102 protein-coding genes and 4 riboswitches (1 of these 106 only partly in view) are annotated in these 115343 nt (G+C 52.7%); of the genes, 20 read left to right on the plus strand and 82 right to left on the minus strand.

All coding sequences use genetic code 11. From position 1 onward, the window contains the following. Positions 1–382: 382 nt before the first annotated feature. On the plus strand, positions 383–1729 hold the full coding sequence (locus tag MGLY_RS02290; protein WP_156271486.1) for an IS1380 family transposase: 1347 nt from the start codon (positions 383–385) through the stop codon (positions 1727–1729). Positions 1730–1981: 252 nt separating this feature from the next. On the opposite strand, the gene MGLY_RS02295 is transcribed toward MGLY_RS02290, so the two are convergent. The 26 genes from MGLY_RS02295 to MGLY_RS02410 all read right to left on the minus strand — a co-directional run bounded on the left by MGLY_RS02295 (position 1982) and on the right by MGLY_RS02410 (position 29592). Further along, complete coding sequence (locus tag MGLY_RS02295) at positions 1982–2608, minus strand: cobalamin B12-binding domain-containing protein (protein ID WP_156271555.1); 627 nt, start codon at positions 2606–2608, stop codon at positions 1982–1984. 18 nt (positions 2609–2626) lie between these two features. Next, the gene (locus tag MGLY_RS02300) at positions 2627–3985 is read right to left on the minus strand and encodes a uroporphyrinogen decarboxylase family protein (RefSeq protein WP_156271556.1); all 1359 of its coding nucleotides are present in this window, start codon (positions 3983–3985) and stop codon (positions 2627–2629) included. 103 nt (positions 3986–4088) lie between these two features. Next, positions 4089–4529, minus strand: a complete 441-nt coding sequence (locus MGLY_RS02305) for an MFS transporter (RefSeq protein WP_170290894.1) — start codon at positions 4527–4529, stop codon at positions 4089–4091. Between the two features lie 7 nt (positions 4530–4536). Then, entirely contained in the window at positions 4537–6183 is a 1647-nt protein-coding gene (locus MGLY_RS02310; protein ID WP_156271558.1) for an IS1634 family transposase, read from the minus strand. A 159-nt stretch (positions 6184–6342) separates the two neighbouring features. Continuing rightward, a complete protein-coding gene (locus tag MGLY_RS02315; protein WP_156271559.1) occupies positions 6343–7443 on the minus strand; it encodes an MFS transporter in 1101 nt (366 codons plus the stop codon). Positions 7444–7578: 135 nt separating this feature from the next. Next, positions 7579–8868 (minus strand): MFS transporter, encoded by a 1290-nt coding sequence (locus MGLY_RS02320; protein WP_156271560.1) that lies wholly within the window; start codon positions 8866–8868, stop codon positions 7579–7581. Between the two features lie 44 nt (positions 8869–8912). Continuing rightward, positions 8913–9710: a dihydropteroate synthase gene (locus MGLY_RS02325; RefSeq protein ID WP_156271561.1), complete on the minus strand. Its 798-nt coding sequence runs from the start codon at positions 9708–9710 to the stop codon at positions 8913–8915. Between the two features lie 206 nt (positions 9711–9916). Next, on the minus strand, positions 9917–11305 hold the full coding sequence (locus tag MGLY_RS02330; protein ID WP_156271562.1) for an MFS transporter: 1389 nt from the start codon (positions 11303–11305) through the stop codon (positions 9917–9919). A 308-nt stretch (positions 11306–11613) separates the two neighbouring features. Further along, a complete protein-coding gene (locus MGLY_RS02335; RefSeq protein WP_156271563.1) occupies positions 11614–12966 on the minus strand; it encodes an MFS transporter in 1353 nt (450 codons plus the stop codon). Positions 12967–13139: 173 nt separating this feature from the next. Continuing rightward, positions 13140–13490, minus strand: a complete 351-nt coding sequence (locus tag MGLY_RS17950) for a cobalamin B12-binding domain-containing protein (RefSeq protein WP_211662123.1) — start codon at positions 13488–13490, stop codon at positions 13140–13142. Then, a complete protein-coding gene (locus MGLY_RS17955) occupies positions 13468–13767 on the minus strand; it encodes a cobalamin B12-binding domain-containing protein (RefSeq protein WP_211662032.1) in 300 nt (99 codons plus the stop codon). Before MGLY_RS17955 ends, MGLY_RS17950 begins: the two co-directional genes overlap by 23 nt. Positions 13768–13784: 17 nt before the next feature. Next, entirely contained in the window at positions 13785–15149 is a 1365-nt protein-coding gene (locus tag MGLY_RS02345; RefSeq protein ID WP_156271564.1) for a uroporphyrinogen decarboxylase family protein, read from the minus strand. Between the two features lie 38 nt (positions 15150–15187). Further along, positions 15188–16471: an MFS transporter gene (locus MGLY_RS02350; protein ID WP_156271565.1), complete on the minus strand. Its 1284-nt coding sequence runs from the start codon at positions 16469–16471 to the stop codon at positions 15188–15190. 412 nt (positions 16472–16883) lie between these two features. Next, positions 16884–17159, minus strand: coding sequence for a cobalamin B12-binding domain-containing protein (locus MGLY_RS02355; RefSeq protein WP_246187397.1), 276 nt, complete (start codon positions 17157–17159; stop codon positions 16884–16886). Further along, entirely contained in the window at positions 17144–17272 is a 129-nt protein-coding gene (locus MGLY_RS18405) for a hypothetical protein (RefSeq protein WP_277997886.1), read from the minus strand. The genes MGLY_RS02355 and MGLY_RS18405 overlap by 16 nt, the downstream gene beginning before the upstream one ends. 251 nt (positions 17273–17523) lie before the next feature. Next, on the minus strand, positions 17524–18189 hold the full coding sequence (locus MGLY_RS02360; protein ID WP_211662034.1) for a nitroreductase: 666 nt from the start codon (positions 18187–18189) through the stop codon (positions 17524–17526). A 28-nt stretch (positions 18190–18217) separates the two neighbouring features. Then, the gene (locus MGLY_RS02365; RefSeq protein WP_246187465.1) at positions 18218–18886 is read right to left on the minus strand and encodes a flavodoxin family protein; all 669 of its coding nucleotides are present in this window, start codon (positions 18884–18886) and stop codon (positions 18218–18220) included. 358 nt (positions 18887–19244) lie between these two features. Beyond that, entirely contained in the window at positions 19245–20501 is a 1257-nt protein-coding gene (locus MGLY_RS02370) for a uroporphyrinogen decarboxylase family protein (protein WP_156271569.1), read from the minus strand. Between the two features lie 3 nt (positions 20502–20504). Continuing rightward, positions 20505–21140: a cobalamin B12-binding domain-containing protein gene (locus MGLY_RS02375; protein ID WP_156271570.1), complete on the minus strand. Its 636-nt coding sequence runs from the start codon at positions 21138–21140 to the stop codon at positions 20505–20507. A 175-nt stretch (positions 21141–21315) separates the two neighbouring features. Beyond that, positions 21316–22815, minus strand: a complete 1500-nt coding sequence (locus MGLY_RS02380; RefSeq protein WP_170290895.1) for an MFS transporter — start codon at positions 22813–22815, stop codon at positions 21316–21318. Between the two features lie 228 nt (positions 22816–23043). After that, a complete protein-coding gene (locus tag MGLY_RS02385; protein WP_156271572.1) occupies positions 23044–24399 on the minus strand; it encodes an MFS transporter in 1356 nt (451 codons plus the stop codon). A 504-nt stretch (positions 24400–24903) separates the two neighbouring features. Then, on the minus strand, positions 24904–25527 hold the full coding sequence (locus MGLY_RS02395; RefSeq protein WP_156271573.1) for a cobalamin B12-binding domain-containing protein: 624 nt from the start codon (positions 25525–25527) through the stop codon (positions 24904–24906). Positions 25528–25605: 78 nt separating this feature from the next. After that, positions 25606–25779, minus strand: coding sequence for a hypothetical protein (locus MGLY_RS17755; protein WP_170290896.1), 174 nt, complete (start codon positions 25777–25779; stop codon positions 25606–25608). A gap of 36 nt (positions 25780–25815) precedes the next feature. Further along, the gene (locus MGLY_RS02400; RefSeq protein WP_156271574.1) at positions 25816–27000 is read right to left on the minus strand and encodes a uroporphyrinogen decarboxylase family protein; all 1185 of its coding nucleotides are present in this window, start codon (positions 26998–27000) and stop codon (positions 25816–25818) included. A 661-nt stretch (positions 27001–27661) separates the two neighbouring features. After that, the gene (locus MGLY_RS02405) at positions 27662–28909 is read right to left on the minus strand and encodes a uroporphyrinogen decarboxylase family protein (protein ID WP_156271575.1); all 1248 of its coding nucleotides are present in this window, start codon (positions 28907–28909) and stop codon (positions 27662–27664) included. Positions 28910–28968: 59 nt separating this feature from the next. Continuing rightward, on the minus strand, positions 28969–29592 hold the full coding sequence (locus MGLY_RS02410; protein WP_156271576.1) for a cobalamin B12-binding domain-containing protein: 624 nt from the start codon (positions 29590–29592) through the stop codon (positions 28969–28971). Positions 29593–29887: 295 nt separating this feature from the next. Between MGLY_RS02410 and MGLY_RS18700 the strand changes: the two genes are divergently transcribed. The 4 genes from MGLY_RS18700 (at position 29888) to MGLY_RS02430 (ending at position 32837) form a co-directional block, all read left to right on the plus strand. Next, entirely contained in the window at positions 29888–30322 is a 435-nt protein-coding gene (locus MGLY_RS18700; RefSeq protein WP_422880105.1) for a DUF6431 domain-containing protein, read from the plus strand. Between the two features lie 142 nt (positions 30323–30464). Continuing rightward, on the plus strand, positions 30465–31721 hold the full coding sequence (locus MGLY_RS02420) for a helix-turn-helix domain-containing protein (protein ID WP_156271578.1): 1257 nt from the start codon (positions 30465–30467) through the stop codon (positions 31719–31721). Position 31722: 1 nt separating this feature from the next. Then, on the plus strand, positions 31723–32523 hold the full coding sequence (locus MGLY_RS02425; protein WP_156271579.1) for an ExeA family protein: 801 nt from the start codon (positions 31723–31725) through the stop codon (positions 32521–32523). An 11-nt stretch (positions 32524–32534) separates the two neighbouring features. Further along, positions 32535–32837 carry a hypothetical protein gene (locus MGLY_RS02430; protein ID WP_156271580.1) on the plus strand — a complete coding sequence of 101 codons (303 nt, stop codon included), beginning with the start codon at positions 32535–32537 and terminating at the stop codon, positions 32835–32837. 387 nt (positions 32838–33224) lie between these two features. On the opposite strand, the gene MGLY_RS02435 is transcribed toward MGLY_RS02430, so the two are convergent. The 4 genes from MGLY_RS02435 to MGLY_RS02450 all read right to left on the minus strand — a co-directional run bounded on the left by MGLY_RS02435 (position 33225) and on the right by MGLY_RS02450 (position 36509). Beyond that, a complete protein-coding gene (locus MGLY_RS02435; protein WP_422880099.1) occupies positions 33225–33896 on the minus strand; it encodes a cobalamin B12-binding domain-containing protein in 672 nt (223 codons plus the stop codon). Between the two features lie 44 nt (positions 33897–33940). After that, positions 33941–34672 carry a GntR family transcriptional regulator gene (locus MGLY_RS02440; RefSeq protein ID WP_156271581.1) on the minus strand — a complete coding sequence of 244 codons (732 nt, stop codon included), beginning with the start codon at positions 34670–34672 and terminating at the stop codon, positions 33941–33943. 466 nt (positions 34673–35138) lie between these two features. Next, positions 35139–35528 (minus strand): carbohydrate-binding protein, encoded by a 390-nt coding sequence (locus MGLY_RS02445; RefSeq protein WP_156271582.1) that lies wholly within the window; start codon positions 35526–35528, stop codon positions 35139–35141. Between the two features lie 159 nt (positions 35529–35687). Next, entirely contained in the window at positions 35688–36509 is an 822-nt protein-coding gene (locus tag MGLY_RS02450; RefSeq protein WP_156271583.1) for a lipoate--protein ligase family protein, read from the minus strand. Positions 36510–36820: 311 nt separating this feature from the next. Here MGLY_RS02450 and MGLY_RS02455 point away from each other — a divergent pair, with 311 nt between their 5' ends. The 3 genes from MGLY_RS02455 to MGLY_RS02465 all read left to right on the plus strand — a co-directional run bounded on the left by MGLY_RS02455 (position 36821) and on the right by MGLY_RS02465 (position 37835). Then, positions 36821–37210: a HEPN domain-containing protein gene (locus MGLY_RS02455; RefSeq protein WP_156276122.1), complete on the plus strand. Its 390-nt coding sequence runs from the start codon at positions 36821–36823 to the stop codon at positions 37208–37210. Continuing rightward, entirely contained in the window at positions 37182–37502 is a 321-nt protein-coding gene (locus MGLY_RS02460; RefSeq protein WP_161952867.1) for a nucleotidyltransferase domain-containing protein, read from the plus strand. Before MGLY_RS02455 ends, MGLY_RS02460 begins: the two co-directional genes overlap by 29 nt. A gap of 96 nt (positions 37503–37598) precedes the next feature. After that, positions 37599–37835 carry a hypothetical protein gene (locus MGLY_RS02465; protein WP_156271585.1) on the plus strand — a complete coding sequence of 79 codons (237 nt, stop codon included), beginning with the start codon at positions 37599–37601 and terminating at the stop codon, positions 37833–37835. Positions 37836–37973: 138 nt separating this feature from the next. Here MGLY_RS02465 and ltrA read toward each other — a convergent pair whose 3' ends face one another. The 5 genes from ltrA to gcvT form a co-directional block, all read right to left on the minus strand. After that, positions 37974–39386: a group II intron reverse transcriptase/maturase gene (ltrA, locus tag MGLY_RS02470; RefSeq protein ID WP_156271542.1), complete on the minus strand. Its 1413-nt coding sequence runs from the start codon at positions 39384–39386 to the stop codon at positions 37974–37976. Positions 39387–39847: 461 nt separating this feature from the next. Then, positions 39848–41305 carry an aminomethyl-transferring glycine dehydrogenase subunit GcvPB gene (gene gcvPB, locus MGLY_RS02475; protein ID WP_156271586.1) on the minus strand — a complete coding sequence of 486 codons (1458 nt, stop codon included), beginning with the start codon at positions 41303–41305 and terminating at the stop codon, positions 39848–39850. Next, the gene (gcvPA, locus tag MGLY_RS02480) at positions 41302–42636 is read right to left on the minus strand and encodes an aminomethyl-transferring glycine dehydrogenase subunit GcvPA (protein ID WP_156271587.1); all 1335 of its coding nucleotides are present in this window, start codon (positions 42634–42636) and stop codon (positions 41302–41304) included. Before gcvPA ends, gcvPB begins: the two co-directional genes overlap by 4 nt. Before the next feature lie 4 nt (positions 42637–42640). Beyond that, on the minus strand, positions 42641–43033 hold the full coding sequence (gene gcvH, locus MGLY_RS02485) for a glycine cleavage system protein GcvH (RefSeq protein ID WP_156271588.1): 393 nt from the start codon (positions 43031–43033) through the stop codon (positions 42641–42643). 17 nt (positions 43034–43050) lie between these two features. Further along, positions 43051–44151 (minus strand): glycine cleavage system aminomethyltransferase GcvT, encoded by a 1101-nt coding sequence (gcvT, locus tag MGLY_RS02490; RefSeq protein WP_156276124.1) that lies wholly within the window; start codon positions 44149–44151, stop codon positions 43051–43053. Positions 44152–44217: 66 nt separating this feature from the next. Further along, a riboswitch (glycine riboswitch) is annotated at positions 44218–44305 on the minus strand. A 3-nt stretch (positions 44306–44308) separates the two neighbouring features. Then, a riboswitch (glycine riboswitch) is annotated at positions 44309–44412 on the minus strand. 137 nt (positions 44413–44549) lie between these two features. Between gcvT and MGLY_RS02495 the strand changes: the two genes are divergently transcribed. Continuing rightward, positions 44550–44810 carry an AbrB/MazE/SpoVT family DNA-binding domain-containing protein gene (locus MGLY_RS02495; RefSeq protein ID WP_156271589.1) on the plus strand — a complete coding sequence of 87 codons (261 nt, stop codon included), beginning with the start codon at positions 44550–44552 and terminating at the stop codon, positions 44808–44810. 5 nt (positions 44811–44815) lie between these two features. Further along, positions 44816–45223, plus strand: coding sequence for a type II toxin-antitoxin system VapC family toxin (locus tag MGLY_RS02500; protein WP_156271590.1), 408 nt, complete (start codon positions 44816–44818; stop codon positions 45221–45223). Here the strand turns inward: MGLY_RS02500 and sdaAA are convergent. The 8 genes from sdaAA to MGLY_RS02540 form a co-directional block, all read right to left on the minus strand. Then, complete coding sequence (gene sdaAA / locus MGLY_RS02505) at positions 45191–46072, minus strand: L-serine ammonia-lyase, iron-sulfur-dependent, subunit alpha (RefSeq protein ID WP_170290897.1); 882 nt, start codon at positions 46070–46072, stop codon at positions 45191–45193. The genes MGLY_RS02500 and sdaAA overlap by 33 nt on opposite strands. Before the next feature lie 10 nt (positions 46073–46082). Then, positions 46083–46739 (minus strand): L-serine ammonia-lyase, iron-sulfur-dependent subunit beta, encoded by a 657-nt coding sequence (gene sdaAB / locus MGLY_RS02510; protein WP_156271592.1) that lies wholly within the window; start codon positions 46737–46739, stop codon positions 46083–46085. Positions 46740–46888: 149 nt separating this feature from the next. Next, positions 46889–47833, minus strand: a complete 945-nt coding sequence (gene arcC, locus MGLY_RS02515; RefSeq protein ID WP_156271593.1) for a carbamate kinase — start codon at positions 47831–47833, stop codon at positions 46889–46891. Between the two features lie 187 nt (positions 47834–48020). Then, positions 48021–51071 carry a putative selenate reductase subunit YgfK gene (ygfK, locus tag MGLY_RS02520; RefSeq protein ID WP_156271594.1) on the minus strand — a complete coding sequence of 1017 codons (3051 nt, stop codon included), beginning with the start codon at positions 51069–51071 and terminating at the stop codon, positions 48021–48023. 183 nt (positions 51072–51254) lie between these two features. After that, a complete protein-coding gene (locus MGLY_RS02525; protein WP_156271595.1) occupies positions 51255–52190 on the minus strand; it encodes an ABC transporter permease in 936 nt (311 codons plus the stop codon). A 1-nt stretch (position 52191) separates the two neighbouring features. Continuing rightward, positions 52192–53292, minus strand: a complete 1101-nt coding sequence (locus MGLY_RS02530) for an ABC transporter permease (RefSeq protein ID WP_156271596.1) — start codon at positions 53290–53292, stop codon at positions 52192–52194. Then, on the minus strand, positions 53292–54809 hold the full coding sequence (locus MGLY_RS02535; protein WP_156271597.1) for an ABC transporter ATP-binding protein: 1518 nt from the start codon (positions 54807–54809) through the stop codon (positions 53292–53294). Before MGLY_RS02535 ends, MGLY_RS02530 begins: the two co-directional genes overlap by 1 nt. Before the next feature lie 180 nt (positions 54810–54989). Then, the gene (locus MGLY_RS02540) at positions 54990–56135 is read right to left on the minus strand and encodes a BMP family ABC transporter substrate-binding protein (RefSeq protein WP_246187399.1); all 1146 of its coding nucleotides are present in this window, start codon (positions 56133–56135) and stop codon (positions 54990–54992) included. A 231-nt stretch (positions 56136–56366) separates the two neighbouring features. After that, a riboswitch (purine riboswitch) is annotated at positions 56367–56467 on the minus strand. A gap of 196 nt (positions 56468–56663) precedes the next feature. Between MGLY_RS02540 and MGLY_RS02545 the strand changes: the two genes are divergently transcribed. Continuing rightward, entirely contained in the window at positions 56664–57656 is a 993-nt protein-coding gene (locus MGLY_RS02545) for a 2-hydroxyacid dehydrogenase (RefSeq protein WP_156271598.1), read from the plus strand. Positions 57657–57713: 57 nt separating this feature from the next. Next, on the plus strand, positions 57714–58889 hold the full coding sequence (locus MGLY_RS02550; RefSeq protein WP_156271599.1) for a pyridoxal phosphate-dependent aminotransferase: 1176 nt from the start codon (positions 57714–57716) through the stop codon (positions 58887–58889). 141 nt (positions 58890–59030) lie between these two features. Here MGLY_RS02550 and MGLY_RS02555 read toward each other — a convergent pair whose 3' ends face one another. From MGLY_RS02555 to MGLY_RS02595, 9 genes are all read right to left on the minus strand, one after another. Next, entirely contained in the window at positions 59031–59918 is an 888-nt protein-coding gene (locus tag MGLY_RS02555) for an FAD binding domain-containing protein (protein ID WP_156271600.1), read from the minus strand. 82 nt (positions 59919–60000) lie between these two features. Further along, a complete protein-coding gene (gene ssnA / locus MGLY_RS02560; protein ID WP_156271601.1) occupies positions 60001–61326 on the minus strand; it encodes a putative aminohydrolase SsnA in 1326 nt (441 codons plus the stop codon). Positions 61327–61590: 264 nt separating this feature from the next. Beyond that, positions 61591–62937, minus strand: a complete 1347-nt coding sequence (locus tag MGLY_RS02565) for an IS1380 family transposase (RefSeq protein ID WP_156271486.1) — start codon at positions 62935–62937, stop codon at positions 61591–61593. 124 nt (positions 62938–63061) lie between these two features. Continuing rightward, positions 63062–63523: a xanthine dehydrogenase subunit XdhC gene (gene xdhC / locus MGLY_RS02570; protein WP_156271602.1), complete on the minus strand. Its 462-nt coding sequence runs from the start codon at positions 63521–63523 to the stop codon at positions 63062–63064. Then, positions 63516–64400, minus strand: coding sequence for a xanthine dehydrogenase FAD-binding subunit XdhB (gene xdhB, locus MGLY_RS02575; RefSeq protein WP_156271603.1), 885 nt, complete (start codon positions 64398–64400; stop codon positions 63516–63518). The genes xdhC and xdhB overlap by 8 nt, the downstream gene beginning before the upstream one ends. Positions 64401–64417: 17 nt before the next feature. Further along, positions 64418–66709, minus strand: a complete 2292-nt coding sequence (gene xdhA, locus MGLY_RS02580; RefSeq protein ID WP_156271604.1) for a xanthine dehydrogenase molybdenum-binding subunit XdhA — start codon at positions 66707–66709, stop codon at positions 64418–64420. Position 66710: 1 nt separating this feature from the next. After that, positions 66711–67193, minus strand: a complete 483-nt coding sequence (locus MGLY_RS02585; RefSeq protein ID WP_156271605.1) for a (2Fe-2S)-binding protein — start codon at positions 67191–67193, stop codon at positions 66711–66713. Between the two features lie 51 nt (positions 67194–67244). Next, positions 67245–67344: riboswitch (purine riboswitch) on the minus strand. A gap of 90 nt (positions 67345–67434) precedes the next feature. Further along, on the minus strand, positions 67435–68106 hold the full coding sequence (locus tag MGLY_RS02590) for a flavodoxin family protein (protein ID WP_156271606.1): 672 nt from the start codon (positions 68104–68106) through the stop codon (positions 67435–67437). Positions 68107–68128: 22 nt separating this feature from the next. After that, complete coding sequence (locus tag MGLY_RS02595; protein ID WP_211662039.1) at positions 68129–70969, minus strand: molybdopterin-dependent oxidoreductase; 2841 nt, start codon at positions 70967–70969, stop codon at positions 68129–68131. A gap of 364 nt (positions 70970–71333) precedes the next feature. Here MGLY_RS02595 and MGLY_RS02600 point away from each other — a divergent pair, with 364 nt between their 5' ends. Continuing rightward, on the plus strand, positions 71334–72605 hold the full coding sequence (locus MGLY_RS02600) for a helix-turn-helix domain-containing protein (RefSeq protein ID WP_170290898.1): 1272 nt from the start codon (positions 71334–71336) through the stop codon (positions 72603–72605). Beyond that, the gene (locus MGLY_RS02605; RefSeq protein WP_211662041.1) at positions 72568–73017 is read left to right on the plus strand and encodes a DNA methyltransferase; all 450 of its coding nucleotides are present in this window, start codon (positions 72568–72570) and stop codon (positions 73015–73017) included. The genes MGLY_RS02600 and MGLY_RS02605 overlap by 38 nt, the downstream gene beginning before the upstream one ends. A 205-nt stretch (positions 73018–73222) precedes the next feature. On the opposite strand, the gene MGLY_RS02610 is transcribed toward MGLY_RS02605, so the two are convergent. From MGLY_RS02610 to MGLY_RS02630, 5 genes are all read right to left on the minus strand, one after another. After that, a complete protein-coding gene (locus MGLY_RS02610; RefSeq protein WP_156271609.1) occupies positions 73223–74425 on the minus strand; it encodes a M20 metallopeptidase family protein in 1203 nt (400 codons plus the stop codon). A 78-nt stretch (positions 74426–74503) separates the two neighbouring features. Then, on the minus strand, positions 74504–74704 hold the full coding sequence (gene thiS / locus MGLY_RS02615; RefSeq protein WP_170290899.1) for a sulfur carrier protein ThiS: 201 nt from the start codon (positions 74702–74704) through the stop codon (positions 74504–74506). Then, positions 74701–74949: a sulfurtransferase TusA family protein gene (locus MGLY_RS02620; protein WP_156271611.1), complete on the minus strand. Its 249-nt coding sequence runs from the start codon at positions 74947–74949 to the stop codon at positions 74701–74703. The genes thiS and MGLY_RS02620 overlap by 4 nt, the downstream gene beginning before the upstream one ends. 92 nt (positions 74950–75041) lie before the next feature. Further along, complete coding sequence (locus MGLY_RS02625; RefSeq protein ID WP_156271612.1) at positions 75042–75932, minus strand: 4Fe-4S dicluster domain-containing protein; 891 nt, start codon at positions 75930–75932, stop codon at positions 75042–75044. Between the two features lie 8 nt (positions 75933–75940). Then, positions 75941–76750 (minus strand): HesA/MoeB/ThiF family protein, encoded by an 810-nt coding sequence (locus MGLY_RS02630; protein WP_156271613.1) that lies wholly within the window; start codon positions 76748–76750, stop codon positions 75941–75943. A 248-nt stretch (positions 76751–76998) separates the two neighbouring features. Between MGLY_RS02630 and MGLY_RS02635 the strand changes: the two genes are divergently transcribed. The 6 genes from MGLY_RS02635 (at position 76999) to MGLY_RS02660 (ending at position 85841) form a co-directional block, all read left to right on the plus strand. Next, positions 76999–77214: a hypothetical protein gene (locus MGLY_RS02635; protein WP_211662043.1), complete on the plus strand. Its 216-nt coding sequence runs from the start codon at positions 76999–77001 to the stop codon at positions 77212–77214. Positions 77215–77900: 686 nt separating this feature from the next. Further along, entirely contained in the window at positions 77901–80477 is a 2577-nt protein-coding gene (locus MGLY_RS02640) for a heavy metal translocating P-type ATPase (protein WP_156271615.1), read from the plus strand. Positions 80478–80594: 117 nt separating this feature from the next. After that, positions 80595–80837: a hypothetical protein gene (locus MGLY_RS02645; RefSeq protein WP_156276130.1), complete on the plus strand. Its 243-nt coding sequence runs from the start codon at positions 80595–80597 to the stop codon at positions 80835–80837. Between the two features lie 319 nt (positions 80838–81156). Next, the gene (locus MGLY_RS02650) at positions 81157–82803 is read left to right on the plus strand and encodes an IS1634 family transposase (RefSeq protein WP_156271558.1); all 1647 of its coding nucleotides are present in this window, start codon (positions 81157–81159) and stop codon (positions 82801–82803) included. Positions 82804–83048: 245 nt separating this feature from the next. Next, positions 83049–83951 (plus strand): decaprenyl-phosphate phosphoribosyltransferase, encoded by a 903-nt coding sequence (locus tag MGLY_RS02655; protein ID WP_156271616.1) that lies wholly within the window; start codon positions 83049–83051, stop codon positions 83949–83951. 60 nt (positions 83952–84011) lie between these two features. Continuing rightward, the gene (locus MGLY_RS02660) at positions 84012–85841 is read left to right on the plus strand and encodes a glycosyltransferase family 39 protein (protein ID WP_170290900.1); all 1830 of its coding nucleotides are present in this window, start codon (positions 84012–84014) and stop codon (positions 85839–85841) included. A 107-nt stretch (positions 85842–85948) separates the two neighbouring features. Here MGLY_RS02660 and MGLY_RS02665 read toward each other — a convergent pair whose 3' ends face one another. The 25 genes from MGLY_RS02665 to MGLY_RS02780 form a co-directional block, all read right to left on the minus strand. Continuing rightward, positions 85949–87013, minus strand: a complete 1065-nt coding sequence (locus tag MGLY_RS02665; protein ID WP_156271618.1) for a BMP family protein — start codon at positions 87011–87013, stop codon at positions 85949–85951. A 319-nt stretch (positions 87014–87332) separates the two neighbouring features. Continuing rightward, on the minus strand, positions 87333–88313 hold the full coding sequence (gene argF / locus MGLY_RS02670; RefSeq protein WP_156271619.1) for an ornithine carbamoyltransferase: 981 nt from the start codon (positions 88311–88313) through the stop codon (positions 87333–87335). Between the two features lie 134 nt (positions 88314–88447). After that, complete coding sequence (locus MGLY_RS02675; protein ID WP_156271620.1) at positions 88448–88930, minus strand: (2Fe-2S)-binding protein; 483 nt, start codon at positions 88928–88930, stop codon at positions 88448–88450. Further along, positions 88923–89801: an FAD binding domain-containing protein gene (locus tag MGLY_RS02680; RefSeq protein WP_156271621.1), complete on the minus strand. Its 879-nt coding sequence runs from the start codon at positions 89799–89801 to the stop codon at positions 88923–88925. Before MGLY_RS02680 ends, MGLY_RS02675 begins: the two co-directional genes overlap by 8 nt. Further along, positions 89802–92102: a xanthine dehydrogenase family protein molybdopterin-binding subunit gene (locus MGLY_RS02685; protein ID WP_156271622.1), complete on the minus strand. Its 2301-nt coding sequence runs from the start codon at positions 92100–92102 to the stop codon at positions 89802–89804. It abuts the gene before it with no gap. A 5-nt stretch (positions 92103–92107) separates the two neighbouring features. After that, positions 92108–93424, minus strand: a complete 1317-nt coding sequence (locus tag MGLY_RS02690) for an amidohydrolase family protein (RefSeq protein WP_246187467.1) — start codon at positions 93422–93424, stop codon at positions 92108–92110. A gap of 131 nt (positions 93425–93555) precedes the next feature. Beyond that, positions 93556–94095: a helix-turn-helix domain-containing protein gene (locus tag MGLY_RS02695; protein WP_156271623.1), complete on the minus strand. Its 540-nt coding sequence runs from the start codon at positions 94093–94095 to the stop codon at positions 93556–93558. Positions 94096–94212: 117 nt separating this feature from the next. Continuing rightward, positions 94213–95256 carry a BMP family protein gene (locus MGLY_RS02700; protein ID WP_156271624.1) on the minus strand — a complete coding sequence of 348 codons (1044 nt, stop codon included), beginning with the start codon at positions 95254–95256 and terminating at the stop codon, positions 94213–94215. 33 nt (positions 95257–95289) lie between these two features. Beyond that, a complete protein-coding gene (locus tag MGLY_RS02705) occupies positions 95290–95982 on the minus strand; it encodes a flavodoxin family protein (RefSeq protein WP_156271625.1) in 693 nt (230 codons plus the stop codon). A gap of 22 nt (positions 95983–96004) precedes the next feature. After that, on the minus strand, positions 96005–98314 hold the full coding sequence (locus MGLY_RS02710) for a xanthine dehydrogenase family protein molybdopterin-binding subunit (protein ID WP_156271626.1): 2310 nt from the start codon (positions 98312–98314) through the stop codon (positions 96005–96007). Beyond that, positions 98298–98792: a (2Fe-2S)-binding protein gene (locus MGLY_RS02715; protein ID WP_156271627.1), complete on the minus strand. Its 495-nt coding sequence runs from the start codon at positions 98790–98792 to the stop codon at positions 98298–98300. The genes MGLY_RS02710 and MGLY_RS02715 overlap by 17 nt, the downstream gene beginning before the upstream one ends. Beyond that, complete coding sequence (locus MGLY_RS02720) at positions 98779–99666, minus strand: FAD binding domain-containing protein (protein ID WP_156271628.1); 888 nt, start codon at positions 99664–99666, stop codon at positions 98779–98781. The genes MGLY_RS02715 and MGLY_RS02720 overlap by 14 nt, the downstream gene beginning before the upstream one ends. 319 nt (positions 99667–99985) lie before the next feature. After that, on the minus strand, positions 99986–101104 hold the full coding sequence (gene ald / locus MGLY_RS02725) for an alanine dehydrogenase (RefSeq protein ID WP_156271629.1): 1119 nt from the start codon (positions 101102–101104) through the stop codon (positions 99986–99988). Positions 101105–101288: 184 nt separating this feature from the next. After that, positions 101289–101576: a TyrR/PhhR family helix-turn-helix DNA-binding protein gene (locus MGLY_RS18705; protein WP_211662124.1), complete on the minus strand. Its 288-nt coding sequence runs from the start codon at positions 101574–101576 to the stop codon at positions 101289–101291. 9 nt (positions 101577–101585) lie between these two features. Beyond that, positions 101586–102845 carry a sigma 54-interacting transcriptional regulator gene (locus MGLY_RS02730; protein WP_211662047.1) on the minus strand — a complete coding sequence of 420 codons (1260 nt, stop codon included), beginning with the start codon at positions 102843–102845 and terminating at the stop codon, positions 101586–101588. A 65-nt stretch (positions 102846–102910) separates the two neighbouring features. Continuing rightward, complete coding sequence (locus tag MGLY_RS02735) at positions 102911–103306, minus strand: BMP family lipoprotein (protein WP_156271630.1); 396 nt, start codon at positions 103304–103306, stop codon at positions 102911–102913. 19 nt (positions 103307–103325) lie between these two features. Next, positions 103326–104516, minus strand: coding sequence for an ISL3 family transposase (locus tag MGLY_RS02740; protein WP_170290901.1), 1191 nt, complete (start codon positions 104514–104516; stop codon positions 103326–103328). Positions 104517–104708: 192 nt separating this feature from the next. Then, positions 104709–106055 (minus strand): IS1380 family transposase, encoded by a 1347-nt coding sequence (locus MGLY_RS02745; RefSeq protein ID WP_156271486.1) that lies wholly within the window; start codon positions 106053–106055, stop codon positions 104709–104711. 321 nt (positions 106056–106376) lie between these two features. Then, positions 106377–107096, minus strand: coding sequence for a BMP family protein (locus tag MGLY_RS02750; RefSeq protein WP_156271632.1), 720 nt, complete (start codon positions 107094–107096; stop codon positions 106377–106379). A gap of 48 nt (positions 107097–107144) precedes the next feature. Then, complete coding sequence (locus tag MGLY_RS02755) at positions 107145–108515, minus strand: amidohydrolase family protein (RefSeq protein WP_156271633.1); 1371 nt, start codon at positions 108513–108515, stop codon at positions 107145–107147. A 5-nt stretch (positions 108516–108520) separates the two neighbouring features. Continuing rightward, on the minus strand, positions 108521–110779 hold the full coding sequence (locus tag MGLY_RS02760) for a xanthine dehydrogenase family protein molybdopterin-binding subunit (protein WP_156271634.1): 2259 nt from the start codon (positions 110777–110779) through the stop codon (positions 108521–108523). Between the two features lie 432 nt (positions 110780–111211). Beyond that, complete coding sequence (locus MGLY_RS02765; protein ID WP_156271635.1) at positions 111212–112147, minus strand: ABC transporter permease; 936 nt, start codon at positions 112145–112147, stop codon at positions 111212–111214. After that, entirely contained in the window at positions 112140–113261 is a 1122-nt protein-coding gene (locus tag MGLY_RS02770; RefSeq protein ID WP_156271636.1) for an ABC transporter permease, read from the minus strand. Before MGLY_RS02770 ends, MGLY_RS02765 begins: the two co-directional genes overlap by 8 nt. Before the next feature lie 17 nt (positions 113262–113278). Beyond that, positions 113279–114688: an amidohydrolase family protein gene (locus MGLY_RS02775; protein ID WP_156271637.1), complete on the minus strand. Its 1410-nt coding sequence runs from the start codon at positions 114686–114688 to the stop codon at positions 113279–113281. 17 nt (positions 114689–114705) lie between these two features. Continuing rightward, positions 114706–115343 carry the 3' end of an ABC transporter ATP-binding protein gene (locus tag MGLY_RS02780; protein ID WP_156271638.1) on the minus strand. Its footprint extends 880 nt past the window's final position, so only the last 638 of its 1518 coding nucleotides appear in the window; its start codon lies off the right edge, out of view — the gene reads right to left on this strand; its stop codon occupies positions 114706–114708.

Here is a 115343-nt window from a genome sequence, read left to right on the forward strand (position 1 = left end):
CTCACATAAAAACCTTCTCACATAAAAACTTTAAGTTAGAGATAATTCTCGTCGCTGTAAAGGTAAAAGCCTCAGCTGAAATAATCTGTATTTGACTTTAATAACGCATTATATATAGTCTCTACGTTTTTCTTTATGAAGAAATTATTGGTGGTGAAAGGTAGGGTTTTTAACTCCTCCTATCCTTTCACCACCGAGTTTTTTATTATGACAGCAACTTAGTTGTTAGTCCATCCATAATAAAATTCTGGCCTGGAAGCAAAGACCTGAATCCGTGACAACCCAATAACAAAATATCTGGATATGGCTCAAAACCTCGCGAAAAATAAGGTATAATAGGCTGGATGGCAAACGAATCCATGTTCACCTGCGAGGTGCGGCCATGAAATTCATCATTGAACAGTCTGATGAACACCTTACCCCCGTTGCCGGACTGGCTCTGGTGGGGGAAATCATTGATCATACTGCTCTGAAACTCAGGCTAAATAAGACCCGGATACCTGGTGTTTCTTCTCCGGATATTTCTCACGGGGATGTTATCACCTCTTACGTGGGCCTGCTTTGCCAGGGTCGCAGTGATTTTGACCATATTGAGCTTTTTCGGGATGACCCCTTCTTCGCTGCGGCGCTGGGTATTCAGGATGTGCCTTCAAGCCCTACCCTGCGCCAGCGCCTGGATATGATAGCTCATAGTGTACCCTACCAGGAGATTATCCTCGAGGAAACGGCCAGGTTCCTTAAGAAACTTAAGGCACCGGTAACTCCTGTTACCCTGGGTTCCAGGGAACTAAAGCGCCAATATGTCCCTTTGGATATTGATGTTACTCCCTTTGATAATTCAAATTCCAAGAAAGAGGGTGTTTCCAGGACCTATAAGGGCTACGACGGTTATGCGCCTATCTTCGCCTACCTCGGTAGGGAAGGCTACTGCGTCCATACCGAACTGCGGGCCGGGAAACAGCATTGCCAAAAAGGGACGCCGGAGTTCCTGCGACAAGCTCTAACCTTTGCTCGCGCTATCACTTCGCTGCCACTTTTAGTACGGATGGATGGCGGTAATGACAGCCAGGATAATCTCCAGGTCTGTTTGGACCCGGAAATCAAAGCCGATTTTATCATTAAGCGTAACCTGCGCAAGGAAACGCCGGAGGCCTGGCTGGCCATTGCCAAGGAAAATGGTACCGCCACCCTAGAACGGGAGGGAAAAACCGTCTATCGGGGGCACCAGATGGTGAAAATCGAGGGTGCTGACACCCCTGTCCGTCTGGTGTATAAGGTCACCGAGCGGACGATATTACGAAACGGCCAGCTTCTCCTGGTCCCGGAAATTGAGGTCGAAACCTACTGGACCACTTTACCCGACCCGGTGGAGGATATCATTACCCTCTACCACGACCACGGCACCAGTGAGCAATTCCACAGTGAAATCAAAAACGATTTAGACCTGGAACGGCTGCCCAGCGGCAAGTTTGCCACCAATGACCTGGTGCTACACCTGGGTGTTTTCGCCTACAACATTCTAAGGCTTCTGGGGCAGTTTAGCCTCCCGCTAAAGGAGGTACCGCTGCGCAATAAGAAAGCTCAACGCCGGCGGCTGCGTACCGTTATACAAAACCTGATTACCATAGCGTCCCGGCTGGTTCACCACGCCCGGCAGGTCAAATTACGATTTGGGCAGCACAGCCCGTGGTATCCAGCTTTCCGGTACCTATATAAAGCGTTGGCTTAATACAGAACTTCTAGCTCCAGTTAGCTGTATAAGCAGGCTCCAAGCCTCTTAGGACGAGAGGTCTACTTTGTTATTCCCTTATCCAGGGGACCCAAGGTAAGAGTAAATAGCCTTCGTCCACATAATCAACTTTAGACCCAATTCAATGTATCAGCAGATGTTAAATATAACTGTTAATACCATTTACTGTTAGTGCGAGTTCTACCCAGTTGTTATTATCACGGATTCAGGAAAGATACAGATTGACAAAAATTAACTATATACACTCTTACATATTTTAACTCCCGTCACAGCATCGTTAGCATAAAAATCTGCACCAGTAAATTTGCGAACTGTCTCGTTGCAGATAGTTCCTCCAATGATTATTTTTACCTGTTCTCGCAATCCAGCCTCCGTTATCGCCTCTACTACGTTTTTCATTTCTGGGTAGGTGGAGTTTAATAACGCGCTTAGACCAAGAACTTTTGCTCCGGTTTCGCGCACTGCTTCTACGAATTTCTCGGCGGGCACATCCACTCCCAGATCAACAACTTTGAATCCGTGGCTCCGTAATAGACTCACAACAATATTTTTACCAATATCGTGAATGTCATTTTTGACAGTACCAATTACCACCGTCCCAGCAGATCGTTCCGCAACCCCGCTGCTTTCCATAAGCGGCTCCAGCTTTTGCATGACTTCTTTCATGATTTCGGCCGAAAACATCAGCTCCGTTAAAAAGTATTGATTGGAAGCAAAAAGATCGCCGACAGCCACCATTCCTTCGTTACATTCGCTAATGATTTTTTCAGGTGAGGCTCCCTGTTCGAGCATTTTATCCACAAGTTCATATACCTTTTTTTCATTGAGGTCCCGTAAAGCTTCTGCAAGGGCTGTCATTAATTAATTCCTCCTTATTTACCATGATAACAGCCAATTATAGGCCATTCGCTCGAGCCTTTCCCAATTTTTCTTTATTAACTCTTCATCTCCGGGAATAGCCCATTCGGCTTTTTTAATTTCCCATGGCGTTACCACGCGAGGTTCAGGTAATTTTACTCCTGGCGGTATATTTGGATTAGATTTTGGCTCCGGAGGAGGACCGTCGGAGTACCTGCCGTATTCCATAACTGCATCAATCAAAGCCCGGAAATTCTCGGGTTTCGTATCTTCCGGGATATGGCCTCCGCCATGAGGAATCCATCCCCCATCTTTACCGACAGTTTCGCATAATAGTTTCACCCGGGCGCGGACTTCATCCGGGGTACCTAAAATCAACATTTCGTTGGGTATTCCGCCGGTAATACACTGCTGGTGTCCAAAAGCTTTCTTGGCTTCGAAAATATCAGCCTCATTGTCAATATCGCATAGTACTTTACCCCTGGGCAATTCAGCTATATGATGCCAATGCGGGCCCCAGTTGCCTTCCAGGAACACACGGAATGTATAACCAGCTTCAATCAGCATCTCGACGCCCTTTTTGAAAGTTGGCCAGTAGAAAGTATCAAATTGCTTGGGTGATAAGAAGCAAGGTTTATGCGTTGCGACAAAAATCGGATACCTCTTTAGCGGGTCGGCAGTGGCGAGAGCCCTGTTAATGAGATCCGGTAATAAAGCTTCGCAAGCTTCGATAACGTTGTCGGGCTGCCTGAACATATCTCGCATGATACCATTGAGGCCACGGAGATTATCTGACAGGAAGTCAAAGGGGGCAGCGAAGTTGCCCATTACCGGTTGCGGCATGCCTACTTCGGCGGCTAACCGGGCGCCTCTTTCCCTGTTTATGGCACCAACAATACCTTGCGCCATCCCCGATTTTAAGAATGCCATGTAAGAACGTATAGAGCCTCTTTCTTTAAACTCACCGAGTATACGGGGAAGATAGCGCTCCATCCTAAAGGTCACAGGATCATCTATCATCAGACGGTATTCATCTTCTTTCATGTACTCGGCTTCGACAAATTGCTGTAAAGACTTGGGCGTAATGTCGCGCCCCGGGACTTTATAGAGGCGATAATCTACGACATCCCAGTTGGGGGACCACTGCAAATTGGTTCTAAATGTGTCCAGTTCCGGATACTTTTTGGCGAATTCGATCTCTACTTTAGCCCAGATCTCCGGGTCATACATAATTTCCTGGTACGTATAGCCCGAGGCTTTTTCGGCGAAATAAGTGGTATTAAATGCAATGGGTATCCGGTCCGTAGGCTCCAGTGCAATTGCAGCCTGATAACGCCCCAACCGTTGATTAAATAGCGCTTTAATTTCGTCAGCCATAAAAACCCTCCTAAACTAAGTTTTTAGCTTAAAGTTAAATCATGGTCTTTATTTCATTAGACCCCTCCTCTTTGAAATGTAGTATTAATTTAAATTAAATAACTCATGCAGTTGCCATCTTTGTCCTTACAATAACGGCTCTTTTTTCATCCATAAAGGCAATCAAAGCCCCGCACAACGCATAGGTTGTGGCGATTGCCATCAGGACGACAAAATAGTTATTTCCGGTCAGATCGAGTATTAGCCCTAGGCTGATTGGAAATACCACCGAACCTAACTGGGCTATTCCATTATAAAAACCCATAGCGCTGCCTGCCTGAGGCCCGGCGACAGATTCTGCCTGCAATGTATTAAGGGGAATACCTAAAAATGGTGCTATTAGACCCTTCGCCAGCATAATTCCCCACAGTAAACCGGTATTTGTCGTAAGTGCCAAAGCTACGGTTATTATGGCTACGCAAGCTGAGCCCATAATACCTGACTTTATCAGTTGAATCCCTAGAACCCGCATAAAACCTAGAAAAATAGAAAACAAGACGCGCATTTTGCCACTACAACCGGTCCTGCCAGCGGGCAGCAAACTCCTCTACACGGGTAATGTTTCCCGGCGGTGCAATCCGCATTAGGCGCAGGATCTTTTTGCTCAACTCTGTACTCTGGGTCTTGATAAAGAACACCTCTCCTTTGATCTCTACCTCGGCAAAGTTGAGGGAGTTTAACGCTTCCCGGATTTCTGCCGGCGAGGCATTTTCCACCGCTTGCCGGAGCTTGAATTCCAGAGTGCGTTCGAGAAGAAAGGCGAGGAAGCAAATTACAAAGTGTCCTTTAATCCGCCTTTCGGTCCAGTGAAAAACCGGCCGGACTTTCAGGGTGCTTTTCATGACGCGAAAAGATTCTTCAATCCGCCACAGGTTATGGTAAGCATCCAGGATGTCTTTGGCACTCATTTCTTTCTCGCTGGTCTGGATGCCGTAGTAGCCGTCAAATTGTTTGTCCCGGGCAATGGCTTCTTCGTCCAGTATCCACGTGCCCGTACAGTCTATTTCTTTGAGGTATTTCTTGCCGCCACGTTTGTTGCTGGCCTGGATTTTGGCCTTGCTTTCTAAAAGGGTTTGGGCTTTCTCGATTAACCTTTCCCGGTCGGCCCGGTCTTTTTCCGCCCGCCGGCTGGAGTAGGTGACGATCAGTTTTTCGGGTAATTTGTATTTTTTCCCTTCAGCGGTGAATTCGTTTATGTACTCGATAACCTTGTAGCGAAGGACTTCTCCTTCATCGTCCTTTATCTCCTGGTAGCCATTTTCGTCCAATATCATATCGGTAATCTCTTTTTTCATGCTCTTGATGCGGGCGGCAAAGATGTAGCTGTAGCCCCGTTCCACTATGCGTTTTAAGTTAAGCTTGCTGTTGATCCCCCGGTCGGCGACGATGATCACCCGGCGCAGGCCAAAACGTTTTTCCAGCTTTTCTAAGGCCGTCTCCAGGGTCTTGCCGTCAAAGGTATTGCCGGGGAAAAGCTCATAGCCAATGGGCCGCCCCTCGCAATCAATAAGCAGGCCCAATACCACCTGGACTTCGTTGAACTTACCGTCTTTACTGAAGCCGAAATCGCGTAAAGTGTCGGCTTCGACGCTGGCAAAGGAAAAGGTCGTTACATCATAAAAAACCACATCCACCTGCATGTTAAAAAGGTGGCGGTTCTTTTGGAACATCTCCTCCTCCAACAACTCTTTATACTCGCAGAGTAAATCCAAGGAGCGGTAGAGGTGGTTTAAGGCTACGTCGGGTAAACTGGCATAACGGTGCTGGTAGTTGTAGGTACCTAATTTACTCCTGGGTTCAAGGAGGTGCTGGATAGCCATAAGAAAACTGGCGTCGCTTAATTCGAATTGTACCTTACGTTTGGCACTGATCTTCTTTAAAAGTTTGGGTAGCTCAAATTGGTTCCAGATCTTCTGGTAGACCACATAGCCCCAGTTCTTGATCTGCGCCTCGGAAAAGCTGGCTAAACTGGTCACCTCCCTGGCCTTGGACAATTCTAAGAGGCGCTTACCAAGTCTTTGAAAGCTGGGGTTGTTTTCAATCTCGTCCAGGCGACCGAGATTGAGGAGGACCTTGTGTTTAACAGCTCCATTTTCCCGGTAAGATTGGACTAGCTGGACGTACTGGTGGTTTTTGGTTTTAGTTATTTTGATGAACATGCTTAAATGATACCACTAACATTGCCTATTGTCTAGATAATATTTGGTATTTCACAATATTAGTTGCCACTACGTTTTTCGCTTTTTGGGCTATTTTTAACGCCCAAAGCTAGATTTTATCTGGGTTCTTGAATCAGTAAAATGTCGCAACTGATAAACTCAGGAAAAACCCATAGCGCTGCCTGCCTGAGGCCCGGCGACAGATTCTGCCTGCAATGTATTAAGGGGAATACCTAAAAATGGTGCTATTAGACCCTTCGCCAGCATAATTCCCCACAGTAAACCGGTATTTGTCGTAAGTGCCAAAGCTACGGTTATTATGGCTACGCAAGCTGAGCCCATAATACACACCGCTTTGCGGCGTTTTAATAAGTCACAAAGAAAACCGGCTAGTGTTGGCCCAAATAAGCCTACCATACTTGAAGCTGCAAAAATGGAAGCCGCGACCACCAGCGAAAATCCACGCACCTTGGTAAAATAGGCAATAATCCAGGTTGTATATCCTTGATTGGCACCGATTGATAAGAAACAGGCAATACAACCCAATAAAAATGACCGTTTTAATACCAGGGATAAAAAGCTCTGCATAGTCACCGGTTTAGTAGCATCGCCGCTTCCCGCGCCGATTGCCCCCTTTGGACTGGCCTTGGCTATCCCGCGCTCTTTGGCAAATAAAAGTACGACAATTGCTACTGCAAGGGTCATAATTCCAGCATATATGAAGCCCATTTTCCATGAAGTACGGATTACCGGCGCCAGGGCACCGCTAGCAATGGCTGCACCTAAAGTCGGACCTGTCATCATGATCCCCATGGCAGTCGCCCTTGCGCTTTTAGGAAACCATCCCAGCTGGAATTTCACTCCGGCCGAAAACAATGCGCCGCTTCCCGCTCCCGCAATCATGCGCAATATAAAGAGGGTCGCGTAGCTGTTGCCGAAGGGCAAAAGGAGAGTAAACAGGCCGGAAATAATCGATGATAATCCTAAAGTCAAACGGGGCCCGAACCGGTCCACAAACCATCCGGAAACGAAATTGGAAATTACATAGCCGATGTAGAAGGCTGTCATCAGCCCTCCCGCTGCAGTCATACTCAAATTCATGGCCGGCGCCGCAACAGGGATGGCTGTCGGCCAAACGTTCCGATCAACAAAGGAAACAGCGTAGCTTAACATACACAGGGCAATTATAACCCAGCTGTACCAGGTTATTGGCATTTCGTCGACGCGCGTGGCTTCCGAAGGCCTGTTTTCTAACGCCATTCTCGCCTTCCTCCTTAAGTGGCTTTACGGCAAGCCAATAAAATGTCCTTAGTGTTCCGATAGCAAATTGGTAATTGTAACCGCAGTCATAATCCTTTTGTCAAAGTAAACAGGGATGGTGGCTTCCACATCAGTTTAAGCTGTTGCAGTTTTTGTATTCACGATAGTTGCACGCTTCTCATCCATAAACGCAATGAGCGTACCACACAGGAGATAGGTGATGGCAATAGCCATCAAAACGATGAAATAGTTATTTGCCGTTAAGTCAAGGATTAAACCGAGGCCTATCGGAAAAACCACCGAGCCTAACTGAGCTATTCCATTATAAAAACCCATAGCGCTGCCTGCCTGAGGCCCGGCGACAGATTCTGCCTGCAATGTATTCAGGGGAATACCTAAAAACGGCCCTATGAGGCCCCTGACCAGCATAATTCCCCACAACACACTGGTATTGGTGGTAAGAGCCAATGCAACTATTATCAAGGCAACACCCACTGCACCTACTAAACACACCGCTTTGCGCCGCTTTAATAAGTCACAAAGAAAACCGGCTAGAGTTGGACCAAACAGACCAACCATGCTTGAAGCAGCAAAAATTCCACCTGCTACAACCAGCGAAAAACCACGCACCTTGGTAAAATAGGCTATGATCCAAGTAGTAAACCCTTGGTTAGCGCCAATGGATAAGAAACAGGCAATACAACCCAATAAAAATGACCGTTTTAATACCAGGGATAAAAAGCTCTGCGTTGTCACCGGTTTGGTAGCATCGCCGCTTCCCGCGCCGATTGCCCCCTTTGGACTGGCCTTGGCTATCCCCCGCTCTTTGGCAAATAATAGCACGGCTAATGCTACTACAATGGTCATAATACCTGCATAAGTAAAAGCGGTTTGCCATCCGGAAGTACGGATTACCGGCGCCAGGGCACCGCTGGCAATGGCTGAGCCTAAGGTCGGCCCCGTCATCATAATCCCCATGGCAGTCGCCCTTGCGCTTTTAGGAAACCATCCCAGCTGGAATTTCACTCCGGCCGAAAACAATGCGCCGCTTCCCGCTCCCGCTATAATGCGCAATATAAAGAGGGTCGCGTAGCTGTTGCCGAAGGGCAAAAGGAGAGTAAAAAGGCCTGTAACAAGCGATGATAAACCCAGGGTCAAACGGGGTCCGAACCGGTCCACAAACCATCCGGAAACGAAATTGGCCACTACATAGCCGATGTAAAATGCAGTCATCAATCCCCCTGCAGCCGTCATGCTCAATTTCATAGCTGGTGCTGCAACAGGAATGGCGGTAGACCAAACGTTCCGGTCAACAAAGGAAACAGCGTAGCTTAACATACATAAGGCAATTATAATCCAACTGTACCAGGTTATTGGCATTTCGCTGGTGCGTGTGGCTTCTACGGGTTTATTTTCTACTGCCATCTTTTTTCATCCTTTCTTAATCAAGTCGTCTTCCAGTTTATAAATTAGTCCTCCAATTTACCTTTACGGTAAGACATTAAAAAGTCCTTGCCAAACCGATCATTACCCAATAATAAATTGGTAGTTGTAACCGCAGTCATAATTTTTTTATCCAGGGGATCAAGAATAGCGGCATCCATACCGAAAGCCATGCTAATCGTTAAAAAATAACGGTTGATAAGCTTCCTTTTAGGCATGTTATATGAAATGTTGCTTAATCCCGATACCGTTTTAACCTTAAATAAACGCTTGATCTCAGCCACGGATTGGAAAAATATACTCGCATTTGTATGGCTTGCTGCCAGGGGTAGTACCAGGGGGTCGATATAAAGGTTATTCAGGTCATAATTGTACTTGGTCAATATTTCGATCATGCGTTCCGTAATCCTGACCCTATCTTCCGCAGTTTTGGGGATGCCATTTTCATCTGCAGTTAGACCAATTACCGGGCACTGGTATTCAATTATCAACGGTAACATTCCCTCAAGACGGTTTTTCTCTAGAGATACGGAGTTTATCATGACTTTGCTTTTGTCCCCCGCGACAGTATCCAAACCCTTTTTAATCGCTTCAGCCGAAGTACTGTCGATGCAGAGGGGAATATCTGTCACCTCCTGAACTGTACGCACAAGCCATTCCATATCATCCACTTCATTGCAATGGGCCGTATTCAAATCTAAATAGTCTGCTCCGGCCTCTACTTGCTTAAGCGCCAGCTCTTTTACGGCAGCAGCATCTTTGTCATTAATAATTTGACAGATATTAGGAATTGCACTATTAAGTTTTTCGCCAATAATTAACATCTACTATGTCCCTCCACATTTAAAATCTCTATTTAAGAAGCAATCAAGGCTGTCCCACCTTGTCTTCTTGTTTATACATATATTCTACTTCAATTTGATAATTCCTGCTAAGGTAACAATTTTTTTGCCGGTGTTTATAAAGAGGCCGCCGTAAAACGATGGCGTTTTACGGCGGCACTGCGTTTTTTTACCTTCGAGCTGAAAAACTAAATTGCTACCGCCTTTCTTTGCTCAATCTCATTTTGATAGGCAATAAGCTTTTCTTTTGTCAACCTGTAGCCCAGCGCTACTATTAATGCCGAGACTAATGCAAAAATACCCGGGATAAAAAGGAAGACATTGATTACTGCGTTTTTGAGTTCTAAAGAAGCAGTATTGGGATTGGCTCCTGCGACGAAGCCAGCTGCAGCCAGGACCATAGGGATTATGGTCCCCCTTGATATAATCGCTGTTTTAAGCGAGAGGTTCATCAGGCCCATAACAAAGGAGGAGGCATTTTTCCCGGTTTTCCATTCTCCATATACCGAAACGTCCGAGTACAGGCTTACCATGACAGCCGCCAATTCCCCAAGCAGTAATCTTGCAATTAATACTACTATAAAAAACAATATCAGGTTCATGGCAACAAATTTACATATGATCAATGAGGCAGCCAGGCCAAAAAGGCCAATAACTGATGCAGTTCTTGTTGATACCGCTTTAGCCAGCGGGCCGGCAATATATGCACCTATTACCTGAGCTATGGCTCCCAGCAAGAGATAAGTCGGAAACAGTGCCATGTTCTGGGCAACATAGGTGAAGTAATACGCCGCCGCTGCTGTCATAATGAAATTTACCATATACCTAAAAAAGTCCCCGATCAACAGTACGATAAGGGGTGGGTTTTGAAAAAGAGTCTTTAACATATCGCCAACGGTGACTCTGCCTGATGCCGACGCGGCAGCGCCTTGTATTTCTTCTGCTGTAGGTTCATATCCCTCGGTAATCTTAAATACTGTCCAGTATCCGATCATCATCAGGAAAGCCATAATTCCTGCTAATAACGTATACCCTAACACCTCATTATTAGTGACTTTGCCAAGGTAAATCGCCAGAGGAGGGCCGATATAGGAAAAGAAGACGCCTGATAGGGAAGTCCAGGCACCACGTCTTGAAGCCAATAGACTACGCTCATCAGGATTATTGGCCAGGACCGGGATTAAAGAAACGTTTGCCACCCAGGGGATATTCCATACAATATGACTTAAGATAAATCCGGCACAAATAATTGCCGCCGCAACCGGTTCTGGACCGATTTTTGTATACTGAAACATGTACAGCACCACAACAAACGGCGGAGCTATGAGCATCCAGGAGCGATTACGACCCCATTTTAATGGTTTCGTACCGCTAATAATAGCACCGTAAAATGGAGATAAAACCGCATCGACGATACTTGTTATCGACCCGATAAGGGCAACCATAGGAAGCGAAAACTTTGCTACGTTTGTTAAAAAGAATACAAACAAAAAAAGTTCAACGCTTGTCATTAGAGAGAATCCAAGGTCGCCAATGCCATAAAAATTTCTTATGGCCTTGCTTAACGGTTTCTTCATAAAGGCACTCTCCTTTAGTAAAATTTATATTGTTGTTTTACCAGCTAAAATTTTAGAATAGCCTGCAAAAACTAGTTTTCCTGTTTTTTTCGTCCAACAGCCAGGTCCAGCCCACCTGTCGATTCCTCCCACCCCCTTTTTAGTTTATAATCCTCCGCATTAGAGCACAGCGATCACCTGTATATTTCGTTTATAGTTAAACACCTCCCTCAAAATGTTTTACGACTTCGTTAATCCACCATTACGGGATGTGCCTCCGGGTGATATGATCGGCATATAAGACGCCGGGCAAAGTAAATAATTATCCATTAGGAGAGCTGAGCGCTAACCCTGCTTTTTATCTCTTGCTGTAATAGTCTTACTTTATCCTTAGTTAAGGGATAAAAGTACATAATCACGGCTGCTAATATACTAACAAGCATGGGCAGTACAGCAGTCATCGTCCTAATGTTTTGGATTATTACTGGGTCTTTCGTACCCGCAACAAAGCCGATATAGGCAAGTCCGTATGCTGCTATCGCGCCACCTAACAATACCCCAATTTTAATCGGGAAAATAAGAAGGCCCATATTTACAGCTCTAACACTTTTTCCTGTTTTCCATTCGCCATAATCAGCAGTATCCGAGAAAAAAGCCGGTATTGTCGCATTGGCCAGCCCGTAGCCGAACTGCGCCACAGTCACAAAAGCTATAAATAAAACAGCATTTTTCCCGGCAAAAAGATATACCAGCAACATACCTAAAAACCAGAAAGCAACACCTAAAATATACGTTATCTTTTTGTCATATTTTATTGATATATACTGGGAGACACTATTCCCTATAAATCCACCCATAAAAGTAACCGGGAGATAAAGGGAAATCAGCATTAGGTTACCAACAACATACCTGAAATAGTACATTCCAAAACCGGTCAGGATATTAGTTGCCGTTAATAGGGTTATATTTGATAACATTAAAATAAGCAAAGGTTTATTTGTTCCAAGCTGAATAATGATCTCTTTTACGCTTGGCGATTTCTGTCCCTTCGTAGCACCGGGCCGGTCATAATCTTTAGCGAGGTAAGCCAGCCAGTAAAGGCCACCGATGACGATGGCACCGTAAATAATCACTGTTAAGAAATAACCTCTGGCATCGTTACCGCCGCCCAGAAACGCGATTAGTGGTACAGTAACGGCGCCCCTCAACGCCTGGCCCAGGGTCGCGCCCTGCCCTCTCCTTACCGCTAGTTTTGCCCTTTCATCCTGGTCAGAGGTAAAGGTCGGCAGCAAGGCAAACCGGGAAGTGGAGCAAAAATTGACAAATACATACGATAGTATATAGGCTGTGCTAAGATAAGCAACCTTAATAGACATACTTACGTTTAAATCAGTAAACATTAGCAAATTAAAGACAACTACCAAAGGTGCGGCTATAAAGAGCCATGACCTGTACTTTCCCCACGGAAGGTTGCTCTTTTCAACAATCATGCCGATAATAGGTACATCAATAACGTCTACGATTCTGCCAATCAACAAAATTGTTGCTACAACGGCCGTAGGGATCAACGCAGTATCTGTTAAAAAAAAGGCAATATATTGTACTCCCATCGTTGTCAAGAATCCGAGTGCAAATTCTTGAAAAAAATACGCAAAATATATAACGTTACTTAAGCCTGCCATTTCTTTCTCCCCCCTAAGGTTACCTGGATTTTCCGGCCTCCAACAGCAATATTCTTACGAAAGAAGGTAGGCAGTGGTGGAAGTTGTAGTTTGCAGGACAATTATCCACCTTCCACCACTGATTTTAAGCCGGGGTTTAAAACGAAGACACGACCGGCCGCTCTTACAGGAGATTAGCCAAAAACGCGTTTACAAAAGCTTACTCCCGTCTGAGCGTCGGTAGCAAAGGCGTCAGCGCCTGTATAGCGGCGGACAATCTCACTGCAAATCGTACCGCCGATAATGATCTGGACCTGATCCCTTACCCCTGCTGCGGTAATGGCATCAACCACACTTTTCATCTCCGGGTAGGTGGAGTTGAGGAGGGCACTGAGACCCAATACCTTTGCCCTGGTCTCACGCACTGCATCTACAAATTTCTCGGCCGGTACATCAACGCCAAGGTCTACGACCTGGAAGCCATGACTGCGCAGGAGCTTGACAACTATGTTCTTGCCAATGTCATGGATATGTGCCTTTAACAGTACCGATCACTACTGTCCCGGCTGACTGTTCTCCCCCGCCGATACTCGCCAGCAGCGGTTCCAGCTTGGCCATAACGCCCTGCAGGATCTCGGCGGAAAACATCAACTCTGTTAAGTAATACTGGCCGGAGGCGAAAAGGTCCCCTACGGCTGCAATTCCTTCATTGCACTCTTTGATAATATCCACGGGAGAGATACCCTGTTGGAGTTTTTCATCTACAAGGGCACTTACTCTGTCTTCGTTTAAATCTCTCAAGGCTTCTGCAATATTGGTCATATTTATGTTTCTCCTTTCTACTGACTAAGCAGCCAGCTGTAGGCCATCCTCTCGAACCGATCCCACCACTGCTTGATCAACTGCTCATCGCCAGGAATTGTCCAGCCATTTTCCGCCTTGATGACTTCCCACGGTGTAACAACACCTGCCTCGGGAAATTTTACGTATCCTGTCCCCGCCGGGGCAGTCTTGGGCGCCGGGGGTGGGCCGTCATGGTACCTGCCGTATTCCATTACAGCGTCGATAAGGGCGCGGAAGTTTTCCGGTCTGGTATCCTGCGGGATGTGACCGGGACCATTGGGTATCCAGCCACCGTCCTTGCCGACAGTTTCGCACAACAGCTTGACCCTCTCGCGGACCTCTTCAGGACTACCCAGGATCAGCATGTCGGTAGGAATGCCACCAGTAATGCACTGCTGGAACCCAAAATCTGATTTGGCTTTAAAGATATCGGCCTCGTTATCGATATCACACAGGACTGTCCCTTTGGGGAATTCCGCCATATGGTGCCAGTGCGGGCCCCAATTACCTTCCAGGAAGACCCGGAACTTATAGCCCGCTTCAATCAACTTCATGACACCCTTCTTGAATGTCGGCCAGTAGAATGTATCAAATTGCTTTGGCGACAGGAAGCAAGGCTTATGGGTAGCGATGAAAATTGGCAACTGCTTTTGCGGATCGGCGGTAGCTAAGGCCCTGGTCAATTGAAATTCTAATATCACCTCGCAAGCCTCGAGGACGTTATCCGGCTGCCTGAACATGTCCCTCATAATCCCATTAAAGCCACGATAAGCATCGGATAGGAAATCAAAAGGCGCGGTAAAGCCACCCATAACCGGTACCGGCATTCCAGCTTCATTTTTCAACCGGGTAACTCGTTCCCGGTTTATCGCGGCGACCATCCCCATGGCTATGCCCGACTTCAAAAAGGCTACATAGGAGCGGGTGGAACCTCTTTCACTGAACTCGCCAAGGATGCGAGGCAGATAAACATTCATCCTGTAACCTGCCGGGTCTTCGATGAACATCCTGTACTCATCAGCCTTCATCCATTCCTGCTCATTAAACTGCTGCAAGGATGTGGGCGGAAGATCACGCCCCGGGACTTTCCAGAGGCGATGGTTTGTAATATCCCAGGGAGGAGCCCAGGAGATGTTGGTCCGGAACGTATCCACCTCCGGGTACTTTTTCGCGAAGTCAACTTCCATTTGGGCCCAGATTTGGGGATCGTACATAATCTGCTGATACGTGTAGCCTGAGATTTTTTCAGCAAAATAGTTAGTCGCGAATGCTAGAGGCACGCGATCGGTAGGCTCCAGGGCAATAGCTGCCTGGTAACGTCCCAGCCTCTGGTTATAAAGTTCCTTGACCTCGTTCGACATCTGAAATTCCTCCCTTAGTTGTAATTAACAGTCTACATTTAAGCAGCCGCCGTTGGCTTTGTAGTCACTTTAACAGTCTCTTCCATTCCAAAACCGACAAGCAGACCAACCACCAAATAGGCTGTGGCCAGCGACATCAAGACAATGAAGAAATTCCCACCGCTAACATCGAGGAGCAACCCCAGCACTACCGGGAAAATTACCGACCCTAACTGGCATATTCCATTGTAAATCCCCATGGCCCTCCCGGCATAAGGCCCTACCACTGTTTCTGCCTGCATGGTGTTAATAAGACTTAAAAACGCCCCGATTATAATCCTAAGGACCAAAAATGTTGTTAACAAGGCAACATTCGTAGTGAAAAGCAAAGCGGCAGTAAAAACGAATCCACCAACGGCGCCTATATAACAGGGCTTTTTACGCGCCTTTAACAGGTCGGAAATTATCCCGACGGAAGTACCAGTAAATAAAGCAACTAAACCTGTCCCCGCAAGAAGCGCTCCTGCCTTAGCCAGAGAAAACCCCTGGACTTTGGTAAAATAGAGCATAATCCACGTAGTCCACCCCTGGCCAATACCGACCATCACCATCTGTGCAACACAACCTACAATGAACGAGCGCTTTAAAAGGACAGCAAGCAAAGCTTTCCTGTCTGCCGCTTTTTCTTCCGGGGTTAATACCCGCACCGATTTAGAGGCAGTACCCAAAGCAGATCCTCTCTCTTTAGCAAAAAAGAAGGTGAGCACAGCTACTGTCAGGGTTACAAGCGCAGCTATTTTAAAACCTGTTTGCCATCCTTTGGCCTGAATTAGAGGAGCAAAGGCACCGTTAGCTATAACCCCGCCTAAAGCCGGTCCGGTCATCACTAACCCCATGGCCGTTGCCCTGGCTTTCTGCGGGAACCATGCCAGTTGAAACTTCACACCACCTGAGAACAATGGGCCAGCCGCAATACCTGCGCCTACACGCAAGAGAAAGATCGTAACGTAACTACTTGCGAAGGGGATCAAAAGCGTAAACAAGCCGGTAAAAAACGAGGCTGCAGCCAGCGTCTTCCGCGGGCCAAAACGGTCGACAAAAAAGCCTGAAAAGAAATTAGCGGCAACGTATCCAATATAAAAAGCGGTCATTAAGCCTCCAGCTTGGGTCATACTCAGCTTCAAAGCGGGAGCTGCAACCGGGAGTGCTGTTGACCATACGTTTCTGGAGACAAAAGAAACCGCATAACTCAGCAGGCATAGCACTGCTACGACCCAACTATACCAAACGAGCGGCAGCTCTTCTGTCCCAGGATTTCCTGGCTTGTCTTTTGCTAATGTCATTTTTTCTCCTCCTACCTTTTAAATCTAGTCTAAACGTCCTATCGCGTCATCTCATGTCTTAAATTGCGCGTTTAATCTTGTATAAACCAGATTTCCCATAATTATCTCGGTATCCATTATTTTATTTAGGCAAAGGATTAAATTCATTCTTTTGGATGCATTCGCCCAATTGGTGACATTTGCCACATGTGCAACACTAATTACGTTTGGCTTCTAATAAGCCAGCTGGATAATGGAATGGTGTATTATCCGGCCCGTAATAGCAATATTCTCTCGAAAGAGTGTTACCAGTGGTGGAAGTTGTGGTTTGCTAGACAATTCCACACCTTCCACCACTGGAATTTGCAGGTGATTTTGTGGTATGATAATGGGTAGTCCGGCTTCGAAATTAGGAACTAGTTATTGCAGGCAATTAAGCATAAACGCGCTTACAGAAATTCACTCCAGTCTGAGCATCGGTAGCAAACGCATCAGCACCGGTATACTGGCGAACAGTCTCGCTACAAATCGTACCGCCGATGATGATCTGGACCTGATCCCTTAGCCCCGCTTCGGTAATGGCATCAACGACACCCTTCATCTCCGGATAGGTGGAGTTTAGCAGGGCACTGAGACCCAATACTTTTGCACCGGTTTCGCGCACTGCGTCCACGAACTTCTCGGCCGGTACATCTACGCCAAGGTCCACAACTTGGAAGCCATGGCTACCAGGAAAGATTTCGGGTTAAAAAAATTATTGCAGAGGCCCGGAAGCTGGGTCTCGAGGTAAGAGAAGTCACCCAGGTCGTTTAACAGTTGCATTCTCCAGAAGGATTAACCCGGCTGATGCAAGTTCATGCATTTGCTAACTTGTTATTGCCTTTTTACGCCTTAACTGGTAGTAATAATTCTTGGCAAAGATCAATTGATTAGAGTTATTTTCGTACTAACAATAATCATACTCAACTAAATTACGCTCATACCGACCTATGTTATGTGCACACCGAAGCGAGAACCTTTTTTGGACAAAGAAGCAACGGCCTACTAGCACGATTGAAGCCGCGCTTCTATAGTTACAAATCTATAAACCTTACAACTTCACTAATTGGCCTGCGCGGGCTTCTGAATTTATTCTGGGGATGTTCATAGTCGATATAACCCAGGGCAATCCCGATGACAATGGCCAGTTCCGGCGGGACTCCTAACTCAGCCCGGATTAAATCAGGATAAGCCGCCATCTGAACCGCAGTCGCTGTGCCCAAACCATACTGTGCGGCTGCCAGCATAATGCTCTGCGCAAGCAAACCGAGATCAAACATCGACCAGGCTGTCAGGGTACGATCCATGCAGAGAAAAATGACGGTGGGTGCCCCGAAGAATTTAAAGTTTAATTCCGTAAGGGCCCGTCTTCCTTGCTCATCATTGCGATCGATTCCGAGGGCATTAAAGCGCTTCCTTCCCAGTTCTTGCGTACGTTCCTTTAAAGCAGGAGGCCATTCTTGGGGCCTGCTGATATCCGGGTTAACCGGGACATTTTTGCTAAAATTCCCCAGATAAGCCTCCCGCAACCTCTGTAAAGCGCTTCCGCTGGCAACAAAGATTTCCCAGGGTTGAGTATTAGCCCATGAAGGAGCGCGCAATGCCCCTTCCAGTACAGTATAAATTGTATTCCTGTCCACAGGTTCAGGTTTGAATGTGCGGCATGTAAAACGGGAATTCAGCGCGTCCATCACATTCATATTTTTTATACCCTCCACTCAAAAAAGTCTATAACCAACCTTTTTCTTGTATATAGCGGTACTCCCACTCCCAGACATCTTTATTTCTAAGGATCACCTGGCGGTAATGGTTGCGCAGCCGCTCCTGTTCTTCTAGCTGCTCGGGAAACTCTCGCTTCTCAGCAATGGCCCGCGCCAGGGTCACACCTAGATCCCGCGCTCGGCTAAGTAGCTCTGCCTCCTCCGGCAACAGGCCTCCAGGTATTGTACATGCCATCCGGTCTACAACCTGTACTCCTATCCGCCGCAACACTTTCTCCATATAATTGGCCGCATCTTCATGGCCCGAACCGTTTGCTGTACTTATCACCATCCCGTATTTTCCTGCCAGGCGTTGACAGTGAATGGCGTTTGCCAGCCGATCAAACCATGTCTTGAGCTGCGCCGTAATATGGCCGGCATAAACCGGACTACCTAAAATTATTCCTTCCGCCTGTAATATTTCACCAAATAAAGAGTTAAAACTGTCTTTCTGAATACACTCGCCCAGCTTATGACATTTGCCGCAACCAAAACAGTAATTAATTTTACTTTCACTTAAATCGACATATTCCGTCTCCGCACCTTCGAGTTGCGCTCCAGCCAGGACTTGCTTGAGAAGCTGGGCAGTCCGGCTATTGTTTTTCCTAGGGCTACCGCAAAGAGCAAATATTTTCATAGCCACCGGTTGCCTGAAGGGGCAACCCCTTACCCTCCTCGTAATTTTTTGTCTGGATGTAACCGTGAGTGCCGGCAGCAAAGAATAGCTTCAGCGTTCTTGATATTCTGGCATACCCTCTGCGTAAGTCAACCTGGTTGGTCCGGGCTTACCCTTAAACACCCCCCAGATATTATTAACCCCTGCCCTTTTATACTACCAATTGTCTTCTCATTTAGATATATATACTGTCTACCTGTCTATAATACTTTTGTTAGTAAATTAATATGACATTCATTTACCAATTCCTGCCTTGTTAACAAAAGAACTAGATTGTTTTTTCTGTTTTCCGACTATTGCTCTATATAAGACTACCTGCTCATACCGCAGTCCCATATTCTTTAGTAGCATCTACCCACACTTTAACAAGCTCGGGGTTACATTCGTCTAAGGCAACGCTGGCCGACATTATGAAACCGCCATTCTTGCCGAGGGCCTTGCACATTTTCCTGGTATACTCCCGCACTTGTTCATGAGAACCACCCTCAAGCAACGATACCGGGAAACCGCCTACTATCGTCATTACGTCGCCTACGATTTCCTTCACCTTGAACATATTGCTGCTTTGGAACATGCCGATCGTCTTGCCCTTTGGCAACTCCCGCAGGTACTCGAGGCGCTGGTCCCAGACGCCTTCATAAAACGGGTATGGTTTCAGCCCCGCCTTGATGAGATCCAGCATCAGTGCCTTTAACTGGGGCCAGTAAAAAGTCTCAAACTGTTCTATGGACATGAACCCGTCTGAACCGCGATGCAGCGGGATAAAGATTAGTTTTCTCCCGGTCGCGCTGGTAGTCTGAATAACCTGTTCCACTGAGAAGCGGCGGATTTTTTCCTGGGCCGCCAATAACTTGTCCGGGCAGCGGTACATATCCAAAAAAACTCCCCGCATGCCGCGTAAATTGTCGGCCAGAAGGTCAAAAGGCGCCAGAGTGGTTGCACCAAAGACCCGCACATCTACCGGGAAGCCCAATGCCTCCATCCGGCGGGCATACTCTGCAGTCCGGGTCGCCGACTGCGCATACCAGTCCGCTACCTTTAACAGGGCTTCCAGCGCCGAACGCAGGGACGGTTTGTTAAGCACTGCAACCCCTGCTAGGCCACCATATCCTCTCAGGAAAGACGTAAGTACAGGTAAATCGGCAAATCCTTCCAGGGCGCTGTAGATACGCGGGACAAACTTGCGCAGCGTAAAGTCGGAAGGATCTTCGATAAACTCATCATACTCTTCGGCTTTCATGAACTCGCCTTCAACAAACTGAAAGGGCTGGTCCGGCCCCAGGCCGTAACCGGGCCACTTGGTCTGCCGGTCGCCCAGTATTACGCTCGGCATGTGAGTACCAAATGTACCTATTCCAAAGGCAGCGTCCGGCTGGTAGTAGAGAGCCCATTTTTCGAGGAGTTCCTGTGCCTTATCAGGGTTGTCATGCAGTTCCTGTTTGGTGACGCCGCCAAGACGGGCCAGCATGTAACTGAAATTCAATGTAATGGGCACCCGGTCCGGTACCTTCATGTCGTACGCGTCTAAAATACGCTGGCGGCGCTCCGCCAGGAGTTTTTCAGGAGAGGTGGTCATTTGCTATTTCACCCCCGTCCACTGTTTGGCAATCGTTACCGCCGCCACGGCGTCAGGACCGTAGGCATCGGCTCCGGCGAAGGCCCGTATGTGTTCGTCCACCGAACCGCCGCCGACCATTATCTTAACTTCATCCCGCAGGCCGGCCTCTTTAATGGCAGCCACCGTTTCTTTCATGGTCGTATGGGCCACGGTCAAGAGGCCGCTCAGACCCACCACCTGGGGTTTGAAAGACTTGATATGTTCCACAAAGGTTTCCGGTGGCACATCCACGCCGATGTCCAGGACGTCGAAACCGTTCACCTCCAGCATAAACGTTACGATGTTCTTACCGATGTCGTGAATATCCCCTTTTACAGTGCCTATCAGGACTTTGCCGCCTTTCTTGCCATCCGCGCCAGACGTACGAAGGTAGGGCTTAACTTCGCTCGAAATTTGCGTCATTATTTCCCCTACGTAGACCAAATCCGGAAGAAAATACTTCCCCTCCTGAAACCGTTCCCCCACTATTACTGTGGCCTCCCGGCATTCCTCCAGGATGGCCGCAGGATCGCTGCCGCCTGCCAGCATCTCCTTGACCAACTTTAGAGCTTCCGCCTCACGCAGATCGGCAATGGCATCTACCAGCTTCTTATCCATTTCTTGACCCCCTCACTTGTTAGACTTCTCTTATGGGCGAATATACCCCTTGACATCCGCAAGCCGCCCCATTCCCGGAGGGAGGCATCAACAACTCGCCATGTTCACCCTACGGCGTTTGCCGACAGCATTCGACAACAATTCCAATCTAAAGCTTGTTATATAGTAGTAAAAACTAGGATGATGCAGCCCTGGTGTCAGCCTGAGACTTGAAGTTTCTTTGGGAAATTCTTAATCCATTAAGTGCTACAAGGGTGGCGATTATACGGAGGGTTATAGCCAGCGCTAATGACCACTTATATGCGCCAGTAAGGTCTCTGATAAACGCACCTACGTAGGGGCCTAAAACGATCCCTAGCCCTACTGAAAAGGCGTTTAGCACAGTCATGATTGTTCCTATAGATTTTCTCCCAAACAAATAGGGAACGGCCGCATAATGTACAGTGGGCTCGCCTCCAAATAAGAAATACCAGATTGCACCTGCTATCATAATCCATGCTACACTTGTGTACCCCAGATAAAATACGGCAATCATTACTCCAGATGTAAAATACACTATTGGAAGAGTCCTCCAGGGTCCTCCAATTCTATCCATCAGATTACCCCATATCAATCTCCCGGCAGCGCCGGCGAGGGCGGTGAGGGTTAAGAACATTGGTACCACTGTTCTTACAACATATTGCCTATCTGTTCCAGTCTTGGTTAACCCTTCTAATATTATCATAGATACGTTTGTCGTAAAGAACAGGGCTGCGAAAGCTGCACAGAAGAAACATGTATACAGATGCCAGAACCTTATATCCTTCACGGCCTCTTTCAGAGTAAAGTGCTCTTTCCCAGCCGGTGTTGTCTTTTCTCCCGCCCCGCTTTTGGGCTTCTGCCCGAAAGGTACCCAATCAGGAGAGGGCACCTTCCATAACATAACCCCTCCATAAAGTACAACGAATCCTATACATGCCAGAATCCGGAAGAGGTTAGAAAAACCCAGGCTCTTTATCAAAACCGCTGTAATAGGTGCATAAATAGTTGTTGCCAAACCTGTCCCGGCAGCAGCTATCCCCATTGCTGTTCCAATCTTGTCGGGGAACCACCTGGCCATTGTAGCAGGCCACGTGCCACCATACAGCCCGATTCCGAATCCAATGACTGCACTACCGATATACCAGTAGTACTTGGCTGCAACCCATTCCATCGGAGTTAGCGTCAGCGACACAATTACCGCACCTGCCACAAAAATAGCACCCGCCAGCGCCAGTGGGATTTTGGGACCATATTTGTCAAAAAGCAGACCGGCAATCGGTGGTCCAATTACCATACTACCGACGCCTGTTAAAGATGAAGCAAGGGCTACTTGGGCAACTACGTTTAATTTATAATGCTCCATAATATAGGGGTAGAACAGCGTCCATAAGCCAGTTATATAAACACTCATACCTATGATAAATGCTGCTACCGGATAGAACCACCTATACCTTTCTCCGGCACCTTTGTCCAACAACACTTTCTGTGCCTCCATTCTAAAGAATTCATTCTTAATTGAGTCCTTGTTGGGGCCGGCACCGGCATTATTTTCCGAATACTTCCGTAGCCACCTTAACTCCATCAGTGACCGTGGTGGCAAAATAGTCGGTGCCTGTTCCAGCCAATCAGCACCTTGGTGTCTAGTTGCCGGCAACTACCCTCAGTTCTGTCAATGCTTATACCTGTTAATACCAATTTGAGTGCTGCATAATTTACATCTACTTTATGTTTTCGCAACCGCAACGCAACTTCATATACCGGAAGGAAATTATTTAGATAAAATCTGACCTAGCCTCATATACCAGTCTATACAAAAGCATCTACTGTCCCCTTGATCATCAGGACACAAACGAAAAGAGAAGTAAATTTTTTAGCAAAATACTTAAAAAGTCGGACTTCGTCTTGCCTGAATTTCTATTCTTATTTGGTTGACTCTTTCCTCCTTCAGAGGATAGAACAGTACCGTTACTAACGCGAGCGCACCAAAAATGCCAGGAACGAATGTTGCTATTGTACTGATGCCCCTGCTCAATTCAGCAGTAGGTTGTACATTAGCAACATAGCCAATGGCAGCAAGGGCAAAACCGTTCACCGCCCCAGCTAAGGCCACTCCAATTTTAATCGGGAGCGCACTCATGGCCATAATTAGCGCCCTGGCGTTTTTACCCGTTTTCCATTCAGCATATTCCACAGTATCTGCAAACAAAGCTGCTTGTATTGATTGATCTATATACACACCAAACGTGGCTATGGCACAAAGGACTATAAATGTTATGGCATCCCTGGCAAATAACCATGCTAATAGCAAACATATGGTTTCAGTAGCCACGCCAATTATATATGTTGTCTTTTTGGGAATCTTCCTGGCTATTAATTCACCAAAAATAGCACCCAGTAGTCCTGCTATGTTTACAATTGGGAAGAAAGCGCTCACCAAAAGCATGTTACGGGCTACATATTTGAAATAATAGACAGCAAATCCTAGCAATGCCCACCTGGAAGTAAAACGTAGTGACTCTACGAGCATCAATACAAGCAGGGGAGGATTCGTAAAAACCTGTATTAGCATATCCTTTAAAGTTATCGTCTCCTTTTTACTTTCCGGTCTTGGCCCAGCATCAAAAGGCTTTATAATATGAGCCACTAACCTGTAACCTAGCACCTGTAAGATGGTGAATATAATGATCGTTAACAAGAAACCCTTTGCTTCGTTGCCAGCACCTAGAGCAATAATCAGAGGCATAGCAATAAGACCGAAAATTATCTGAGCTATTGAGGTGGTCTGTGCTCTCCTGGAAGAAAGGCGTACCCTGTCAACCGGATCATTGGCTAAGACAGGTATAAGGGCTACATATGCTGACCAGGCAAAATTTACGGAAACATGTGCCAACACATAGGCTGTTCCCAAAAAAATTGCTTTAGCGCCGACAGTCATATTAAGATTAGTAAACATTAATATAAATAATATTGCCGTACTAAACGGGCAAATCAATATCCACGAACGGTATTTACCCCATTTCATATTTGATTTTTCAATAAGCCCACCAACAATAGGTACAGACACAGCATCAGCAATCCTAGCAATTAATAAGATTGTTCCTACGGTGGCCGCCCCAATGCGCGCCACATCAGTAAGAAAATAGGCATAATAGTTTACTGCTACCGCCATCATGATGGAAAAACCCATTTCCCCGATGCAGAATAAATTTATAACACTAGCTTTCAGTTTCTCAGCCACAGCGCTCCCCTCCTTTATTTATTTTGTATTAAGTTATGGTACGGGGGTTGAACCCAATTCGATATAGTTGCCGCCGATGAACACCTTGGTATCCAAACCAACGTCCCGGATCGCCCTAATGGTTTCTTTCATCGCCCCGTGGTAATCATATTAATGACGCTGTTGTTTAAATACTCTGATATGTCCTGTTCTCTCATCTTGTCCCCACAAATATCATTCCCAGCTTCGCTGGAAGTCTATGACTTCCAGCGAAGCTGGCTCGAAGGACAACATCATCGACGGCAGAAGGTTCGTCACTCGAAAGCCGTTCCTCTTTTCAGCCCGTTTAACGCCGTCAACCTGGCCACCCTTCCGAAAAGGCTTTAAACTCTGTGCAACAGGATGAGTGGCATACAGTCCTGTAGTCTTGTTGGGGACGACCAGGACCCATACCTGTCAAAGAACAATCCCTTACTCTGTAGCTCAAATCTAGGGAGTCCTGTCCAATCCTTAAGCCGCTAAACCTTATTGACCAAACACCTCATTAGCCACCTTAAGGCCATCGCTAGCGGTGGTGGCAAAATAATCCGCACCTACATGCTGTTTTACCGTCTCGTTGATATAGTTGCCACCTATTATCACTTTGGTATTCAAGCCCTCACCTCGAATAACATCGATGGTTTCCTTCAACGCCGGCTGGCAACTCGTCAGCAGCACGCTCATGCCCACCAGAGGTGCTCCCGTTTCCTTTATAGCCTCCACAAACTTCTCCTTGGGTACGTCTACACCCAGATCCACAACCTTATACCCCGAACCTCTAAGAAGCATTATCACGATGTTCTTACCTAGATCGTGGATGTCCCCCTTAACCGTACCGATGACAATCGTCCCTTTATGTTCGGTTCCCTGTCCGGTTAAATGGGGCCCTAAAAGATCCATAGCTCCCTTCATAATCTCGCCGGCCATAACTAGCTCGCTCAAGAAATAATCGCCACGCTCAAAGCGGTTGCCTACTTCTACCATCCCTTCTTGCAAAGCCTTAACAATCTCCAAAGAGGCTGCTCCGTTCCCCAATAGCTCCTTAACCCCGGCTAATACCTGTTCCTCTTCCAGTTCAGCCATGGCTTTGGTTAAGGTTTCCCTGGACATATTTATCTCCTCCATTCCTCTATCACGCATTGTGGTACGATGGCTTCGCTACACCGGGCTCGAGGCAATTCTTTTACGCTACCTTTGTACCCAGAACCATATGAAAGCATAAGCAAAAGCATCCAGTTTTTCCCATTCAGCCTTTACTATCTCCTCATCCCCGGCCAGCTCCCCGAACTCTTCCTTCTTGATCCTCCAGGGTAAGCAGGTGCCTGGTTCGGGTACAAAAGAGGTTATCTTGCTTTCTCCCATCGGTACCTAATCCTCCTTTTATGGTATATTCGACCCTTAATAAACCCCGTACTCTCGTGCTGCTTCTGTCATAGCAATAATGTTCTCCCGCTTGGCATCACCCATTACCACGCCTCCTGGACCAAGGACAAATCCGCCATCGCAAGCCAGCTCATCAATGGCGCGTTTTACACAATCCTTTACTTCTTGCGGCGTACCGTAGGTCAAAAGGGTAGTGGGAACACCACCGAACAGACAGAACCTGCCGCCGAGGATCTCCTTCGCCTTCTTAGCGTCTGTTGTATCGATTACGAAGACAATGCTCTTTTCCGGAAGCTCGGCGATCTTATCCAGGTAGGGCGTCCAATCACCTTCAGCAAAGAACCACGTCCTCTTACCTTTAGCCCAGAGACCTTCGATTACTGCTTTCAAGGTCGGCCAGTAAAACTTCTCCCATTGCTCCCTGCTCAGGAAGGGATAGGCGCCCTTGTGTAACGGAGCGGAGCACGGCAGGGTCGTGTCTCCCCGGGAACCGATCATGGCGTAGGCGATATTATGAGGCACAAGAGCTTCACAGGCGGCCAGAACCTTTTCCGGCCGGCGCCTGAGGTCGGTTAGAATACCTTTGGTACCCCGCAAGGTGTCTCCCAGCGTATCGAAGGGCGCTTTAGTGAAGCCACTTGTACCTGCAACTAACCCATATTCTTTTCTCCATCTTTGGGCCGCAGCGCCCATTATATTGCCTTGCATGGCATAAGCCGCCGCACTCTTGAGGAGGGCGATACTGGCACGGTAGGATCCCGGCTCCGCAAACTCTTCGTTGATACGCGGTAAATAATTCTTAACCAGCCATCCCGTGGGATCAGCTATAAAATCGTCATACTCATCCGGCCCCATATATTCTGCCTCTACATACTGAAAAGTGGATTCCTTGGGTAGATGGAAGCCAGGAAAACGGTATAACTTAGAGCCAAATGCATCAAACATGGGTGGCCACCATAAAGAGGGTCCTCCCCGGAAAAGGTCAAAGTCCAAATCGCGCAGGACTCTGTCAATTTCTTGGGTCGTTATTTCAATAGCTTTATTTAAATCGTAATATATCTCCTGTAAATAAGTATCTGTATATTTAACTATCCATTCTCCCACGGAGAAGCCAACCGGAACCTTATCCGGCTTCCCGCATTCCAGAACTGTAAGGTAACGATTCAGCCTCTCTTGAAAAAGTTTCTCTTTATCGCTCATTTTCGGTAGCCCTCCTTTGTTTTTTCTTCTGCTTCGGTACTCTTATGTTGGATATCGACCCGAATTACTTGCAGGAACTGAGATAAACTAGGCGATTCAATCTCTTGAACTACTAAATTATTAAGTAGGCAGATGTAGTCCCCCCTCTTCGTGGTTTACCAAAATTAACGAATGCTGATATATCTACCACCTATTCCCTAGATAGCTTTCACCAGGTGACGTCCAATTGCCTGGTTTCTCCACCTGCCCAAAAGGCGCTCTATAACCAACCCTTCTCCCTCCAATAACGCTGCTCCCACTCCCAGGCATCCTTATTTCTAAGGATCGCTTGCCGGAAATAATTTCGCCTCCTATGACTTTTTCTAGGGCTATTGCAAATAGCAAATATTTTCATGGTCCTGGTTGCCCGAACGGCAACCTCTTCACCCCCTTTAGCTTGGTAATTATTATTAAACTTTTCATCTTTTTCCTCTCTAATTGTCTATCTATATAAATTATATGCTCGCTACTTGTCTATCCATAATAGATTATTGTGTTTAATTTATTTGACATTTATATGCCGATTCCTGCTTTGTAATAAAAGATCTATCAATTTTTTATTTTAGTTTTCTGATCATTAGTCCTTTTGCTTACTTACCATGGGAGAGACGGGCCGCTCCGATCAGGTATATACTCCATACTCTTTGGTAAAGTCGAACATGGCCCTTATGTTCTCTATTTTGGCGTCCTCCACATTTACTGAAGAATCCATTATAAAACCGCCTTTTTTACCAACCACATCGATCAATTTCCGGCAATAATTCTTCACTTCTTCAGGAGTCCCCAAGCACAACAATGATATAGGGACATTACCCCGCAGGCATATCCGGTCACCGAGAATCTCCTTTGCCTTAAAAATATCTGTATTTTCTAACTGGTAAACAACCTTACCCGGCGGTACATCCCGCATTATTTCAAGCCGTGATGTATGGTCGGCTTCTACAAAAACTACCGGATTCATCCCTTCAGCAACTAAACCCACTATTAATTCTCTTAAAGTAGGCCAATAGAAAGTCTTGAACTGCTCTTCGTTCATAAAATTATCGGAACCCTTATGGAGAGGAATAAAGATTCTGGGATTGCCACTTCTCTTCCCGGCGGCGACTCCCATCTCAATCATCCATGGTGTTAGCACGTCGAGCGCTTTAAGCAGTTTTTCGGGACGGCGGTACATATCCAACATGATACCCCGGGTACCCCGGAAGTAATCTCCTAATGTATCAAATGGTGCCTGGGTAGTGCCGCCGTTTGATAGGGGAAATCCCCTCTTCCTCATTTCCTGGTTATATTTACTTGCATAAGTTGCGGAGCGCAATGCGGCTTCCCCGGCCTTTTTAAGTGCCTCCAGGGCTTGCTGTACTTCTTCGGTACCGAAAGGCGCCAGGGCATTCAGCCTACCGTAGTTATAAATATATTTCATGGGGGCTATTTTACTTAACGGTTCCAGCGCCCCACAGATCCGCGGCAGGTATTTTCTTATAATCCAATCAGTAGGATCTTTAATGAAATGATCATATTCTTCGGGTTTCATATATTCATCTTCTACAAACTGGTATGGCATATTAGGTTTTACGCCTCTTCCAGGCCATCTCAGCTGTTTAAAATCAAGAACGTCAAGGATGGGGCCTAAAAACCGAAGGCCAAACGGATTTTCAGCTAAATCGGGCTCAAAATCTTCATGCACTTTAATTGCTGCCGTCATTATTTTTTCAGGGTCATACATGTATTCTTCATAGGTTATACCTGCGTAGCGTGCTGGGAAAAAACCCCATCCTACTACAATGGGTACCCTGTCTGGAACCTGGAGAGCAATTGCATCTTCTACCCTTTTTAACCTTTCTTGGTATAACTCCTCAGGTCTCTTGACCATATTGGGCAACCCTCCTTAATTTAATATTTAAATATATCAACAAAAACTCCTCCAGGAATTTATATCCATTCTTTAGCAAGCCGGACACCCTGCTGTGCATCTTTTGCATAGGCATCTGCTCCTACATATTTGGCAACTTCTTCATTTGTAGGTGCTCCGCCAATTATTATTTTTACCTGTTCTCTCAACCCGGCTTCTTTTATCGCGTCCACAGTCGCTTTCATAGCTTCAAACGCTACGGTCAATAGAGCACTCATACCAACTATGTCGGGCTTTACCTCTTTAATTTTGTCAATAAACTTTTGCGGCGGGACATCTATGCCAAGATCAAATACCTGAAAACCGTTGGCTTCCATTAGAAAAGTTACAATATTTTTCCCGATATCATGAAGGTCACCTTCTACTGTCCCAATAACTACCTTCCCAATATATGTGGTTTCTACGTCCTTTTCTAAGTTGGATTTTACAAGTTCAGAAATTTGCCGGAGAATCTCACCACTCATCAGCAAATCCGGAATAAAATACTCTCCTCGCTCGAAACGTTTGCCGACAAGATCTGTTGCCTCCTTGCAAAGTTCCAGGATAGTTATCGGGTCAGTTCCTCCGTCCAGCAACTGTTTAGCTGTCATTATTGCTTCTTCTTCTTGGAGATTAGCAATAAACTCGACTAATTTCTCAAACATTCTACTAACCTCCCCGTAGTAATTGTTTACGATCAATCCAAGCATCCAACCGGAGTCTATGGTCATGGGATAAATTGTCATTTAGCACACTATCATCCTTAAAACTAGTCCTAACTTTATCAATTTAAAATATCGAGATAACATGTAACAGTTCCCCCAAAGTGATATAATTTTAGCAAATTATTCTGGGGGGCTGTTTATGCAACTGGTATACAATTTCGGTATTTCCCTGGAGGATTATGCTGCCCGGGGTAAGAAAAATGAGTTTCCCGTCATAGAGTCTTGCCCTATCTGTATGGCCCGGCAGGCTCTAAAGCGGCATGGTTTTTACTGGCGTAATGCCGGTAGTGACTCGGAAAAGTGGCTACAGCTGCCCATCTGCCGCTTTTGGTGCCGCTCCTGCCGGCACACCTTCTCTCTTTTGCCTTCCTTTCTCCTGCCGTATTACCAGTATTCCCTTAAGTTCATTCTGGACTGTCTCATATATTTCTTCTCCAAGGCCCGCCTCCTTATTTACTACCAGCTGCTCCAGTTCTACCGCCGCCGTTGGGCGAAGAACATGAATTGCATCCAGGCCTTCTTCCGGGAGCAGGGTTACCAGGAAATAATCCCGCCGGAATTTAAACAAAGGGCCATAAAATTGCTGGAAATGATTGCCGCGTTCCCCAACGCCGAAACCTTTTCCCAAAGGTTCCATAATCATTTCCGGCGCAATTTTATGGCTAATTAATTTTACCATGCTTTCCCCGGTTCCGTAAAGCCTCCCTGCTACATTAGCCACCACACACCTTTTGCCTGTCCTGGGGGACAGGTTAAGGTTAAACTGGTAAATGACCGGACCGGTTAACCTTAAATCCTGGGGAGGGGTTGTGATGGACGAGAAGGACCGGGAAAATATCGCTCTTTTTCGCTTTAGCTTGATTGCGCCGTTGTTGCAGGGTCAGGTAGCCAGCAGGAAGGCCTACCTGGAGAGTATTACGGCCAGACCCCATGAAGTACCGTATTATGGCCTCTGCGACTATAGCCCCCAGACCATTGCCAGCTGGCTCAGGGATTACCGCCGCGAGGGGTTTGAGGGGTTAAAACCGAAAAGGCGTTCTGACCGGGGAAGGCCGCGGGCCTTATCCCCGGAGTTACAGGAGCAACTCCTGGCCCTGCGCCAGGAGGAGCGTTCCTGTCCGGCTTCTGTCTTTTATGAACAACTGGTGGCTAAAGGTGTTATTTTACCGGACGCCGTTTCTTACGCTACCATTTACCGTTTCCTGAAATCCAGGGGGCTTTTAGGCCGGGAGATGCGGCGGGAGCCGGAACGGAAACGCTTTGCCTATGATACGGTGAATACCCTCTGGCAGGGGGATGTGGCGGCCGGGCCTTACCTTCGCGTTGGCAACAAAAAGGTGGCTACTTTCCTCTTTGCTTTTATCGATGATTGTTCCCGCCTGGTGACTTTTGCCCAGTTTTTTACTTCCGAGAAGTTTGAGTCTTTGAAGGTGGTCTTCAAGGAGGCTATCTTACGCCGGGGCATTCCGCAGATGGTCTACGTGGATAATGGTAAAATCTATCGTTCGGAGCAGCTGCAGCTGGCCTGCGCGGCCCTGGGGATAGCCTTGATCAATACTAAACCCTATGACCCGCAGAGCAAGGGTAAGATCGAAAGGTTCTTCTTGACCGTCAGGCAGCGTTTCTTGCCCCTGGTTAAAGATGAACACCTTAAATCTCTGGATAACTTGAACCGCTCTTTCTGGCAGTGGCTGGAGGAAGATTATCACCGCCAGGTCCACAGTGCTTTGGGTATGAGCCCCCTGGATAAGTTTATGTCCCAGTTCAGCCAGGTTAAGATGGTGAGCGACCCGGCTGTTCTGGAGCCGCTTTTTTTCAAGCGGGAGGAACGGCGGGTACATCATGATGCTACTATCTCCATTAACAAGCGCCTTTTTGAGGTGCCGCCTCAATTTATCGGCAACCGGGTGGAGGTGCGCTTTGACCCGGAAAAACTGGAGCGGGTCTTGATTTTTGTGGCCGGTAAAGAGGTGGCGGTGGCACAGCCGGTGGCGCTCAGTGTTAACGCCCGGGCAAAGCGGGAGAGCAAACTTTCTTTTGCCAGCTTACAGGGAGGGGGCCAAAACTAGAATGTACCAGGCTTTTTATGGCTTAAAAGGGGCTCCTTTTGGCAAGGAGCTAAAACCCCAGGATGCCTTCCTTTCCTGCAGTTTAAAAGAAACGAGGGCCCGGCTGGAGTATTTATCCCGCGTCCGGGGCATGGGGGTCCTGGTGGGGGAACCGGGAGCCGGTAAGACCTTTGCCTTGCGGGTCTTTTGTGCTAATTTAAACCCGGCCCTCTTTAAGGTTATTTATTTGCCCCTGGCCACAGGGACGGTCATGGATTTTTACCGCGGTTTGGCCCGGGGCCTGGGGGAAGAACCGTCTTTCCGCAAGATTGACCTTTTTCACCAGATCCAGCAGGCGGTCCAGGTGTTCTTCCGGGATAAAAAGATTACGCCCGTCTTCATCCTGGATGAGATGCACCTGGCTAACCCCAAATTCCTGCTGGACCTGGCCCTGCTCTTTAATTTCGCCATGGACGCCTTTAATCCTTTTATCCTGGTCCTGGCCGGCTTGCCTTTTTTGTTGAGCCGCTTGGAGTTGAACCAGACCCAGTCTCTGGCCCAACGCCTGGTGGTTCGCTTCCAGGTGGAACCTTTAAACCGTGAGGAGGTGGGCGCCTACCTGGAGCACCATTTATCCCTGGTGGGGGCTACCAGGCCTTTATTTGAGCCGCCTGCCGTCGAGGCCATCGCTTCTCGCTCCCGCGGCTGGCCGCGCCTGGTGAACAACCTGGCCCTGACTTCCCTCCTCTGGGGCGCCCAGCTTAAAGCCCAGCTGATTAGTGCTGATGTGGTCCGCCAGGCAGCTGCCGAAATTGGCCTCTAAGGGTGGTGGCTATGCTTAAGCTTGCTTCCCCCAGAGACGTGGAAAGTCTCCTGGAGATCCTGGCTTTCGTCCTCTGGGCGAATACTTCTGGTTCCTACGGTGAGGAATTGGAACGCCCGGTATTGGATTTCGCCCGCGACCTTTACGCTGAATTGCTAAAATACCTGGAGTCTTTCTATACCGCCCGCGAGGAACCCCATTATTACAGCTTTATTTGCCAGTTGCAACTGGAACAAGGATTTGATTTCCAGAGAAAACGCCTGGCTGCCCTTGATAAAAAATTGGCGGAACGGTTCAAGGCCCCTTCTTTTTAGGCCGCGTTGAGCGGCTTTTTTCTTTGGGGATTTTATTGTGCTAATGTGCAATTCCTGAGAATTTGGGGTGCTGTAATTTGATAATCTTGCAGTTTGTGCCGGCGGCGTGAGTTACTTTAATTTGAAAAACGGTGGTTAATTTAATGTGCTAAATGACAATAAATTATTGATCCTGGTTGACTTTTACTCCACTTTAACTCACCTCAACTGCTACACAATTCATCTAATTGAGGTAATTGGGCCTCAATTCAAGAGACTTAAACTTGTATGCCGGTCTATACATTTACTCTAGTATTCTACTCATATTTGATAATTCCTGCTTTACCGAACCAAAAAAATTAAAATTTTGTCCCCCTTCCCTTGGGAAAGATATGATAAAGCAGACAGTTAAACATGAACTTGTCTCCCTTTGGTACTTACAACCCTCATCCCCAGCCAGCGCCGGCAGATGGCCACTCCTTCCCCCGCCTCACGCACCCAGGCGTCGGCACCCACATACTGGCAGACACGCTCATTGACCAGGCCTCCTATAAGAACTTTGATCGCAGGTTTAGGAGCCAGCATGCGGATCAGTTGGACGGTCCGGCGCATGGATTCAAAAGAAGAAGTCAGTAAAGCAGATAACCCCAAAATCCGGGCGCCTGTTTCCTGGAGAATATTCAAAAAAATGTCAGGCGGGATATCCACCCCTGCATCGTAGACGCGGAATCCTTCACATCGAAGCAGGGAGATAGTTATGTTCTTACCGATGTCATGGATATCGCCCTCTACCGTACCAAAAACGATATCGGCTTTACCCGGTTGCTCCTGAGAAATTGGTAAAATGGCCAGCAATGGTTCTAGAACCCGCAGGACCTCCTGGAAAATTTCTGCCGACATTACCAGGTCACTTAAGAAATATTCTCCCGCTGCATAACGTTCCCCTACGATTTTAAGCCCCTGCCGGCACTCTTCTACAATTTCCAGAGGCGGCTGGTGCTCGCGGAGGGCTTGCCCGACCAGTTCAAGAACCTTCTTTTCTTCTAATTCTGCCATAGCCATCGTTAAGGGTCCCAACACAAACCACCTCTCATCTTTATTGGTAGCAGGCCTGTACCCAGCGGCTAAATTACCGTGGGAACCGAAGTCAATTGATACCGATCGCCACGGTATAAACACCATCCCCACCCCACCGGCCGGCCATCCCCGGCCAGGAGTACCTGCTCCAGCAAGAAGGCCGGCGAACCCGGCGCCACCCGTAAAGCCCGGGCCTCTTCCTCATTAAGGACCGTCGCTTGCAAGACCATTTTACTGCTTATCGGAAGAGCCTCGGCATGTTTCTCTACCATCTCCGGGAGTGCCTGGTACTGGAGCTCGTTTTCAAGGATGGGCCGTCCCCGGTCATAGCGGAGGTATTTCCGGTCATAGGCCAGGGGCTCCCCGCCGGCCAGAAGGGAACGGCGGATATAGAGCACCTTCGTCCCTGCCGGAACTTGTAATTTCCCGGCTGCCTTTTCCGGCGCGGGAACCAGCCTGGCTTCCAGCAACCGGACACTGGACGTTAAGCCCCGCGCAGCCACCTCCTTGTGGAATTCTTCCATGACAAAAACAGCGCGGTCCAGCTCGGGCCGGGAGACAAAAGTACCTTTCCCTCGTTCAGTGCGAATGAGACCGGCCCTGGCCAGCTGGCTCAGGCTGCGGCGGACGGTCATGCGGCTTAACCCGTATTTTTCGCTCAGCTCTGCTTCGGAGGGCAATGCTTCCCCCGGGCGGTAGTCACCCGCCCTGATCTGGCGTTCCAGAATTTGCGCCAGCTGATAGTAGGGAGGTACAAAAGAGTTTTTGTCTATAGCCATGTGTTAACCACCTCACTCAGGTAGGAGTAACCAGTAGTAGGTATATCTTGAGCAAAAACCATTTTTTTAAAGTCAGGACATCGGAAATCTGATACTTACCGGCATTTTTTCGTTTAACAATCCTGGGTTTCAAAAAAGCATTATCGTTTATACAGCTATTCTCCATTTATTTAATAATTCCTGCTTAAGGGGAAACTAACAGCAGCATTAATTTAGTTCAAGCCGAGCACTCGCTGCTACTACGTTTTTTCTCTTGTGTTTTTTATAACTTGAAGATCCCATCTGGCAATTAGGCGGCCGTATCCAGAGCCAGGATCACGATCTTTCCACCCGCCATGATGCTTATCTCTATCCCCGGAAAGGCCGGTAAACATGAAGCCCTTTTTTGCTCGCCTTTATAAAATTAAAAGGCCCCGGCTAAGTCCAGGGGGCCTCTAGATCACTGTTATGGATAGGAGGCTTGCTTTTACTTGCGTCCCGGCAGGTTGCCGTTGTGGATTTCAAAGCTCCAGTTGAGGCCGTTATTGTTGTCCCAGTTGTTGGCGCTGTCCTTGAAGCAGATGTTCAGGCGGCTGCCGTCTTCCACCCGGATGTTTTTCACCCAGCCGTAGCCGGTACGCTCCATGCGGTAATCATAGATATTCTGCCAGCTATTGGCGTCCCCGTAACCGGTATGCAGCCATACCTGGTCGGCGCCGCAGGCATCCAGGAGACCGTGGTAAAGGATGGTCACTTCGTCGCCGGCGGTAATGGGTACCGGGTCCACCACCACCCCGCCGGGATATTCGGCCGCCCGCATCTGCTGCAGGCGCGTCCCTTCATCACTCACAAAGCGGCTGCGGTTTTTATCGCCCAAATCTATAACCTCCCCAGGGAAAGTTGCTAAAATTAGTTTCCCTGGAGCGAGGCGGGGCTATGCAAAAATGCTACCTTCTCGCCGGTCCGGTAATAGCGCTGCTCTCAGACACCAGGCGCGAAAAATGAGTTTAGAGATGCAGGTCGGTTCTTTAGGAACTTACCGTCTTTCCAACCAGTCTTTACTGGCATATTTCGCCCTTAACTCCTCCAGGCGCCCTTTTTCCCCATCTGTCAGCTCTCCCCGTATAAATTCTAAGCCGTAGAGCCTGGTAAAGGCCCGGGCTATACCGGCCTTTATTTCCCCTTCTTCGACCCGGCGGCCTAAAATTTCCTCCAGGCCGCAGGCCTGGTGGTAAAATTTATCCTTGAGGCGCTGGCGTACGGCTTCCGAAGGCATCTTCAGGACGGCAAAGAGGTCGTCAACATTTAAGGCGATGACTATCGACCCGTGCTGGAGGACCACGCCCCCTTTGCGGGTCTGGGCACTGCCTACCAGCTTGCGGCCGCCGCTGGTTATCTCATACCAGGAGGGGGCATCAAAACAGGCAGCCGAAGTATGCTCATCCTGGCCTCCTTTGCGGCCGGAGGCAATCTCCACCGGCGCTCCCAGTTCCCTTAACCCCAGGGCCAGGGCCTCCGCCAGGCGCAGGTAAGAAGGGCGAATCCCGCCGGCCATGAGGGGGTGGTCTTCCCGGGCCACCACGCTGTAAGTGACTTCATTGTCATGAAGGACGGCCCGGCCGCCGGTTAAGCGGCGCACCAGCCCCAGGCCCCGATCTTTAATAGCCTCCAGGTCAATTTCTTTCTCTAACTGCTGGAAATACCCCAGGGAAATGGTTGGCGGCGACCAGGCGTAAAAACGTAAGGTCGGCGGCGTTTTGCCTTCCCGGTGCTCCAGGAGGATGGCCTCGTCCACGGCCATGTTGGTGTAAGGGTCGGTCACGCCGGTATCTAACAGCCGCCAGGTTTCAGCTGGCATAGATATACCTCCCTGGACCTGAACGGACTATATGACACAGAAATATTCCTGTTGTCTGGGGTGCCAGTCAACCGGGACAAGGCGAAGGCTGGTACCATCCTCGTCTACTGCGTGTCCCCGCTCCATACCTGATACAACCTCTTTTTACTTCCGTTTTTCTGTATTATAACAGATCCGGGAAATATAATCCCCATTAAAAACTGCACCCGGGGACTAATCTTAAATATTTACCCTGATATTGACATACTTCTCGCATAATGCTATCCTGTAAATAGATGGGAAAATATGTAATAATATTGCAGGTGTTGAAAATGCCTGAAAGAAGCAGCGACTGGCTGCGGCAAGCAGAAGCAGACTTAAGGCATGCCATTAATTCGTTTAACGCCGGGGATTTTGAATGGTCCTGTTTTGCCGCCCAGCAGGCGGCGGAAAAAGCAGTAAAAGCATTATTTCAAAAGTTGCACCTTGATGCCTGGGGTCATACCGTGTCCATTTTACTAGCAAATCTTCCTGCGGAAATTACCGTGCCCGGAAAATTGATTGAGCAAGCCAAAGTTATCGACAAGCATTATATCCCGGCCCGCTATCCGAATGGTTTTGAAATCGGAGCGCCCACCGATTTTTACACTGCCGGGGAGGCCGACACCGCCATCAAGATTGCAGGTGAAATCATTGAATTCTGTAAGAGTCATCTCAGTTGACGAAAATACTGTCAGAAATGCCCTGGAAGACCTGGCGGCAAGGTTGAAGTCAAGGCCGGAGGTGCTGGCTGTTTACCTCTGCGGTTCCTGGGCAAGGGGGAACTACACCCCTTATAGCGACATCGACCTTTTGATTCTGGTTACAAATGACGATAGAAAACCCTGGGATAGAGTACCGGATTATTTGCCCGGCAAATTTCCCGTGGGGCTGGACCTTTTTGTGTACACCCCCGGCGAACTTAAAAACAGCCGTTTTGCCGGGGAGCTTTTAAAAAATGCCATCCAACTCTAGCCTTGCTATACACTCCCTATGCTTATGATTATCCCTAATAAGTGGCACAGCTTATTCTCCTGATTTAATTAGGTTGATCCAGGGAGCCGAATAAAAATGGATGAATTAAAACCGCCATCGATACCGTTTATCGAGAAGGAAAAGATAATTGAGCTGTTAAAGTATTTCACCAAAGAAGAAGCAGCTATCTTAAGTATGCGTTACGGTATAAATCAGCCCGCCATGCCGATTTATAAGATTGCCGAAGTAACAAATATGGACCTTACAAAAACGAAGTTAATGCTAAGGGATATTGAAAGACGTTTACTTAATAAATTACGCTCGAGCAAGTAAGCAGCATCCCTCCTCCCTTACTACCGGGTATAAGCTTCGGTAAAATGCGTTTTATTAGGTATAGATCGATCGAGTAGGAGGGGGCGGCTAGCCCCCGTCCTCTCACACCACCGGACATGCGGGTCCGCATCCGGCGGTTCACCAAGCTTGACGAAGACTTTGATAACGTTCGGTTAAGCTCATCAGGCCCTGGGACTGCCAGTAGGCATTACCCAGGGCTCTATTCATTGGCCCATGGGCCATTCGCCACGGCCCTTTGCGGGCGTTGGCGAAATTATGCACCACCCAATCCGGCAATCCCAATGCGCGTAGCTCGCGGTACCTGGTCCGTACTCGCTTCCACTGCTTCCAGAGGCACATGCGTAGCCTTCTCCGCATCCAGCCTTCCAAGTTCCTGAAAGTGCTGGGCGTGTCGGCCAGGGCGAAGTATCCTATCCATCCACCCAGGTAGGCGTTTAGCCGCTCTATGCGCTCTTCCATGCTTACGGGCTTATTCCGGGAAGTTATCTCCCGAATTTTCATCTTAACCCGTTCAATGGTTTGCGGCGCTAGACGGATAAGGATTTCTCCGGCTTTGGCTTTGTACATGCTAAACCCCAGGAATTTTAGTTTCCACGGCCGGTCTACCGCGCTCTTCTGCTCGTTAATCTTGAGCTTTAACCGCTCCTGCAGGAAGTTGCGGATACTGGCCATGACCCTTTCTCCCGCCCGTTTGCTTTTGACGTAGATGTTGCAGTCATCGGCGTAACGGACGAACTTGTGGCCCCTCTTTTCCAGCTCTTTGTCCAGGTCGTCCAGGAGGATGTTGGCCAAAAGCGGGCTTAAGGGTCCGCCCTGGGGCGTCCCTTCTGCCGTCTCCATGACCACTCCCTTCACCATGACGCCTGCGGTAAGATAGCGGCGGATAAGGGTAAGTACCCTCTTATCCGTTACTTTCCGGGCCACCCGGGCCATGAGTATGTCGTGGTTTACCCGGTCAAAATATTTCTCGATGTCCAGGTCCACCGCCCATTCGTATCCTTCTTCTACGTATTGTCGCGCCTTCTTTACCGCGTCATGGGCTCTCCTTCCGGGTCGGAACCCGAAACTGTTTTCTGAGAACTGCGGGTCAAAAATGGGCGTCAATACTTGCAGGAGCGCCTGCTGGATCAGGCGGTCCATTACGGTGGGTATCCCTAGCAGCCGTTTGCCTCCTCCGGGTTTCGGGATTTCGACCCGGCGCACGGGCTTCGGTCTGTAGGTTCCTGCGAGCAGTTCTTCCCGGATGCGCGGCCATTCGGTACGAATTTGGTCCCGAAGCCGTTCGGTCGGGATGCCATCTACGCCGGGCGCGCCTCCGTTCCGCTCTACACGCTTTAGAGCGGCCAGCATGTTACTCCTGGCCACCACCTGTTCCATCAGGCCGCTACCTTGGCCTCTGCGAGGTGACGTTCCGCTTTGTGCCGGAGAAGAACTCGGCCCTCCCGCGGTCCCCTGCGGCTTCACCACTTCCTCCCGTGGGCAGGCCCCTTCCGGGGTTTTCTGCTGTCTTCGTCCTTCTCGCGAACGCATCGTTTCACCTCTGACTTGATGTTCGGGCCTTCCCCTGCGGTTCATGACCCCCAGGGTACTATGCCTTCTGCTGACTCCTGCCGGTTCAGTCGTGCCTTTCGACACGGGTTACCAGCTTTCCCTGGCCTACCCGGCAGGTCTCCCCGGGTAAGAGCGTTAACCTTCACCCCGCGCCCGCCCCATCTACTCTACCGCCCCTTGGCAGCCTGGGATTTCGCTGTGTATTGCCAGCTCATCCGGACGGTCTAGCCTCGTATGGGGTTCTTGTTCATCGGGCCGTGGCTTTGCCTCCGGCTTCCTTCAGATTCCACCTCGCGATGGACACCCTTGCCTTTGGCTAACAGACTGTGCTGCCTCGCCTGCAGTGGACTTTCACCACTAAGTTAACGCCCATGCCGGGCGCACAGTAAAAGCCGGCAGCCCTGTACCTGCCGGCTTTGCTCATCTTTCGCCAGGGACGGCTATTTTCCCTGCCAGCGTAAGACCGGATTCCGGGCGGCGCCGACTTCGTCCAGGCGCCGCACCGGGGTGTTATGGGGCGCGCTGTGGAGGAGGTCCGGATTCTCGACTACTTCTTTACTGATAGCTATCAAAGCATCGCAGAAGGCATCCAGGGTTTCCTTGGGCTCCGTTTCCGTGGGCTCAATCATCATGGCCTCCGGAACAACCAGGGGGAAGTAGATGGTCGGCGCGTGGAAGCCGTAGTCCAGGAGGCGTTTGGCGATATCCAGGGTATGAACGCCGGCGTCACTAACCTCTTTAGAAGGAACAATGACAAACTCATGCTTGCACACCCGGTCGAAAGGCACCTTGAAGTAGGGCCTGAGGCGCGCCAGCATATAATTGGCGTTTAAAACGGCCTGCTCGCTGGCCATTTTCAGGCCGGCAGGACCCAGGGTACGGATATAGGAGTAGGCCTTGACCATAACGCCGAAGTTGCCGTAGAAGGAACGTACCTGGCCGATGGTCTGCGGCCGGTCGTAATCCAGGTAATACTGGCCGGCTTCGTTGCAAGCCACCACCGGTACCGGCAGGAAGGGCGCCAGGTGCTTTTTCACCCCCACCGGGCCGCTACCGGGTCCGCCGCCGCCGTGGGGGGTGGCAAAGGTCTTGTGGAGGTTCAGGTGTACCACATCAAAGCCCATATCCCCCGGCCGGGTAATACCCATAATGGCGTTCAGGTTGGCGCCGTCATAATAGAGGAGCCCGCCGGCCGCGTGGACCAGGGCGGCCATGGCTTCAATATCGCTTTCAAAAAGGCCTAAAGTGTTGGGATTGGTCAGCATGAGGGCCGCCGTGCGGGGGCCGACGGCCGCCTGCAGGGCTTCCAGATCCACCAGGCCCCGCTCGTCCGAGGGTATCTGGACTACCTCCAGGCCGGCCATGGCGGCGCTGGCCGGATTGGTCCCGTGGGCAGAATCCGGCACCAGTACCTGGCGGCGTTCCAGGTCGCCGCGGCTCTGATGATAGGCGGCAATAATGGCCAGGCCGGTATACTCGCCGTGGGCCCCGGCGGCCGGCTGCAGGGTAACGGCGTCCATACCGGTGATTTCCGCGAGATACTCCTGCAGGTTGTACATGAGTTCCAGGGCGCCCTGGGCCGCTTCCACCGGCACCAGGGGGTGCAGGCCGGTAAAGCCGGGCAAACCGGCGGCCGCTTCATTGACCTTGGGGTTGTACTTCATAGTGCAGGAGCCCAGGGGGTAAAAGCCGGTATCCACACCGTAGTTCATGCTCGACAGGTGGGTAAAATGGCGGACGACTTCCACTTCGCCCAGCTCCGGCAGGGCGGCATCAGCCCGGCGGCGGGCCGCTGCCGGGAGGTAATCCTCTACCTTCCCCGGCACGTCGCACTCCGGCAGGGTATAACCCCGCCGGCCGGGAGCCCCCAGTTCAAAAAGTAACGGTTCCGTCTTCATGCCAGTATCCCTCCCATGGCCGCTACCAAAGCGTCAATTTCGGCCCTGGTCCGCACTTCCGTGACGGTAAAGAGCATGGCGCCTGCAAGTTCCGGGTAATAAGGACTCAAGTCAAAACCGGCGGCAAAACCCTGATCCGCCAGGCCCCGGGCCACCTCCCCTGGCCCCCTTTTCGTCCTCAGGACAAACTCGCAGAAGAAGGGGCCATTAAAGACCGGCGTCACCCCCGGCAGGTCGGCCAGCCTGTCGTAGGCGTAATGGGCCTTCAGCAGGCACTGGCGGGCCACTTCTTTCAGGCCCTCCCTGCCCAGGGCCGCGAGATATATGGTGGCTGCCAGGGCGCAGAGGGCTTCATTGGAGCAGATGTTGGAAGTAGCTTTCTCGCGGCGGATATGCTGCTCCCGGGCCTGGAGGGTCAGGACAAAGGCCCGTTTACCTTCGACATCAGTGGTCTGGCCGACGATGCGGCCCGGCAGCCGCCGTACCAGTTTCTCCCGGGCGACGATAAAGCCCAGGTAAGGGCCGCCGAAGTTCAGGGGATTGCCCAGGCCCTGGCCCTCGCCTACGGCCAGGTCGGCCTCGTATTCCCCCGGTGCCGCCAGTAGTCCTAAGGAAATGGGGTCCACGACGGCAATGCTTAAAGCCCCGGCCTGATGGGCCAGTTCCGTTGCTGCGGCCATGGATTCAATTTGACCAAAGAAATTAGGATTCTGCAGGATAACCCCGGCAACGTCCTTCCCGGCCATTTTTTCCAGGGCAGCCAGGTCCGTCCGGCCATCAGCCAGGGGTATCTCCACCAGCTCTACTCCCTGGCCTCTGGTATAGGTAGTCAGGACGGCCCGGTACTGGGGATTGACGGCCCGGGAAACTAAAATCTTCTGGCGCCGGGCGGCGTTGCAGGCCACCAGGGCCGCCTCGGCTGTGGCCGTAGCCCCGTCGTAATGGGAAGCCGTGGCTACATCCAGGCCCGTCAACTCGCACATTAATGATTGAAATTCAAAAATGGCCTGTAAAGTCCCCTGGCTAATCTCCGGCTGGTAAGGTGTGTAGGCCGTGTAAAACTCGGAGCGGGCCAGGAGGTGGCCTACCACGCTGGGAATATAATGTTCGTAAGCTCCGGCGCCCAGGAAGGAGACCAGCCTTTTATTCTTCCCGGCCAGTTCTTCCAGGTGGCGCCAGACCTCGGCTTCCGCCATGGGCCGGGGGAGATTGAGGTCCCGGCCCAGGCGGACAGTCGCCGGTATGTCAGTAAAAAGCTCTTCCATCCGGTTGGCACCGCAGGCCGCCAGCATCTGCTGCCGTTCCGCTGCCGTGGTGGGAATGTACGTCATCCCCCTACTCCCCCTTCTCCTCCTTTACCAGTTGCCGGTAAGCGCCGGCATCCATCAGGTCTTCCACTTCAGCCGGGTCACTCATTTCCAGTTCAATCATCCAGCCCTTGCCGTAAGGGTCGGCGTTGATGTCCTGGGGTGAATCCAGGAGGGTTTCATTGACGGCGACGACTTTGCCGCCTACCGGTGCGTAGACATCGGAGGCCGACTTGACGGACTCGACGACGCCAAAGCTGTCACCGGCAGCCAGTTCGTCGCCCACCTGGGGTAACTCGACAAAGACGATATCCCCCAGGGCTTCCTGGGCGTAGTCGGTAATGCCGATGCGGGCGCGATTGCCCTCAACTTCCACCCATTCATGATCCTTGCTGTAATACAGGTTAGCAGGGAATTCCATCTTCCCATTCCTCCTTCTTACTTTTTGGTCCGGCGGTAGAAGGGGAGATCCACCACCACGGCGCGGTGCAGGCGGCTGCGGATGCTCACCTCTACTTCGGCGCCGGCACTAACAGTTCCTGCTGCCACCAGGGCCAGGGCAATATTTTTCCCTAAAGTGGGGGCATAGGAACCGGAAGTAACATAACCTATTTCCCGGCCACCCGCCAGGACGGGGTACCCCGGCCGCGGGATGCCCCGGTCGACCATGGCCAGGCCTACCAGCCGGCGTTTGATGCCGGCTTCTTTTTGCGCCGCCAGGGCTGCCCTGCCGTTGAATTCACCCTTCTCCAGGCAGACGAAGCGGCCCAGGCCGGCCTCCAGGGGACTGATAGCCGGGCCCAGCTCATGGCCGTACAGGGGCATGGCTGCTTCGAGGCGCAGGGTATCCCGGGCCCCCAGCCCGGCCAGCACCAGGCCCGCTTCCCGGCCTGCGGCCAGGAGCTGGTGCCACATGGCGGGGGCGTTGTCAGCATTAAAATAGATCTCAAAACCGTCTTCCCCCGTATAACCGGTGCGCGAAATCAGGCAATCCACCCCCAGCACCCGGCCCCTGGTCCAGCGATAGTAGCCCAGGGGCGCAAGTTCCACATTTGTCAGGGGTTGGAGGATGGCCAGGGCCAGGGGGCCCTGGATGGCCAGCTGGGCCGTGGCCGGGGAAATATTGCTTACCTCCACTTTCAGGCCGGCGGTGTTCTCCCGGATCCAGGCAAAGTCCTTATCGATATTGCCGGCGTTAACTACCAGCAGGTACTCGCTTTCCCCCCGGGGATAGACCAGGAGGTCGTCGACAACACCCCCGTCCGGGTAACACATGGGACTGTAAATCACCCGGTCGCCGGTAGCCCGGGCGGCATCGTTGGTGATTAATTTTTGGACCAGGTTAAAGGCTTCCGGTCCTTTAATGACAATCTCGCCCATATGGGAAACATCGAAGAGCCCGGCACAGTTACGCACCTGCTGGTGTTCTTCGATAATGCCGGTGTACTGGACGGGCATCAGCCAGCCGCTGAATTCCACCATCCTGGCCCCGGCAGCTATATGTTCTTCATACAGAGGTGTCTTTTTTAACTCCGCCACCTCATCCACCTCGCTTTAGTTAGTATGTCCACAAAAAAAGCCATCGCCGCATCATGCGGTGATGGCCTCTGTCCTGGTACCTGAGAGATTAGGCAGCTGCCTGCCTTCCCCTTTGGTGTCCCTTAAAGTCAGGCTTTAAGGAAGCTCTCCAGAGTTGGGTCCGGGAGCAGTACTTTTGCCTGAGAGGTTCCTTCCCCCGTCACCTGCCCGGGGGAAATTGCTCCTTCGGCGCCCTTGGGGGGTCTCTTCCACTCCCTTCATCCGCCCGGTATGCAGTTTTATTCTATAATATTCGCTTGACAGGCAGGAATTCCTGCTGTCGAGTAAAAATTTTTCAGGTAATTTTTCCTTGACAGCACCTGATGTAAGGCATAAATTTAATGTAAGGAGGTGCTTTTATGTTTAGAGCGAAATTAACAAGTAAGGGACAGGTCACCATACCTGTAGCTGTCCGCCGCAAATTAAGCCTCCAACCTGGAGACGATCTTTTATTTGATATCAGTACGGATGGAGAGGTTAAACTCCGGGCGTTAAAGCGGAAACCTTTAACCGAACTTTATGCGGCCTTACCTGCGTCAAGACCCTATCCCGGTACGGCTAAGGTTCGCGAAGAGGTGGCTGGTGAAATGGCCCGGCAAATCCTGCCAAAGGAGAAATAGCAATAATGGTTTATTTGTGGATTGACGCTAATGTTATTCTGCGTTTTATCACTGGTGATCCACCCGAAATGGCTGCCAAAACCCTGAAACTCATGGCCCGTGCTGAAAAAGGGGACATCGGTCTAAGGGTGTCCCCCCTGGTGTTAGCCGAAACCGTCTGGGTGCTGTCCTCTTTTTATAAATACCCGAAAAAGGAGATTGCTGAAAATCTGATCTCCTTTATCTGTGCTGACGGCATTTACCCGGAAAACCAGGCTTTACTTATCCAGGCCCTGAAAGATATGGCTGATAAAAATGTCGATTTTGCGGATGCTTACCTGGCTGCCTTAGCTGGCAACCAGGAAGAAGCTATCTGTTCATTCGATGTTGATTTTCAGAAATTAGGCGCTAGATGGGTTATGCCGCCAGGTTGAAATCTGCTCCACCAGCCTCCGGGCGGTAGGGCAGGCAGCTACCCCGCCGGTACCGGTTTCCCGTAATGATGCCGGCAGGGCGCGGCCCACCTGGACCATGGCGGCTATTACCTCGTCAAAGGGTAGATAGCACTGGACGCCGGCCAGGGCGATGTCGGCTGCCGCCAGGGCCTGGGCCGCCCCGGTGGCGTTGCGCATGACACAGGGGATCTCCACCAGGCCACCCACCGGGTCACAGACCAGGCCCATCAGCCCCTGGAGGGCCACCCCGGCGGCGGCAGCAGCCCGTTCCGGTTCCCCACCGGCTATTTCTACGGCGGCAGCCGCCGCCATGGCCGTAGCTACCCCGCATTCAGCCTGGCAGCCCAGGGCCGCCCCGGAAAGGGAGGCCTGCCGGGCCGCTACCATGCCGATGCCGGCGGCTGTAAATAAACCGTCCACCAGCTGGTCTTCTCCCAGGCCCCTTTCGGCTTCCAGGGCCAGGAGCACCCCCGGCAGGATGCCGCAGGAGCCGGCCGTAGGCGCCGCCACCACCCGGCCCATGGCGGCATTGACTTCGGCTATGGCCATAGCTATGGCTACAGCCCGGGCGGTGGTGGTACCGGAAAGGCTCTTACCGGCCCGGCGCCATTCCTCCAGGAGCTTGCCGCCCCCGCCTACCAGGCCGCTGGGGGAGCGGATATCTTCACTTAACCCTTTCTGGGCCGCAGCCCGCATGACCTGGAGCCGTCCGGCCATCAGCCCCCGTACCTCTTCCCGGGGTTTGCCTTCCAGTTCCTCCTGGTAACGGATAACCACCCCGCCCAGGGTTAATTTTTCTGCCCTGGCCAGCTCCAGGAGTTCAGCCATATTGCGAAAGTTATACCGGGTCAATGCTAATCACCCGTTCAATAATTGGTAAAGACCGCATGGCTGCTACCAGTCCCGCCGGAACTGGCTGGTCCGTTTCCACGACCATGAGCGCCTTTTCGCCGGCCGCCTGGCGGGAAACCCGCATCCCGGCAATATTCACCCCTGCCCCGGCCAGCAGGGCCGTCACGGCGGCTATCACCCCGGGGCGATCGGGGTAGGCAGCCACCAGGGTCGGCAAATCACCGCTCAGTTCGACGGTAAAGGCATCGATCTTTTTCACCAGGACCTGGCCTCCACCCAGGGAAGAGGCTACCACCTGGACGGCCCGTTCTTTGCCTTTTAAGTTTAGCTGCACGGAATTGGGGTGGACATCTCCCAGGTCCTTTTCGCCAAAGGTTACTGCCAGGCCTTCCCGGGGGGCCAGTTCCATGGCCTCCCGCACCCGTTCATCATCGACATTAAAGCCCAGGAGGCCGGCCACCAGGGCGCGGTCGGTGCCGTGGCCGCGGTAAGTACGGGCAAAGGAGCCGTGGAGCAAAATCTCCGCCCGGCAGGGCACTTCACCCAGGATAGCCCGGGCCAGGCGGCCGATGCGGACGGCCCCGGCCGTATGGGAACTGGAGGGCCCGATCATTACCGGGCCGATAATTTGAAAGGCATCCATCGACCGCCACCCCTTAGTTATTATAACCAGCAAGGAACGGGAGTTAAATTTTATTTTATGAGACAATAGTTCAATAATCGGAGTGAAAGCGGAGTGATTGTGGAGATGGTCCTGCCCGGCCAGTTAAATTATATTTAATTGACCATAACTTACCCCGCGACAATCCTGGTCCCAGAACGGCCGGCTACGGCCTCGGCAGCCCTGGCCAGGGAGCCGATAATGGCTTTTTCGCCCCCCGCCTCTACGAAGGCAATGGCGGCTTCGACCTTTGGTCCCATGCTGCCCGGCGGGAACTGGCCCTCGGCCAGATACCGGCGGGCCTCACTGGCGGTCAGTTCCTCTACCTCCCGCTGGGTGGGCCTGCCGTAGTCCAAGCAGACCCGCTCTACGTCCGTCAGCAGGAAAAGGACATCAGCCCCTACCTGGCTGGCCAGGATCGTGGCCGCCCGGTCCTTATCAATGACGGCCTCCACTCCTGCCAGGCTGCCGTCGGGACGGCGCACCACCGGGATGCCCCCGCCGCCCGCGGCGACAACGATAACTCCCGCCATAGTCAAAGCCTTGATGGCTTCTTTCTCGATAATCTCCAGGGGTTTAGGCGAGGGTACCACCCGGCGCCAGCCGCGGTTGCTGTCTTCCGCCATGCGATAGCCCCGTTCCTGCATCAATTTTTGGGCTTCTTCTTCGCTGTAAAAAGGGCCTACGGGCTTGGTGGGATTTTGAAAAGCCGGATCGTCGGCCGCAACTACCACCTGGGTAATGACCGCGGCCACCGGCACCTGGAGACCCTGGCGGGCCAGTTCATAACCCAGCACCTGCTGGATGGCATACCCTATGGAACCCTGGGTGTTGGACACCAGGACATCCAGGGGCATGGCCGGGACAATATCCTTGGCCAGTTCATTTTTAATTAGCAAATTCCCCACCTGGGGCCCGTTGCCATGGGTTAGCACCAGGCGATAACCATTACGGACAAGATCGCCCAGTTGCCGGCAGGTGACAGCAACGTTAGCCTTTTGCTCGGCAAAGGTCCCCTTTTCCCCGGGGCGGGTGATGGCATTGCCGCCAAAGGCCATGACTACGGTCTGGGGCATCTTACTCCCTCCTGTGTTATCACTCTTTATTTTATGCCTATATATTCAATACAGATTTAATTATTCCTGCCGGCACCAGCAGATTTTTAAGTAAAATTAAAAACAGGGGTGGTTTTGCCACCCCTGCTAAACCAGCACCGTTCCCGGCGTTGTTGTCCAGGGCATTAAAGGCTTGCCAGGTGGTAATTTAAAACAAATACTTATACCCCTTATAAGCAGCCCAGACAAGGTCCAAAATGCCTTTTTCTAAATCAGCATCAGCCCTGCCAGAGGCATCAAACGTTACCTTCAATACCCTGCCGTCAACCCGGAGCTTAAAGACAGGTTCCTCCCCGCCTGCTAACAAGAGGAAACCGTTGTTCTGGCTGTTGGTAAAATCTTCTTCCCTCCAGAAAAGAGTTAATTTATCCTTATAAGGAGCGCCGTCATAAGGGCAAAATGTCGCGCAGTTCCCGCATTCATTGCACATACCGTCCACATGAATGATCTGGTTTACATTCTTGCAGCCTCCATTGCCGGCTACAATAGCAATATTGGCCCTGTTGGGGCACACTTCCACACAAATATTACACACAAACCCGCATTCCAGGCATCGCTCATGTTCCTGCCCCAAATCCAGGAAAACGGCTTTCAGGGTTCCTTTTTTCAGGTTAATCTCCTGCAGCCTTTTTTCCTGTTCAAATGATAGCCTTATGCCGGTGTCGTGCAAAGCACCTTCCCTGGCGAGAATCGCTCTGGCAACCTTGCGGCCATCGGCAATAGCCTCCACTATTGTGGCCGGGCCGCGCAGGGCATCGCCGCCGAGAAAAACATTTTCAACATTTGTTTCATTGGTAGCGGGATTAATGGCAATTTCCCCCTGGGCGTTAACCTCTATACCGTTCCTCTGCAGGATACTATAGTCCACACCCTGGCCGATGGCAGAGATAACGGCATCAACCTCGATATTTTCAAACTCGCCCTCTAGAGGAACTACATTCATCCTCCCCGAGGCATCCGGTTCGCTGAGTTGCATCTTGTGACACTGTAAGACACCATCAGACCAGGAGTACGGGGATAAAAGCTCCTTCAAGATTATGCCCTCTGCCAGGGCAGCTTTGATTTCTTCCCTGCTCGCCGGCATATACTCTTTAGTTCTCCTGTAGACGAGATAAACTTTTTCCACGCCTTCCACCCGCAGGGCCGCCCTGGCGGCATCCATAGCCACGTCCCCTCCGCCGATGACGGCCACCTTTTTCCCCAGCTGCCCAGTCTTCCTGCCCGCTTTAAACTTCTCCAGGAATTCAATGGCGCTCACTACTTTTTCGGCGCCGCTCTTTAGAGCCAGGGCTTTAGCTTCTCCCGCCCCTATCGCCAGGTACACGTATTTATAGCCGTCCCTTTTTAGCTGCTCGACGGAAAAGTCCGGATCGGCGCCCAGCTTAAATTCGACGCCCGTCCCCTTAATCAGCTCCAGATCGTTTGCAATTGCTTCCCTTGCCATCCGGAAAGGCGGGATAATATACTCGACGGTACCGCCGGGCTTTTCTCGTTTCTCAAAGATGGTGACACCCAGGCCGGCCCTGGCGAGAAAATAACCCGCAGCCAGGCCTGAGGGCCCCGCCCCAATAATCGCCACCCTGGTTGTTTTTCGCGCGGTCGCCTGCCCATCTCTTTGCGCATGGGGCCGGCAGCCGTTTTCGGCAGCCACCTTCTTTAGGGCGCGAATGCGAACCGGCTCGTCATAGTCCAGGCGGGTACACTTGGCGGCGCAGTGCTGGGTACAAATCGTACCCGTGATAAAGGGCAACGGGTTTTTGGCAATTATAAGTTCATACGCCTCGCGATACCTTTGCTCCCCTACCAGCCTGATATACTCCGGGATGTCCTGGCCAATGGGGCAGCCAGCGGTACACGGCGCTATAAAGCAATCCGTTAAGGGTAATTGCTTGCCTAACTTCCGGCTCCTGACCCCTCTTTTTTCCTTCAGGTAATCGGGATCTTTAAAGGCGCCGGCCGCCAGTCCGGCGAGCTTTTCCACATCTACAGTATCTGTTGCCCTGTCCTGCAGGTGAGATTCCAGTTCCCCGGCAATTTGTTGCAACCTTAGATAGCCTCCAGGCTTTAAGAGCGTCGTGGCTACGGTAATGGGCCATATCCCCGTCGCGAAGATGCGAGCAATGTTAAAAGCATCTCCTCCGCCGGCATAAGAAATTTTTAACCGCCCGGCAAATTCCGCCGCCAGCCTGGAGGCAAGATTAATGGTCAAGGGATACAGGGCCCGGCCTGAGAGATACATTTCTTCGCCCGGCAATTCGCCTTTTGTGTTTTTTACCGGCAGGGTATTGGAAAGTTTGACGCCAAAACCCCTTTCCTGTTCCTGAGCAAACCCTTGCAGCCTCTTTAATAAGGCCAGGCCCTCTTCATATTGCAGGTCATGGCTAAAAGACTCCTCTCGCAGGTGAATGTAATTATAACCCATCCTGGCCAGGGCATCTTTTACAAATTCATACCCCAGCAGGGTCGGATTCAACTTGACAAAGGTATGCAGTTTTTTCTCCGCCAGGAGATACCGGCAAATGGTTTCTATTTCTGCCGGCGGGCAGCCGTGCATGGTGGAAAGGGTAACGGATTTACAAATATTTGGTGAGATGCTGTCGATAAACTCTTCATCCGCCACCGCAAACCTTTTGATTTCTTCCTTTAGCACCGTCTTGCATTCCTGGAATATCGCGGTATTTGAGGCGTCCTTGAGCCCCTCTATGAATTGATCAACTTTGGGAGATTTTATGCCCTTTAAGTCATAGCCAACGCTCATATTAAAAATAAAGCCCCGCTGGTCCGAACCCCACAGTTCCTTTTGCAAGATGTGCAGCAAAAACCATGCCTTGACATACTCTTCCAGGGCTTCCTCAATGGCCAGTTCGGTCGACCATTCCACGTTATAACCTTCATCAGCAGCATCAATACACGGTTTGGCAATGTCCAGTTGGTCAAGCACCTGCACCGTCTTCAGCTCAAAAAACCTGCCGCCGGATAGAAAAGCAGCGACTATATTCTGGGCCAGTTGCGTATGGGGACCGGCAGCCGGTCCAATGGCGTTTTCCAGATATTCTCCGAATAATTGCAGGTAGACTTCTCTTCTCCTCTGGAAAAATTTTTCCTGCGGTAGGCCAAAAATGCTGCCGTATCTCTCTTTTTCTGCCAGTACCCAGTTTAAGAGTTTCCTGAACGGCAGCGGACGCATTACGCTACCCATGCGCTATCCCCCCATATGAAAGTCCAATTCAGTCCTAACTAAAAAACTACTGGTCCTGGGGCTCCCTGCTTGTCAGCCCCCGTTACCAGATACTGCGTATTTTTATATACATTAATTCGATACAATTTTATTTAATCCTGCTTACCTGATAACATTTTTGAAAAGTCGGGCGTTGCCGCCACCTTATCTTTCCTCCCGGTCGTAAGGAATGGACAGGGCACCGGGGGCGCCGATGTGTTTCACCAGGGTCTGGCGGGTAGCAATGATCAGAACCACCAGGGTCAGGATATAGGGTAACATCTTTAAGAAAAAGGAAGGAATGGCGATTTTGGTGGCCGCCTGCAAGGTATAGGTCAGGGCATCCACGCCGCCAAAGAGATAGGAACCAAGGAGCGCTTTAACGGGGTCCCAGACGGCAAAGATCACCAGGGCTACGGCAATCCAGCCCCGGCCGGCCGTCATGTTCTCCAGCCAGCTGGGGGCATAGGCCAGGGAAAGGAAGGCGCCGCCGGCGCCGGCCAGCATACCGCCAATAATGACGTAGATATAGCGCAGGGCAAAGACATTGACCCCCAGGGCGTCGGCTGCCGCCGGGTTCTCCCCCACGGCCCGTAAATTCAGGCCCGGCCGGGTACGGTAAAAATAGTACCAGAGCAGCGGTACCAGGACATAGGTTAAATAAACCAGGGGGTCGTGGCGGAATAAGACCGGACCAATAAGGGGGATATTGGCCAGGAAGGGTATGGCCACGGGCTTGAAGCTTAAGGGCAGGGGAATACCAACATAGGGTTTGCCCAGGAAACCGCTTAAACCGGTGCCAAACATGGTCAGGGCCAGGCCGGTTACCACCTGGTTGGCCCGCAGGGTGATGGTCAAAAAGGCAAAGATAGCCGCCAGCAACCCGGCCGCCAGCAGGGCCACCAGGAAGCCCATCCAGGGGTTACCCGTGCGCACCGCTACCATGAAGCCGGTCACGGCTCCCACCAGCATCATGCCTTCCACCCCCAGGTTTAAAACCCCGGCCCGCTCGGCCAGGATTTCCCCCAGGGCGGCATAAAGGATAGGTGTGCCGGCAGTTATGGCTGCCGCCAGGGTGGCGATCCAGATCGAGTTTTCCATATTATTTTCCCTCCTTACGGCCAAAGTGCAGGCGGTAGCGGGTTAAGATCTCGCCACCCAGGACAAAGAAGAGGATGGCACCCTGGAGCATGGAGACCGTCGCCGCCGGCACGCCGGAAGTCTGGACGCTGTAACCCCCGACAATGAGGCCGCCAAAAAGGAAAGATACCAGGATAATGGTCGCCGGGTGGAGTTTGGCCAGCCAGGCAATAATAATGGCCGTGTAACCATACCCCGGGGAAATACCGTGCTGCAGGCGGTGGGTAATGCCTGCTACCTCGCTCATCCCCGCCAGTCCGGCCAGGGCGCCGCTCAAGAGCATCACCAGGATAATGTTGCGCTCAATTTTAATCCCCGCGTAGCGGGCGGCCCGGGGACTTTCACCAATAACCCTGATTTCGTATCCCCAGCGGGTATGCCAGAGAATAATGCTCAGCACAATGGCAGCCAGCAGGGCAAAAATCAGGCCCAGGTGGACGCGGGTGCCGGCAATGGTCGGCAGGATTGCCGCCTTGCTGAAGGGTGCGGTCAGGGGGAAATTAAATCCTTTGGGGTCCTTCCAGGGACCGTAAACCAGGTAATCCACCCAGAGGATGGCCACATAGTTTAACATTAAAGTGGTAATGACTTCGTTCACGCCCCACCTGGCTTTGGGCAAGGCCGGCAACACGGCCCAGAGGCCGCCCATAACGATACCGGCTATAAACATGGCCGGCAGCATGAGGTAGGCCGGCAGGTGGGGAAAGTAAAGGGCCACAAAACTGGCGCCAAAGGCACCCATGTAGAATTGTCCTTCCGCCCCTATATTCCACAAGAGCATGCGGAAGGCCACGGAAACGCCCAGGCCCGCCAGCATCAAAGGGATGGCCTTGACGACGGTTTCCGACAGGCCGTACTTGGAGCCGATGACGCCATAAAGCATGCTCTGGTAGACCTTTAAGGGGTTAAATCCTGTCACTGCCAGGAAGATGGCTCCCACCCCCAGGGCCAGGATGACGGCAATGACAGGAACTATCACAGCCATGACCCGCGAGGGCTCGAGGCGTTTTTCCCAGGTGATCAGGGGTGCCGGGGCCGGCCCCGGTAAGGATGATCCAACCATCAGGCACTAACCTCCATTCTTTTTGCTCCGGCCATCATCAGGCCTAACTCCTCAACGCTGGCCTCTTCGGTAGCCACCAGGCCCATAATTTCGCCTTCATACATGACGGCAATGCGGTCGGCCAGGCGGAAAAGCTCTTCCAGGTCTTCGGAGATTAAGAGGATGGCCGTCCCGGCAGCCCGTTGCTCCAGGAGCAGCCGGTGCACTGTTTCGGTGGCGCCGACATCCAGGCCCCGGGCCGGGTAAACGGCTACCAGGAGGCGCGGCCGGGTGGAAATTTCCCGGGCCAGGAGCAACCGCTGCAGGTTGCCGCCGGACATCATCTTCACCGGGGCATCCAGGCCGGCCATCTTGACCTGAAAGCGTTCCACCAGTTCCCTGGCCCACTGGCGCGCCGCCCGCCTGTTGAGGAGGGTTTTGCCCCAGCGGGGGTGGCGGTATTCCTTCAGGAGCAGGTTATCGACAGCCCCCAGGTTGGGTACCAGACCCATGCCCAGGCGATCCTCGGGTATATAACCCACCCCGGCGTTAATTACCCGGCAGGGATCGCACTGGCCTAACTCCTGGCCGGCGACGGTAATAGTCCCACCCTGGCAGGGTCTTAAACCCGCAATAACCTCCGCCAGCTCGCGCTGGCCATTACCGGCCACCCCGGCTATACCAAGGATCTCGCCGGCATAAACTGCCAGGTTTATGCCCCTTAAGGCCGGCAGGCCTTTATCGTTTAAGGCCTTTAAATTCTTTATCTCCAGGACTTTATCGCCTTTCCGGGCCGCAGGTTTATTCACCTGCCATAAGATCTCCCGGCCGACCATCATCCGGGCCAGTTCCTTCTCGTTTGTTGCGCTTTTTCTGACGGTGGCTACGGTTTTACCGCCCCGTAAAATCGTAATGGTGTCGGCGGCATCCATAACTTCCTGCAGTTTATGGGTAATAAAGATTACGGCGCAGCCCCGGGCGGCCATCTTCTTCAACGTCTGGTACAGGTCCCGGGCTTCCTGGGGGGTCAAAACCGCCGTCGGCTCATCCAGGATCAACACCCGGGCATGGCGGTACAAAAGCTTGATAATCTCCACCCGCTGCTGCTCGCCTACCGAAAGCTGCCAGATGCGGGCCTGGGGATCTACCTGGAGACCGTATTCTTTAGAAAGGGCGGCTATCTCCCCGGCCAGCTTGTTTAAGTTGAGTTTGAGGCCCCCCTTTAAGCCCAGGGCCACGTTTTCCGTCACCGTAAAGGGCGCCACCAGGCGGAAATGCTGGTGGACCATGCCGATGCCCGCCGCAATGGCATCCCGGGGTGAACGGAAATTCACCCTTTGCCCATCAATATAGATTTCCCCGCCATCGGGCCGGTACAGCCCGGTAAGGATACTCATGAGGGTGCTCTTACCGGCCCCGTTTTCTCCCAGCAGGGCATGAATTTCCCCCGCCCGGACGGATAGATTAACCCCGTCGTTGGCCATCACGCCGGGGAACACCTTGGTTATTCCCCGCATCTCTACCAGGGGTACTACCATAAAAAAATGCCTCCCTCAAAACCTTCTCGCTTATAATTCGCTTTCTGAAGACCGAATTCCTGCCCTAAAATATAATTTATAGTTAAATTTTTCCCTTATTAGTATTATACCACTTAACTCAACAGTTATGGTAAAGGCCGTGGAAATAAATTCCACGGCCTCCTGGCTTAACGCGCTCTTTTATTTCGGGATCTCGCCTTCTACACCCTCTACAAACCAGTTGAAACCGAGGACATCTTCGTGGCTCATTTTCTGGCCTTCCGGCACCCGTACTTTACCGCTCTGGTCCTTAATGGGACCCTGGAAGACGTTGAACTTGCCGTCAATAATCTCCTGCTTCTTCTTATTTACCAGGTCGCGGACCTCCTGGGGTACCTTGTCACTAAAGGGACCCAGGTCAACAATACCGTCTTTCATCGTACCGTAGTATTGTTCTGATTTCCAGGTGCCATTTTTGACCGCTTCCACTGTCTTTACATAGTATGGGCCCCAGTTCCAGACCGGCGAGGTCAGGTTGGCATTAGGGGCGAACTGGCGCATATCTGAGTTATAGCCAATGCCGTATTTGCCGCGCTCCTGGGCCGCCTGCTGGGGACCCGGCGTATCCTGGTGCTGGGCGATGACATCGGCGCCCGCATCTAAGAGGCTCAGGGCTGCCTGCTTTTCGGCCGCCGGGTCGTACCAGGTGTTGGTCCAGACTACTTTTACCTTGACGTTGGGATTAACCGCACGCGCCCCCAGGGTAAAGGCGTTGATGCCGCGGATCACTTCCGGGATGGGATGGGCGGCGACATAACCCAGGATATTGGACTTGGTCATTTTGCCGGCCACCATGCCCGAGAGATAGCGGGGTTCTTCCATGGCCCCAAAGTAAGTGCCGACATTATTGGCCGTCTTATAACCCGAACAATGCAGGAAAACTACATTAGGATATTTTTCCGCCACCTTAATGACGTAATCCATGTAGCCAAAACTGGTAGCGAAGATGACTTTATTACCCTTTTCCGCCAGTTCCGTCAGCACCCGCTCCACGTCGGCCCCTTCGGGGACGTTTTCCATATAAGTGGTAGCGTCCACCCAGGGCAACTTATCGGCTAAATACTTGCGGCCCTGGTCGTGGGTCCAGGTCCAGCCGGCGTCGCCCACCGGCCCCACATAGATAAAGGCTACTTTCATCTTCTCGTCTTTAGCCTGCCCACCGGCCGCCGGCTTTTCCCCGCCCTTACTTTCGCCGGCGGGTTTCTGGCCGCCGCAGCCGGCGGCAGCTACCGCAACCACCAGGGCCAGGAGCAGCACCAGTATGAAACGCCATCCTTTGCGCATCATGTGTCCATAGCCTGTCCTGCAAGCTATGGAGTCCACCTCCTCCGGATATGAGATGTGGGTTTCCTCCGTTCAGCTGACAGTGGCACGTCACCATTAGGGACTCCTGCGGCACCAATCACCCCCTTCCAATTTCATGTTCAAGGTGCAATTGCCACCTGCAAGCGTATCCTGTAAAAGTTTCCTAAAACATGCTGCCGTAAAACAAACAAAAACCAGGTTACCGTTCAGCTGTAAAGGCAACAATGCCTTCGTAGCCAAGGTGATTCCGGTCACCTGGTAGATACTCCCGGACCCATTTCCGGGATTATACGAAGACTTCACGACAGAAGACTTCCACTTTGTTATTAATAAATAAATTCGCCGTTATTTCTTAAAATCCTGCTGGAGTTAAATGACCGGATAAAATTTTATTAAATGTATACTGTATAAAATCATATTTTGTTAAAGGAAATTACATGGCCATGTCGAATATAAGCTAGAAATAAAGTCACACTTAACTTTCTATCACCTGCCTGGGAGGGATTTATAGTGGCTAAATGGAACGTTTACGTAACCCGTCTGGTACCGCAACCGGCCCTGGATCTCCTGGCCGAATACTGCGACCTGGAAATTAACCCTGAAGACCGGGTCTTAACCCGGGCGGAACTCCTGGAAAAGGTCAGGGGCCGGGACGGTATCCTCTGCTTGCTCACGGACATCCTGGATGACGAAGTCTTTACAGCGGCTAAAGGAGTTAAGATCTTTGCCAATGTGGCGGTGGGTTTTAACAATGTCGACCTGGAAGCAGCCACCCGCCACGGCATCATGATCAGCAACACCCCCGGTGTCCTCACCGAAGCTACCGCCGACATGGCCTGGGCCCTCCTCTTTACTGTCGCCCGGCGGGTAGTAGAGGGCGACAAGTTTACCCGCGCCGGCAAGTACAAGGGCTGGGGCCCCCTTTTGATGCTGGGCCAGGAAATCACCGGCAAAACCCTGGGAGTTATAGGCGCCGGCCGTATCGGCACTGCCTTTGCCCGGAAAGCTAAAGGGTTTGACATGAAGATCCTCTACCATGATGTCCAGCGGAGCGAGGCCTTTGAAGCAGCCACCGGCGGCACCTATGTGGACAAGGAGACCCTCCTCAAGGAAGCCGACTTTGTTTCCCTGCACGTCCCCTTAATGCCGTCGACGACGCACCTCATCAGTACGCCGGAACTCAAGTTGATGAAGAAGACGTCCATCCTCATTAACACTTCCCGCGGTCCGGTAGTGGATGAAAAGGCCCTGGTCAAAGCCCTGCAGGAAAAGGAAATCTGGGGTGCGGGCCTGGATGTCTTTGAGAACGAACCGGAACTGGCCCCGGGCCTGGCCGAACTGGATAACGTCGTCCTCTGCCCCCACATTGCCAGCGCCACCTGGGAAACCCGGACCAACATGGCCCTCATGGCCGCCAACAACCTGCTGGCCGCCCTGCGGGGTGAACTGCCGCCCCAGTGCCTGAACCCGGAAGTCTATTACCGGCAGCACGGTAAAATGTAGATTTTCGACGAAAACAAAGCAGCCAAGCAAACATTTAGTTCCAGGGAGGATAAATTCATGTTTGAAAACCTTTTAGCCGCTAAAATGGCCAACCTGGGTACGGAAACGGCCTTCATGGTCCTGGCCAAAGCTAAAGCCCTGGAAGCCCAGGGCAGGGAGATCATTCACCTGGAAATCGGTGAGCCCGACTTCGACACCCCCCGTAATATCATCGACGCCGGTATCAAAGCTTTAAATGCAGGTTACACCCACTATACCCCGGCGCCGGGCCTGCCGGAAGTCCGGGCGACCATCGCCGAGTATGCCACCCGGCAGAAAGGTATCCCTTATACTGCCGAGGAAGTAGTCATCACTCCTGGCGGCAAGCCCATTATGTTCTTCACCATCCTGGCTTTGGTTAACCCCGGCGATGAGGTTATTTACCCCAACCCGGGCTTTCCCATCTACGAATCGGTCATTAACTTCGTTGGGGGCAAGGCCGTTCCCATCCCTCTCCGGGAAGAGAATGACTTCCGCCTGGATGTCGACGAGCTGGCAGCTTTAATTTCGCCCCGGACCAAACTCCTGATCATCAATTCTCCCGCCAATCCCACCGGCGGTGTGCTGACGCCTGCAGACGTGGCCCGCATTGCCGACCTGGTCCGCGGCAAGAACATTTTCATCCTTTCCGACGAAATCTACGACCGTATCGTCTATGATGGTGCCCAACCGGTTTCCATTGCCGCCCAGCCCGGTATGAAGGATTGGACCATTATTTTAGACGGTTTTTCCAAGACCTATGCCATGACGGGCTGGCGCCTGGGCTTCGGCCTCATGCACCGGGAACTGGCCGAACGGATTGCCCAGTTGATGGTGAACTCCAATTCCTGCACCGCGGCCTTCACCCAGAAGGCCGGCCAGGAAGCCCTGACGGGTCCCCAGGATGCCGCCGCGGCCATGGTGGCTGAATTTAAAAGGCGGCGGGACATCATTGTTGACGGCCTTAATAGCATACCCGGCATTACCTGCAAGCGCCCTCTCGGTTCCTTTTATGTCTTCCCCAGCATCAAGGGCCTGGGCCGTTCCAGCCAGGAAATGGAGGCTATCCTCATGGAGAGGGCCGGCGTGGCGGCCTTAAGCGGTACAGCCTTTGGCAGGTTTGGCGAAGGCTACCTGCGCTTTTCCTATGCCAACTCGGTGGAGAACATCGAAAAGGCCCTGGAAAAAATCGCCGCTGTTGTCAAAGAGCTATAGAAAATGCTCTAACCCGCCCCGGCCGAAGAACAGGCCGGGGTTTTTGGGGCCTAAAAAAAAGTCTACCCGGGGGTGTGCTAACCCTCTTGTAGACGTCTTCGCCTCTGGGAACTTTACCTTGTCGTCCTGTTCATTGTTTTACTATTCGACATCCGTCTCTATTTTCCTGCCGGTGGCCCGGGAAAAAGCTGCGGTCAAAGCCCGGGTAACCAGGACAGCCGTCATCTCTTTACGATAGGCGCTGGACCCCCGCAGGAGACTGTCCCGGGGCCGGGCTGCTGCTTTCGCTGCCGCCGCGGCCCTGGCGATAGCGTCCGCGCCAGGCTTCTGGCCAATAAGGACCCTGGCCGCTTCCTCACACAGGAAGGGTTGCGGCGCCACCGGGGCGATACAGATGCGCGCCCGGGTGCACCTCCCCTCTACCACCTGGACCCGCACGGCAGCATTGAGCAGGGGCAGGGAAAGGGCCCGCCGGGGCGACAGGCGGGCAAAGGCCGACCCTTCACCTTCTCCCCACAGGTCAACGGTAAAGCGGGTTAATATCTCGCGGCCGGCGTCTACCCTGGAGCGACCGACGCCTTCGTAAAGGTCTTCGACCGGTACCTGGCGTTCACCTTCCGGCCCCAGGATGGTGGCCACTGCTCCCAGAGCCACCAGGGCTACGGCTGTGTCGGCTGCCGGCTGGGCGTTAACCACATTGCCCCCCAGGGTACCGGCATTGCGTACCTGGGGTGAACCGACGGCGGCGGCCGCTGCTGCCAGGGCCGGCAGCTTTTCCCGGATGACTCCTGACGTTGAGACCTGGGTGTGGGTTACGGCCCCGCCCAGGATTATCTTACCGTTTTCTTCCGCAATTATCTTTAGTCCGGGAATGCGGGTAATATCGACCAGGGTATGAATTTGCCGTTTTTCTTCTTTGAGGTCGATTACCAGGTCGGTACCGCCGGCGATAAGGCGCGCCCCCGGGTGGGCGGCCAGCATGGCCAGGCACTCGGCCGGTGAGGTGGCAAAGAGGTATTGCCGGGGCATGTTATCCCTCCTTAAGGACGACAGATAGTTTGGGGTGGGGTATGTCCCGGAGCCGCGATTAGCGGAACGCCGGTGATCTTTTCTAAAATCGCTCCCATACTTTAGCGGCCAGCTCCCGGGCCCTGGCGGCAATGGCCGCCTCGTCCAGGTGCAAGAGCCGCCGCTCCCGCATGAGAACTTTACCGCCAATAATGGTCGTGTCCACCAGGCTGCCGTTAAAGCCAAAGAGCAGGTGGCCAAACCAGTTGGCCGCCGTCAGGGGGGTCGGCGCGTGGTAATTCACCAGGATGACATCGGCGTAGGCGCCGGGCTCTAAGCGGCCCAGGGGATGGGGGAAGAACCGGGCCAGGATGCGGCGGTTATTCTCAAACACCATGGCCGGCACTTCACTCCAGCCGGCGTTAGGGTCGCCGGAAACGAGCTTGCGCAAAACACTGGCTGTTTTGAGGGATTCAAACATATCGCTGGTATAGCCGTCGGTCCCCAGGCCAACCGTCACGCCGGCGGCCAGCATGTCGCCTACCGGGGCGCAGCCGACGGCATTGCCCATGTTGGATTCCGGGTTATGGACCACCAGGGTGCCGGTTTCCTTCAGGATAGCTATTTCCCTTTCAGTTACATGGACGCAGTGGGCGGCGATGGTCTCTGGTCCCAGGATGCCGTGGTCATACAAACGCTCCACCACCCGCTTACCCTCGCGTTCCAGGGCATCTTCTACGTCCTGGATGCCTTCGGCCACGTGGATGTGGAAGCCGCTGCCCACCTCGGCCGCTGCCTCCCGGCAGGCGGCCAGGGTGGCGTCGGAAAGGGTGAAGGAGGCGTGGAGGCCGAAGGTGGCAGTAACTAGCTCTTCCTGGCCGTGGTATTTTTTAATGGCTGCCATATTCTCTTCAATTCCTTCCCGCATAATGGCCTCACCGTCGCGGTCGGAAACCTCGTAGGCCAGGCAGGTGCGGACGCCGGTTTCCCGGGCCGCCCGGGCGATCATCTCCAGGCTGCCGCGGACGGCGCGAGGGCTGGCATGGTGGTCAAGGATGGTGGTGGTACCGCTCTTGATACAGTCGACCAGAGGGATCAGGGCGCTGTAATAGACATCCTCCAGGGTCAGGGCCTTGTCCAGGCGCCACCACAGCCGCTGCAGGATCTCCAGGAAATTGGTCGGCGGCGCGTCCTTCAGGGCCATGCCCCGGGCGAAGGTGCTGTACAGGTGCATGTGGGTATTGGTCATGCCGGGCATAATCACCATACCCCGGGCATCCAGCCATTCCGCCTCCGGGTAGCGTTGCTGCAATTCAGCCGTTGGGCCAACGGCAACTATCCGGTCACCTTCAATAGCCACCGCACCTTCTTCCTGATAGGGATTATCCGGGACTAGAGTTAACAGGCGGCCGTTACCAATAAGGAGCATATAAGTACACCTCCATAAAAGATATTGTACTTACCTGAATCCGTGATAATAACAACTGGGTAGAACTCGCACTAACAGTAAATGGTATTAACAGTTATATTTAACATCTGCTGATACATTGAATTGGGTCTAAAGTTGATTATGTGGACGAAGGCTATTTACTCTTACCTTGGGTCCCCTGGATAAGGGAATAACAAAGTAGACCTCTCGTCCTAAGAGGCTTGGAGCCTGCTTATACAGCTAACTGGAGCTAGAAGTTCTGTATTAAGCCAACGCTTTATATAGGTACCGGAAAGCTGGATACCACGGGCTGTGCTGCCCAAATCGTAATTTGACCTGCCGGGCGTGGTGAACCAGCCGGGACGCTATGGTAATCAGGTTTTGTATAACGGTACGCAGCCGCCGGCGTTGAGCTTTCTTATTGCGCAGCGGTACCTCCTTTAGCGGGAGGCTAAACTGCCCCAGAAGCCTTAGAATGTTGTAGGCGAAAACACCCAGGTGTAGCACCAGGTCATTGGTGGCAAACTTGCCGCTGGGCAGCCGTTCCAGGTCTAAATCGTTTTTGATTTCACTGTGGAATTGCTCACTGGTGCCGTGGTCGTGGTAGAGGGTAATGATATCCTCCACCGGGTCGGGTAAAGTGGTCCAGTAGGTTTCGACCTCAATTTCCGGGACCAGGAGAAGCTGGCCGTTTCGTAATATCGTCCGCTCGGTGACCTTATACACCAGACGGACAGGGGTGTCAGCACCCTCGATTTTCACCATCTGGTGCCCCCGATAGACGGTTTTTCCCTCCCGTTCTAGGGTGGCGGTACCATTTTCCTTGGCAATGGCCAGCCAGGCCTCCGGCGTTTCCTTGCGCAGGTTACGCTTAATGATAAAATCGGCTTTGATTTCCGGGTCCAAACAGACCTGGAGATTATCCTGGCTGTCATTACCGCCATCCATCCGTACTAAAAGTGGCAGCGAAGTGATAGCGCGAGCAAAGGTTAGAGCTTGTCGCAGGAACTCCGGCGTCCCTTTTTGGCAATGCTGTTTCCCGGCCCGCAGTTCGGTATGGACGCAGTAGCCTTCCCTACCGAGGTAGGCGAAGATAGGCGCATAACCGTCGTAGCCCTTATAGGTCCTGGAAACACCCTCTTTCTTGGAATTTGAATTATCAAAGGGAGTAACATCAATATCCAAAGGGACATATTGGCGCTTTAGTTCCCTGGAACCCAGGGTAACAGGAGTTACCGGTGCCTTAAGTTTCTTAAGGAACCTGGCCGTTTCCTCGAGGATAATCTCCTGGTAGGGTACACTATGAGCTATCATATCCAGGCGCTGGCGCAGGGTAGGGCTTGAAGGCACATCCTGAATACCCAGCGCCGCAGCGAAGAAGGGGTCATCCCGAAAAAGCTCAATATGGTCAAAATCACTGCGACCCTGGCAAAGCAGGCCCACGTAAGAGGTGATAACATCCCCGTGAGAAATATCCGGAGAAGAAACACCAGGTATCCGGGTCTTATTTAGCCTGAGTTTCAGAGCAGTATGATCAATGATTTCCCCCACCAGAGCCAGTCCGGCAACGGGGGTAAGGTGTTCATCAGACTGTTCAATGATGAATTTCATGGCCGCACCTCGCAGGTGAACATGGATTCGTTTGCCATCCAGCCTATTATACCTTATTTTTCGCGAGGTTTTGAGCCATATCCAGATATTTTGTTATTGGGTTGTCACGGATTCAGGTACTTAACTAATCTGCCAGCGCTTTTTCTACAGCTTTAATGATGTTCTGGTAACCGGTGCAGCGGCATAAATGACCGGACAATTCTCTTTTAATTTCTTCCCGCGTATATTTTTTACCGCTTTCTACCATGGCCGTTGCCGTAAGGACATAACCGGGCGTGCAGAAACCGCACTGGATGGCCCCCTCTTCAATAAAGGCTTTTTGTACCTTGGAAAGCTCCCCGTTTTTAGCTATTCCTTCTATCGTGACGATATTTTTGCCCTCGGCCCAAACAGCCAGGTAAATACACGAATCAACCGGCATGCCGTCGATGAGAACCGTGCAGGCGCCGCATTCACCAACGCCACACCCTTTTTTAACCCCGGTATATCCTAAACGGTTGCGCAAGACTTCAAGCAACGATTCGCCAATGTCTACTTCCAGAGTTGCCTGTATCCCATTTACTGTCAAGGAAATTTTTTTAAGCAATTTCCGCACCCCCCGCCTTGACAATAGCCGCTTGCAGCGCCCTCCGGGTGAGTTCTTCAACTAAGTGCTCCCTGTATTCTTTGGAAGCACGCCAGGAGGTCCTTGCCCTCGTCGATTTAACGGCTAATTTCCCAATTGCCGCTATGGTTTCCCGGGAGATTACTTTGCCTTTGGCAAACACTTCTGCTTCGCGACATCTTAAAGGAGTTGGACCGGCCACCCCCAGTCCAATCCTGACATCGGCAAAAATATTTCCTTCCTTTATTTTACAAATCACTGCCACACCTAAAGTAGCGATATCCATTGCCTTGCGCATGGAAAATTTTATATAGTGTCCACCATAGCCCTGATAATCCTCAGGGGTAACTATTATTTCTGTAAGGATTTCCCCGGGCTTTAAATCAACCTTGCCAGGGCCCAGGTAGAATTCCTGGATGGGAACAACCCGCTCACCTTGATTGCTCTGTAATTTTAACCTGGCATCAAGGGCCAGCAAGGTGGAAGCACTGTCGGCAGACGTGGCCCCGTTGCAAATATTGCCGCCGATAGTAGCCACGTTGCGGATCTGCGGTCCCCCCATGGACAGGGCGGCTTCTGCTAGAACAGGAATATTGTCTTTGATAACAGGATCATTGACAACTTGAGTGAAAGTAGTTAACGGCCCGATTACGATCGTACCATCTTCAAGTTTACGAATACCTTGCAAGGATTTTATTTTGCGGATGCTGAGTAACGCTGCTTTTTCAATCTGGCCATGATGCAGTTTAATCAAAACATCCGTACCGCCCGCAATGATGGTCAGGTTAGGATTAGCCGCCAGCAGCGCGGTGGCTTCATTTACTGTTGCCGCCTCAAAATATCCTTGAATGTTGTACACCCATCCTCACCACCTTCCTATATTAAGCCGGCTTCCTTGAACTTTTCAAAGACCCGCTGGGGGTTCATGGGTAGCCTGTTAAAGGCCACGCCAGTCGCGTCTAAAACGGCATTGCGAATCGCCGGTGCCACGGGAATAGTCGGCGGCTCTCCTAAAGCCTTGCAACCAAAGGGGCTGGTGGGTTCAAAGGTTTCGACAAAAGCCACACCAATATCCGGGATATCCATTATCGTCGGCATTTTATAGTCCAGCAAATTATTATTCAGGGGTTTGCCGGTTTTTTCGTCAAACAGCATCTGTTCTGCCAGCGCATAGCCAATGCCCATGCCTACGCCGCCATGCACCTGTCCTGCTGCTAATTGGGGGTTGATAATTTTACCTGAATCATGCACATTATATATTTCCAGGACCTCGATTTTACCAGTCTTAATGTCTACTTCCACTTCGGCAAAAGTAACACCAAAAACAAAGGCATTGATCCTGGCATTGTTGGACGTATCGCTCGTTATCGGCCTGGCAAAAACGGTATCATAATAAGTGTACAAGGCCACTTCGGCAAGGGGCATGACAACTTCTCCTGAGTGTTTATAAATAATGTTTTGTTCCTTAATATCTAAGGCGTGGGCGGGTATATCGGTCATACCCCAGACAAAATCCAGGATTTTTTCTTTAACTTCTAATGCTGCTTTAGCCACCGCCATACCGGTAATATAAGTCTGCCTGGAAGCATAGGCACCGGTGTCAAAAGGTGTAATATCGGTATCCTGGGTGGAAATGACATGCACCATATCCACGGGTATACCCAGGACTTCCGCCACCATCTGGGCAAAGACAGTATCGCTTCCTTGCCCTATTTCGGTGGCACCAATTTGCAATTGGACAGAGCCGTCCTGGTTTAAAACAATTCTGGCTCCCGCTATTTCCAGTCCTACCGGATGGGTACCGGAGGCGTAGCTGAAGCAGGCCATGCCTAATCCTCTGCGTTTCGTACCTGCTTGATTCTTATACCGCGCTTTTTTCTCATCCCATTTGATTAATTCTTTACCCTTTTCAATGCACTCACGTATGCCGCAGCTCCTTACCGTGTTGCCATTCAAAGGATCTACATAGCCTTCATGAACGAGATTTTTCATGCGGAATTCAAGAGGATCGATATTAAGCTTCCTGGCAATATTTTCTAAATGGCTTTCCACGGCAAAAGTTATCTGGGGTGAACCATAACCCCGCATGGCTCCGGCAACGGGCAGGTTAGTATATACAGTTAATGGTTCGTATTTTAAGGCCTGCATGGGGTATAGAACCCTGAATTTGGAGCCCCCCGCCATTGCAATAGAATGTCCGTGGGAAGCATAGGCCCCGGTGTTGGCAATAGCCGCAATATGCATGCCAATTAGTTTCCCGTCTTTGGCAACACCTGTTTTAATTTTATATTTAATGGCATGACGGGTGCGCGTATCGATCATGCACTCTTCCCGAGACAATTCCAGTCTTACCGGCCTGCCGCCCACGGCCAGGGTCATTACGGCAGTTAAAGGTTCCAGGCAAACATCCTGCTTGCTGCCAAAGCCGCCGCCGACGCATGGTTTAATTACCCGTACCCTTCCCCAGGGGATACCCAGAGCCTGGCCGACGATCCTCCTGACAATATGAGGAATCTGCGTGGAAGTCACGATCACGATGCGGCCGTCGCTGTCTACATAGGCATAAGATACATGGTTTTCTAACTGGCAGTGCTGGACAATACTTGTTTCCAGTTCATCCTCAAAAATATAGTCAGCTTCCTGGAAAGCCGTTTCAACAGAGCCGATTTCATAGCCAGCAGAACTCAAGATGTTCCGTGGACAATCCTCATGGATTAAAGGCGCGCCTTCCCGCATGGCAGCCTCCGGGGTAAGCAGCGGCTCCAGTACTTCATAATCTACCTCAATTAATTTCAGGGCTGCGGCGGCTGTCAACTCATTTGTAGCCACCACTGCTGCAATAGCATCCCCCACAAAGCGGGCTTTGCTGGTTAAAATAGTCCGATCTTCTTTATCCCTGTGCTTCGGGTCCAGGGCATAGGGGTGCCCTGCTGTGGCAAATTTGATTTTCGGCACGTCTGCATAAGTCAAAACCGCTTCTACACCTGGCAGAGCCCTGGCTTTGCTAACATCGATGTTTTTAACTATGGCGTGAGCATAAGGACTTCTCAATATTTTGCCGACCAGCATGTCTCTTGCAATAAAATCGCCGGTATATTTCGCTTTCCCGGTTACTTTGGCCACCGCATCAACCCTGTTTATACTTTTCCCAACTGCTGTATAAGCCATTTTACCCCCTCCCTTCCCCCGCTATCATTACTGCCGCCTTTTCTACGGCGGTGATAATTTTAGCATAGCCGGTGCAGCGGCATAAATTGCCCGACAGGGCGACCTTAATTTCCTCCCGGGTGGGACGGGGGTTCTGGTCCAGCAGGGCTTTGGCGCTCATAATCATCCCCGGGGTACAGAAGCCGCACTGGACGGCCCCCTCGCTGATAAAGGCCTCCTGTAAAGGATGGAGCTGGCCGCCAGGCGGGGCCAGGCCTTCAATGGTAAGCACCTCCGACCCTTCCGCCTTAGCAGCAGGAACCAGGCAGGAGTTAACCGCCTGGCCGTCCAGGATCACCGTGCAGGCACCGCATTCCCCTTTGCCGCATCCCTCCTTGGTACCGGTGAGGCCTAAGTTTTCCCGCAGCAGTTCCAGCAAGGTAATGTCTGCCGGGGCCTCGACCTGGTACTCCTGGCCGTTGACTTTAAGTTTAAACCTGGGCATTTCTCCTTATCCCCCTGGTAATTGGAATCTCTGGACGTAAATATAAAGAAACCAGCTGCCGGCCCTCCTCGTAGTCGGGTGATTCCGGTCACCTGGTAGAAACCCCCGGCCCCATCGCCGGAGTTATACGAGTTCTCTCATGGTATATATTCGGCAGAGTAGAATTTAATCCTGCTTACAATTTGTTTTTGATCTTACATATCCTCGCGTTCAAGGCTCACAACCACCCGGCTGCCTTCCTTTAAATCTCATGGTCGCGGATGGGACCCGTTTCCCCGAGGCCGAGCTCCGCTTTCTTCGCCGCCCAGGCTTCCCGTCCCAGGGCCGTTACCATAGTTGCTTCGGCCACGGCCCGGCCCAGGCCCCGGACAGTGCCCATACCCACTTCATCCTCAGCCGCCCCCCTGGCCAGGCCGTCCCGGGTCCAGACCTTGCCGCCGGAATAGCAGCCGCCGGTACCGCCGCAGACCAGCATCTCGTGCATGAGGAAGAAGTTAATAAGGGAAATAAGGGCCGTTTCCTGGCCGCCGTGGCGGGTTCCACCTAAAGTAATGGCGCCGGCAGCCTTATTGCGCAGGGCCCCCGGGTGGACCAGGAAAATGGGCCGCAGGCGGTTAAAGCAAGTGGCCAGCTGGGCGGTAATATTCATGTCGTAGACAGGAGAACCGACAATAAAACCGTCGGCCGCGAGGACCAGCTGCTCCAGTTCCTTGACGTCGTCTTCTTTGCAGCACATGCGCTTTTCCCGGATGCACCGGTCGCAGTGGGTACAGAACTGGATTTTTTTCGCCCTTACCGTCCAGAAGCGGGTTTCAATCCCGGGAATTTCCGCTGCCGCCTTGAGGGCTTCCTGGACGGCATATTCCGTCGCCCCTTTGCGGGGGCTGCCGCTGATGCCTAAGATTACCGGCATGATAATCACTCCTATCTTTTGCTCACTTCCCTAGAGCTGCCAGGATCTTTTCGGGCGTTACCGGCAGGTCGTTAAAATCCATCCCCAGGGCGTCGGCGACGGCGTTGACCACCGCCGGCGCCACGGCCACCGTGGCCGCTTCGCCGATACTTTTAGCCCCAAAGGGGCCGTGCTCTTCGCCCTTTTCAACCAGGATGACTTCTATCTCCGGCATAGCGGCGGCCTTGAAAAGGCGGTATTTTTTCAGGGACGGGTTGAGGACCTTGCCGCTGGCCGGATCGACCTTTAATTCTTCACTCAAAGCATAACCCAGGCCCATCTGGATACCCCCTTCAATCTGGCCTTCAACCATGAGGGGATTGATGGCCCGGCCGATATCATGGGCGGCCACCAGTTGCAATACCTTGACGGCACCTGTTTCCGTATCGACCTCTACCTCGGCAAAGACGACGGCATAGGAACCAGGGCCAAAGACGGAGTGATAGCTTTCATAGGCTTTGATTTCCCGCTGGTCCGGCCCCTGCTGGGCGGCAATGACAATCTCTCCCAGGCTCACCCGTTTTGCCGGGTTGCCCCTGCTAAAGACGTAACCGCCGTCCAGGTCCAGTTCCTCTACCCGTTCGCTTAAGAGACGCGCCCCTTCCTCCAGCAGCTGCTGGCGCACCTTTTCCGCGGCCTTTTTGGCTGCATTGCCGCCGACCCAGGTTACCCGGCTGGCGTAGGTACCGACATCCCAGGAAGTAAGCTCGGTGTCGGCTTCCACCACTTCAATCTGGTCAGGCCTGATACCCAGGACTTCAGCTACGATCAGACTCAGCATGGTGTTGCTGCCCTGGCCGATGTCCTGGTTGCCGGTAAAGAGGGTACAGCTCCCGTCTTCATTCATTTTCAGGGCGATGGTGGTCAGGTCTACATGGACGCCGAAGACGCCGGTACCGTGGTTGCCGGCAGCCACACCGATGCCGCGGCGGTAACGCCCTGTTCCTTGGGGCCGCGCCTTTTTCCCTGCCCAGTCAAAGCGGGCCGCTCCCTCTTCCAGGCAGTCCAGGGGCCGGCAGTTGCCCAGGGTCTTGTTGAAGCGGGGGTTAATGTCCCCCGGCCGTACCAGATTCTGGCGACGAAAGTCAACGGGATCGCTTCCCAGGGCCCGGGCAATGCGGTCCAGGTGAATCTCCCGCGCCGCCATGAGCTGGGGCGACCCGTAACCGCGCATGGCCCCGCCGATGGGGTTATTGGTATAGACGGGTAAAGAGGTAATCCGCAAATTGGGAATGCGGTACAGTTTAAAGGCTTTGTCGTTCATGGCTGAGGGGACGTTGAGGGCGCTGGTGGCGTAGGCACCTTTATCCATCACCACCCTGATATCCTGGGCAACGATGGTGCCGTCCTTTTTAACACCCGTTTTGAGATAAAAAACGGCGGCATAACGGGTACGGGTGGAAACCATCACTTCCCGCCGGCTGAGTTCCATACGGACCGGCCGGCCGGTCTTCATGGCCAGCAGGGCCGCTACCGGTTCCAGGACGGCTTCCAGCTTGCCGCCAAAGGCGCCTCCTACAGGGGGCTTGATGACCCTTACTTTGTTGAGGGGCAAGCCCAGGACCTCGGCCAGGATCAGCCGGGTGGCAAAAATATTCTGGTTGGCCGACCAGACGGTTAGCTTGCCGTTACTGTAATCGGCCAGGCAGGCATGGAGTTCCAGGGCGGCATGGGTTACCCGCGGCGTGGTAATCCTGTCGGTAAAAATAAAGTCGGCGGCAGCCATGGCCTGCTCCACATCCCCGGCCTCGGCCTTGATGGTAGCCACCAGGTTGCCGCCGGGGTGGACGGCCGGGGCTCCGGGCTGCAGAGCCTCCTCGGGGTCAAAGACGGCCGGCAGTTCTTCGTACTCCACCTTAATCAGCTTTAACGCCCTGGCGGCCGTCTCTTCATCGTCGGCCGCCACGGCTGCTACCCGATCGCCGACAAAGCGTACGGTGTCGTCGAAGATGTATTCATCGCGGGGGATATTATGGCCGGCAAAGCGCAGGGCGCTGTTGTAGGCCACTCGGGGCGAGTTCTGGTAGGTTACTACGGCCCGGACACCGGGCAGGGCCGCGGCCGCGCTGGTATCGATACTTTTAATCCGGGCATGGGGTACCGGGCTAAAGAGGATTTTACCATGGAGCATGTGGGGCAGTTCCATGTCGCCGACATAGGCCAGGCGGCCGGTGGCTTTGGCCACGGCATCCTTGAGGGGCGCAGGTTTGCCCACCTGTCGTAAGCCGGCAGGGGCGCCATGTGGCGGCTCAGGCGGGCCCGCCTGTTGCTGACCGGCCGGGGCACCGGCCGGCCCCGGGTGCTGCCCCGCCACCTGCCCGTCCTTTGCCCCTTCCGGCAACCACGACGGCAAGTTTTCTCCCCTTAACCGGGCGGCAGCCAGCTGGATGGCCCGGACAATTTTTACGTAACCGGTACAACGGCAGAGGTTGTTGTCCAGGGCGGCACGGATTTCCGCCTCACCGGGGTTAGGGTTACGGTCCAGCAGGGCTTTAGCCGTGATAATCATCCCCGGCGTGCAGAAGCCGCACTGGATGGCCCCGGTATCAACAAAGGCCTGCTGGATGGGGTGCAGCTTATCCCCCTGGCTCAAGCCCTCGATGGTTGTAATCTTTTTACTGGCGGCATTACGGGCCAGGATGGTACAGGAGTTGACGGCCGCGCCATCCACCAGCACCTTGCAGGCGCCGCAGTCGCCGGTGGCGCAGCCGCACTTGGTCCCTTTCAGCTTTAAAACATCCCTGATGACCTTGAGCAGGGTCCAGTTGGGCTCAATTACCATTTTATAGGAAATGCCGTTTACTTCCAGGGTAATATTAAGCACTTTCTCGCCCCCTGGTTAAAAGCCTTCTTTACGTTAAAAGGCACAATTAAATGATACTTAATATTTATATTCGCTATCAGACGCTAAAATCCTGCTCGGCAACAATTACGTCCTGATCGGAGATAAATGTTTATCATGAAGAGCTAAGGATTATTTTATTAACCCTGCTCCTAGTCTTTTCCCAGGTTCTGCGCCGAGGCGATAGCCGGTGGTATTATCTGCTATTGTTTTATAAAGAGGTTTAGATATGGCAAGTACTTAATCTTAACGTATAACTCAATTGAAGAGATAATATGCATAGTGATGATAAATGTTGACTAAGATTAAGACCAGTGATAATATATACGTTGGAGGTTGGTACATCATGGAAAGGGAATTCCTCACCACAAAAGAGGCTGCTAAATATTTGGGGGTAAGTATTTCAACTATATATAGAGCCATATCACAAAATGCTTTCTCTTACATACGAACGCCAGGGGGACAACGACGTTTCCTTCGTACAGAGCTAGATATTTATATCGAACAGAGTCGACACAAAATAGCCCCCCAGAATCCGAGCCTGTATAAACAAAAGAAACAACAGATTATAGAAGTATGTGAAGAAATGAAACAACTCAGTTTGGAAGACTACGATACCGATTCGCGTACTGTAATTACCCAACCAAACGAAAGTATATTACCGGAAGCAGCATCCTTTTCCAGTGCTAATACCCTATGTGAAGTATCATCAGAGAACCGGAAAATCATAAATACTTTAAATGAGCTTTCAGGTAAAGAGTGGATCGCTGAAACTAAAAGCGTCTGGTTTCAAAAGGGATTAGGTAGTTCCCATCCGGAAGCCCAGATTGAACGCATGCATCCCGCTCCATTTTCGTATCAAGACGTAGCCCGGTTAATTAGGTTTTTTACCAAACAGGGGCAATGCGTACTTGATCCTTTTTTAGGTGTAGGTTCTACACTTAAAGCTGCTATCCTTAACGGACGTAACGCAGTCGGTATAGAAATCGCCCAAAAATGGATTGAGTTGTCCTATAAGAGGATGAAAACTGAGGTGGGCGAGCGCGCACTTGGTACTTACACAATCATTCACGGCGATTCAAGAGAGGAAATTCCTCGTCTCGCTACTCAAGGAAAACTTTTTGACTTTATTGTTACCAGCCCTCCCTATTGGTCTATTCTCACAAAGAAACCCGACCACAAGGTCAAAGAAGTTCGCCTCAACCATGGTGTTGATGTTAAGTATAGCGAAGATGAGAGAGATCTCGGTAATATCAATGATTATAGCCTTTTTTTAGATGAACTCGGTAGCATTTTCATTAACTGCTGGGATGTTTTACGGCCTGGTAAGTACATGGCTATTATCGTCAGTGATTTCCGGCATGGATCCAAATATATACCATTCCACGCGGATTTAATTAACAAGTTAGTCAGTGGAGACACCCGACGGCAATTTGAACTGCAGGGTATTAAAATTTTGGTTCAACACAACAAAAAATTATACCCTTATGGATATCCCAACACGTATGTCCCGAACATCCACCACCAGTATATATTAATCTTCAGAAAACCTGCCGTAAAGGGCAAAAGAGGTGCGACTTTTGCAACTGGTTACCTCCATCATACCGCAGCTAAGTAAGTTTTGGGAGTTACCTTATAGACAACCCCCATATAATTCAAGATATTGGGGACATCCGCTTCATAACCTGTGCTCATACCCCAGCAAGCTAAAACCGGCAATTGCTCACATTTTAATAAGGTATTTCACTGAACCCGGTGATGTGGTACTTGACCCGTTTTCAGGTGTTGGTACGATACCGCTGGCTGCCTGTCTGGAAGGACGAACCGGGATAGGTATTGATCTCAACCCGCTGGCTTACTGGGCAACGTTATCTAAGACAAATGTTCCACAAGCAGCTTCGATTCAGGCTCTTGTATCAGAATTGACCGCCCAGCTCGCCCATATTGATGTCACTGATATCATAAGACAGGAACACTACGAAATGGAAATTCAGGAGTTCTTTCATGAACAGTCTGGGCTGAATATATGAAAAAACGCCTCGAGGTTGTTATCCTTGGTGAATTATCCGAAAAGGCAAAAACCCTTCGCAACCATTTTCCCCAGGGAAAACTATGTAAAGAAGTTACCGTAGATGAGCTGCTAGGACGATGGAAGGGGGAAATTGAACTTTTGCGGCAACTCTCGAGTTACCTTTTCCCGACCAAATGATAACACTAGAACCAGTTAACCCTGGCTTAAAAATCAACCATGGTTTTTTCTGCCAGGGCCGCCAGGAGGGCAGCGCCGATAGGCAGGCAGTCTTCGTTGATGTTAAACTGCGGGTGGTGCCAGGGGCGGGGGTCCTCTCCCGGCCTGGCCGCCCCCAGGTTAAAATACACCGCCGGGACCTTCTCGGCATAGCGGGCAAAATCCTCGGCACCCATAGAGGGGGCCGCCAGTTCGAAAACCTTTTCCGGCCCCAGGATTTTCGCGGCTACCCGGCGAAAGAGTTCAGTAAGCCCGGCATCGTTTATGAGCGGCGGGTAACCCCGCAGGTAATCCAGTTCAATCTCCGTCCCGCTGGCGGCCGCCACCCCGGCCAGGACCTGGCGCATACCCCTTTCCAGTTCCTGCCGGGCAACCTGGTTCAGGGCGCGGGTGGTACCGGTCATGGTTACCTCGGCGGCGATAATGTTTTCCTTATCGCCGCCATGAATGGTACCGATGGTGAGAACGGCCGGCTGCACCGGGTCCATACGCCGGGAAACAATAGCCTGCAAAGCCAGAACGGCCTGGGCGGCAGCGACGATGGCATCGGCCCCCAGGTGGGGCGAAGCTCCGTGACTGGTGCGGCCTTTAATTTTAATGGTAAAGTTGTCGGCCGATGCCATGGCAGCCCCCGGGCGAATGCCCACCGTACCCACCGGGAGATAAGAAGTAACGTGGAGGCCGAAAATTGCCTTCACCAGTGGGTTGTCCAGGACGCCCGCCTTTAATATCAGGGCGGCCCCGCCCGGCGGTAATTCTTCTCCGGGTTGAAAAATAAATACTACCGGCCCGGGGAGTTCCCGGCTACGTTCGGCTAGCAGTGCCGCCGCTCCTAAAACTACTGCCATATGGGCGTCATGGCCGCAACCGTGCATCCGGCCCGGGTAGCGGGAAGCATACTCCACCCCGGTAGCCTCCTGGAGGGGCAGGGCATCCATATCGGCTCTCAGGGCTACGGCAGGGCCGTCCTTCACCCCCTCCAGCAAACCTACGACGCCAGTGCCGGCGATCCCGGTTCTAACCTGTAGTCCCAGTTCTGCCAGCACGCCGGCCACCAGGGCGGCCGTCTCCCTTTCTTCAAAGCTCAGTTCCGGGCACTGGTGCAACTGCCGCCGCCAGGCCACCAGGCGAGGTTTGAGGGCTGCTGCGGCAGCCAGGAAATCATTGCTCTTTAAGTTGCTTTTTAGCATGCAGGGAGTCACCTTTGTTTCTTTAAATTACCCGCCTGCAGGCCTAAAAGTGTCCTGGCAGGCCGGTTGCCAGTCTAATTATACTCCCCCGCCCATGTTTAATACAATTTCCACTTTATCGCCCTGCTGCAAGTTCTGATTATATTCCTCAGGCAATAATAGCCGCCCGTTGACTTCAACGGCCACCGTCACGGGATTAAAATTAAGCTGTTCCACCAATTCCTTTATGGTAATACCTTCCGCCACCTCTTTTTCCTGCCGGTTTAAAATAATCGTCACTGGTCCTCTCCCCTTTCCACGAGTAATGAATAAATATTGGGGCCAACCTTCCTTACCTGGTGGATCTTATGGCCCTCGAATTTAAGGCTCCGGGGGACATTATTCAATGGCTCCCCTTCTGCCAGCAAAACCTCCAGGATTTCCCCTGGCTGCATCTCCTCCAGGGCCAGTTTGGTTTTCACAAAGGTTATGGGGCAGCAGTCCCCGGTAATGTCCAGGCGTTTCGTCGCTCTAATCTCCGCCACCGGTAGCAACCTCCCTGTAATAGATGTCAGAGGCAAGAGGTCAGAAGCAGGAAAACGATTTGAAGCCGTCTTTTTCGTTATACCTCTTGCTATCAGCGTGCCATATTAGCCTTCCGCAATGCCTCACCTGGGCCGGGAAAAGAGACGAGTTGCCGGAACAATTCCGGTCCGAGACGTTTTACAGTATCGGCCAGGCGCTCCTGCCCTTTCCTTTTTTGCTCAAAAACCGTTAAGATCGAATCAATTAAAGGTATTACCTCATCCTCCGGGACAAAGTCGAACATCTTATACCCCAGCCGGGGGTTGCGGCCCATTTTACCGCCAACGAAGACCACAAATCCCCTCGCCGCCTCTACCCAGGCACTGGTGGGACAGGAAGCTATGCAGGCCCCGTCGCCATAGCACTTTTGCCGGTTGATGGTTACTTTTTCATCAATGATTTTAATTGCTCCACCGGGGCAGATGGACTGGCACAACCCGCACAGTCTGCAGCGTTCGGCCACCAGTTCCGGGTAAACAATGCCCTGCAGGCCAACATCGTTTTCCCTGGGCTTGGTGCAGGCATTGAAACATGCGGCGACGGCAATTTTAAATTTAACCGGTACTTCGCGGCCGAAAAAAGCCCGGTCTATTTCCCGGGTCATCTCCCGGGTATCAAGAACACCGTTGGGACAAACTTCCTTTCCCGGGCAGGCGACAATCGAACGTACGCGCGGGCCGCAGGCCCCCGGTAGCAGGTTCAGGGCCTTGATTTCTTCAATCAGTGCCTGGTAATCTTCCAGCCTTACGCCGGGTATTTCTACCCCCTGGCGGGTGGTCAAGTGGACTTCGCCCCGGCCGTATTCAGTAGCCACCTTAGCAAGATTCTCCAGGTCCCGCGCCGTTAAATGCCCGCCAATGGTCCGTAGCCGCATGAGAAAAAGGCCGGGGCCCTGCTGCTTGATAAAGCCGCCTTTTTTTAGTTCATGAAAATCCGGTGTCATAAGTGATTTCACCTTTCGCCTTTTGCTTCACAGACAAAAGTGTACTCTTCCAGTTCACGGATACGCGGATTTTCCCCGCAGACAGGGCAATTACGGTTACGCTCGGCCTTTATTTCCCGGAAGCGCATCTCCAGGGCATTGTAGATCAGCAGGCGGCCGGTGAGGGTTTCCCCAACCCCGAGTAAAATTTTAATTACCTCGGTAGCCTGAATGGCCCCGATGAGCCCTGGTACCGTACCCATGACGCCGGCTTCCTGGCAGCTGGGCACGGCTCCTGGCGGTGGTGGGTCGGGAAAGATACAGCGGTAGCAGGGACCCTGGCCGGGTTTGATGGTCATGACCAGGCCGTCCCATTGCAATACCCCTCCCTCAACCATAGTTTTTCCCGTCATGACACAGGCATCATTTAATAAATAGCGAGTGGGAAAGTTGTCAACGCCGTCGACAATGACGTCGTAGTCGCGGATAATAGCTAAAATGTTGCCTTTACCTAAACGCAGCGGGTAAATATTTATAGTCAGCGCTGGATTTAAGGCCAGCAAGGTTTCGCGGGCCGATTCCGCCTTGAGCCGTCCCAGGCGGTCGCTATTGTGGAGAATCTGGCGTTGTAAATTGGAAAGGTCTACCCTGTCGCTATCGACTATACCTATAGTACCTACGCCGGCAGCCGCCAGGTAGTAGGCTACCGGCGAACCAAGACCCCCGGCCCCCACGATCAACACTTTTCCCTGTTTCAGCTTTTCCTGGCCGCGGCCGCCGACGTTCTTCAGGATAATCTGCCGGCTGTAACGTTCCATTTCTTCGTTGGTTAAGGCCATTCTTAGCCCTCCAATCTCGACTAAATATATCGGTTTATCTTAGATTATAGCAGGGGCCAAAAAGGTGGTCAAGACAATTTTTTGCCTCTTAAAGGCTGAACCGGCCGCCCTTCTATAGGCCGCAGTTAAATTATATTTAACCGACGTCACCCCCTTTATTCCCCCCTTTCCCTCCGCTTCTACTCCGCTTTTGTGCCCAATTTCACAATTAAATATAATTTAACTGCACGCCACCATCTCCTACCTGCTTGTTAAAGGCAACCTGGCAGCTCTCCTGGTGCTTGAAAAAAATCTTCCTGGGATGTACGGTGCCAATTCCTGCAGGATTTTTCCTCCTGGACCTCGCGGAACTAGTGGCCATGGCACTAGGCATTCCTACTGTTGATCAGACTCCCACTGTGCTGGCCTACATGCAAGAGATTGCCAGGCAAATGGCGGATAGCAGGATGGTTAAGGCCGGGTAAACCGGCGGTACTCCCAAATGAATTGTTAACCATAAACCTCCCGATCTCTAAAACAACCAGGACCGCTGGCCACTCCCACGCTCCCGAGTCTGCTGCCACAGCAGAACCCAAGGGCTAGCTGGCATCTATAATAAAGAAAGCCTTACATGGCAACTTTTAATCCGGCTTTATTTACGGGCCTGTCCTTTGCAACTTTTTATAGCCTGGGGTCATAAGCCACATCAGGAAACTGGTGGGCAGGATAAAAATGATTCTGGTAGAATTTTATTTATAGACTTAAGTAGAGGAGGGATCAAAATTGACTAGGAAGCGCTGGATGCTGAGGGCAGTCGCCCACTGCAAAGAAGGCTGCTGAATTTAGTCCCAGGCATGACGTTAAACTGCCCATATGTTTGTTCCTCACCATCGGCCTTCTCCTTTAGAAGGAGAAGGCTTTTTAAATATATTTGGTTAAAACGAGCAGAAAATAATTTTGTAGTTTTTGTGAAGTTCATTGACACTAAATGAACATCAAAATAAAATGGAGATAAAAATACGGGTGGGGGGTAGAAAAAATCTTGTTTAGGACACTAGCCCGGAAAACGACCATTGTCTCTCTCATAAATGGTTCACCCGTTTATAAAATTGGCAGAAAAAGGGAAATGTAGAATAAAAGTAGTTGATAATTACTTACCCGGGGGTGAAAGATGGTGCCTGCCAGCGAAAAAAGCAGCCTGGCCCAGGTAAATTTGCCCGTTATGGGCATGAGTTGCGCGGCCTGCGTCACCAGGGTGGAAAAGGCTTTGAAAAATATGGCGGGCGTAAAGGACGCCCGCGTCAACCTGGTTGCCGGGAAGGCTACCGTGGAATATTTCCCGGACCAGGTCAGCGTGCCCCAAATGGCCAAGACCATCCAGGCGATCGGCTATGAGGTACCGGAAGAGGAAGTTCTCCTGACGGTAAGAGGGATGAGTTGTGCTGCCTGTGTGGCCAGGGTGGAAAAAGCCGTTAAAGCCCTGCCCGGCGTAACTTCGGTAGTAGTGAACCTGCCGGCAGAATCGGCCAGAGTACGGTTCTACCCCGGGGCCGTGGACAAGGCACGCATTAAAAAGGAAATCAATGCCCTGGGCTATGAGGCTACGGAAAAGCTGACCGGTAAGGCAGCCCTGGACCAGGAGAAAGAGGCCCGGGAGCGGGAGATCCGGTACCAGCGCCGCAATATGTGGATTGCCTGGCCCCTGGCAGCCCTGGTGATGCTTGGCATGTTCCGCGATGTATGGATTTTCCCCTACTTTGTACCGGAATGGCTGGGGAACGTGTATGTGCTGTGGGCTTTAACCACACCGGTCACCTTTATCCCCGGCTGGCAGTTTTTCGTCCACAGCTGGAACGGCCTTAAACGCGGAACTACCGATATGAACCTCCTCTATGCGACGGGTATTGGTGCAGCCTACATTATCGCCACCATCAACACCCTGTGGCCGGAAGCCGGTTTCGGCGGGCGCGGGGCTACCTTCTTCGAGTCTGCCGCCCTGTTAACCGCCTTTATCGTCCTGGGCCGTTACCTGGAGGCTATTACCCGCGGCCGTACTTCCGAGGCCATCCGCAAGCTCATGAGCCTGCAGGCCAAAACCGCCCGGGTTATCCGGGACGGCCGGGAGATGGAGATTGCTGCCGATGAAGTTGAGGCAGGGGACATTGTGGTGGTCCGCCCCGGCGAAAGCATCCCGGTGGACGGGGAAGTTATCGAGGGTTATTCGGCCGTAGATGAATCCATGCTTACCGGCGAGAGCATTCCGGTGGAAAAACGTCCCGGAGCCCAGGTGGTAGGGGCGACCATCAACAAAACCGGTTCCTTCAAGTTCCGGGCCACCCGGGTGGGGAGCGAAACGGCTTTAGCCCAGATTATCAAGATGGTAGAGGAGGCCCAGGCTTCCAGGGCTCCCATTCAAAAACTGGCCGACTTCGTGGCCGGCCACTTCATCGCCGGCGTCCACGTCCTGGCCCTGGTCGTCTTCCTCTTCTGGTTCTTTATTGGCTACGATGCCTTTTTCCGGCCTGACAGCCACTTTATCCTTTCACCCTACAGCCTGGCCGGGGTGAGTGTCTTTGGCTTCGCCCTCCTGTTATCGGTAACCACCCTGGTCATTTCCTGTCCCTGTGCCCTGGGCCTGGCCACTCCCAGTGCAGTCATGGCCGGGACAGGCAAGGGAGCCGAGAATGGTATCCTCTTTAAAGGCGCCGATGCGGTGGAGGCGAGCAGCAAGCTCAATGCCATTGTCTTTGATAAAACGGGAACCCTGACCAGAGGCGAACCCTCGGTCACCGATGTGATTGCCGCTCCGGGTTTTGAGCAAAAAGAAATCCTGCGGCTGGCCGCCATGGCGGAAAAAACCTCCGAGCATCCCCTGGGCGAGGCTATTGTCCGCAACGCCAGGGAAGAAGGCTTAGGCTTAGAAGAAGTAGAGGATTTTGAGGCCATGCCGGGCCATGGTGTCCGGGCCATCTACCAGGGTCAGGAAATCCTGCTGGGCAACCGCCGGCTGATGCAGCAGCGAAACATCGCCATCGGCGACCTGGCCGGGCAGATGGAGAAGCTCGAAGAAGAAGGCAAAACCGCCATGTTGATGGCGGTGGACGGCAGGGCCGCCGGCATCATCGCCGTGGCCGACACTTTAAAAGAGCACGTAAAGGTTGCCATCGAACGCCTGCACAGGATGGATATCCAGGTGGCCATGATCACCGGTGATAACCGGCGGACGGCTGCGGCCATTGCCCGCCAGGTCGGTATCAAGACCGTCCTGGCCGAGGTGCTGCCCCAGGATAAAGCCGAAGAAGTAAAGAAGCTCCAGGCCCGCGGCCTCAAAGTAGCCATGGTGGGTGACGGCATCAACGACGCCCCGGCCCTGGCCCAGGCCGATGTGGGCATTGCCATCGGCTCCGGTACCGACGTGGCCAAGGAGACAGGGGACATTATCCTCATTAAGGACGACATTCGCGATGTGGTGGGGGCCATTGAGATCGGCCGCGCCACCATGCGCAAGATCAAAGAGAACCTGGTCTGGGCCTTCCTGTATAATACCCTTGGTATTCCCATTGCCGCCGGCATCCTCTACCCCTTCACCGGGCTGATTGTCAGTCCCGAACTGGCCGCCTTCTTCATGGCATTGAGTTCTGTCTCTGTGACCATGAATACCCTCACCCTCAAACGCTTCCAGCCCTCCCTCCGCCAGGAGCGGGATGAGGCTGCACCCAAGGGGCGACCGGCGCCCCATGCCGGTTAATTTTCATCCCCGACGTAGAGCGTTTGCAAATGGAGGGGGAGCTTGGAGGTGAGAGTGGGGATAACAGTGAACAGGGAAGATCCCTGAAAAAATTATTTTATTATGAGGTGAGATATGATGACGGAGCTCGAAACACAAGCCGCCCGGCGGGCCGGGATAATCTATACCGGTATTTCCCTGGGGATGACCCTCTTTTTCCTGGCCCTTACCTTCCTGACGGGAAAAAGCTATACCCCGGTGGCCCGGGCTGGCGGCGCCGTCTGGGTATTTATCCTGACGATGATCGTGACTATGCCCATAGTAATCCCGACGGTAAAGAATAAAGTAATGGGATATGGGATAAAAAGTAAAGAAAGGTGAGGTGACCATTACCATACAGGAAGTAATTGAAAACAAGCCATAATAGTAAAGGGTGAATTCGCAAAAAATCTTCAAGGGTTGCCGGAACAGTATGTGCTCCGGTACCACATTAAGTACAAATAAGGCTGTTCCCCATTGTGAGGTAACAGCCTTTTCCTGAGTTTATCAGTTGCGACATTTTACTGATTCAAGAACCCAGATAAAATCTAGCTTTGGGCGTTAAAAATAGCCCAAAAAGCGAAAAACGTAGTGGCAACTAATATTGTGAAATACCAAATATTATCTAGACAATAGGCAATGTTAGTGGTATCATTTAAGCATGTTCATCAAAATAACTAAAACCAAAAACCACCAGTACGTCCAGCTAGTCCAATCTTACCGGGAAAATGGAGCTGTTAAACACAAGGTCCTCCTCAATCTCGGTCGCCTGGACGAGATTGAAAACAACCCCAGCTTTCAAAGACTTGGTAAGCGCCTCTTAGAATTGTCCAAGGCCAGGGAGGTGACCAGTTTAGCCAGCTTTTCCGAGGCGCAGATCAAGAACTGGGGCTATGTGGTCTACCAGAAGATCTGGAACCAATTTGAGCTACCCAAACTTTTAAAGAAGATCAGTGCCAAACGTAAGGTACAATTCGAATTAAGCGACGCCAGTTTTCTTATGGCTATCCAGCACCTCCTTGAACCCAGGAGTAAATTAGGTACCTACAACTACCAGCACCGTTATGCCAGTTTACCCGACGTAGCCTTAAACCACCTCTACCGCTCCTTGGATTTACTCTGCGAGTATAAAGAGTTGTTGGAGGAGGAGATGTTCCAAAAGAACCGCCACCTTTTTAACATGCAGGTGGATGTGGTTTTTTATGATGTAACGACCTTTTCCTTTGCCAGCGTCGAAGCCGACACTTTACGCGATTTCGGCTTCAGTAAAGACGGTAAGTTCAACGAAGTCCAGGTGGTATTGGGCCTGCTTATTGATTGCGAGGGGCGGCCCATTGGCTATGAGCTTTTCCCCGGCAATACCTTTGACGGCAAGACCCTGGAGACGGCCTTAGAAAAGCTGGAAAAACGTTTTGGCCTGCGCCGGGTGATCATCGTCGCCGACCGGGGGATCAACAGCAAGCTTAACTTAAAACGCATAGTGGAACGGGGCTACAGCTACATCTTTGCCGCCCGCATCAAGAGCATGAAAAAAGAGATTACCGATATGATATTGGACGAAAATGGCTACCAGGAGATAAAGGACGATGAAGGAGAAGTCCTTCGCTACAAGGTTATCGAGTACATAAACGAATTCACCGCTGAAGGGAAAAAATACAAATTACCCGAAAAACTGATCGTCACCTACTCCAGCCGGCGGGCGGAAAAAGACCGGGCCGACCGGGAAAGGTTAATCGAGAAAGCCCAAACCCTTTTAGAAAGCAAGGCCAAAATCCAGGCCAGCAACAAACGTGGCGGCAAGAAATACCTCAAAGAAATAGACTGTACGGGCACGTGGATACTGGACGAAGAAGCCATTGCCCGGGACAAACAATTTGACGGCTACTACGGCATCCAGACCAGCGAGAAAGAAATGAGTGCCAAAGACATCCTGGATGCTTACCATAACCTGTGGCGGATTGAAGAATCTTTTCGCGTCATGAAAAGCACCCTGAAAGTCCGGCCGGTTTTTCACTGGACCGAAAGGCGGATTAAAGGACACTTTGTAATTTGCTTCCTCGCCTTTCTTCTCGAACGCACTCTGGAATTCAAGCTCCGGCAAGCGGTGGAAAATGCCTCGCCGGCAGAAATCCGGGAAGCGTTAAACTCCCTCAACTTTGCCGAGGTAGAGATCAAAGGAGAGGTGTTCTTTATCAAGACCCAGAGTACAGAGTTGAGCAAAAAGATCCTGCGCCTAATGCGGATTGCACCGCCGGGAAACATTACCCGTGTAGAGGAGTTTGCTGCCCGCTGGCAGGACCGGTTGTAGTGGCAAAATGCGCGTCTTGTTTTCTATTTTTCTAGGTTTTATGCGGGTTCTAGGGATTCAACTGATAAAGTCAGGAGGGTTGCCGGAACAGTATGTGCTCCGGTACCACATTAAGTACAAATAAGGCTGTTCCCCATTGTGAGGTAACAGCCTTTTTCTTTTGGGTGTTGTTATGGTCGTCCTAAATAGGATAAAATAGGTAGGGAATACCATGAAACACAGAAATCTTGGAGGTCAAAGGGGTTATGAGCCTACTGGAAACGACTGGCCGGGCGGGAACCATAGCATCCCGTTATTTCTGGCGCTACCTGTTTTTAAGCCTGCGGCCGAAACAATGGACCAAAAACGCCTTCGTCTTTGCCGCCATCCTTTTCTCCCGCCACGTGCTGGATATCCCCCTGCTGGTACGCACTGTCCAGGTGTTTGTTATCTTCTGCCTTCTCTCCGGCGGCACTTACTTGATCAACGATCTGGTTGACCGGGAAAGAGATCGCTGCCATCCCCGCAAAAAGCATCGCCCTATTGCCGCCGGCCTGCTGCCTCCCCTGCCGGCAGCTGCGGCAGCAGCTGTCATCCTGGCCGGCAGCCTTACCTGGGCTTTTGCCTTAAGCTGGCAGGTGGGCCTTATAAGCCTTACCTATACCCTCCAGACCCTGGCCTATTCCTTTTATTTAAAGCAAATGGTCCTCATTGATGTCTTTATCGTCGCCCTGGGTTTTGTCCTGCGGGTAGTGGCCGGCGCGGTGGCCATCATGGTACCGGTTTCGGCCTGGTTGCTCATTGCCGTTATCCTCCTGGCTCTTTTCCTGGCTTTATGTAAACGCCGCCACGAATTGGTCCTCCTCGACAACGCTACTGCCCACCGGGGAATCCTGGCCGAGTATTCCCTGGGGCTTTTGGACCAATTGATTGCTACTGTAACTTCTGCTACCGTCGTCGTCTATGCCATTTACACCTTTATCGGCGCCGCCCGGCCCCAGTTGATGTATACCGTTCCCCTGGTGCTCTTTGGCATTTGCCGCTACCTGTACCTGACCTACCGCTGCCAGGGCGGCGGCGAGCCGGAAAGCCTGGTTCTCAAGGATAAACCCCTGGCAGCCACCATCCTCCTCTGGGCGGCCAGTTGTTTTGTCATCCTGTACTGGTAAAATGACATGCGCACGTAAAACTCTCCGGTATAAGCGTGAGTTAGCATGGGGGCTGGTTGTTTGTCCTGGCTGGTTTTTGCCGGCGGCAATTTAATAGTTCTCCTGACGGCCTATTTTTTGACGCGGCGGCGGGGGCTGGCCCCCGCTGAAAAGTTCCTGGCCATCTTCGCCGTGGCGACGGGGCAAATTGTCTTCACCATGCTCCTGGCCGGGACCGTATTACGCCTGACAATTACTACCCTGCTGGTATTAAATTTAATTTTGCTGGCTGCGGCTATCCTGCTGGGGCACCTCTTTCCCGGTCCCAACCGGGCACCAGTTACCCGGCCTGATGTCAGCTGGCGCCATAATTTCTGGGCCAGGCTTTTACTGTTCCTGGCCTTACTGGAAACGGCGTGGCTGATCTTCCTGGGATACCTGTTTCCGCCCTATGCCTGGGACAGCCTCTACTACCACCTGACGGCAGTCGCCACCTGGCTACAGAGCGGCCGGATCGTTTTAAGCCCCTATACCCTCTGGGCTAACGTCTACCCCATGAACACCGAACTCATTTTTGCCTGGAATATGTTGTTTTCAGGCAGCGACCTGCTGGTCGACCTGACCCAGCTACCCTTCGCCCTGGCCGGGGGCCTGGCCGTCTATGCCCTGGGTCGCGAAACGGGTTTGCAGCAGGCCAATAGCGCCGTAGCAGCCTGCCTTTTTTTCCTGACGCCCATTGTCCTGGTGCAGAGCAAGACCTGCTATGTGGATGTCGCCTTTGCGGCCATGTTCCTGGCGGCCTTTTACTTTGCTTACCGCTATTACCACTGCCCGCGGCGCGTCTATTTACTCCTGGCCGCCCTGGCCAGCGGCCTGATCTTCGGGATGAAGGCTTCGGCCGCCCCTTATGTGGCTACAGTTTTTCTCTTAATCATCGCCGGTAACTGGATGGCCAGGCGGGCAACTAACCACCCTTTCAGGCAATCCCTGCTCCCTTCCCTGGTTATCTTGAGCGGAGCCCTGCTCCTGTGGGGCAGTTTCTGGTACCTGCGCAACTGGCTGGCTTACGGCAACCCCCTTTTCCCTTTTACGTTTAAAGTTCTGGGATATACCCTCTGGTCAGGCCAGGGCAGCGTGGCCGATCTGGTCATGGTCAAAAATATGCCCCCGGAACTGGCAGGCCTGCCGGCCTGGCAGCAGTTATTGCGCTCCTGGCAGGAAACCAGCGGTCCCTATACCTTCGACCAGCGCCTGGGTGGATTCGGCCCCCAGTGGCTCTACCTGGAGCTGCCGGCCCTGGCCGTAACCTTTATCCTGGCCCTGGCCCGGGGTCACCGGCGCCTCCTGCTCCTCCTCCTGCCCCTGGTCCTGCTTTTCTGGCTGCAGCCATCCAACTGGTGGACCCGCTATACCATCTTCATTGTCGCCGCCGGGACTTTAAGCCTGGCTTACCTGGAGGAAAGGCTACCAGGTTTCTGGGCGCGGCCTTTGCGAGCCGCTACCCTGGCCCTGGTCATCATCTCCCTGGCCGGTAGTTTAACCCACGGTTACTTCACGCCCCAGGTAATCGGCCGCTTCCTGGCCCTGCCCCCGGAGCAGCGTACCTTTTTCCAGCTAACGCCCTGGGGTGATGAGTTAGCCTGGGTTGCCCGGGTGCCTCCTGGTTCGCGCATTGCCTTTACGGAAACAGCCTTCCCCTACCTGCTCTTTGGCCCCCGCCTGGAAAACCGGGTCTACCGCGTCATTGCCACCTCAGAAGAAGATATGCTCCGCCAATTGCGCGAGAATAACAGCCAGTATTTCCTGACGACCACTACTTCGGCCTATTACCACTGGGCCCAAAGGAATTCGCAAATCTTCCAGCCTTTCTTTAGTTATGGTGATTATGTTGCCTTCAAGGTGCTAAAATAAGGTTTGCAATAGCCCCTTAAGCAGCCTCCTCAAGCAAACTAGCAACATAACACGCAAAAAAATGGCCGGGTGATGAAAACCCGGCTCGCTTAATATTCTCTTCCGCCTTACTTCTTCTCTTTCTCGGCATCGGCCAGCTTCTGGATATCGATCTTACCCGCTTTCGCATCTTCGATAATCCTGGTCATCTTATCCTTCACGCCGTCGGGCAGCTTGTAACTGGGATTCCAGATGATGCCGGTAGCGCCTTCCTTTACCCCCATAGGATAGAATTTAGCTTCAAATTTGCCATCCATAACTAATTTCACAAAATCTACAATGGCAATGGGATAGCTCTGGATTGAGGTCCCGACAATTGTCTCGGGAGCAACATTGCTCTGATCATGGTCGTAGCCGACAGCCATGACACCCTTTTCCTTGGCCGCCTGGACGACCCCCAGGCCGGCCTGGTCGGCATTACCCAGGACAACATCAGCGCCCTGCTGGATAAAGGCGGTTGCGGTTTCTTTGGCTTTAGCTACATCCTCAAAGCTGCCGGTTAAAGCTGTTTTAACTTCTACTTTAGGATTAACATATTTGGCCCCGGCTTTAAAACCATAAAGAGCATTGGTAATGGGTGGAATTTCCATGCCGCCTACATAGCCAACTTTGCCTGTCTTGGTCACCAGGCCCGCCAGGGCACCGCCGAAGAAACCGGCTTCAACGTTCATAACCTGCAGGGAAGCCACATTGGGGGCCTGGCTAATATCCGAACTGGTAACTACAAATTTGACATTGGGGAAGTCTTTAGCTACGCGCTTGGCGGCATCGCCAAATTCAAAGCCGTGGCCGATGATCACATCATAGCCCTGGGTCGCATAGGCCCGGAAAGCGTCTACCTGGTCCGACTGGCTGACCCTTTCCCGGTAGGCCGTCTCGACACCCAGCTCTTCTCCTGCCTTCTTCAGGCCCTCGTAAGCACTGGCATTCCAGCCGTTGTCATTGATAGGACCAGGTAATAACAGGGCCACCTTTAACTTCTTGCCAGTATCTTTACCCTGGTTGGTCTGGCTGCTCTGGGAAGGCTGCTCCTGTTTGCCGCTCTCCTTCTTGCCGCCACAGCCGGCCACCAGGACCGTTGTTAATAAAAAGACAACCGCCAGCCCTAACGCTAAAATCCGCCACCGTCTCATTTTTTTGCCTCCTTCTAAAACTGTTTAAAATTTAAACTACCTTATTTCCCAATCCCCCTGCTCAGCGGCTCCGACTAATCAGAAGACTTATTCCCCCTTTCTTAAGCATTATTTGAGGTTTTAAGAAAGCCTTAACATAGATTTAATATTCGACGCTCAAGTTCAAATTCCTGCTCTCTATAATCGCTGCCAGCACCCTAATTCCCGGAAAAATATAAAGCCGCCTCTCTTCTGTCTTGAAAAAAGGCGGCTTCGTTGCCCGGTAAGCGTCCTTGCTTACGGAAGCTATTATAGTCTACTACTAACGTAATGTCAACCTTTACTTTAATGTAGCCGCCAGGATGGCCTTGATGGTGTGCAGGCGGTTTTCGGCCTCGTCGTAAATGACCGACTGGGGACCGTCCATGACTTCTTCCGTAACCTCAATGCCCCGGTCGGCAGGCATGCAGTGCATGTAAATGGCATCTTTATGCCCCAGGGCCATGCGCCGGCTGTCCATGACCCAGTTGGGATACTTATCGATGAGTTCGGCCCCTTCGGTATCACTGCCGGTATAGGCGATGGGACCCCAGCTTTTGGCATAAATGATGTCGGCATTCTTGCAGGCCTCATCCATATCGTTGACGATGTTAAATTTCACGCCGTTTTCTTCGGCATTTTTCCTGGCCTGTTCCACAATTTCCGGCAGCAGGTAAAACTCAGGCGGGTGGGCCAGGGTTACATTCATGCCAAAGCGGCTCATGAGGAGAATGAGAGACTGGGGCATGGAGAGAGGCCGCACGTACTTGGGCGCATAGGTCCAGGAAATGGTGAAGTTGAGACCACGGGTATTCTTGCCGAACTTCTCCTGGATGGTCATAATGTCGGCCAGGGCCTGGGTGGGGTGGTAGAGGTCGCACTGCATATTGATAACAGGAATCCGGGCGTATTTGGCCAGCTCGCGCATGTAGGCGTTACCAACTTTATAGGTGCAGTTACGAACGCCAATACCGTTACCAAAACGGCCCAGGACTTCCACTGTGTCCTTGGGCGTCTCGCCGTGGCCGATCTGGGTGGCTTTGGGAGTAAGGTAAATGGCATGACCGCCCAGCTGGGTCATCCCGGTCTCGAAGGCATTGCGGGTGCGGGTGGATTCTTCAAAGAAGAGCATGTAGAATGTCTTGTCCTCGAGGAGGCGATGCTTCTCGCCCAGGGCTTTGCGCCGCTTGAGGTCAAAGGCGATGTCCAGCAGGGTGTCGATTTCTTCTCTGGTCCACTCCTGCAGGGTGATTAAGTGCTTCCCGCGTAAATCGGTCTTCATGTGATTCCCTCCATATTGGAATGTATTTGGTTAAATTATATCACCAGCAGGACCCCACGGGACCTGCCAGAAAACGGATGTCGGGGGCCGGAAGTCGGAGAGCGGAATTTGGTGCCGCCTTGCGGCATGGGTATCTACTCTCGCCCGGCCATGTGGGTGGCCGCGTCCTCGATAGCAGCTACAATCTGCTCATAGCCGGTACAGCGGCATAAATTGCCGGCAATGGCGGCCCGGATTGCGGCCCTGGTGGGATGGGGGTTTTTATCCAGCAGGGCCTTGGCGCTCATGATCATCCCCGGGGTGCAGAAACCGCACTGGAGGGCATTATGCTTGATAAAAGCCTCCTGCAGGGGGTGGAGGCGCCCGTCCTGCTCCAGACCTTCGATGGTGATAATCTCCTTCCCTTCCGCTGCTGCCGCCAGAACCAGGCAGGAATTGACCGCCTGGCCGTCCATAATGACGGTACAGGCGCCGCACTCGCCAATGCCGCAACCCTCTTTCGTACCCGTGAGCATTAATTCATCCCGCAGGACATCCAAGAGGCGGGCATTGGGAGCAACCCTGACGGTATAATCGCGGCCGTTGACCTTGAGCTGGAGGCTGATTTTTTCACTCATCTTCCCTCACCCCCGCGGCCTGTAAAATCGCCCGCCTGGTCAGGACGGCAATTACCGGGAGCTTGTACTCTGTTGACCAGCGCACGCCACTTAAGCGTACCATTTCCTGCCCCACCATCTCGCCCGCCTGCCGTGCTAATTCCGGGCTCACCATATTCCCAAGCAGCAGGGCTTCCGCAGGCGGTACCCGGCTGGCCACCGGCAGAGCGGCGCCGGGTACAATGCGGGCCGCGGTTACCCTGCCGGCTGCATCCCGGTCAATGACTACGGCTATATTTAACCGGGCGATGCTTAAGGCCTTGCGCCGGCCGAGTTTCAGGAAGGCACTGCCCGCTGAAGGCGGTAATTTTTTAAAGGTAATGGCTGTGATTATTTCCCCTGCCGCCAGGGTGGTCCGGTAGGGCCCGGCGAGTAAATCCTGGACCGGCACCTGGCGCTCACCCTGGCTGCTTACCAGGTTGACCCGGGCCTCAAGGGCAATAAAAGCCGGCACCGTGTCGGCGGCCGGGGAGGCATTGGCGAGATTCCCGCCCATAGTTCCCCGGTTGCGGATCTGGGGCGATCCCACCTGAGCGGCGGCCATGGCCAGGAGGGGAGCATATTTCTGGAGCAAAGGAGAAGCAGCTATGTCCGTATGCGTGGTCAGGGCGCCGATGCTGATGGTATCGCCCTCTTCCCGGATATAGTTCATTCCCCCCAGATAGCCCAGGTCAATAATTTCGCTGACCCCGGCCAGGCGGCGATTTTCTTCCCGCAGGGCTACTACCAGGTCCGTACCCCCGGCCATTACCCGGGCAGCAGGGCCGTATTGCGCCAGGAGCCGGCAGGCCTCCATGAGGCTCCCGGGGCGGTGATAGTTAAAGGCCTGCATTTAAGCCCCCCCTCCCCGCTTTAAAGCTCTGCCCAGCAAGACCCGTTCCAGGTTGGCCGGCAATTCCCGTACCGTCTTGCCGGTGGCGTCGGCAATGGCACTGGCTATAGCGGCTGCGATGCACTCTGTCGCCGCTTCCCCCATACTCTTCGCCCGGAAGGGACCGTGATAATCTTCGCTCTCGTAAAGGATGGTTTCCATGGCTGGCATGTCCAGAGCGGTAGGAATAATATATTCATCAAAGTTGGGGTTTAAGATGCGGCCCTGATCAAATTCGATTTCTTCCGTGAGGGCCATGCCCAGCCCCATGGCCACGCCGCCATAGATCTGGCCCTGCAGCAGGGCCGGGTTGATGGCCTGGCCGACATCATGACCGGCCGTAACCTTCAATACCTCGACCTGGCCCGTTTCCATATCAACCTCTACTTCGGCCACCACGCAAGCATAGGTATAGGTGGGAAAAGCCTTGCCCTGGCCGGTAGGCCGGTCCCATACCGGCGGTTCAGGCTGGTACCATTTAAAACTCGTTAACGTATATCCCCTTTGCAGGGCCATCCTGACGGCTTCCTGGAAAGTCACCTTGCGAGCAGGATCCTGCCGGCAATAGATTATACCTTCCCTGCCCTCCAGATCTTCCGGCCGGCAGCCGAGTTGTTCTGCCGCCACTCCATGGAGGATCTTTTTGATCTCCCTGGCTGCCTCCTGCATGGGCTTGCCCCCGGTAAAGGTACCCCGCGACGCCACTGTCATGCCACCATCGGGCATGGTAGTGGTGTCCACCCGCGTGTAAATGATATTTTCCATACCTATACCCAGTTCTTCGGCCACAATCTGGGCATGGGCCGTTGACAGCCCCTGGCCGTTATCGGTTAACCCCGAACGGACGGTCACGCTACCATCGCTGGCCACCGTAATCATTCCCCCGGTGGCATCATAGGTTTCCGCCCCCAGGCCGCAGCCGCGGAAGCTTACCACCAGGCCAATCCCCCGGCGTTTGGAACCGCCCCTGGCCCTCTCCCGGGCATATTTTTCCCGCCGGGCATAGTAGTTACTCCTGGCGATAACGGCATCCATCACTTCTACCAGGGGTACCGTCTGGTCAACAAGTTGCTGCCCGGTGGCAGTAATGGAGCCCGGTCGCAGGGCGTTTTGGCGCCGCAACTCCACCGGGTCCATATTCAGGGCGGCCGCCAGCTCATCCATCAATTGTTCCTGGGCGTAAATAATCTGGGGCGAGCTGTAACCCCGCATGGCGCCGGCGTAAACCTTGTTGGTATGGACAGCATAAACATCGACTTTTACGTTGGGGATTTCGTAACACCCTGCCGCGTGGACGCAGGCGCGCCAGTTCATGAACTGGGCCTGGGAGTTATAGGCCCCTCCTTCATCCACCAGTTCGGCTTCCAGGGCCAGGATCTTACCTTCTTTTGTAGCTCCTATTTTGTAACGGAACCGGAAGGGATGGCGCTTGGAACTCTCAATAAAGGATTCTTCCCTGGTATTGACCATCTTCACCGGCCGGCCGGTTTTGACGGCCATGATGGCGGCACGGCCGCACATCATCCCCATCTGTTCCTCTTTACCGCCAAAGGAACCGCCCAGGGTCTGCTGGATGACGTGGACCTGGCCCAGTTTTAGACCTAAGGCGGTGGCCACAGCCCAGCGAGTCATATAGGGATTCTGTAACGAGCCATAGACTATAACCCCGTTGTTGACCGGATCCGGCACCACCACACAGGCCTCCGGCTCGATATAAGCATGCTCAATATATTGCGTCCGGTATTCGCGTTCAATAATTACATCGCAGGCCGCAAAACCGGCTGCTACATCCCCTTTGCGCACCGGCCAGTGGGTGTTCTGGACAATATTCCCCGGGGCGTACTCCTGGACCTGAGGTGCGCCCGGCGCCAGGGCCTCTTCAATGGAGTAAACACCGGGCAAGGGCTCATACTCCACCTTAATGGCTTTAATGGCGGCCTCGGCCTGCTCCCTGGTTTCAGCGGCCACCATGGCCAGGGCATCGCCGGTATAGCGGACGCGGTCCCTGGCCAGGAAGAGGTAGGTACACCAGGAAGGCTCCCCTGGTAAATCGTCGGCAGTCAAGACACAGTGGACGCCGGGCATTTGCCTCGCCGCGTTTGTCTCCAGGCTTTTAATGCGGGCGTGGGCTACTTTACTCCGTAATACTTTGCCGTATAGCATGCCGGGGAAATATAAATCGGCAGCGTACCTGGCCCGCCCGGTAACCTTTTCATAGGCATCTACCCGTGGGACCGGGTGATTGACAACTGCAGGGCTCACAAGCCTCACCTCCAGAATGCCAGGGCGGCGTCCCGGGTCTCAGCTTTTACTTTAGCCGCCTCCAGGGTCAGCAGGCGCCCTTCCCGCTGCAAGAATTTGCCGTTCACCATCACATCGACTACATCCCCGGGATTGCGAAAGAGGATAATCTGGTCGAAGATATTTTCGGCATTGATGGGAGTCGGTGTGTCGGCTTTAATGGTAATTAAGTCTGCCGGGCAATCAGGTTCCAGGCGGCCCAGTTCCGGCTCCCCAAGGGCCCGGGCACCCATGTCGGTGGCCAGCCCGAAGACCGTCCGGGCAGGCATCACCTGGGGGCTCTTCATATTAGCCTTGTGGATCAGGAAGGCCCCCCGCATGACTTCAAAGAAGTTATTGATATAACCATCGGTTCCCAACCCCAGGGGTACACCGGCCGCTAAAAGCTGGGGTACCGGGGCAATGCCACCGCCGACTTCACAGTTGGACAGGGGCATGTGGACCAGCCGCGCCCCGCTGGCTGCCAGGAGTTCAATCTCTCCTGCCGCCAGGTCCACTCCCTGGGAGGCCAGGATATGGGCCCCCAGGATATTCAGGTCGCGGTAAACCTCAACCGGCCGCTTGCCGTAGGTTTGCCGGCAGTATTGAGGCTCATAAGGGCTTTCCGAGAGGTGCATGTGCAGGTCGCTGCCCAGTTCCCGGGCCAGTTCGCTGGCCCGGATGAGGAATTCCGGTGAACAGGTAAAGGTGGTGTGCACGCTCATGAGTCCCTTGACCAGGGGATCTCCCTGGCAGGCCCGGATAAACCCGGCATTTTCCTTTAATCCTAACTCGCCGTTTTCCTGGCTTATCCTTTCACAGGCTTCAAAGGAAAGGATAGCCCTTAAACCGGCCCGGCGGACGATCCCGGCTTCCACCTCCAGGGCCCCGGGAATGGCTGCCGGCGCCTCCAGGATATCGCAGAAAGTGGTAATGCCGCTGGCGATCATCTCCACACAGGCCCAGGCCGTGGTTGTAGCGACCAGGTTATGGTCAAGGCGGTTCTCTACCTGGGGCCACCAGAAATCCTCCAGGAAACTGTAAAAACCGGCAGGAGCGTTTTTCACGCTGATGCCATGGGACAGGATGCCGTACATGTGCATGTGCCCGTTAATGAAACCGGGACTGATAATAGCGTCACGGGCGTCGATGACCTCACCCCGGTCGGGTGCCGCCAGGAGTTCTTCATTAGGCCCTATGGCAGCGATCTTACCACCGGCTACCCGGACTCCCCAGCTGGGGTGCACTTCCGCCCGGGAAGAGGTTATCAAAAACCCGCCGAGGATGGTTACAGGACCTGGCACCGGCAAAATAACACCTCCAGAATTAAGCCACGTTTAATCTTATTCAACTTTTTTTAGTAAAATCCTGCTGAAAAAGGGTCAAGGTTAAAAAAAATATTTCTCCCGGGCGAGAGGAGGTAGTCTAATTCCTTTTAGAAACTTGGCGGCGTACACGCCAGCAATACAATCGCCGGTTCCTCGCTATGATTAAACCAGCGATGGGGTATATGGGCCGGATAATAAATGATATCTCCTTGTTTTAGCTGGTAATAATCCTTTTCATCAAAACAAATCTCCACTTCCCCTTTTAAAACATAACAAAATTCTTCGCCCTGGTGGCAACTGGACTTATTGGTAGCACTACCGGATTGCAGTTTAATAATAGTTGCTTCCAATTTTTCCGCTGCAAAAAGGAGTTCTATAGTCACCCCTTCATTACGAACGTATTCCTGGCGTTCCTCCTGCTTGATTAATTTAATTAATGGCCTGATGTCATCCTCCAGGAGGAAAAACACCGAAGGGACTTCCAGGGCGGAAGCTAAGTCTTTAAGCAGGCTGACGCTTAAATTGGCTTTACCGTTCTCGATCTGGCTGAGGTAGGAATAAGATATGCCAACTTTGGCGGCTAATTCTTGCAGGCTGAGGCCCCTTTGTTTGCGTAAAGACCTGATCCTTTTACCTACAGTATCCACCAGTTATTCCCCCGACTGTTGCTGTGAAATCATGCGCAACTAAATTATGGCTAAATGCCGCAGTTGCTGAGCAGCAACTGCGGCATTTTAGGTACTAGACCTTTTTTACTTGGGTTTTTACAGCTTATTGACATCAATCTTCTTTTCAATCAAGTCTTTTTGGACCTGTTCTGCTTTTTGCACCGCCTCCGGGTTCAATTTACTCTTCAACTTCTCATTCCAGATGATACCGGTAGCTCCCTCTTTGGTAGCCACGACATACCCCCTGGCTTCAAATTTACCATCCAGAATCTCTTTCACGATATACTTGATAGCTACACTATAATCATACTTGGAACTGGCCGGAACATTATCCGGGGCTACATTGCTTTGATCGCCGGCAAAGCCGACGGCATAGACATTCTTGCTCTTGGCAGCCTCAATAACCCCCAGGCCGGCCTGGTTGGCATCCCCCAGAACAACATCGGCTCCCTGCTGGATGAAGGCCAGGGCTGTTTCTTTCGCCTTGGCTACGTCATCCCAACTGCCAATTAACGTCCCCAGAGCTTCAACCTTGGGATTAACCATTTTCGCCCCGGCTTTAAACCCGGCTTCGGCATCGGTAATGGGCGGCATATTGACGCCACCGATAAAGGCCACCTTGTTGCTTTTAGTAAGCAAACCTGCAAGAATCCCGCCAATGAACCCGGCCTCTTTGTTGGAGACCTCCAGGGAAGCAACATTGGGTCCTTGCGCTATGTTCGAGCTGGTGACGATGAATTTAACCTTGGGGAAGTCTTTACCTACTTTTTTAGCCACATCGTTAAATTGGAACCCATGGCCGATGATGACATCATAACCCTGGTTGGCATAGGCCCGGAAAGCTTCTTCCATATCTGACTGGGTTACATTTTCCCGGTAGGCGCCTTCAATCCCCAGCTCGGCCTGGGCCTTTTTTAGCCCTTCATAGGCTACCGAATTCCAGCCATTATCATTAATTGGTCCCGGTAAAACCAGGGCCACTTTCAGCTTTTTGGCAGCCGCACCCGTATTTTGTTGCGCCTGTCCCTGGGGCTGTCCTTTATCTTCCGGCTTTGCTTGCTTGCTGCCGCCACACCCGGCTAAAAACACGCCTCCAATTAGCGCCAGCGTTAATAATATCGCCCCTATCCTCTTGCGCATCTTACCTTCCTCCTTTGACGTCAAAAATTAAGATTACTCTTCTTCCGTAAGATCCTTGTAATGATCTTTAAACCACAGCGTTTCGCGCTTAAGATCAATTCCCTGGGATTGTAAAGCTTCCTTCCCTGCTTTCAATATCAGCGCTGCCTCGGCTACCCGGCGCCCCAACCCGCGTACCTTTTCCATCCCTATCTCATCTTCAATGGCCCCCTCCTCCTTCCGATCTTTGGTCCAGACGCAGGCACCGCAATAATTGCCCCCGGGTCCCCCGGTAACTAAAATTTCATAGGTTAAGAAGAAATTTTTGATAGTCAACAAGGCCATTTCCTGGCCGCCATGGCGGGTGCCCCCGGTAGCGATGGCCCCCCCAACGCGGTTGGCAAAATGGCCGGGATAAACCAGGTAGGTTGGCCGCAGCCGGCTGCAGAAATCCTGCAACAGGGGAGTAGAATTCATCTGGTAAACCGGCGTTCCCAGGATATAGCCGTCGGCGGCTAAAAATTTCTCCTGGACTTCCTGGAAATCGTCCTTGATCTGGCATAACTGGCTGGTCTTGATACACTTGTTGCAATGGATGCAGTGGCCGATTTTTTTTCCCCTGAGGGAGACAAATTCAGTAGTAACTCCCGGCACGGTAGCCGCAGCTTTTAAAGCTTCCTGGACGCAGTATTCCGTAGCCCCCTTACGATGACTCCCGCTGATACCCAAAATTTTTACACTTACCAAAGCACATTCCCCCTCGCTTATTTTAATTTTTGATGGCGCAATCAGGCCGGAGAAGTGCCCGCCAGACGCGCTCCGGCGTCAGGGGTAGTTCCGTAAAGTGCACTCCCGTAGCCTGAAAAACGGCACTGGCAACCGCCGGCGCCACAGGGGCCACGGCATTTTCCCCTACCCCCCTGGCACCAAAGGGTCCTGTAGGTTCTCCTGCTTCCACGACAATTGTTTCCATTTCCGGCACGTCAACTGCCGTGGGCAGCATATATTTATGGTAGCTATCCTGGAGCTGCCGGCCTTGCGGATCATAAGTTATTTCTTCACCCAGGGTGTAGCCAAGACCCATAACGGCACCGCCCTGGATCTGGCCCCGGACAATCTCCGGATTAATCGCCTTGCCCATATCATGGGCGGCGACCAGGCGGATAACTTTAATGGACCCGGTGGCCGTGTCTACTTCGACTTCAGCAAAGTGGGCATGCCAGGAAAGGGCGTTCTGGGAAGCATTCTGACCGATAGTGGCCAACTGCCGGTTGTGAAAATCGGCATCGGCCGCCAGTTCTTTTAAAGTGATCTGCTTCCCCGGATCATCCCTGGACAAGATGGTGGCCTTTTGCCAGATCAGCTTTTCTTTGGGTATTTGCCATTTTTCGCTGGCATAAGTTAAAATCTGCTCTTTTAAATCCCGGGCCGCCTGCAAAGTGGCCATGCCGGCGGCGTAGCAACTGCGGCTGGCCTGGCTACCCACATCATAGGGTACCATTTCCGTATCCCCAAGGGACACAGCTATATCTTCCACCTCAACTTCCAGCACTTCCGCGGCGATCTGGGCCAGGGTAGTTTTGGTGCCTGTCCCCATCTCGACGACACCGCTGGCCAGCTGGATTGTCCCGTCGGGCTGGAGGGAGAGATAGACATTGGAATAATCGGTTTGGAAGGGAAAAGCGCTGCTGATATGGTTGCCAACAGCCACACCCAAACCCCGCTTATAGCGTCCTGAGCCGGCATGGCCTGCTGCCAGTTCCCGGCGCTTCTCCCAGCCGATTTTTTCCGCCCCTTTGATTAAACATTCTCGCAGGCCACTGCTCAGGCAAGGAAAAGGAGCAACCCAGGTATCCCCGGGGGTAATGATATTTTTTAACCGCAATTCCAGGGGGTCTATTCCTAAAATGGCAGCCGCTTTGGCAACCGTCATTTCCACGGCAAAGGTAGGCTGGGGAGCACCAAAGCCCCGGCAGGCTCCGGCAGGTGTAGTATTGGTATAAACGCTATAACCCTCGAAGCGGGAGTGGGGCACCCGGTAAATAGTCAGGCCCCGCGAACCAATAGCCCCGGGCACATCAGCACTCCAGCTACAATAGGCGCCGCCATTCATAATGGCCTGCATGTAGAGGGCCTGGAAAATGCCATCCTTACTTAACCCCAATTTCACCGTAATATAACCGGCATGCCTGGTATCCGAAGCAATGAAATCCTCCTGGCGATCATAGACTACCTTCACCGGCCGGCCGGTAGCCAGGGCCAGGGCGGCAGCAATGGGCTCTGCCTTGGCGCTCAAGCCAATCCTGACCCCGAAGCCCCCCCCAACATAGGGCGGGTTTAATACCCGCACTTTACTCAAGGGCAATTTAAAAATCTCGGCCACAATTCGCCGCGTCGGGTGGGGGGTTTGGGTCGGCGACCAGATGGTTAACTTGCCATCGCCGGTTAAAGCAGCCACGGCCGCCTGGGTTTCTAATTGACCCTGTTTTTGCACCGGTAATTTATAAGTCGCCTCCACAACAATTTCCGCAGCAGCCAGGCCGGTGGCGATGTCGCCCAGCCCGAATTGCAGGATATCACCAGCTATATTCTTTTTGGTGCAATGGGGGTGAAGCAGCGGTGCTTCAGGTTTTAAAGCCTCCAGGGGATCATATACTGCCGGTAAAATTTCGTATTCTACCTCAATCAGGTCCAGGGCGGCCCGGGCTATCTCCTCGCTCACGGCAGCCACCGCCGCCACTTCATCACCCACGTAACGGACGACATCATCAAAAAGATATTGATCTTTAACTGCTGCCAAGGGAGGAATAGTATAGGTTGAAGTTGCCGCAGCGTTAAATGGCACCCGGGGAGTATTGCGATAAGTTAAAACTGCTTTCACCCCGGGCAAGGCTTCAGCCTTGCTGGTATCAATCTTAATGATGCGGGCATGGGGATGAGGGCTGCGTAAAACTTTAGCGTATAACATGCCGGGTAAAGTTATATCCGTTGTATAAGTGGCTTTGCCCGTAACTTTTTCTAAAGCATCCAGGCGGGAAATGCCCCGGCCTACGATCTGGTATTTAGCAGCAGCCTTCATTTTTAATCCCTCCTGTCCCCCGGGCAGCCTGCATAATAGCTTCTTCAATCTTCACGTAGCCGGTACAGCGGCAAATATTGCCGCTGATGGCTTCCTTTATTTCATCCCTGGTAGGCCTGGGGTTATGGTCCAGCAGGGCTTTAGCGGCCATGATCATACCGGGAGTACAAAAGCCGCATTGGACGGCGCCTGCCTTGATAAAAGCCTGCTGGAGAGGATGCAATTGTTCTCCCCTGGCCAGCCCTTCAATAGTTTCCACCCGCCTGCCCCGCACCTTTACGGCCGGCAATAAACAAGAATTTACCGCCTGGCCATCCAGAATAACGGTACAGGCGCCGCACTCACCCCGACCGCAACCTTTCTTGGTTCCGGTAAGCCCCAGGTAATCACGCAATACTGTTAACAGGGAAGTCGCAGGATTGACATTAACCTTTACAGGCTCACCGTTAAGGAAAAATTCCAGTTCAATATCCGCCATGACCTGCACTCTCCTTTGCCCGTTGCACAGCTTTTGCCAGGGCCTCTTCTACCAGGACCTCAGCTAAAGCACGGCGGTATTCCCGCGATCCTCGTAAGGGACTATCGCGGAAGGGCGCCTCTTCAGCGGCGACTCTGGCTGCCTGGCGCAAGTTCTCTTTACTAGGGAACTGGTCACAGAGCAGTTTTTCAGCCCGCTCCACCCGGAAAGGTGCGGGTCCGGCCGGGGCTACAACCACTCGCGCCCTGGTAATCCTTCCCTGTTCCATGGCTACAATGGCGGCGACATTCATTATGGGTAGAGCCAGAGATTTTCTCATGGCAAAGCGGATAAAGGCCGAGCCCTGGCCCGTTTTTAAAGGGACAAATCTAACTGCAACAACCAATTGCCTGGTACTATCAATCCGCGAGATGCCCCTACCGGCATAACAATCAGTTACCCGCAGGTACTGCCTGCCCTTGCTGTCTATGACCTCAACTTCGGCATCCAGGGCCGCCAGGGCCACGGCCGTATCTGCCGCCGGCTGGGCATTAACTATATTACCGACTATAGTGCCGGTATTTCTTATTTGGGGGGAACCGACTATTGCTGCTGCTTCCGCCAGGAGAGTAGCTTGTTGCTGTATTATTGGCGATCTGGCCACTTCGTTGTGGGTAACTCCGGCTCCGATCTTAATATAATTTTCTTCATAAAGAATGTTTTTAAGGTCTTGAATAGAACTGATATCCACCAGGCAGGAGGTTTCCTTTTTGCCTTCCTGTAAATCTATAAGTAAGTCTGTGCCACCAGCTATAATACGTGCTTGACCCTGGCGGCTTGCTAAAAAAGCTATAGCTTCAGCAATAGAAGTTGTCACTAGATAATCCCCAACCATTATCCCCTCCCCTTCCTTACTCTATTATTTTCATTCTCCTTTGATTACCTTATTTTATTCGACATTAATTCCAAATTTCCTTTTACCAATAATAAAATCTAAAATATTTTTTTGGTGTCATTAAAAAGGATAGCGCCTTACCTTTGGGATAATTCCCTTTGGGATAATAATCTCAGGAAAATAAAAAGCCCCTCCCTTTAAGTTAAAAGAGAGATGGCTTCTTTACCCCTCAGGCACCTTTGCTTTTCCGGTCTATGCCCATTATAGATTACCTCTACTTATAATGGCAAGGATTAATAGAATTTAAGCGGATTAGAATTTAACATAATATCCCTTCCAGGGGAGTATAGGGAAGTTGCAGGGCCTGGGCCACAGCAGGGCAGGTAATTTTTTCCTCTAAAACATTAATCCCCTTCGCCAGGGCAGGATCCCGGATTGCTGCCGCCCGGAAGCCCTCCTTAGCCAGCTTTAAAACATAGGGCAAGGTAGCGTTGGTCAGCGCAAAGGTAGAAGTCCGGGCGACAATACCGGGGATATTGGCCACGGCATAATGAATGACACCATGCTTAATATATACTGGGTCGCTATGAGTAGTCACGCGGTCAATGGTAGCAATACAGCCGCCCTGGTCAACGGCCACATCGATGATTACCGATCCGGGCTTCATCTTTTTAACCATGTCCTCCGTGACCAGGTGTGGTGCCCGGGCGCCGGGAATCAGGACGGCACCAATGAGCAGATCGGCATAAACTACGGCCCGGGCCAGGTTATAGCTGTTGGACATGATGGTTTGCACCCGGCCGTTAAAAAGCTCATCCAGGTAAGCCAGGCGCCGGGGATTGTTGTCCAGAACGGTAACCTGGGCCCCCATTCCTACAGCTATCCGGGCGGCGTTGGTGCCCACGGTACCGCCGCCGATAATAACGACATTGGCTGGTGGGACACCGGGTACGCCGGCCAGCAGCACCCCCCGGCCGCCATAGGTTTTTTCTAAAAACCGGGCACCCAGCTGGACGGCCATACGCCCGGCAACTTCGCTCATCGGCATTAATAAGGGCAGGCTGCCGTCGGCGAGCTGGATGGTTTCATAGGCGATGGCCACTACCTTTTGCCGGCATAAAACTGCCGTCAATTCCGGTTCGGCAGCCAGGTGCAGGTAGGTAAAAAGTATCTGCCCCGGCTTAAATAAGTCATATTCCGCCGGCTGGGGTTCTTTAACTTTGAGAATCATTTCGGCTTCCTCGTAAATCTCCTGAGCCGTGGATCTTAAAATCGCCCCTGCCTCCCCGTAAGCAGCATCGGTAATCCCGCTGCCGACGCCGGCACCCTTTTCAATTACTACCCGGTGCCCCTCTGCTGTTAAAGCTAGTACACCGGCCGGGGTTATGGCCACCCGGTTTTCCTGGTCTTTAATTTCCCGGGGAATGCCAATAATCATGAAATTCCCTCCAGATAAGGATATCTGGCATATTTATATTGCAATTTTGGTGCCAGCACAGATCATTGGAGCAACTGGCTTGGCGAACAGAAAATTGTTGCCGGTGGCAACAAAAGCTACCACCATGCCACAAGTAATCTGCAGGACACATTTATTGCCGGAAACTTAAGTTGCCATCTGGAAACTATTCCAGCCGGGTTAATTTTAACTTTTTCATCTTTTTCAACAAAGCCGTATGGGAAAGTCCCAGGGAGCGGGCGGCTTTACGGGCGGAACCATAATGAGCCAGAGCTGCGCTGATGATTTCTCTTTCTACTGCTTGAATGTTTTCCGCCAGGGTTTTCGGGGTATCTCCGGAACTTCCCGCAACTGGCAGGTTACCGTGACCGGAAAACCAGATGTGTTCTGGTAAGATTTGGGGACCATTGACCAGGTTTAAAGCCCTTTCCAGGACATTGGCCAGTTCCCGGATATTGCCCGGTCAGGAATAATGCATCAGTTTACTTATGGCCGGTGGGGTTATTTGCGGGACGGGCCGGTTAAGCCGGGGAGCCAGTTTGGCCAGAAAATGACCTGCCAGCAGAGGGATATCTTCCTTCCGCTCCCGTAAAGGAGGCAGGTAGATGGGTACTACATTAAGGCGGTAATATAGATCTTCCCGGAATAAACCCTTCTGCACCATTGTTTCCAGATCGCGATGGGTAGCTGCAATTACCCGGACGTTGACAGGCACTTCACTGGTGGAACCTACTTTGCGGACTTTGCCTTCCTGGAGAACCCGCAGCAACTTGGCCTGGATGGCCGGGGAAGCTTCGGCTATTTCATCCAGGAAAATAGTACCCCCCTCGGCAGCAGCAAACAGGCCGGGCTTGCCTTCTTTGCGGGCGCCGGTAAAGGCACCACCAACATAACCAAAGAGTTCGCTCTCCAGCAGTTCCTCTGGCAGGGCGGCACAATTAACGGCAATAAAGGGTTTCTGCCGGCGGTGGCTTTCAGTATGGATGGCCCGGGCGAATAATTCTTTGCCGGTGCCGCTTTCACCCCGCAAGAGAACGGTAGAGTCGCCGCGGGCGACCATGCGGCCCATGGCAATAACGCGGTTGAAGGCCGGAGCATTGCCGATGAGGTCGGCAAAGGTAATGGCCTCCGGCTGGGCCAGGGTATAAACCATCTGCCGCAACTCGGCAATATCTTTCATAGTGGCCACGACACCGACAATGGCCCCGGCGGGATCCCGCAAGCAGCGGCCGCTGGTCAGGTGACAGATCCGGCCCCGGGGGCCGGTAATATCTACTTTAACATGGTCGTCATAAGGTTGCCCATTAACCAGACACCGTAGAATGGGCAGCTCCGGTCCCAGAAGAGTGGCAATAGATTGTCCCAGAGCTTCCTGGCGCGTCAGGCCCAGCATCTTTTCTCCGGCTGGATTTAAAGAAGTAATGCGCCCCCGGGCGTCGATGGCGATAACACCGTCACTAACGGAATCCAGGACTATTTGCAGGTGTTGTTCGCGTTCTTCATGGGGTAAGAGCTGGATTAACTCCAGGTGACGTACCCCGATAATGGCCGCCAGTTCCTTTATTAATTGTTCGCTGGAGATCATTGTTCCCTCCTCTATCTCCAGGTACATATTATCAGGAATGACCTCCAGGGAAAGGATGTTCAGACCATGGCCGGATACCACCCGGGCCACATCGGCGACCATGCCCACCCGGTCAGCAAACTGGAGCCGTAAGCGCATGGAAAATCACTCTCTCCTCTAAAGATAGGGCTCCGGTTTAGCGCCAGAGCCCTGCATAATAACAATTACTTGCTCAACTTGCTCAGGTCGATTTTGCCGTCGGCCAGATCCCTGGTGATTTGCTCCAGTTTGGCCTTGACTTCGGCCGGCACTTTATTTTCAAAGCCGTGCCAGGGCGATAGATAGACAGCCTTTTCCTTGACGCCCAGGTTGTAGAACTGGGGTTTAAAGGTGCCGTCCTGGATCGTTTGAACTACAAAGGAAATCAGCACCGGTACGCTCTTGATACCACTGACCAGCACCGTATCCGGGGCCACGGCGTTCTGGTCAGTGTTGCTGCCAATGGCCAGTACCTTCTTCTGCTGGGCCGCCTGGATGGCCCCCAGGCCGGCCTGGTTGGCATTGGCCATGATAATGTCGGCTCCCTGGTTTTGAATTATCGCCAGGGCGGTTTCTTTCATTTTGTGGCTCCTCGCTACATCAAGTGGGTAAACCAAAATCCAGGTTACCAGCAATAAGATAAGAGATGGTAATAAAGTTAGCCTTATTACGATAGCCACGAGCCTTTGCTTTTCCAGCTTGCAATAGACTGTTGGTACCCTCCAGGAGGCCGTTAGAAATACGGCTGTTAAACCAACTTAGCACTCCTTCCCAGTGGCGTTTAATCGTTTTAGCAGCCTCAATCATCGGTTGCAGGCGGCAATGGGTCGCCCAGAAATACCACCGCTTGAGATGGGCTTCGCCACTCTTCCGATCAGGCTGGTTAAAAAGATCCTGGAAGGCCAGCTTGATGCGATAGGCTCGCCCGGTTTTTAGATGGCAACGGCTAAGGGCCTCTATGCTTGCTTTTTGTTTACTGGTCAGATTGGCAGGGTTCTTAAGCCATTGATAACGGGTCTTCTTTAAAAGGTCTGTCTCCCGGCTCTCCTGGCGTCGTACTTCATCAAGGGCCTGATTGACTATTTGCATGAGGTGATAACGGTCTAAAACTATGGTGGCATGGGAAAGGTGCTCCTTAAGGCCGGCAATAAATGCCGGTGAAAGGTCGCAGCACACTTCCTTAATGGCTTCTGGATTACCGTTATGCTGGATAAAATCTTCTACAAAAGCGGCAATGGTATCCTTAGCTCTGCCCGGGGTGGCAAACAGTAATGCGCCCTTATCTAAATCCACAAACAGGGTGATATAATCGTGTCCTTTCCGGGCGGAGGTTTCATCGATACCGATGCGGGTTACACCACTAAAGTCGGCCTTGGCTCTGCCGGCCACCACGTAATGTTTTACTACCCGCCACAGCCGGGTATCGTGTTCGTTTAATAATCTGGCTACGGCAGCCATAGGCATATCTTTGGCCAGGCGCATGAGCTGGGCTTCAAACAAGAGGGTAAACCCGCCCTCCCCTTGAGCCCAGGGTACCTCAACTCGCCTGACCCCGCAGCCGTGTTTACACTCTACCCGGGGTACACGGGCGATGATGAAGGCTTGATATTGAAAGAAGTCCAGATGGCGCCAAACCTGCTTCTCCGTATCATAGGCTTTGGCTCCAGGTTTGCCGCAGACTGGACAATTAAAGCTTGCACCGCGCTCAAAATCAACATGGATATCGAGGCACCCTTTTTGTTTTGAGAAAATCCTGAATCCGTGATAATAACAACTGGGTAGAACTCGCACTAACAGTAAATGGTATTAACAGTTATATTTAACATCTGCTGATACATTGAATTGGGTCTAAAGTTGATTATGTGGACGAAGGCTATTTACTCTTACCTTGGGTCCCCTGGATAAGGGAATAACAAAGTAGACCTCTCGTCCTAAGAGGCTTGGAGCCTGCTTATACAGCTAACTGGAGCTAGAAGTTCTGTATTAAGCCAACGCTTTATATAGGTACCGGAAAGCTGGATACCACGGGCTGTGCTGCCCAAATCGTAATTTGACCTGCCGGGCGTGGTGAACCAGCCGGGACGCTATGGTAATCAGGTTTTGTATAACGGTACGCAGCCGCCGGCGTTGAGCTTTCTTATTGCGCAGCGGTACCTCCTTTAGCGGGAGGCTAAACTGCCCCAGAAGCCTTAGAATGTTGTAGGCGAAAACACCCAGGTGTAGCACCAGGTCATTGGTGGCAAACTTGCCGCTGGGCAGCCGTTCCAGGTCTAAATCGTTTTTGATTTCACTGTGGAATTGCTCACTGGTGCCGTGGTCGTGGTAGAGGGTAATGATATCCTCCACCGGGTCGGGTAAAGTGGTCCAGTAGGTTTCGACCTCAATTTCCGGGACCAGGAGAAGCTGGCCGTTTCGTAATATCGTCCGCTCGGTGACCTTATACACCAGACGGACAGGGGTGTCAGCACCCTCGATTTTCACCATCTGGTGCCCCCGATAGACGGTTTTTCCCTCCCGTTCTAGGGTGGCGGTACCATTTTCCTTGGCAATGGCCAGCCAGGCCTCCGGCGTTTCCTTGCGCAGGTTACGCTTAATGATAAAATCGGCTTTGATTTCCGGGTCCAAACAGACCTGGAGATTATCCTGGCTGTCATTACCGCCATCCATCCGTACTAAAAGTGGCAGCGAAGTGATAGCGCGAGCAAAGGTTAGAGCTTGTCGCAGGAACTCCGGCGTCCCTTTTTGGCAATGCTGTTTCCCGGCCCGCAGTTCGGTATGGACGCAGTAGCCTTCCCTACCGAGGTAGGCGAAGATAGGCGCATAACCGTCGTAGCCCTTATAGGTCCTGGAAACACCCTCTTTCTTGGAATTTGAATTATCAAAGGGAGTAACATCAATATCCAAAGGGACATATTGGCGCTTTAGTTCCCTGGAACCCAGGGTAACAGGAGTTACCGGTGCCTTAAGTTTCTTAAGGAACCTGGCCGTTTCCTCGAGGATAATCTCCTGGTAGGGTACACTATGAGCTATCATATCCAGGCGCTGGCGCAGGGTAGGGCTTGAAGGCACATCCTGAATACCCAGCGCCGCAGCGAAGAAGGGGTCATCCCGAAAAAGCTCAATATGGTCAAAATCACTGCGACCCTGGCAAAGCAGGCCCACGTAAGAGGTGATAACATCCCCGTGAGAAATATCCGGAGAAGAAACACCAGGTATCCGGGTCTTATTTAGCCTGAGTTTCAGAGCAGTATGATCAATGATTTCCCCCACCAGAGCCAGTCCGGCAACGGGGGTAAGGTGTTCATCAGACTGTTCAATGATGAATTTCATGGCCGCACCTCGCAGGTGAACATGGATTCGTTTGCCATCCAGCCTATTATACCTTATTTTTCGCGAGGTTTTGAGCCATATCCAGATATTTTGTTATTGGGTTGTCACGGATTCAGGAAAATAACTTCGGTAACCTTCCAGGGAGGGGTTAGACCCAGGGCATGGGCAAATAAGGCGTTTTGGTCGGGCAATGCTGGCCACTTCCTTTACCACCAGTATTGACCAGCATTTCTACACTATAAGGCGATATTCCTTCTTGTTGTCATTTATTTACATAAATGTTAGCAAGTCTTGTAGGCTAAAATTACCATTTATGGAATCTCAACATGCTAGAAATAATTTACTTCCTTTTCGATAATTGGTTTTACCCACACGAAATAGCGAGGAGCCCATTTTGTTGACGTCATCAAAGGAGCCGGTATAGGTGGTTATGACTTTAACCTGGGGGTTGACGTATTTGGCCCCCTTGGCAAAGCCTTCCACCGAGCCGATAATGGGCGGGATCTGCTGGCCGCCCAGGGCCGCAACGGTACCACTTTTGGTCATCAGGCCGGCCACCGCGCCCATAAGGAAGCCCTGCATTTCGTTGTCAATATTCACCGAAGCCAGGTTGGGATCCTGGTGGATATCGCTGCTGGTTACTACAAATTTAATATTGGGGAACTGGGGGGCCACCTTTTTAGCGGCGTCGCCAAACTGGAAGCCGTGGCCGATAATGACGTGATAGCCCTGCATGGCATAGGCGCGGAAGGCTTCTTCCATATCCGACTGGGCTACATTTTCGCGGTAGGCCACCTGGGCCTTAAATTCCTTTTCCACCTTCTTTAATCCTTCATAAGCGGAAGCGTTCCAGCCCATATCGTTAATGGGACCGGGCAACAACAGGGCTATCTTGAGCTGTTTGCTATCAGCCGTCTGGTTGTTACCTGTTGCCTGGGAATTCTGGTTGTTACCAGTATTTTGCTTGTTGCCGCCGCAACCGGCCGCCAGGGCCAGAATAAGCATAGCAATTGTGAGCAGGGCAATCAACTTTTGCCGCATAAATTTGCCTCCTTCGCAAATAAGATGTGAGAGGTTTTTTCTGGCAAATTATATCCAGTCATTTCCACCCCCTTGCTTGCCCAGTTTCTGCCGCAAGGTGTTGACGCGGGCCTGGGCCCGGGCCATGATTTCTTCCTCGTCCACCAGGGTCGCACGGTGATCCCGGACCACCAGGCGTCCGTCTACCAGGACGTTGACCACGTCATTGCCGTTGGCGTTGTAGACCAGGGCCGACTCGGCCCGGTGCACCGGCCCCACGTGGGGACGCTGCAGGGCAACGGTGACAATATCCGCCTTCATCCCCGGCGCCAGGACACCCAGGTCTTCCCGGCCCAGGGCCCGGGCCCCACCCCGGACCGCCATAGTCAAGACATCCCGCGGATAGAGGACCATGGCATTTAAGGTGGTCACCTTTTGCAGGCAGGCGGTGAACTTCAATACCTCCAGCATATCCTGGCTGTTATTACTCCCCGGGCCGTCGGTGGCCAGGGCCACATTGAGGCCCCGGTCCAGCCACCGGCGCACCGGCGCCGCCCCCGAAGCCAGGTACATATTGGCCACCGGGCAGTGGACCAGGGTGGCACCGGCTTGAGCTGCCAAGTCCATTTCCCCCTCATCCAGCCACACGCAGTGGACCAGCTGGGTGTCGGGGCCCAGGAAGCCCAGGTCGGCCAGCCATTCCACATTGCGCTGCCCGTAGGTGTCAATGGTGGTCCGGGCTACGGCCTGAGTTTCAGCGACGTGGACCTGCAGCTTCAAGCCCATTTCCCGGGCCTGCTTTGCCCCCGCCCGGATGAGTTCCGGCGAACAGCCCCACGGGTTCAAGGCGCCGAAGGCTAGGGTCAGGCGGCCGCCGGCGGCCCCGTGCCACTGGCGGGCCAGGCGTTCCATCTCAGCCAGGATGGTGAGCCGGTCTTCCATAAGTTCCGGCTGGTAATTCTGGTCGGCGGACGCCCGGCAGAAAGTACCGCGGATGCCGCTGGCCTGCATGGCCTCAAAGACCAGGTCGTCATTGGCCTTGCTGGTGTGGATATAGTGCATGTCGATGACGCTGGTGGCGCCGTTTTTTAGGTTTTCCAGGCAGCCGACCAGGGCGGCCAGGTAAAAGTCTTCTTCCGTCATGGCCAGGGAGAAAGGCCAGATCTCTTCTTTAAGCCAGTTCCAGAGGGGCTTGGCATCGGCCAGGCCGCGCATGAAGGTTTGAAACAGGTGGCTGTGGGCGTTGACCAGGCCGGGCAAGACTGCCTGCCCGCGGGTATCAAGGACAATATCGGCGGCCGCCTCCAGTTCCGGCGAGCAGTCCTTTAAAGGTCCCACAGCCGTAATCCGGTCGCCGTTAATGGCGACATAGCCTGCGGGCCATTCCCGGTAAGCGTCGTCCAGGGTGAGAACCCAGCCGCCTTTAATGAGGGTTTGCATGGGGACTACTCCTCTCCTCTCTCTCTTACTGCTCGCCAGACCCTTTCCAGGGTAGCCGGTAACTCGTAAAGGCGCCTGCCGGTGGCCTGGCAGATGGCATTGATTATGGCCGGGGCGACAATCTGCGTCGCCGGTTCGCCCAGGCCCCTGGCACCCAGGGGACCCAGGGGATCCGGGTGCTCAATAATCAGGGGGGTAATCCTGCCAGTATCCAGGGTCGTAGGTATGAGATAGGTGGCGAAATTAGTGTTCACCAGCTTTCCCTGGCAGGGTTCGGCCGATTCCATGAGGGCGTAGCCAATACCCATAGCGCCGCCGCCGGCAATCTGGCCGGCTACGGCATCGGGGTTCAGGGCGTTGCCCACATCATGGGCTGCCGTATAGTTAATGATCTCCACCTGCCCGGTTTCCAGGTCTACCTCCACCTCGGCTACTGCGGCCGCATAGACGTAACTGAAATAAGCCTCCCCCTGCCCCTTTTCCCCGTCCCAGTGCAGGTCGGGAATCTTATACCAGCCAAAGCCATACAAGCTCACGCCCCGGCTGTAACAGGCACCGGCCAGTTCCCGGAAGGAAAGCCGGCGCTCCGGGTCTTTACGGCTGTAAACTGCTTCGCCGGCAAACTCCAGGTCATCCTCCGGTACATTCAAGATGGCAGCCGCCACCCCGGCCATGGCCCGGCGTACCTGTTCGGCTGCCAGGCGGGCGGCGTGACCGCCGACTACTGTGCCCCGGGAGGCCACCGTGGGCCCGCTGTCCACCACCCGGGCGCTGTCGACGGGACTAACATGAATCCTGGCTGCCTCTACCCCCAGCAGTTCAGCTATAATACGGGCAAAGGCCGAGCGGGAGCCCTGTCCTACTTCACAGATACCGGTGGAAACATTGATGCTGCCGTCGCGTTCTACATTAAGCATGGCTCCGGCGGCATCCAGGCCTTCCCCGCCGGCGCCAAAGCAGGAGCCGCGGAAACTGCAGGCCAGGCCGATACCCCGGCGCCGTGGCCCTTCCTGGCGGGCGTAAGCTTGCCGTTTCCCCTGCCAGCCGGTAGCCGCCGCCACTTTAGTCAAACATTCCGTTAGACTTACGTCCCGCAAGCTTTGGCCGGTGACTGCCTCCGATCCCTCCCGGTAGCCATTTTTCAGCCTCAGTTCCAGGGGGTCCAGGCCCAGTTCCCCGGCCAGTTCATCCATGAGCAGTTCCACTGCCAGGTTTACCTGGGGGGAACCGAAGCCCCGCAGGGCATCGGAGGGCATGTTGTTGGTAAAGGCCGCCACGATATCGGTATGGACATGGGGGATAACATAGGGCCCCGCTGCCTCCACCGTCGAGCGCCAGGCTACCAGGGGCGTCTTGGAGGCATAGGCCCCGGCGTCGGTAATGCCGTGAATCTTCATGGCCACCAGGGTGCCGTCCCTCCTGGCCCCTACTTTATAGTGCAGGACGTAAGGGTGCCGCTTGGTAGATTCCTTTAACGATTCTTCCCGGGTCATTACCAGCCGGGCCGGCCGCCCCGTCACCAGGGCAGCTAGGGCGGCCCGGGCGGCGACCACGGCCATATCGTAATCCTTACCGCCAAAGGAGCCGCCGATGGTCGTCTCCACCACCCGCACCTGGTTTAAATCCAGGGCCAGGGCTTCGGCCACAATGCGGCGCAGGTTAAAGGGACTCTTGGTGGGGCAGTAAATGGTTACCGTCCCGTCAGCCCCGGGGACGGCCACGGCCGCTTCCGGTTCCAGGGCGGCATGGTAGACCCGGTGGGTACGGTAGGTCCGCTCCAGGATTACCTCGGCAGCGGCAAAACCTGCCTCCGGGTCGCCGTGGCGCACTTTAAAATGGCAGAGCTTATTGCCACCGGGGTGGAGCTCCGGGGCTTCAGCTTTGAGGGCCTCTTCAGGATCGAAAACCGCCGGCAGGACGTCATACTCCACCATAATCCGCGCCAGGGCTTCCCTGGCCGTTACCTCGTCTTCAGCCACGGTAATGGCCACCCCCTCCCCCAGGTAACGCACCCGGTCTAAAGCCAGGACGGGGCGCTCCCTTTCCCTGCCGGGAATGCCCGGCAGGTCACGGGCCGTGAGGACGGCCAGGACGCCGGGGATTCCCCGGGCCTGGCTGGTAGCAATGCGGCGGATGCGGGCATGGGGATGGGTACTGTAAAGCACCTTGACGTGAACCATGCCCGGAAATTGCAGGTCGGCGGCATAGCGGGCCCGGCCGGTAACTTTGGCCAGGGCGTCCAGCCGCAGTATCGAGGTACGCATCAAACCCTCGCCCCTCTTATATGCGGAAATTAGAAGCAGGAAGTCGGAGGTCGGAATTCCCGTTGGAACCGGCTGCGCCAGTTCCTGATTGAAGCCCCCAGTTCCCTCATTGCGATAATTCCTGGAGGATGGTTCTAGCCCCCCTCATAGGTGGCCGGCCGCCTTACCCCGGCCGGGCTGGCGCCCTTTGCATCTGAACGGCGGGCTTTTCCTATTTTTCCTAAAAGAAAAGCGGGGATGTGCCCCGCTTTGAGCCCGTGTTTACCTTTGTGGGTGCCGCGGGGCACCATGGTAAACTGCAGTAACCATCCGTGTCCCTATACGGCCCGGGGTAAGAAAATAACCTTTACCCCTAAACCCACTTTGTTAGCAGGAAATATAGCATAATCAAGGACGCCCGTCAAGAATCACGTTCAGGGCGGCTTCTAACCCTTACTCCTTCTCATAGGGCTGGCCGCTGGCTGCCGGGGCTACGGCCCGGCCGACAAAACCGGCCAGGGCGGCAATGGTCAGGACATAGGGGATCATTAACAGGAGCTGGTAAGGTATTCCCGAGTTGGCCGCCTGCAGGCGGTACTGGAGGGCGTCCCCGGCGCCGAAGAGGAGGGCTGCCCCCAGGGTTCCCAGCGGCGTCCACTTGCCAAAAATTACTGCCGCCAGGGCGATAAAGCCGCGGCCGGCCGTCATGTTTTCCGTAAAGAAGTTCAGCAGGCTCAAGGAGAGATAGGACCCGGCCAGCCCGGCCAGCATGCCGCCGACGATACAGGCACCGTAGCGGACGTGAAAAACATTAATACCCACGGTATCGGCCGCCCGGGGGTGTTCGCCGACGGCGCGGATCTTCAAGCCCAGGGTCGTCCGGAACAGGATGAAATGCACCACCGGTACCAGGACCAGGCCCAGGTAAACCAGCTCCGAGTGGTTGAAAAGGACCGGGCCCAGGATGGGTATTTTTGATAAAACGGGTACGGCTACCGGTTTAAAGGAATCGATCTGGGGCGGGGCGGTATTGACACCGAAGATGACCCGGGCAAAGGAAGTGGTGAGGCCCAGTCCCAAGATGTTGAAGGCCGTACCGATAACCACCTGGTCGGCCCGGGCCGTTACCACCAGGTAGGCAAAGAACAAGCCCAGGATGCCTCCGGCCAGTACGGCCACCAAGACCCCCAGCCAGGCATTGCCCAGGAAGTAGGACCCGGCCACGCCGGCCAGAGACCCCACCAGCATCATTCCTTCCACACCGATGTTGACAATCCCGGCCCGTTCGGTAAAGATTAAACCCGTTGCCGCCAGCAATAAGGGCAGGGCCGTGCGCAGATCGGCAGAGAGGAAATTGACAATCTCATTAACTAATTTGAGATCACCCATTCTTGCTCACCCCTTCCACGGTCAGGCCGGCTGCCCCGGCTGCGGTTCTGGCCGCCCGGCGTTTGACCTGCCAGCGCCTCATGAGGGCCTCGGCCGCCACAAAGATAATGACAAAGGCCTGGATGACATAAACTATGGCCACCGGTACATTGGCCATCATCTGCATCATATTGCCACCGGCGCGCAGGATACCGAACAGGATGGCCGCCAGCAGGATACCAATAGGTGTGTTATAACCCAGCAAGGATACGGCGATACCGTCAAAACCGTAACCGGGTGAGAAATTCTGGAACAGGCGGTGCTGGATACCCAGAATCTCCCCCACGCCGGCCAGGCCGCCCAGGCCACCGGCCAGGAACATGACCAGCAAGGTGTCCCGCCGGGCATTCATCCCGGCATAGCCGGCAGCGTGGGGATTCTGGCCCACCACCCGGACTTCATAACCGGTACTGGTCCGCCACAGGAAGACGTAGTACGCCACGATGGCCAGCAAAGCGATGATAAAGCCCAGGTGCAGCCGCGTCCCGGCCAGGATAATAGGCAATTGCGCCGATTCGGCTACTGGGGGGCTCTGGGGAAAATTGCCTGGCGGTTCAATTAACGGCCCGTTGACCATATAACTGACGAAATACTGGGCCACATAGTTTAACATGACGGTGGTAATAATCTCACTGGCCCCGAAGCGCACCTTCAGCCAGCCGGACAGCAGCCCCAGCAGCCCCCCGCCGATGAAACCGGCCACTATAGCCAGGGGTAAATGGATAAAGATGGGCCATCCCTTTAAGGCTATACCGACAATAACGCTGCAAAGGCCACCCAGGTAAAGCTGGCCCTCGGCTCCGATGTTAATCAGGCCGCCCTTTTTGGCCAGGCCGAAACTCAAACCCGTAAAAATCAATGGTGTGGCTTTAACCAGGGTTTCGCCAATGCCGTTGATTGAACCCAGGGCTCCCTGGAGCAGGCTCTGGTAAGCCTTCAGGGGGCTCAGGCCCATGAGGGCAATGGCGGCAGCTCCCAGGATTAAGGCCAGAATAATGGCGATGACAGGTGTGATTAAACTCTTTAAGCCGCCGGCTATAAAGGTACCGGCGAATTTTCCAGCCCTGGTTGTCATACTTTCCCTCCTGCTGCTTAGTAAGCCACCGAGCGCCAGGGACGGGTACTGGCCAGGCGGGACGTACCGGCCCGGGCGGCCAGCTTCCCGGCCGCCGCGGCGGCGGCGGCAATTTTAGCCCCTTCGTCCACGGTTTTGACCCGGCCCTCTTCCACCACCACCCGGCCGTCGATCATTACCAGTTCTACACATTCACTGCTTCCTGAGTAAACCAGGGTTGATACGGGGTGGTGCATGGGGGTAGCCCTGGCACTGCGGAGCGGGTTAAAAATAAAGAAATCCGCCTTTTTCCCTACTTCCAGGGACCCTGTTTCCTTCTCCAGGCCGATGGCCCGCGCCCCGTCGATGGTGGCCATCTCCAGGACCTTTTCGGCTGTAATCACCGTCGGGTCCAGGTCGTTTACTTTGTGCAATAAAGCCGTAAATTTTAAGGTTTCCAGCATGTCGTTGGCATTGTTGCTGGCTGCACCGTCAGTCGCCAGGCCTACGGTCAGGCCGCTGGCCAGCATCAGGGGGATGGGCGCTACCCCTGAAGAAAGATACATGTTGCTGACCGGGTTATGAGACACCCGGGCGTCATAATCCCGGGCCATGCGGATTTCCCGGGGCGTAAGGTAGACGCAATGGACCATCAGGGTCCGCGGTCCCAGGAGGCCCAGTTGCCTTAAAGTTTCAATATCGTTCTCACCGTGCTCGCTGACGGTAGCCTCGCGGTCAAAGGGGGTTTCGGAGACGTGGACCATCAGGCCCGTGTCATATTCCTTGAGCAGGTCCCTGATCTTCAGGAACATCTCCCGGTCATTGGACCAGACGGCGGCCGGGGCCAGCCAGATTTGCAGGCGGCCGTTGTCGGCACCGTGATAAGCTTTAAAGAGGCGGCGGCAATCAGCCTCGAAGGTAGCCGCATCCTGCATGATTGCTGCCGGCACACCGAAGCTGGCTCCTGTATTCATGGTCCCCCGGCCTAAGATGGCCCTGATACCCAGTTCCCGGAAGGCCTTAATGATACCGTCGCTGAGTTCGGGACCACAATGGGCATACATATAGTCCACCATGGTAGTGGTACCGCTATGGAGTCCGTCCAGACAACCCAGCATGGCGCCGTGATAGGTGTCTTCCGGTTCCAGGTAAGCAGCGCTGGGAAAGGTCATGCTGGCCAGCCAGTCGCTTAAAACCCGGTCATCTCCCAATCCCTTCAACAGGGTCTGGAAAAGGTGGTTGTGGGTATTGATTAAGCCCGGGAAAATGGCCTTGCCACTGGCATCAATTACTCGTCCCACCTGTTTAAACTGGGCTTCCAGGGCGGCTGTGGGACCGATGGCTACAATACGGTCACCCCGGACCGCCAGGGCCCCGTCATGGATGACCCGGCGCTGCCCGTCCACAGTCACAACCGTACCATGGGTAAAAAGATAATCTGCCTGCAACCTGCCTTCCCCCCATCTCAGGAGGCCTTGAGGCGTTTGGAGCCGGCCATCATTAAACCGAGTTCCTCTACCCTGGCCTGGGCGCCGGGTACAATGCCCATGATTTCTCCTTCATAAAGGACGGCAATGCGATCGCTTAAAGAAAGGATCTCATCCAGCTCGGTGGACACCAGGAGGACGGCGGCGCCGCGATCCCGCTCGGCCACCAGGCGTTTGTGAACGTACTCGGTAGCGCCAACGTCCAGGCCACGGGTGGGGTGCATGGCAATTAAAAGAGCCGGTTGCCGGTAAACCTCCCGGGCCAGGACGACCTTCTGCTGGTTACCACCGGAAAGGTTTTTCACCGGTAACTCTTCGCTCGTAGTCCGGATATCAAATTCCCGGACCATTTTGACGGCATGGTCTTTAATGAGGTCGTAATTCAAAAACCAGCCGCGGGAAAAGGGTTGCTTATAGTACTCCTGGAGAATCAAATTTTCCTTAATGGACATGGCCCCCACCAGGCCCCTCACATTGCGGTCCTCGGGTATATGGGCCACGTTGCGCTCCAGGATCTGCCGCGGCGGCAGGTTGGTAATATCCTGGCCGTTTAAAAGCACCCGGCCGGCCGTTACCGGGCGTAAACCGGTTATAGCCTCTACCAGTTCGCTCTGGC

The organism is Moorella glycerini, from assembly GCF_009735625.1.
Taxonomy (GTDB): domain Bacteria; phylum Bacillota; class DSM-521; order Neomoorellales; family Neomoorellaceae; genus Neomoorella; species Neomoorella glycerini.

Excerpts from the sequence above, each read along its gene's own strand:
- gcvPB (WP_156271586.1), bottom strand. The coding sequence starts at position 41,305 with ATGAAGACGGAACCGTTACTTTTTGAACTGGGGGCTCCCGGCCGGCGG.
- ygfK (WP_156271594.1), bottom strand. The coding sequence starts at position 51,071 with ATGGGTAGCGTAATGCGTCCGCTGCCGTTCAGGAAACTCTTAAACTGG.
- MGLY_RS02500 (WP_156271590.1), top strand. The coding sequence starts at position 44,816 with ATGGTTTATTTGTGGATTGACGCTAATGTTATTCTGCGTTTTATCACT.
- MGLY_RS02555 (WP_156271600.1), bottom strand. The coding sequence starts at position 59,918 with ATGCCCCGGCAATACCTCTTTGCCACCTCACCGGCCGAGTGCCTGGCC.
- argF (WP_156271619.1), bottom strand. The coding sequence starts at position 88,313 with ATGAAGACCGATTTACGCGGGAAGCACTTAATCACCCTGCAGGAGTGG.
- MGLY_RS02405 (WP_156271575.1), bottom strand. The coding sequence starts at position 28,909 with ATGGTCAAGAGACCTGAGGAGTTATACCAAGAAAGGTTAAAAAGGGTA.
- MGLY_RS02755 (WP_156271633.1), bottom strand. The coding sequence starts at position 108,515 with ATGCAAACCCTCATTAAAGGCGGCTGGGTTCTCACCCTGGACGACGCT.
- MGLY_RS02650 (WP_156271558.1), top strand. The coding sequence starts at position 81,157 with ATGTTCATCAAAATAACTAAAACCAAAAACCACCAGTACGTCCAGCTA.
- MGLY_RS02295 (WP_156271555.1), bottom strand. The coding sequence starts at position 2,608 with ATGACAGCCCTTGCAGAAGCTTTACGGGACCTCAATGAAAAAAAGGTA.
- MGLY_RS17755 (WP_170290896.1), bottom strand. The coding sequence starts at position 25,779 with ATGGGAGAAAGCAAGATAACCTCTTTTGTACCCGAACCAGGCACCTGC.
- MGLY_RS02455 (WP_156276122.1), top strand. The coding sequence starts at position 36,821 with ATGCCTGAAAGAAGCAGCGACTGGCTGCGGCAAGCAGAAGCAGACTTA.
- MGLY_RS02305 (WP_170290894.1), bottom strand. The coding sequence starts at position 4,529 with ATGCGCGTCTTGTTTTCTATTTTTCTAGGTTTTATGCGGGTTCTAGGG.
- MGLY_RS02320 (WP_156271560.1), bottom strand. The coding sequence starts at position 8,868 with ATGGCAGTAGAAAATAAACCCGTAGAAGCCACACGCACCAGCGAAATG.
- MGLY_RS02530 (WP_156271596.1), bottom strand. The coding sequence starts at position 53,292 with ATGGTTGGATCATCCTTACCGGGGCCGGCCCCGGCACCCCTGATCACC.
- MGLY_RS02410 (WP_156271576.1), bottom strand. The coding sequence starts at position 29,592 with ATGTTTGAGAAATTAGTCGAGTTTATTGCTAATCTCCAAGAAGAAGAA.
- MGLY_RS02425 (WP_156271579.1), top strand. The coding sequence starts at position 31,723 with ATGTACCAGGCTTTTTATGGCTTAAAAGGGGCTCCTTTTGGCAAGGAG.
- MGLY_RS02680 (WP_156271621.1), bottom strand. The coding sequence starts at position 89,801 with ATGCAGGCCTTTAACTATCACCGCCCCGGGAGCCTCATGGAGGCCTGC.
- MGLY_RS02400 (WP_156271574.1), bottom strand. The coding sequence starts at position 27,000 with ATGAGCGATAAAGAGAAACTTTTTCAAGAGAGGCTGAATCGTTACCTT.
- MGLY_RS02625 (WP_156271612.1), bottom strand. The coding sequence starts at position 75,932 with ATGACACCGGATTTTCATGAACTAAAAAAAGGCGGCTTTATCAAGCAG.
- MGLY_RS02765 (WP_156271635.1), bottom strand. The coding sequence starts at position 112,147 with ATGGGTGATCTCAAATTAGTTAATGAGATTGTCAATTTCCTCTCTGCC.
- MGLY_RS02700 (WP_156271624.1), bottom strand. The coding sequence starts at position 95,256 with ATGCGCAAGAGGATAGGGGCGATATTATTAACGCTGGCGCTAATTGGA.
- MGLY_RS02315 (WP_156271559.1), bottom strand. The coding sequence starts at position 7,443 with ATGGCGTTAGAAAACAGGCCTTCGGAAGCCACGCGCGTCGACGAAATG.
- MGLY_RS02370 (WP_156271569.1), bottom strand. The coding sequence starts at position 20,501 with ATGACCACCTCTCCTGAAAAACTCCTGGCGGAGCGCCGCCAGCGTATT.
- MGLY_RS02325 (WP_156271561.1), bottom strand. The coding sequence starts at position 9,710 with ATGTTAATTATTGGCGAAAAACTTAATAGTGCAATTCCTAATATCTGT.
- gcvH (WP_156271588.1), bottom strand. The coding sequence starts at position 43,033 with ATGGAATTCCCTGCTAACCTGTATTACAGCAAGGATCATGAATGGGTG.
- MGLY_RS02535 (WP_156271597.1), bottom strand. The coding sequence starts at position 54,809 with ATGGTAGTACCCCTGGTAGAGATGCGGGGAATAACCAAGGTGTTCCCC.
- arcC (WP_156271593.1), bottom strand. The coding sequence starts at position 47,833 with ATGCCCCAGACCGTAGTCATGGCCTTTGGCGGCAATGCCATCACCCGC.
- ssnA (WP_156271601.1), bottom strand. The coding sequence starts at position 61,326 with ATGCTCCTTATTGGTAACGGCCGCCTGTTAACTCTAGTCCCGGATAAT.
- MGLY_RS02310 (WP_156271558.1), bottom strand. The coding sequence starts at position 6,183 with ATGTTCATCAAAATAACTAAAACCAAAAACCACCAGTACGTCCAGCTA.
- MGLY_RS02710 (WP_156271626.1), bottom strand. The coding sequence starts at position 98,314 with ATGAAGGCTGCTGCTAAATACCAGATCGTAGGCCGGGGCATTTCCCGC.
- MGLY_RS02760 (WP_156271634.1), bottom strand. The coding sequence starts at position 110,779 with ATGCGTACCTCGATACTGCGGCTGGACGCCCTGGCCAAAGTTACCGGC.
- MGLY_RS02290 (WP_156271486.1), top strand. The coding sequence starts at position 383 with ATGAAATTCATCATTGAACAGTCTGATGAACACCTTACCCCCGTTGCC.
- MGLY_RS02360 (WP_211662034.1), bottom strand. The coding sequence starts at position 18,189 with ATGAATGTGATGGACGCGCTGAATTCCCGTTTTACATGCCGCACATTC.
- ald (WP_156271629.1), bottom strand. The coding sequence starts at position 101,104 with ATGATTATTGGCATTCCCCGGGAAATTAAAGACCAGGAAAACCGGGTG.
- MGLY_RS02465 (WP_156271585.1), top strand. The coding sequence starts at position 37,599 with ATGGATGAATTAAAACCGCCATCGATACCGTTTATCGAGAAGGAAAAG.
- ltrA (WP_156271542.1), bottom strand. The coding sequence starts at position 39,386 with ATGCGTTCGCGAGAAGGACGAAGACAGCAGAAAACCCCGGAAGGGGCC.
- MGLY_RS02550 (WP_156271599.1), top strand. The coding sequence starts at position 57,714 with ATGTTTGAAAACCTTTTAGCCGCTAAAATGGCCAACCTGGGTACGGAA.
- sdaAA (WP_170290897.1), bottom strand. The coding sequence starts at position 46,072 with ATGGCTGAACTCCTGGAGCTGGCCAGGGCAGAAAAATTAACCCTGGGC.
- MGLY_RS02770 (WP_156271636.1), bottom strand. The coding sequence starts at position 113,261 with ATGACAACCAGGGCTGGAAAATTCGCCGGTACCTTTATAGCCGGCGGC.
- MGLY_RS02610 (WP_156271609.1), bottom strand. The coding sequence starts at position 74,425 with ATGCTAAAAAGCAACTTAAAGAGCAATGATTTCCTGGCTGCCGCAGCA.
- MGLY_RS02525 (WP_156271595.1), bottom strand. The coding sequence starts at position 52,190 with ATGGAAAACTCGATCTGGATCGCCACCCTGGCGGCAGCCATAACTGCC.
- MGLY_RS02440 (WP_156271581.1), bottom strand. The coding sequence starts at position 34,672 with ATGGCTATAGACAAAAACTCTTTTGTACCTCCCTACTATCAGCTGGCG.
- MGLY_RS02430 (WP_156271580.1), top strand. The coding sequence starts at position 32,535 with ATGCTTAAGCTTGCTTCCCCCAGAGACGTGGAAAGTCTCCTGGAGATC.
- MGLY_RS17955 (WP_211662032.1), bottom strand. The coding sequence starts at position 13,767 with ATGACCAATATTGCAGAAGCCTTGAGAGATTTAAACGAAGACAGAGTA.
- MGLY_RS02715 (WP_156271627.1), bottom strand. The coding sequence starts at position 98,792 with ATGGCGGATATTGAACTGGAATTTTTCCTTAACGGTGAGCCTGTAAAG.
- MGLY_RS02750 (WP_156271632.1), bottom strand. The coding sequence starts at position 107,096 with ATGCGGCAAAAGTTGATTGCCCTGCTCACAATTGCTATGCTTATTCTG.
- MGLY_RS02590 (WP_156271606.1), bottom strand. The coding sequence starts at position 68,106 with ATGCCGGTAATCTTAGGCATCAGCGGCAGCCCCCGCAAAGGGGCGACG.
- MGLY_RS02330 (WP_156271562.1), bottom strand. The coding sequence starts at position 11,305 with ATGAAGAAACCGTTAAGCAAGGCCATAAGAAATTTTTATGGCATTGGC.
- MGLY_RS18700 (WP_422880105.1), top strand. The coding sequence starts at position 29,888 with ATGGCCCGGCAGGCTCTAAAGCGGCATGGTTTTTACTGGCGTAATGCC.
- MGLY_RS02450 (WP_156271583.1), bottom strand. The coding sequence starts at position 36,509 with ATGCCAGCTGAAACCTGGCGGCTGTTAGATACCGGCGTGACCGACCCT.
- MGLY_RS02300 (WP_156271556.1), bottom strand. The coding sequence starts at position 3,985 with ATGGCTGACGAAATTAAAGCGCTATTTAATCAACGGTTGGGGCGTTAT.
- MGLY_RS02350 (WP_156271565.1), bottom strand. The coding sequence starts at position 16,471 with ATGACATTAGCAAAAGACAAGCCAGGAAATCCTGGGACAGAAGAGCTG.
- MGLY_RS02640 (WP_156271615.1), top strand. The coding sequence starts at position 77,901 with ATGGTGCCTGCCAGCGAAAAAAGCAGCCTGGCCCAGGTAAATTTGCCC.
- sdaAB (WP_156271592.1), bottom strand. The coding sequence starts at position 46,739 with ATGGATGCCTTTCAAATTATCGGCCCGGTAATGATCGGGCCCTCCAGT.
- MGLY_RS02565 (WP_156271486.1), bottom strand. The coding sequence starts at position 62,937 with ATGAAATTCATCATTGAACAGTCTGATGAACACCTTACCCCCGTTGCC.
- MGLY_RS02375 (WP_156271570.1), bottom strand. The coding sequence starts at position 21,140 with ATGGATAAGAAGCTGGTAGATGCCATTGCCGATCTGCGTGAGGCGGAA.
- MGLY_RS02495 (WP_156271589.1), top strand. The coding sequence starts at position 44,550 with ATGTTTAGAGCGAAATTAACAAGTAAGGGACAGGTCACCATACCTGTA.
- MGLY_RS02675 (WP_156271620.1), bottom strand. The coding sequence starts at position 88,930 with ATGAGTGAAAAAATCAGCCTCCAGCTCAAGGTCAACGGCCGCGATTAT.
- MGLY_RS02630 (WP_156271613.1), bottom strand. The coding sequence starts at position 76,750 with ATGGCCTTAACCAACGAAGAAATGGAACGTTACAGCCGGCAGATTATC.
- xdhA (WP_156271604.1), bottom strand. The coding sequence starts at position 66,709 with ATGGCTTATACAGCAGTTGGGAAAAGTATAAACAGGGTTGATGCGGTG.
- MGLY_RS02395 (WP_156271573.1), bottom strand. The coding sequence starts at position 25,527 with ATGTCCAGGGAAACCTTAACCAAAGCCATGGCTGAACTGGAAGAGGAA.
- MGLY_RS02720 (WP_156271628.1), bottom strand. The coding sequence starts at position 99,666 with ATGGTTGGGGATTATCTAGTGACAACTTCTATTGCTGAAGCTATAGCT.
- MGLY_RS02540 (WP_246187399.1), bottom strand. The coding sequence starts at position 56,135 with ATGATGCGCAAAGGATGGCGTTTCATACTGGTGCTGCTCCTGGCCCTG.
- MGLY_RS02335 (WP_156271563.1), bottom strand. The coding sequence starts at position 12,966 with ATGGCAGGCTTAAGTAACGTTATATATTTTGCGTATTTTTTTCAAGAA.
- MGLY_RS02655 (WP_156271616.1), top strand. The coding sequence starts at position 83,049 with ATGAGCCTACTGGAAACGACTGGCCGGGCGGGAACCATAGCATCCCGT.
- MGLY_RS02345 (WP_156271564.1), bottom strand. The coding sequence starts at position 15,149 with ATGTCGAACGAGGTCAAGGAACTTTATAACCAGAGGCTGGGACGTTAC.
- MGLY_RS02365 (WP_246187465.1), bottom strand. The coding sequence starts at position 18,886 with ATGAAAATATTTGCTCTTTGCGGTAGCCCTAGGAAAAACAATAGCCGG.
- MGLY_RS02745 (WP_156271486.1), bottom strand. The coding sequence starts at position 106,055 with ATGAAATTCATCATTGAACAGTCTGATGAACACCTTACCCCCGTTGCC.
- MGLY_RS02665 (WP_156271618.1), bottom strand. The coding sequence starts at position 87,013 with ATGAGACGGTGGCGGATTTTAGCGTTAGGGCTGGCGGTTGTCTTTTTA.
- MGLY_RS02600 (WP_170290898.1), top strand. The coding sequence starts at position 71,334 with ATGGAAAGGGAATTCCTCACCACAAAAGAGGCTGCTAAATATTTGGGG.
- MGLY_RS02735 (WP_156271630.1), bottom strand. The coding sequence starts at position 103,306 with ATGAAAGAAACCGCCCTGGCGATAATTCAAAACCAGGGAGCCGACATT.
- MGLY_RS02730 (WP_211662047.1), bottom strand. The coding sequence starts at position 102,845 with ATGCGCTTACGGCTCCAGTTTGCTGACCGGGTGGGCATGGTCGCCGAT.
- MGLY_RS02585 (WP_156271605.1), bottom strand. The coding sequence starts at position 67,193 with ATGCCCAGGTTTAAACTTAAAGTCAACGGCCAGGAGTACCAGGTCGAG.
- gcvPA (WP_156271587.1), bottom strand. The coding sequence starts at position 42,636 with ATGACGTACATTCCCACCACGGCAGCGGAACGGCAGCAGATGCTGGCG.
- MGLY_RS18405 (WP_277997886.1), bottom strand. The coding sequence starts at position 17,272 with ATGCAACTGTTAAACGACCTGGGTGACTTCTCTTACCTCGAGACCCAG.
- MGLY_RS02420 (WP_156271578.1), top strand. The coding sequence starts at position 30,465 with ATGGACGAGAAGGACCGGGAAAATATCGCTCTTTTTCGCTTTAGCTTG.
- MGLY_RS02645 (WP_156276130.1), top strand. The coding sequence starts at position 80,595 with ATGACGGAGCTCGAAACACAAGCCGCCCGGCGGGCCGGGATAATCTAT.